Here is a 115,343-nt window from a genome sequence, read left to right as displayed (position 1 = left end):
CGGACGGCATGATCGGCGAGGACCAGCTGGCCTGGGGCTACGAGACGAACTTCGGCGGCATGGCCGACTACGCCGTGGCCCGCGCGAGCCAGCTCATCCCGAAGCCGCCGCACCTGACCTGGGAGGAGGCGGCGTCCAACACCGCGTGCGCGAGCACCGCGTACCGGATGCTGGTCGGGGAGCGCGGCGCGCGCATGAAGCAGGGCGACGTGGTCCTCGTCTGGGGCGCGGCCGGCGGCCTCGGCAGCTACGGCGTGCAACTGGTGCGCAACGGCGGCGGTGTGCCGGTCGCGGTGGTCAGCTCCGCGCGGAAGGCCGAGGCCGTACGCCGGCTGGGCTGCGACATCGTCGTCGACCGCGCCGAGATCGGGCTGACCGACGACCCCACCGACGACCCGGACGAGGTCATCCGGATCGGCAAGCGGCTGGGGGCGATCATCCGCGAGCGCACCGGCCGCGACCCCGACATCGTCTTCGAGCACATCGGCCGGGCGACGTTCGGTGTCTCGGTGTTCGTGGTGCGCCGGGGCGGTGTGGTGGTCACCTGCGGCTCCTCCACCGGCTACCAGCACGTGTTCGACAACCGCTACCTGTGGATGAAGCTCAAGCGGGTGGTCGGCAGCCACGTGGCCAACCTCCAGGAGGCGTGGGACTGCAACCGGCTGTTCGAGCTGGGCGCGATCGTGCCGACGGTGTCCGCGGTCTTCCCGATGGACGAGGTCGGCGAGGCGGTCCGGATCGTGCAGAACAACCGGCACATCGGCAAGATCGCGGTGCTGTGCCAGGCCGACCGGCCGGGACTCGGAGTCACCGATCCCGAGCTGCGGGCCCGGGTCGGCGGCGACGACCGGCTCAACCCGCTGCGCGGCATGACGGCCGTCGGGGAAGGCGAGTAGACGACGATGACCTCTGCCATCGGCATCCTCGGCACCGGGGCGTACCTCCCGGCGCGTGAAGTGGGCAACGACGAACTCGCCGCCCTGATCCCGGACACCAGTGCGGAATGGATCCTGCGCAAGACCGGTATCCGCAGCCGGCGTTACGCCGCCCCGGACGAGGCCGCCTCGGACCTCGCCGCCGGCGCCGCACGGGCCGCCCTCGCGGACGCGGGCCTCACCGCCGACCGGGTCGACCACATCATCGTCTGCACGTCCACCGGCGACCAGCCGCTGCCGCCCACCGCGAGCGTCGTGCAGCAGCTGCTCGGCGCCGGCTCGGCCGCCTGCTTCGACCTCAACGCGGTCTGCGCCGGTTTCGTCTACGGCCTGGAGGCCGCCCGGGGCCTGATCGCCGTGCGCCCCGGCGCGCACGTCCTGCTGATCGGCGCGGACGTGTACTCCCGCTTCCTGGACTTCACCGACCGCCGCTCCGCCGTGCTGCTCGGCGACGGGGCCGGCGCGGTGGTCGTCGGCGCCGTCGAGGACGGGCACGGCATCCTCGGCATCGACCTGAGCACCCGCGGCGACGCACAGGACCTGCTGCGCATCCCCGCGGGCGGCAGCAGATCGCCGGCGTCGGCCGGGACGGTCGCCGAGGGCGGCCACCACCTGCGCATGCAGGGCCGTGCGGTCAGCGAGTTCGTGCTGGAGAACATCCCGCCCGGCGTGGACAAGCTGCTCGCGGGAGCCGGCGTGCGGGCCGAGGAGATCGACTGCTTCGTGCCGCACCAGGCCAACGCCGTGCTCATCAGGGAACTGGCGGCGCGCTGCGGGTTGGCGGACACCCCGCTCGTCCAGGTGGTCGAGACGTACGGCAACACCGGTGCCGCCTCCGTGCCGATCGGCCTGGACCACGCCGTCCGCGAGGGCACGGTCGAGCCGGGCGGGCTGGTGCTGCTGTCGGCGTTCGGGGCCGGCATGTCGGTGGGCAACGGCCTGCTCCGCTGGGGCGGTGACCCCGCATGACCGCGATCGAACGGGTGGGCGTGGTCGGCACCGGCACGATGGGCGGTGGACTCGTGCAGGTGTGCGCGCTGGCCGGCGCGGACGTGCGGGTCGTGGCGTCCGGCCGGGCCGGGGCCGAGCGCGCCGAGCGCCGCCTGGCCCAGTCGCTGGACCGGCAGTGGGCCAAGGGGCGGATCACCGAGGCCGAGCGGAACGCGGCCGTGGCCCGGGTGTCGTTCGGCACCGAGCTGAAGTCGCTGGCGGACCGCCGGTTCGTGCTGGAGTCGATCACCGAGTCGCTGCCGGCCAAGCAGGACGTGTTCCGGGTGCTGGACGAGGTGGTCGAGGACCCGGCCGCCGTACTGGCGTCGAACACCTCGTCCATCCCGATAGCGAGCCTGGGCAGCGTCACCCGCGACCCGGGCCGCGTGGTCGGCGCGCACTTCTTCAACCCGGTGCCGGTCATGCCGCTGGTCGAGATCATCGGCTCCCTGAGCACGTCGGCGGCGACCTCGGACCGGGCCGAGGAGTTCGTCACCCGGACCCTGGGCAAGCAGGTGATCCGGGTCGGGGACCGGCCCGGCTTCATGGTCAACGCCCTGCTGGTGCCCTTCCTGTTCAGCGCCGTGCGGATGCTGGACGCGGGGGTCGCCGACGCCGAGGACGTGGACCGGGGCATGACGCTCGGCTGCGGCCACCCGATGGGACCGCTCGCGCTGCTGGACCTGATCGGTCTGGACGTGATCGTCGCCGTCGGCGAGGCGATGTACGCGGAGTCCAGGGACCCCGCGTGCGCGCCGCCCACCCTGCTGCTGCGCATGGTCGAGTGCGGTCTGACCGGCCGCAAGAGCGGACGCGGCTTCCACACCTACCCCTGAGGGGCCCGGCCCCGGTACGGCCGGGCCGACCGGGAACCGGCCCGCGGCGGGGCACCACGCCGCCGGCCGGACCGGCCGGGGCAGACCCCGCTGCGGGGGACACCCGGGCGCCGGCCCGGCGGGATCGCCGAGGATGCCCGTGCGTGGTCCCCGGGGTGCCTCCAAGGGCGGGTGAATCCCGTCACACCCGGCCGACAACTCAGTTATGCAGCAAGCGACTTCAGTATGCGGCGCGACGGCCCCGGCGGCTTCCCGCGCCCTCTTCCAGGACCACCTCGTCGATCAGAAATACCCCGGGTGCCGAGCCGTCGCCGGTTTACCACCAGGGGCACAGTGGACTGCCTTTCTGGACATTGCACCGAGTGGGATGGGTGTGTTCCGCTTGATCTTGAGGAGCGTGATGAGCGTGACCGTAGGACGACCTCGTGGTGGACAGCAGGCGGTGACGGCGATCCACCACATCGACGACACTGTCGACGAACTCATCGAGCGGGAAAGGGCGTTGTCCGCGCTCGACGCGGCACTGCGCCGGTCGAGCGAGGGCCGGGTCCGGATGGTTCTGGTGGAGGGGGCGATCGGGACGGGCAAGACCGCGCTCGTCTGGCGATTCCTGGAACAGGCCGAATCGTCGGGGGTCTTATGCTTCGGAGTCCACATCCGGCCGGACGAGCGCTCGTTGAGCGTCGACACCCTGGACCGGATGTTCCGCAACGTGGCGGTCCCTCACCTCTTCAGAACCGCCGTCGCCCGTCGGCTCTCCGCGCTGCGTGACGGCTGCGGGGCCGACGGTCCGACGCTGGTGTCCCAACTGACCGAACTAGCAGCCGACTTGCTCGATCTGGCCGAATCCGTACCGGTCCTCCTCGTCATCGACGACATCCATCACCTCGACACCGACTCCCTGCACGCCCTGCTGCACCTGCTTCCCACCGCCAGCGCCGGCCGCGTCCTCGTGGTCCTGACCGCGGACGAGAGCCGGCAGCCACTCGACTGGCGGATGCCCACCGGTCTGCTGATGCGGCCCAACTTCCAGCGGGTGGTGCTGAACCGGCTGAGCGAGGACGGCGCGCGCCTGGCCGCCACCCGCCGGCTGGGCGAAGCCGCGGCCGAGGCACTCCCGGCCGACCTCGTCGCACTCAGCGCGGGGAACCCGCTCGTACTGGAGTACCTCTCCCGGGCCTACGAGGCCACCGGTACCGGCTACCCGCAAGGATACGCCCAGGCGTTCGTGGAGTGCCTGCGCCGCTGTCCGCCGGAGACCGTCGAGGTGGTCCGGGCACTGGCGGCGCTCGGTGAACAGGCGACACCCGAGCTGGTGGCCGAACTGGCCGCCGTCGACCGCGTGGACGTCGACCTGCTGCCGCTCACCAACGCGGGCCTGCTCGACGGGCAGTCCTTCCGGCACCCCTCGGCGGCCCGCGCGGTGCTCCGCGACATGCCGGCCGGGGTCTGCGCCGGCCTGCACCGCCGGGCGGCGCTGCTCCTGCACGACGAAGGGGCGCCGGCGCTGGACGTGGCTCACCAGTTGATCCAGGCCGACGAGCACGAACTGCCCTGGGCCTCGGAACTCCTGCTCGACGCGGCCGGCGAGGCGCTCGCCCTCAACCGCGTGGGGCTCGCCCTGGAGTGCGTGAAGCTGGCCGGCCGCGCCGAACGCGATCCGGTGGCGCGCGCCGTCGTCGACGCCCGGCTCAGCCGCTTGGAGTGGCACCTCAAGCCGCTCGCCGCGGCCCGGCACGTGCAGTCGCAGCTGAAGGACGGCGCGGCCGGGCGGCTGAGCGCGCGCGACACCCTCGACCTGGCGTGGCGGACGGCGTGGTTCGGACGCATCGACGCCGTCGAGCCGCTGCTGTCCGCGGTCGGCCGGACGCCGGACGGCGGAGACGTGAACGAGCTGGTGCGCTGGTTGGCGTTCACGTACCCCAAACACACCTTCAGCCGCGGGCCGGTGACGGCGCCGCCCTCCTCCGCCCAGGCGGAACCGTGGCTGCACTCGGCATCGAGCCTGGCCGAGGGCCTGATCGGCGCGCCGAGCGATCAGGGCGTGGCCGACGCGGAACGGGTCCTCCAGTCCCTGGCGCTCGACCACGAGTCCCTGTGGAGCGGGGAGACCGCCGCGCTGGCACTGCTCACGCTGGTCTACGGCGACCGCCTCGAAGAGGCCGTCGCGCACGCCGACCGGCTGCTGGACGAGGCCCGCGACGCCGAGATGCCGACGTGGCACGCGGTGTTCAGGGCCGTCCGGGCCGAGGCCCTGTTCCGGCAGGGCGACCTGCCGGGGGCGTACGACGAGGCCGTCACGGCACTCGCCGAGATACCGGTCCAGGGCTGGGGCATCGTTGTCGGGCTACCGGTCGGCTGCGCGGTCAACGCGGCCGTGCGCATGGGCGACTTGTCCGCCGCGAAGCGCCTGCTCGGTTCGCCCCTGCCCAAGAGCGCGCTGCGCAGCCGCTACGGCCTGCACTTCCTGCACGCCCGTGGCCACTACCGGCTGGCCGTCGGGCTGCCGCAGGCCGCGCTGGCGGACTTCCTCGCCTGCGGCAGCCTGACCGAGGGGTGGGGAGCGGGCGGCGTCGGCGTGGTGCCGTGGCGGACCAGCGCCGCCGAGGCGTGGTCCCGGCACGGCAACCCGGACCAGGCACGTCGACTGCTGCGCGACCAGCTGGCCATGCTGCCGCCGAGCAGCGGACGCGCCCGTGGACAGGCCATGCGGGTGCTGGCCTGCGTCAGCCGGGACACCCGCCGGCCGCAGTTGCTCACCGACGCCGTCGACGTGCTCAAGAACTGCGGCGACAAGTACGAGTTGGCCCGCGCGTTGACCGACCTCAGCGTCGCCCTCCGGCAAGGCGGCGACCAGCTCAAGGCCCGCCGCACCGCGCGGCGCGCCCTGCATTTCGCCAAGGCCGCCGGTGCGCGGCCACTGTGCGACGAGGCCGCCCTCTACGACCAGGAGGCCAAGGCGGCGAGGCTGGCCCGCGACGAGGACGAGAAGCTGTCCCTGCTGACCGGTCAGGAGATCCGGGTCGCCGCGCTCGCCGTCGAGGGCGACACCAATCACGAGATCGCCGCGAAACTTTACATCACACCCAGTACCGTCGAACAGCACCTCACCCGGATCTTCCGGAAGCTCAACGTCAAGCGCCGGGACGAACTGCCCTGGCAGCTCGACACGTGGTCGGCCTGACACCACCGCCGACCCATCACTCGCAACAAGGGAAACGAGGACGCCACCGTGACCGAGACCACCCCGACTTCCGCAGACCTCTCGCACCTCTACGAGTTGTCGCCCGGGGGAAGGCAGTTGTTGTTCACCGACGCCCGGACCGCGTACAGCTTCAGCTCCGAGCCGGTGTCCGACGACCGCCTGCGAGCCGTCTACGAGCTCGTCAAGTGGGCGCCGACCTCGGCCAACATCAACCCGATGCGAGTGCTGTTCGTGCGTACCCCGGACGGCAAGGAGCGGCTGCTGCGCGGCGTAGCCGAGCCCAACCGTGCACAGACCGCCTCGGCGCCGGTCACGGCCGTGATCGCGGTGGACACCCAGTACCCGGAGTACGTGCCCGTGCTCGCCCCGTCCAACCCGAACTTCCGGACCATGCTGGAGGCCAACGACGAACTCCGCAACAGCCACGGCGACTTCAACACCACCCTCCAGGCCGGCTACTTCATTCTCGCGGTCCGCGCCGCCGGGCTGGTCGCCGGTCCGATGAAGGGCTTCAACGCCGCGGCGGTGGACAAGGAGTTCTTCGACGACGGCCGGTGGCGCTCGGTCCTCCTGGTGAACATCGGCCACCCGGCCGACGACGCGTTCCGCGAGCGGCTGCCGAGGCCCACCTTCGAGCAGGCGGTGCGGATGGCCTGAGCCGCATACCGGACCGTGTCCGGGCCCTCACCCGCCCGCGGGACGCGCCGGGGGAGTGAGGTGCCCGGAGCGCGCGGCGAACCACTCCGGCCGTCCGACGAGCAGGTGAAGGGCGCGCGGCTCAGCACGCGACCGCGCCGCCCCGGCGGCGCCGAGGCCCAGCGCGCCTGTGCGTCCGCCGCGGCCGACCGCCACGTTCGCCGACGCGCGGGATGTCCGCCCTGCCCGGCCGCCGCCCGGAAGACCGCTCCGGTCTTCCGGGCGGCGGCCAGTAGCGGTGGCCGGTCCTCCCGGCGGCGGGCCGGTACGGTTTCCGGTCAGCCGGCGGCCAGGGCGTCGTTCACCGAACTGCTGCGGGCGCCGCGCGCCGACGCGGCGCGCGGGGGCGCGCGACCGAGAGTGCGCGCGAGCGCCGGGGCCCGGGGGTGCGGGGGCTTCTCTTCTTGCTGGGCGGACGCCCCCTTGACGCGCCCCCGGCGCCGTTCGACACTTCCCCAGTAATCCTAGTGAACAGGTAGGGAAACATGGGGCGCCTCCACCAGGTCACCGGCGACGAGCACCGCACGCCCGGACGGTCCCCCCTGCTCACCTCCCGCCGTCACATCGACCTCCTCCGCGTCAGCAGCGCGATCAGCTCCCCGAGCTGAGCCCGTCCGGCGCCGGCCGGCGGCGGTCCCCGTACGGACGCCGTCCGGGCCCGCGCCCGCCCAGGCCCGCCGTCCGCCCTTGCCGCGCGTGCCCGCACGCGCCCCGCCCCCGGGGAGAACCATGTCCGTCACACCGCTCACCCCCGCCCCCGTCTTCCGGGGACGGATCGGCCGCGACCCGCGCAGCGGCCACTACGCCGTGCCGCGCCGCTACCGCCTCCACCTGTCGCCCGGCCACGACGCCTGTCTGGGCATCGCCGTCGTGCACGCTCTGCTCGGCCTGGACGAGATCTGTCCGGTGACCTTCCTGGACCCGGTCCCCGACTGTCCCGACGGCGGCCACTCGGCGCTGCGCCCGCTCTACGAGGCGAGCGCGCACCACTACCGGGGCCCCGCCGTCGCGCCGGTGCTCAGCGACAGCTGGTCGGGCCGGATCGTCAGCACGCACGCCCGCGACATCACGCGCGACCTCGCCCGGTGCTTCCCGTCCGCCGCCGGTCCGCAGCTGTACCCGTGCGGCGCCGAGGGCGAGACGGAGGCCGTCGAGGAACTGTGCGCGCGCAGCGCCGACCCCCAGGCCCTGCCCGAGGTCCTCGACGTACTGGAGCGGCGCCTGCGCGCGCACTCGCACGTCCTGGGCGACCGGCTGACCGCGGCCGACGTGGAGGTGTGGGTGGCCCTCGTCCGCCGCGACACCCCGCAGCGGGCCGCCGCGCACCCCGCCCTCTGGTCCCACGTGCGCCGCCTGAGTGCCCACCCGGCCTTCGGCCGCCACCTCCCGGGCCGTCCCGCCTGACGGACGGACGTTGACAGCCGTACGGGCAACTGCGTTACTTGCGAACGCAGAAAGGTCATGAGCGTCAGCGACAAGCCCTGGCTCGCTGACCGGCAACCCTCGCTCCGCGGTGGGGTGCTCCAGGTGACGACCGGACCGGACGACTCACTTCGCACGAGCGGTACGAGCAGTACTCGCAGTACTCGCCCTACTCGCAGTACGAGTCGCTTCGGTAAGCGCGAGGCCCCGGCGGGCCGGACAGTGACGGGTGACGGACATGCGCACAGCTGACAGGCCGGCCGCGGGCCGCGTACGTGCGTGCCCGAGCCGCCTCGTCGCCGACCGCGCCGTCGACCTGCTCCGCGTCAGCAGCGCACTGTGTACCGGCTCCGGCCGCGCCCGCCGCCGGGACTGATCTCTTCCCCCGGTCCCGCGGCAGGCGCCCGGCCACGACGAACACCGCCCCTGGTGTGCCGTTGTCCGCTCCCGCCCCCGGATCCCCGTGCGTCCGCGTCCGACGCGCCCGCGCCGCAGAGCGGTCTCCACCGCCCTGCCCCCGCGCCGTGCCGGGCCGCACGGTCCCCGGTACCGGAGCGGCCGGCACGCGAAGTGGTCCTTCGCCTCCTGGCACGCCGTCGGCACCGGACCGAGGCGCATGCCGCAGAAGCAGAAGTGCAGAAGTCGCCGCACTCGTCGCAGAGAAGGAAGCCGCCCCGTGACCCAGCCGACCCGTCTGCGCGGGAGCGCGACCCCGGCCGACCCCGCTCCGCACCCCCTCGACAACGCCGTGTGGGCCGCCCTGACCGGCCCGCACGCCGCCCTCGCCGAACGCGTCGGCAAAGCGGCGCGCTACTCGGCGGACGTCGGCGTCTTCGCCGCCGTGGAGGACCCCGCGGACCCGGCCGCCTGGGCCGACCTGCACCGCCTCCTCGGCCCCGACGCGGCCGTCGCGCTGCCCGGTGTCCGCTCCGTCCCGCCGGGCTGGCGGACCTCGGGCGACGTGCCCGGCGTCCAGCTCGTGGACACCGCGCTGCGCGCCGAGCCGGACCGCGGGGCGGTACGGCTCGGCCCCGCCGACGTCCCCGAGATCCTGGACCTGGTCGCCCGCACCCGGCCCGGCCCCTTCCTGCCCCGGACCGTGCTCCTCGGCACCTACCTCGGCATCCGGCACCGGGGCAGGCTGATCGCCCTGGCCGGCGAACGGCTGCGGCTGCCCGGCTGGACCGAGATCAGCGCCGTGTGCACCGACCCCGCCCACCGCGGCCGGGGCCTGGCCACCCGCCTGGTCCGCGCCGTCGCCGCGGGCATCCGCGAACGCGGCGACACTGCGTTCCTGCACGCCGCCGCGAGCAACACCGGGGCCGTCGCGCTCTACGAGTCGCTCGGCTTCACCCTGCGCCGGCACACCGACTTCCGCCAGGTGCGCACGCCGGGAACAGCGGCCGCGGCAGGGGCGTTGTGACCGCAGGCGAGCTGAGCGGCGGGCCGTCGAAGCGGCCCGCGCGGACGACGGAGGTGACCGACGTGGCAGGTGCCCCGCACTCCGTCCGCCTCCACTCCCGGCCCTGGATCGACCTCGCGCGGGTGGCCGGCGCGCTCTGTCGCCGCTGACCGTCGCTCCACCGCCGTGCGCCGTCGCGCGCGCCGGCCGGCGTCCCCGTGCGGACAGCTCGGCCGTACGGCCGAGCCCGCCGACGCCCGAGCCGAACGCTCCGGCCGGACGCCCGAACCGGACGCCCGAACCGGACGCCCGAGCCGGACGCCCGGGACGCCCACCAAGTCGGACCACCACGAAGGGACACCTGTGTCCAGCACCTCGCCCGCTCCACTGCACCTGGCCGTCGCGCTCGACGGCACCGGCTGGCACCCCGCCTCCTGGCGCGAGCCCTCCGCCCGCGCCCGCGACCTGTTCACCGCAGGACACTGGGCCGACCTGGTCGCCGAGGCCGAGCGCGGCCTGCTCGACTTCGTGACCCTGGAGGACGGGCTGGGCCTGCAGTCATCCCGCCTCCTCGCCCCCGACGACCGCACCGACCAGGTACGCGGCCGGCTGGACGCCGTCCTGGTCGCCGCCCGCGTCGCGCCCCTGACCCGGCACATCGGGCTGGTGCCGACCGTGATCGCCACCCACACCGAGCCGTTCCACATCTCCAAGGCCGTCGCCACCCTCGACTACGTCAGCACCGGCCGCGCCGGACTGCGCGTGAAGATCTCCGCCCGCCCCGACGAGGCCGCCCACTTCGGCCGCCGCACCGCACCGGCCATCGACGACTACGAGAGCCCGGAATCGCAGGAACGCGTCGCCGAGTTGTTCGACGAGGCCGCCGACCACGTCGAGGTCGTCCGCCGTCTCTGGGACAGCTGGGAGGACGACGCGGAGATCCGGGACGCGGCCACGGGCCGGTTCGTCGACCGGGACAAGCTGCACTACATCGACTTCCAGGGCCCGCGCTTCAGCGTCAAGGGCCCCTCCATCACCCCCCGTCCGCCGCAGGGCCAGCCGCTGGTGACCGCCCTCGCCCACGCGACCGTGCCGTACCGGCTCGTGGCCTGGCAGACCGACGTCGGATACGTCACCCCGCACGACACGGGCCAGGCGCGGGCGATCGTCGCCGAGATCCGTGCCGAACAGGAGCGTGCGGGACGCGCCGCCGAACCCCTGCACGTCTTCGCCGACCTGGTGGTCTTCCTCGACGACGACCCCGCGCGGGCCGCCGCCCGCCGGGACCGCCTCGACGAGCGGGCCGGACAGCCGTACACCAGCGACGCCCGGATCTTCACCGGCAGTCCCGTCCAACTCGCCGACCTCATCGAGGAGTTCGCGTCGGCCGGGCTGACCGGCTTCCGGCTGCGGCCCGCCGTCCACGGCCACGACCTCCCGGCCATCACCCGCGGGCTGGTCCCCGAACTCCAGCGCCGCGGAGTCTTCCGCCGCGCCTACGAGGCCGACACCCTGCGCGGACTGCTCGGTCTGTCCCGCCCCGCCAACCGCTACGCCGCCTGAGCCGGAAGGGCACCCCGCCATGACCAAGCCGCTGAAGCAGATCCACCTGGCCGCGCACTTCCCCGGCGTCAACAACACCACCGTGTGGAGCGACCCGGAGGCCGGCAGCCACATCGAGTTCAGCTCCTTCGCGCACTTCGCGCGGACCGCCGAACGCGCCAAGTTCGACTTCCTCTTCCTCGCCGAGGGACTGCGCCTGCGCGAACAGGGCGGCCAAATCTACGACCTCGACGTCGTCGGCCGCCCCGACACCTTCACCGTGCTCGCCGCACTCGCCGCCGTCACCGACCGCCTCGGTCTGACCGGCACCATCAACTCCACCTTCAACGAGCCCTACGAGGTCGCCCGCCAGTTCGCCAGCCTCGACCACCTCTCCGGCGGGCGCTCCGCCTGGAACGTCGTCACCTCGTGGGATGCCTTCACCGGTGAGAACTTCCGGCGCGGCGGCTTCCTGCCGCAGCACGAACGCTACTCCCGGGCCCGCGAGTTCCTCGGCACGGCCAACGAACTCTTCGACTCCTGGCGCGGGGACGAGATCGTCGCCGACCCGGACACCGGAACCTTCCTCGCCGACGCCAAGGCCGGCGCCTTCGTCCACCAGGGGCAGCACTTCGACATCCACGGCCGCTTCGACGTCCCGCGCTCCCCGCAGGGCCGCCCGGTGATCTTCCAGGCCGGGGACTCCGAGGAGGGCCGCGAGTTCGCCGCCGCCGACGCGGACGCCATCTTCAGCCGGCACGCCACCCTGGAGGAGGGCCGGGACTTCTACCGGGACGTCAAACGCCGCCTCGCCAAGTACGGCCGCGGCCCGGACGAACTGCTGATCCTGCCCGCCGCGACCTTCGTCCTCGGGGACACCGACGCCGACGCCGAGGAGCGCGCCCGCGAGGTCCGCCGGCAGCAGGTCAGCGGGGCCACCGCCCTCAAGCACCTGGAGTTCGTCTGGAACCGCGACCTGTCCTCCTACGACCCGGAGGGCCCGCTGCCCGGCGTCGACCCGGACGTGAGCGAGGAGCACATCGCCCGCGGCCGGGCCCAGGTGCGGATGTACCGCGACCCGCTGGCGACCGCCCGCGAGTGGCGCGAACGGGCGGCCGCCAACAACTGGTCCATCCGCGACCTCGTCATCCACACCGGCAACCGCCAGACCTTCGTCGGCACCCCGGCCTCCGTCGCCCGCACCATCAACGACTTCGTCCAGGCCGACGCGTCCGACGGCTTCATCCTCGTCCCGCACATCACCCCCGGCGGCCTGGACGAGTTCGCCGACACGGTCGTCCCGATCCTCCAGGAGCAGGGCGTCTTCCGCGCCGACTACGAGGGCACGACCCTGCGCGACCACCTCGGCCTCGCCCACCCCGACGCCGGGAGCGCGGACCGGCGGGAGGCGTCGTGAGGTTCCTCGCCATCACCCTGATCGCGCACCGCCCCGATCCGGTCACGGGCGAACTCAAGAGCACGCGCGCACGGTTCCGCGAGGTCCTCGACAACGCCGTGCTCGCCGAGGAGCTGGGATTCGACGGCTTCGGCGTGGGGGAGCGGCACGAGCGCCCCTTCATCTCCTCCTCGCCGCCGGTCGTCCTCAGCCACATCGCCGCCCTGACCCGCCGCATACGGCTGTTCACGGCCGTGACGACCCTGAGCCTGCTCGACCCGGTCCGGGCCCACGAGGACTACGCGACCCTCGACCACCTCTCCGGCGGACGCCTGGAGCTGATCATCGGCAAGGGCAACGGCGCGGCCCAGCGCGACCTGTTCCACGTCACGCCCGAGGACCAGTGGGACCGCAACGCCGAGAGCTACGAGGTCTTCCGGCGCCTGTGGCGCGAGGACAGGGTCACCGCCCGCACGCGCTTCCGGCCGGAACTGACCGACGCCGAGGTCTGGCCGCGCCCCTACCAGCAACCCGTCCGCGTCTGGCACGGCAGCGCCACCAGCAGGGAGTCCGTCGACCTGGCCGCCCGCTACGGAGACCCGCTCTTCTCCGCCAACGTGACCCATCCGGTCGAACCGTACGCCGAGCTGATCGACCACTACCGCGAACGCTGGGCGCACTACGGCCACGACCCGGCGGACCTAGGGGGTGTCGTTTGGATCTTGTCGGGGTCGCGGGGCCTGGCACGCGCATCTGCGGCGTTGTCGTCGGTTGCCAGGGCTCCGCCCTGTCGCCCTCCTCCGCCTTGCAGCTGCACGCACCAGACCCCGCTCGGGTGGGCAACAAGGCACTGTTGCCTGGAACCGACCAGATCCAAACGACACCCCCTAGCCGTCGGCGCGGGCACCGCGGGCCTGTACGTGGCCCGCACCTCGCAGCAGGCCCTGGACGGCTACCGGCCCGTCTTCGAGAGCAATCTGGCCTTCCGGCGGGAGACCGGACTGCCCGTCGTCTTCGAGACCCTGGAGGACTTCGTGGCGCGCAGCTCGGCGCTGATCGGCAGCCCGCAGCAGGTGATCGAGAAGGTGCACCGCTACCACCAGCGGTTCGGACACACGGTGACCCATCTGCAGGCCGACGCGAGCGGGCTGGACGCGACCGAGCACCGGCGGTCGCTCGAGCTGTTCCAGTCCGAGGTCGCCCCCGGTCTGCGCCGGGACCTGCCGGACCCGCCGTTCGCCTGGGGCCCGGTGTCACCGGCGGCGGAGCCGCAGCCCGCCGGGCTCTGAACACGCGGAAGTTGCCGTGTCCGCCGCCCCCTCGCGGCGGACACGGCATGTGCCGCGGAACGTCAGCCCTCCCCCGAAGGAGACGTTCCGCGGCCGGCCCCCGGCACCGGTATGTGGCCACGGCGCCCGGGCGTTCGAGGCCGCGCGGTCACCAGCACATGACCGCCGTCTCGCCCGCACCCCACGAGGAGTACAGGCGCACCCGGACGACATAGCGGCGACCCTTGACGAAACGGGCCCTGATCGTGGTGTTGCGGGGCGTTCCCCCGTCGTCCTGGCCGGTGAGGTAGCGGGGCACGCCGTCCCGCTCCTCGAAGATGACGACGACGGCGTCGCTGTCGCCGAAGGTGCCCACGGTGTACTCGCGGGTCTCCGGCGGGTCCACCCGGAAGTCGGCCTGCTCTCCTGGCCCGAGACCGAGCGGCACCGACCGGAACGGCACCAGCGGCCCCGGCCGGCCGGTGGGCGGGTACCAGCGCAGGGCGAACTCCTTGTCTGCGGCGGAGAGGGTGCCGGGCGGATGCAGGCCCGAGCGGTAGTGCTCGGGCTCCAGTATGAGCCCCGAGGGGAACGGATACTCCATGATCGACTGCGGGTCCCAGACCGGACCGTTGGCCTCGTCGCCGTCCAGCTTGCGCAGGATGTTGTGGAAGGTCCGCTCCCGGCTCCAGTTGTTCGGCGGGCCCGCCAGCTCGGCGTAGACGGCCTCGTCGTCCCAGAGGATCCCCGAGTGGGGGCTCTGGTGCTCGTGCAGCATGCCGAGCGCGTGCCCGATCTGGTGCAGGGCCGTCGCCCGCTCGCCCGGCGCGGTCAGGTCCCAGCCGAAGTTCATCGTGCGGTCGTTCATCCCGACCCGCAGGGCGTCCTTGCCCACCGCCGACCAGGAGCCGTCGCCCGGCTGGAAGCCGATCCGCAGCTCCGCCTCCGAGCGGTCGCGGACCTCGGTGAGCTCGATCCCGATGCCGAGGTCCCGCCATTCCTGGAAGGAGTCGCGCACGACGTCACGCTGCTCGTCGGTCCCCACCCACGAGCCGCGCCGGGGCCGGCCGGTGCCCGGCATCGGCACCACCGACGTGTCGGTGTCGCCGCCGAGGAAGCAGTAGTGCAGCACGGTGCCGTTGACCCACATCCGCTGCCCGCCGGAGAGCGCGGCGACGCGCTCGGCGGCCAGCCCCGGTGCGAACACGGGGGCAGGCTGCTGCGCGAGCGAGCAGTAGCGTGCGGTCATGGCCGTCATGGTGCCGTCCGGCCCGGCCCGGGCGCCTGAGTCGGGGGGTACTCAAGTCACCCTGTATCAGGGATGAGTATGCCGACTCATGTTGTCGTGACGATTTCGACGACTTCTCTGCGCGACGCGAAGACCCTCGGGGCGCCCTGGCCGTTCACCGGGCGGACCGACGAACTGGAGCTGGTGCGCCGGTCGGTGGCCGCCGGACGCGGCGGCCTGGTGGTGACGGGGCCGGCGGGCTGCGGCAAGACCCGGCTGCTGATGGAGGCCGTGCGCGGCACGGACTGGGCCCGGGCGGCCGGGACGCCCGAGACCCGGCACCTCCCCTTCGCCGCCTTCGCCCATCTGCTCCCCCACGACGTCACACTGCACCGCGCGCTGCACCTCCTGTCCGGTGTTCGGCTGCTGCTGGTCGACGACGCGCACCTGCTGGACGACGCCTCCGCCGCTCTCGTCCACCAGCTCGCCCTGCACGGCCGCACCCGGCTCCTGGTCGCCGCCACCGACGGCGCCCCCGTGCCCGGCGCCGTGTCCCGGCTGTGGTCCGGGGAACTGCTGCCGCGCCTGACGCTGGAGCCGCTGCCGCGCGAGGAGACCGCCGAACTGCTCGCGGCGGCCGAGGACACCGTCCTGGAACCGCTCACCGCCGACCGGCTGCACCGCCTGTGCCGGGGCGACCTGCGGCTGCTGCGCGAACTGCTGACCGCCGTGCGCGACCAGGGCCTGCTCGTGCCGGTCCAGGGCACCGGACGGCAGGCCTGGCGGGGAGATGTGCCGATGACCGCGGCGGTCCGGGAACGCACCGCCCACGTCCTGGACCGGACCCGCCCCGCAGAGCGCGAGAGCCTCGAACGCCTCGCCTTCGCCGAGCCCCTGCCCCTCGACCTGGACGCCTTCGACACCCGCACCCTGGAGGGCCTGGAGGCCGACGGCCTGGTCACCGTCGACGAAGCGGGCGCCACCCGGCTCGCCCACCCCCTGCACGGCCCGGTCCTGCGGGCCGCCGCGGGCCGGCTGCGCGCCCGGCGCCTTGCACGCACCTGGGACCAGTGCGCCCCCGCCCTGGAGGCGGAGCTGACCGCCCTCGCCCGGCGCGTCGAGCAGGCCGACGTACGGGAGCAGGTGGCGCCCGTGGGGGAGTGGCTGGCGGCCGAGGGAGCACCGCTGCCCCCGCGGTACGCGGCCCTGCGCGCCCGGTTCGCCCGGCTGGGCGGTCGGCTGTCGGAGGCGGCGGCCTGGGCCCGAGAGGGGCTGCGGACCAGCCCGCACGACACGCCCTGCCGCGAGGAACTCGCCCTGGCCACGGCCCAGTCGGGCGAGGTGCCGGCCGGCCGCGGTGCCGGAGACGGCGGCGCGTCCGCGGCCTGGACGGCCGCCGCGCGCGGCGACTTCGACGAGGCGGTCCGCAGGTCCGCCGAGGGCGACCCGTACGACACCGTCCGGCTCGGCGTCCCCGAACGGGCGGCCGGCCTGCTGACCGGCGTCTTCGCCGCGCACGCCGACGCCCTCTCGCGCGGCGACGGACCGGCACTCGACCGGGCCGCCGGGGAACTGGAACGGCGCGGGTTCCTGCTGTTCGCCGCCGAGGCGCACGCCCAGGCGGCCGGCGTCCACCGCGAACCGCGCGCCGCGCGCACGGCCCGTACCCGCGCCGTCGCCCTGGCCCGGCGCTGCCAGGGCGCCCGCACGCCGGCCCTGTCGGGACTGGTCCTCGGCGAACTCACCGCACGCCAGCGGCAGATCGTCACCCTCGCCGCCGCGGGCCTGAGCAACCGGCAGATCGCGGAGCGGCTCACCCTGTCCGTGCGCACCGTCGGCAACCACCTCTACGGCGCCTACACCCGCCTCGGCGCCGGCGACCGCGGCGCCCTGCCCTGGCTGATGGAGCTGCCCGAGCCCCAACCCGCCTGACCGCAAGGGCCCCTGCGGGCGCGGGTGCGGGGGCGGCAGGTTCAGGCAGCTCCGAACGCGGAGAACGCCCACCCCGTCGCCCGGTGCACGGCGTCCCCGGGCAGCGCGGCCCGGGCGTCGCGCAGCGCCTCCGCGAGGGACAGACCGGCGTCCAGTCCCTTGTGCAGCCCGAGCATCAGCGGCACCACCGCCTCGTCGTTGACCGGCGCGCTGCACGCCACCACCCCGGCCGTGCCCAGCGGCAGCAGTGCGGTGACCAGGCCGAGCAGTTCGTCCGCGCCGACCGACGCGAAGCGGGCGGTGTCGCAGCAGGACAGGATGATCCGGTACGGGCTGCGGTCGAGCCGCTCGAAGTCGTGCACGATCAGCGGCCCGTCCGCCATCCGCAAGGACGAGAACAGGGGACTGTCCGCACGGAAGGTCCCGTGCGCGGCGATATGCGCCAACGCGGCCCCGTCCAGCTCCCGCAACACCCGCGGCACCCGCGCCGCGTCCCCTTCCAACACGGTCGGCACGGCGGTCCCGTCCGGGGGCAGGGTCCCGTATCCGGTCACCCCGGGCACGGCACCGTGCCCGGCCGCCGGGGCCCGCACCGAGCCGCCACCTCCCCGGCGCGGACCGACTCCGTCGGCCACGGGGGCCGGGGCGCCCTCGCCGGCGGCCCCGGGCGGGCCGTGTTCGGCGGTCGCCCGGGGGAGGCCGTGGTGGTCGGCCGTCCGGGGCGGGGCGCTCCGGACGGTCGCCGGGACCGGGGCGCCTTTCCCGGTGGCCCCGTCCGGGGCCCCTCCACCGGCCGCGGGGGCCGGGCCCGCTTCGCCGACCGCCCGGGGCAGACCCTCCTCGTCACCCGCCCGGAACCGACCGCCTCCGGCCGTCGCGCCGGGGGAGGCCTCCTCGGTCGCGCCCGGTGTGCTCCCGCGCCGGGCGTCGGCAAGCGGCCCTCGCGCCCGGTCCTCCTCCGGCGCCCGCGACGCGCCGTAGCGCTCCGCGAGGACCGGGACCTCCGCGCCGTCGGTCGACAGTCCCGGGCCGCGCACCAGGACCTGGCGTCCGCCGGGCGGCGGGGACGTGTCCCCGGCGCGGAGCCAGCTGCTCGCCGACGGCGACACGCTCAGGACCCGCTCGCGCAGCACGGGCAGCAGGGCCCACGGCACCCGGTGCAGCCGGCCCGGCGGGACGACGACCACCGGGCCGGAGCCCAGGTGCGCCGCGGCGGGGCCGAGCAGCAGCTCCTGCAGGCGGGCGCCCGCCGCCTCCACCAGCGGCAGCCGGGCCTCCGCCCCCGGGTGGGCCAGCCGCCGCAGACCGGCCTGCACGTGCTCGGCCTCCCGCTCCGCCTCCGCCAGCAGACCCGCCTCGAACCGCCGCACCCGCCCCTGCCCGCACAGCAGCACGTGCACGCGCCCGTCCAGCACCGCCAGTTCCACCAGCCGTACCTCGTCACCCAGCCGCCGCAGCAGCCGCCCCACGTCGAACCGGTCGCCGTCGCCCGGTGCCTCGCCCCGCATGTGCAGCGTGCGGGAGCGGATCTCCCGCTCCAGGCGCCGCTGCTCGCGCTCCAGCGCGGGAACGGGCCGGCCGCCGCCGCTGCGGGCCTCCTCCGCGCGGGCGGCGATCTCGCGGAACGCCGTCATGCCGGTCAGCAGCGCGGGATCGGCCGGCGGCCGGGTCGGCGGCGCCGACAGCACCGTCGCCCGCCAGCGCTCGCTCCACATCAGCAGCCGCCTCGGTCCCCCCGAGACCAGGCTCGCCCGCTGCGCCAGCGCGGCCAGCTCCGCGCCCTGCGCCGTGGCACGGGCCCGCAGCTCCGAGGCGCCCAGCGTCATCCGGTGGTCGTCCAGGACGTCCAGACCCCGCCGGCAGGCCTCCAGGACCCCGCGCGTCGACCCGGCCGCGCGCGCCCGCAGCGCCTGCGCCGCCCAGCCCGTCATCCGCGCCAGCGGCGGCCCGTTGTGCCGGCTGCGCGCAGCGACCGCCAGGTGCCGCTCCGCGTCCGCCGTCCAGCCGAGACCCAGCGCGATGCGGCCCGCGAGCAGCGACGCCTCCGGCGCGGCCGGCGCCCCGAAGGCGGCCAGCCGCTCGGCCACCGCCGCCGCGTCCGCCACCAGCCGGCCCGAGGCGCGACCCGTCGCGACCCGCGCCTCGATCAGCACCAGCCGCGCGTGGGTCTCGTACCAGCCGCGCCGCTGCCCCGCGAACAGCCGTACCGCCAGGGCCGCACGCGCCAGCGCCGTCCGCGGCTCGTCCGCCAGCCGGGCCGCCCGCGCGGCGACCAGCAGCAGCTCCGCCTTGCGGGTGGACTGCCCGCCGATGCCGTCCAGCGCCGCGACCGCCCCGTCCGCCTCCGCCAGCGCCTCCGTCGGGAGTCCGGCAGCCATCAGCACCTCGCAGCGCCGGATGGTGAGCATGAACGTCGGCGTGCTCAGCTTGGCGTACCGCTCCTCCGCCTCGTCGAGGAGCCGCAGCGCCGCCGGCACGTCGCCCGAGCGGAAGGCCGCGAGCCCCCGGCTCTCCACCGCGTCGGCCTTGTCGTGCTCCTGGCCCGTGGTGTCCCACAGCCGCTCCGCCGCCGTGAAGTCGGCGTCCGCCCGCTCCACCGAGCCGAGCGCCAGGTGCACGGTCGCCCGCAGCGTCAGCGCCCGCGCGGTCCAGATCACGTCGTCCGCCTGCCGCAGCACCGGAATCGCCCGCCGTACGTCCTCCAGCGCCTCGCCGTGCCGGCCGAGGACCCACCACACGTACGCACGCCGGTACAGCACCCGCGCGCGCGTGTGCCCGCTCCCGCGCGCCACGCCCCGCTCGAACGCGGCCAGTCCCTCCCGCGTACGCCCCGAGTGCACCAGCGCCACCCCGAGCGTGGCCAGGACGTCCGCCTCCCGCTCGGCCGAGTCCGCGCGGGCCGCCAGGTCGCGGGCGCGCCGCAGATGGTCCAGGGCCCGCCGGGTGTCGCCGAAGTCCCGCTGCCAGATGCCGATCACCTGGTGGGCCACCGAGGCGTGCAGCGGCGGGGGATCGGCCGCGAGCAGCTCCTCCGCCCGCGACAGGGCCTCGCCCGGGGCGGCGAACACCATCGGCAGCAGTTGGAGAACCGAGTCGTTTCCCGCTGTCACCCCAGGGATGTTAGTGCTCGACCAGCACGCCCCACAGGTTCGGGTCTGTATCAATCGGCCGCCTCGGGACTCTGATTGACGACCGCATCCGGACCGCAGCCGCCGGTGCTGCCACGATCGTCGTCACGACCGCCGCCTCAGTGGAGGGCATGCCATGGCACCACAGCGATTCCGCGAGCAGTTCGACCAGATCCAGCGCTCGATGCCGGACGTCCCGCTGGCCATGGGCCCGGACGACTCCGCCGAGTTCCTCTACGAGAAGGGCGTCGTCCTCGCCCGCGACGGCGAGGAGGCCCGCCTCGTCGAGGACACCGTGCGCGACCACTTCACCACGATGGCCGGCCTGACCTCCGACCACGTGCGCCGGACCAGCTCCGAGAGCAACCGCACCGGCATCACCCGCATCCGGGTCGGCGAGCCCGACGAGGGCGACCTGGGCGCCGACTCCACCGTCGCCCACGCGATGCGCTCGCTCCGGACGGCGGAGGGCCGCGCGGGCCGCCGCCTGATCAGCCGCAACCACGTCGTCTCCATCGCCGTCAACGCCTGCCCCGGCGACGAACCCGTGCCCGTACCGCTCAGCGAGCCGCCGAACCCGGCCGCCGCCACGACGCCGTACGACGCCGAGAGTGCCGTCGGCGTCCTCGTCGTGGACACCGGCCTCATGCACGACTACCGGTCCTACCCGCTGCTGGCCCACACCGAGGGCGACGCCCAGATCCGCGAGTGCGACGACGACGGCGTCCTGTGCCAGTACGTCGGGCACGGCACCTTCATCGCCGGGCTCGTCGCCGCCGTCGCCCCCAACACCGACGTGACGGTGCGCAACACGCTCAACGACGCGGGCGCCATCCTGGAATCCGAACTGGGCGAGAAGCTCTTCGAGGCCGTCGACCGCGACGGCTGGCCCGAGGTCCTCAGCCTCTCCGCCGGCACGTCCAACGGCCGCACCGACGGCCTGCTCGGCGTCCACGCCTTCATGGAGGAACTCCGCGACCGGCGCACCCTGCTGGTCGCCGCCGCCGGCAACAACGCGAGCGCCACGCCCTTCTGGCCCGCCGCCTACGCCGACCTGCCCGGCTGGGAGACCTCCGTGCTGTCGGTCGGCGCCCTGCGCTCCGACGGCGAGTTCGGCGCCTGCTTCAGCAACCACGGCGGCTGGGTCCGGGCCTACGCCCCCGGCGAGCGCCTCACCAGCGCGCTCACCGGCTTCGGCACACCCGTGCCGTACGTCTACCAGCACTCCACCTACGACGCCTGCCGGTTCGGCTTCGCCTACCCCTGCACCTGCCAGTACCCCCGGCACAACGGGGTGCTGAGCGAGCCCGGCGAGGCGCCGGCCAAGCCCGACCAGGTGATGTTCGAGGGGCACGCGCAGTGGAGCGGCACGTCCTTCGCCACCCCGGTGGTCGCGGGACTGGTCGCCGCCCACATGACGGACCACAAGGAGACCGACCCGCGCCTGGCCCGCGTCCAGCTCCTCGCCACCAACACCGAGTACGCGGAAGTGCGCGGGGCGCACGTTCCCGCGCTGCTGCCGCCCACCTGGCGCCCCGTCTCCGTCGGCCCCTCGGCCGGTGGCTCGTGAACGGCCTCCTGGCGGGCGGAACCACCCCTTCCACGGCGTACGATGGCGTGTCGTACACGAGGGGTGGGACCGTGGACCGTGCAGAGGTCGGGGCGCTCGTACAGTCGGCCGCCGACGGGGACGCGGCGGCCTGGAAGTCACTGGTGGACGGGCTGGGCCCGCTGGTCTGGTCCGTCGCGCGATCGCACGGGCTCTCCGACGCCGACGCGCACGAGGTGTACCAGACCGCCTGGTTCCGGTTCGCCCAGCACCTGGGGCGGATCCGGGAGCCGGAGAAGACCGGCTCCTGGCTCGCGAGCACGGCACGGCACGAGTGCCTGAAGCTGCTGCGGGCCTCGAAGCGGTGGACGCCGACCGACGATCCGCAGCTGCTGGACCGGCCGAGCGACGACCGTACGCCGGAGGAGTCGGTGCTCGACTCCGAGGAGGCCGCCGCGCAGACCGAGCGCGTGCGGATGCTGTGGCAGGAGTTCGAGTCACTGGGCGAGCGGTGCCGCCAGTTGCTGCGGGTGCTGATCTCCTCGCCGCCGCCCAGTTATCAGGAGGTGTCCGCCGCGCTGGGGATCGCGGTGGGCAGCATCGGGCCGATGCGCCAGCGCTGTCTGCGCAGGCTGCGGGCCCGGCTGGAGGCACGGGGGACCACGTCATGAGCGACATGAGCGACCGGCACGGCTTCGACGACTTCGACGGCTCGGGCGACGGGCCGCCCGGCGGCGAGTTCCCGGCCGACGACTGGGACTGCGGTCTCCTGGAGGAGGAGCTGCGGCAGGCCGCCGCGATCCTCGACCCGGTCCCGGCCGGGCTGCGGGGCATCGCCGTCGACGCCTTCGCGCTGCGCGACCTCGACGCCCGCGTGGCCGAGCTGACCTTCGACTCGCTGGTCGACGGCATCCCGGTCAGGGGCGAGAGCGATCCGCCCAGGATGCTGACCTTCCAGGCCGACGCGGTCACCGTCGACGTCGAGGTCACCGAGGACGGCCTGATCGGCCAGCTGCTGCCGCCGGGCCCGGCCCGGATCGAGGTGCTGAGCGGACCGCGCGAGTACGCCCGGCTGACCGCCGACGACCTGGGCCGCTTCACGGGCGAGGCCCCGCCCTCGGGCCCCTTCGCCCTGCGGCTGCGGACCGGCCGCGAGGTGGTCGTGACGGAGTGGCTGCGGGCCTGAGGCGCCCCGGCGCACCGCTGCCGCCTGCGTCCTACCAGGCGCAGGGCAGCGTGCGGGGGCCCCGGATCATGGTCTTGCGGCGCCAGGCCACCTGCTCGGCCGGGACCGCGAGCCGCAGCCCCGGCAGCCGCTCCAGGAGCGTGTCGACCAGCAGCTCGGTCTGCATCCGGGCCAGTACGGCACCCGTGCAGAAGTGGTGCCCGTTGCCGTACGCCAGGTGCGGGTTGGGTTCGCGGTCCAGGTCGATGCGGTCCGGGTCGGGGAAGACGTCCGGGTCGCGGTTGGCGGCCAGGTAGGAGACGTACACCGGGTCACCGGCGGCGATGCGCGTCCCGCGCACGTCGACGTCCGCCAGGGCGATGCGGGCGAGACCCACCGAGGTGCGGTGCGAGATCCAGCGCAGCAGCTCGTCCAGTGCCGTGCCCCGCGCCTCGGGGCGCTCGCGCATGCGGGTCATCAGTCCGGGGCGGGTGAGCAGCAGGAACAGCATCTGACCGACGTTGTGCGTGACCGCCTCGCCGCCGATCTGCAACGGCCCCGCGAGTCCCACGGCCTCCGTCTCGCCGACCTCGCCCCGGCCCACGGCCGCACCGAGCATCGAGTACACGTCCTCGCCGTCGCTGCCGGCGCGGTCGCGGACGGTCCCGGTGATCCACCCGTACAGGCCCTGCTTGGCCCGCTCGGCGGCCTCGGCGCCGCCGGAGGTGGAGATGATCTGCCGGGTCCACGCGTGCACCCGGTCCCGGTCCGCGGCCGGTACGCCCATCACCTCGCTGACGACGGTGATCGGGAACGGTTCCAGGACCCGTTCGACCAGGTCCGCGGGCGGCCCCTCGCGGACCACCCCGTCCACCAGGCCGTCCAGGATCCGCTGCGCCCGGGGCCGCAGCCGCCGGGTCGCACCCACGGTGAACGCGCCGGCGACCGCGCGCCGCAGCCGGTTGTGGTCGGGCTGGTCGGCGAAGGCGAGGGAGCCGGGCCGCGGCTTGAAGTGCGGGGCAAGGCGCGTGACCTGACGCTTCGTCACCTCGGCCCGCCCGAAGCGCGGGTCGTTCGTGATCGCCCGCACGTCGTCGTACCGGGTGGCGAGCCAGGCCCAGCCCTCGCCGTGCGGCAGCCGGACGCGGGTCAGCGGGCCCTCCCGCATCAGGCCGGCGAGGACCGGGTCGAACTCCGGCCCGTCCAGGTCGAGGGCGGGCCAGTCCCGTACCGGGGGCGTGGGCTGGCCGGTCAGCGTGCTGGTCTCCTGGGTCATCCCCCCACCCTGGCCGCGCCCCGGCCCGGCTGTCGCGCGGAGGTGCTCCAGCCGGTGGGGACCACGGAGGCCGGCCGGACCGGGCGACGGTCATCGGACACGGCGACGCTTCACCGGGCACGGCGGTGCTCACCGGGCACGGAGACGCTCACCGCCCACGGCGGCGCTCACCGGGCACGGCGACGGTCAGCCGGGCTGCGGCGACGGTCAGCCGGACACCGCGTCGACGAGTGCCGCCAGGGCCGCCGCGAGCCGGGGCAGGCCGGGACCGGCCGGTCCGCCCGGCTCGGTCATGTAGGTGTCCCGGCGGATCTCCACCATCAGCGCGCCGACCTCGGCCCGCCTCCCGTAGAAGTCCAGCGGCACGTACGTCCCGGCGAACGGGCTGTCCAGGCCGGTCTCCCCGCAGGGGGCGAAGGCCTCCCGGGCCGCCGCGAGCAGCGCGGGCGGCGTGTGGAAGCCGTCGGTGCCGAGGCACACCGGCGGGCGCGGGCCGCCGCCGTGCAGCTCGTAGGGCAGCGGCTCGCTCGGGTAGGAGTGCACGTCGAGGACGACGGCCCGTCCGGTGGCCGCGAGCCGGTCGGCGACCGCCTCGGTCATCGCCCGCGCGTACGGCCGGAAGTACCGCTCGATCAGCGGTCCGGGGTCCGTGCCGTCCTCGCGCAGCGCCTCGCGGTGCGACGTCCGCGTGTAGATGGCGCCCATCCCGACGGCCGCCATCTCCTCCCGCTCGTCCGGGAACCGCTCCGGGTCCACGACCAGCCGCGACGTCCGGTTCACGAACCGCCACGGCGTGCGGCCGGCCAGCGCGGCCGCCGCCCCGGCGATCTCGGCCGTGTGCGCGTCGGTCATGTGGTCCAGCTCGCGTTCCAGCTCCGCGTCGGACAGCACGATGCCGGGACGGACACCGGCCGGGACCGCGCGGGAGGAGTGGGGCACGTGCAGGATCACCGGGGACGCGGCGGCGCCCGGGACGAGGTCGAAGGAAGCGGGGGCGTCGGTCACGGGGGTGCTCCCTGGGTGCGGGCGACGACGGGTGCGGGTGACGACAGACGGGCACCCCGTCTCCGCCGGACGGAACCGGACGGAAACGGGGTGCCCGTGGGCGCGCGGGGCTCCCGGGGATCAGGCGAGGGACGCCAGCGCCTCGTTCCAGGTGGCCGACGGGCGCATGACCTCGGCGGCCTTCGCCGGGTCGGGCTGGTAGTAGCCGCCGATCTCGGCGGGCTTGCCCTGGACCGCGTTCAGCTCCTCGACGATCTTCTGCTCGGCGGCGGTGAGCGTCTCGGCGAGCGGGGCGAAGGCCTTGGCCAGGTCCGCGTCGTCGGTCTGCTTCGCCAGCTCCTGCGCCCAGTACAGGGACAGGTAGAAGTGGCTGCCGCGGTTGTCGATGCCGCCGACGCGGCGGGTCGGGGACTTGTCCTCGTTGAGGAAGGTCGCCGTGGCGCGGTCGAGGGCGTCGGCGAGGACCTTGGCGCGGGTGTTGCCGGTGGTCTCGGCGTACTGCTCCAGGGACGGCACCAGGGCGAAGAACTCGCCGAGGGAGTCCCAGCGCAGGTAGTCCTCCCGCACCAGCTGCTGCACGTGCTTGGGGGCCGAGCCGCCGGCGCCGGTCTCGAAGAGGCCGCCGCCCGCCATCAGCGGGACGACCGACAGCATCTTGGCGCTGGTGCCCAGCTCCAGGATCGGGAACAGGTCGGTCAGGTAGTCGCGCAGCACGTTGCCGGTGACCGAGATGGTGTTCTCGCCGCGGCGGATGCGCTCCACCGACAGCTTCGTGGCCTCGACGGGGTCGAGGATCCGGATGTCCAGGCCCTCGGTGTCGTGCTCCTGCAGGTACGTGCGCACCTTGGCGATCAGGTTGGCGTCGTGGGCGCGGCCCTCGTCCAGCCAGAAGACGGCCGGGTCGCCGGTGGCGCGGGCGCGGGTGACGGCCAGCTTGACCCAGTCGCGGATCGGCGCGTCCTTGGTCTGGCAGGCACGGAAGATGTCACCGGCGGAGACCGTCTGCTCCAGCACGGCGTTGCCGGCGGCGTCGACCAGGCGGACCGTGCCCGTGGTGGGGATCTCGAAGGTCTTGTCGTGGCTGCCGTACTCCTCGGCCTTCTGCGCCATGAGGCCGACGTTCGGGACCGAGCCCATGGTGGACGGGTCGTAGGCGCCGTTGGCGCGGCAGTCCTCGATGACGGCCTGGTACACGCCGGCGTAGGAGGAGTCGGGGATCACGGCGAGGGCGTCGTGCTCGCCGCCGTCCGGGCCCCACATGTGGCCGGAGGTGCGGATCATGGCCGGCATGGACGCGTCGATGATGACGTCCGAGGGCACGTGCAGGTTGCTGATGCCCTTGTCGGAGTCGACCATGGCCAGCTCCGGGCCCTCGGCCAGCTCGGCGTCGAAGGAGGCCTTGATCTCGGCGCCCTCGGGCAGGGACTCCAGGCCCTTGTAGATGCCGCCCAGGCCGTCGTTCGGGGTGAGGCCGGCCGCGGCCAGCGTCTCGGCGTACTTCGCGAACGTCTTCGGGAAGAAGGCGCGGACCACGTGGCCGAAGATGATCGGGTCGGAGACCTTCATCATCGTGGCCTTCAGGTGCACGGAGTACAGGATGCCCTCGGCCTTGGCGCGGGCGATCTGGGCCGTGAGGAACTCGCGCAGCGCGGCGACGCGCAGCACGGAGGCGTCGACGACCTCGTCCTTCTTCACCGGGACCGACTCGCGCAGCACCGTGGTGGTGCCGTCGTCGCCGACCAGCTCGATCCGCAGCGCGCCGTCCTCGGCGATCACCGCGGACTTCTCGGTGGAGCGGAAGTCGTTCTCGCCCATGGTCACGACGTTGGTCTTCGACTCGCCGGTCCAGGCGCCCATGCGGTGCGGGTGGGTCTTGGCGTAGTTCTTCACCGAGGCCGGGGCGCGGCGGTCGGAGTTGCCCTCGCGCAGGACCGGGTTGACCGCGGAGCCCTTGACCTTGTCGTAGCGGGCGCGGACGTCGCGCTCCTCGTCGGTCTTCGGGTCGTCCGGGTAGGCCGGCAGCGCGTAGCCCTGGCCCTGCAGCTCCGCGATCGCGGCCTTGAGCTGGGGGATGGAGGCCGAGATGTTCGGCAGCTTGATGATGTTGGCGGCCGGCGTCTTCGCCAGGTCGCCGAGTTCCGCGAGGGCGTCCGGGATGCGCTGGTCCTCGGCGAGGTACTCCGGGAACAGGGCGATGATGCGGCCGGCCAGCGAGATGTCGCGGGTCTCGACGGCGACACCCGCCTGCGAGGCGTACGCCCGGACCACCGGCAGGAACGAATACGTCGCCAGGGCCGGGGCCTCGTCAGTGTGTGTGTAGATGATGGTCGAGTCAGTCACCGGGTGCTCCGCTCCACGTCTGCAACATTGCTCGACATCAAGATATCTCGTGACCGACCCGGGCTCGACAGGGGTCGCACGGAGATTCAGGACACCCTGCCGCGCGAGCCCGTCGAACACACGGTCGACATCGGGTCCGGTCAGACGAGCGGGACGGTGTCCTCGCCCGTCCGCTGCTGCGGGAACACCACCGCACCCTGCTGGAGCGCGACCGTCCGCGCGGGCGACGGAATGCGGATGCCCTCCGCGCGGTAGCGCCTGTGCAGCCGCTTGATGAACTCGTGCTTGATCCGGTACTGGTCGCTGAACTCGCCGACGCCGAGGATCACCGTGAAGCCGATCCGCGAGTCGCCGAAGGTGTGGAAGCGCACCGCAGGCTCGTGCTCCGGCACCGCACCGGTGATCTCCGTCATCACCTCGGCGACCACCTCCGTCGTCACCCGTTCCACGTGCTCCAGGTCACTGTCGTAGGAGACGCCGACCTGGACCAGGATCGTGAGCCGCTGCTCCGGCCGCATGAAGTTGGTCATGTTCGACTTGGCGAGCTGCCCGTTCGGGATCACGACCAGGTTGTTGGACAGCTCCCGTACGGTGGTCTGCCGCCAGTTGATGTCCTCGACATAGCCCTCCTCGCCGCTGCTGAGCTGGATGTAGTCACCCGGCTGCACGGTCTTCGAGGCGAGGATGTGGATGCCCGCGAAGAGGTTGGCCAGCGTGTCCTGGAGGGCCAGCGCCACCGCGAGACCGCCGACGCCGAGGGCGGTGAGCATCGGCGCGATGGACACGCCCAGGGTCTGCAGGATGACCAGGAAGCCGATGGCCAGCACCAGGATCCGGGTGATGTTCACGAAGATCGTGGCCGACCCGGCGACCCCCGAGCGCGACGTCGTCACCGTCCGCACCAGGCCCGCGACCACCCGCGCCGCCGTCACCGTCGCCACGAAGATCAGCAGCACCGTCAGCACCTGGTTGACGCTGTGCTGCACCGCCCGCGTCAGCGGCAGTGCCGCCGCCGCACCGGCCACGCCGCCCGCGACCGCCGCCCACGGCGCCATCGTGCGCAGCGCGGCCACGATGACGTCGTCGCCGCTCCAGCGGGTGCGCCCCGCGTGGCCCGCCAGCCAGCGCAGCAGCAGGCGCAGCAGGAACGCCCCCAGCAGCCCCGAGCCCAGCGCGATGCCGGCCGGCACCAGGTGGTCCATGGTCAGCTCCTCGGTCACCGCTCGCCTCCAAGGGGCCCGGACGCGGCGGAGGACCCCGCCGAACGCCGGATGTGATCACACGTCACGTCGTCACCTGCTCGATGATGCTTGAGGGAAGGGGGCGCGACCGAGCCTGTCCGCAAGGCAGTTCGACCCGCGCGAAGGCTCATCCTGCCGTATCCCGGGCGGTGTTCCGTACCGCGCACGGAGGCGGGCCGGAGCGTCTCAGACGATGCCCTCGGCCAGTTCCTCCTGCTCACGGTCGTCGCCGTAGGCCGCGGTCGTCGGAGTGCCGTACGAACGCCGGGCGACGAACCACCACACCGTGGCCAGTACCAGTACGACGAGCAGGGCGACGACGGCGTAGTTCATCGTGTCGACCGTCACCGGCGACGCCTGGGGCAGGCAGAAGAGCACGGTGACCAACGCCACCCACACCACCGCGACCCAGCCGACCGGCCTGCTCCACCGCCCCAGGTTCCACGGCCCCGGAGTGAACCGGTCGCCCGCGCGCAGCCGCAGCAGCACCGGGATGGCGTACGCCGGAGTGATGCCGATGACGTTGATGGCGGTCACCGCGCCGTACGCCGTCGCCGAGTACAGGGACGGCACCGCGAGCAGGCAGGCCACGGCCACCGACAGCCACACGGCGGGCACCGGCGTCTGGGTGCGGGCCGAGACCCTGCGCCACAGGGACGAGCCGGGCAGGGCGCCGTCCCGGCTGAACGCGAACACCATCCGGCTGGCGGCGGCCACCTCGGCGTTGCCGCAGAAGAGCTGCGCCACGATCACCACGAGCAGCAGCGCGCTCGCACCGTCCGTGCCCAGGCCGTCCAGGAGGATCTGCGCGGGCGGCACCCCGGTCGCGGTGTCCCGGGTCGCCGCGTAGTCCTGGATCGCGAAGGTCAGCCCGGCCAGCAGCACGAAACCCGCCAGCCACGAGACCCAGATGGCCCGCACGATGCCCCGTGCCGCCGACACCGAGGCGTTCGAGGTCTCCTCGGACAGGTGGGCGGAGGCGTCGTAGCCGGAGAAGGTGTACTGGGCCAGCAGCAGCCCGATCGCGGCGACGTACAGCGGGTTCTCCCAGCCGGTGTCGTTGACGAACTCGGTGAAGACGAACGACGGCGACTGGTGGTGGTCCGGGACGATCACCAGCGCACCGACGATCAGCGCGACACCGGCCAGGTGCCACCACACGCTCACCGAGTTGAGGACACTGACCAGCCGGACCCCGAACAGGTTGAGCACCGCGTGCAGCAGCAGGATCGCCACGAAGATCAGCATCGTCTTCTCCGGCGTCGGGGCGAAGCCCCACTGGAGGTTCAGGAACGCGCCGGTGAACAGCGCCGCCCCGTAGTCGATCCCGGCGATCGCGCCGAGCAGCCCCAGCAGGTTCAGCCAGCCCGTGTACCAGCCCCAGCGGCGGCCGCCGAGCCGGTCGGCCATGTAGTACAGCGCACCCGACGTCGGATACGCGCTGGTGACCTCGGCCAGTGCCATCCCGACGCACAGCACGAACAGGCCGACCCCCGCCCAGCCCCACAGCATCACCGCGGGGCCGCCGGTGCCCAGGCCGAAGCCGTACAGGGTCATGCAGCCGGACAGGATCGAGATCACCGAGAAGCTGATGGCGAAGTTGCCGAAGCCGCCCATCCGGCGGGCCAGCACCGGCCGGTAGCCGAGTTCGCGCAGGCGCTGTTCCTCGTCGGTCGCGGCGCCGGACGCGGAGTGCCGGCCGGCGGCGGGTGGTTCAGAGGGGCGTGACATGACAAACCTCCGGGGACGGGACGGCGTGGGATCAGCGGTGTCGTCGGCCACGGCCGCGGGCGGCCGAACGGCTGCGTGCGCGGGCCTGGAGGAAGACCTCCGCGGCCCGCCGGGCGGAACCGCCGCCGCCCGGGGCCCGGCAGGCCCAGGGCAGCGGCGTCCAGTAGGGGCCGAGCGCGTCGAACACCTGGTCCGCCTCCCGGAACCGGAGGGCGCCCCACAGCGCGTGGGCCAGGTGGTTCAGGTCCGGCAGCGACCGTTCGCCCGGCGGACACTGCGCGAACCAGGAGTCGAACGCCTGCCGCGCCTCACGGGTGGCGTCCTCGGCCACCCAGTGCAGGTCCAGCGCCGCCTCCCGCACGCCCGAACGGCGGTAGCGCTCCACCCGCACGTACAGCGGCAGCACGTGCAGGGCCGAGCCCGGCGGCGCCGAGCCCGCCGCCCACTGCGCGAACCCCGCCGCACGGGCCAGCCGCTCCGAGCCGCCCCGGGGGTAGAGGAACTGGAGCATGCGGTGATGGGCCTCCCGGTTGTCCGGGTCCCGCCTGTCCGCCTCGGCCAGCAGCCCCCACGGGCCCACCGGCAGCATCGGCTCGGGCGGCGGCACCCGGTGCTCGTCCCAGCGCTGCCCCTCGTCCAGCCGGGCCAGCGCAAGCAGGCACACCCACGGCACCGGGTCGTGCGGCGCCGAACGCGTCACCGCGTCGCAGGCGTGCCAGGCCTGGAGCCACAGCTCGTGCGTGCGGCGATGCTCCTCGCGGTGCGCCCGCAGCGCGCGCTCCACGGCGACCCGGGCGTGCATCACCGCGGCGGTCACGCTGCGCGGCTCCTCCGCGAGCCAGGCCCGCACCACGTCCGTACCGGCGGCCGACGCGGCCAGCACCTGAGTCCGCCGGGTCCACTGCGACCAGGAGTCCGTCTGCTCCAGCAGGATGCGCATCGACATCCAGCGTCCGGCGCGCACCTCCTGCAGGGCGGAGCGCAGCGCGCCGTCGTGACCGGCGGGATCGTAGGCGGGCTGTACTCCGTCTCTGGCCATCAGACGCACGCCGCAGGGAGTGGAATCGGCGGGACGGCAGGCTGGAGCGACAAACAGCCCTCCCCTGGGGCGGCGGTGCGGTGGTCGTGCCGGTCGGCGGACACTATAGAGGCGGAGGTTCCGCCTCTGTTCAGTTTCGGCACAGTCGGGAGAATCCGGCGCCACCTGGGAGAACTGACGTACGGTCAGGGGTACTTGACGCGGAGTGCGCACGGCGGCAGGCTGGCGCGCAGTGATCGCCGAGCGGTCGGTGCGGCAGCCGGAGAGGAGCGCCATGGCAGGCCCGGTACTCGCCGTCGACCAGGGCACATCCGGCACCAAGGCGCTGGTCGTCTGCCCCGAACGCGGCGTCGTCGGCACCGGTTTCGCCGAGGTCCGCCCACGCCCCCTGCCCGGGGGCCTGGTCGAGGTGGACCCGGAGGAGCTGTACGGCTCGGTGCTCGAAGCCGGCCGCCGGGCCCTCGCCGAGGCGGGCGAGCCCGTCACCGCGCTGGGGCTGGCCAACCAGGGCGAGACGGTCCTCGCCTGGGACCCGCGCACCGGCCGCCCGCTCACCGACGCCCTGGTCTGGCAGGACCGCCGCGCGGAGAGCGTGTGCGCCGGACTCGCCGCGCATGCCGAAGAGTTGCGGCATACGACCGGCCTGCCCCTCGACCCGTACTTCGCCGCCCCGAAAATGGCCTGGATCCGACGGCACCTGACCCGCGAGGGCCACGTCACCACCTCCGACACCTGGCTGGTCCACCGCCTCACCGGCGCCCGCGTCACCGACGCCGCGACCGCCTCCCGCACCCAGCTGCTCGACCTCGACCGCACCGACTGGTCGCCCCGCGCCCTGGAGCTGTACGGCCTGAGGGACGAAGCGCTCCCGGAGATCGTGGACAACGCCGCCCACGTCGGCACGACCGGGGTCTTCGGCCCCGAACTCCCGCTCACCGGACTCGCCGTCGACCAGCAGGCCGCACTGCTCGCCCAGCGCGTCACCGAGCCGGGCACCGCCAAGTGCACCTACGGCACCGGCGCGTTCCTCCTCGCCGACACCGGCGCCACCCCGCGGCGCGGCACCTCGGGCCTGGCCGCCTGCGTCGCCCGGCGGCTCGGCGGACGCACCGACTACTGCCTGGACGGCCAGGTGTACACGGCCGCCTCCGCCGTGCGCTGGCTCACCGACCTCGGCGTCCTCCGGGGCGCCGCCGACCTCGACCCCACCGGCGCGACGGTGCCGGACGCGGGCGGCGTCACCTTCGTCCCGGCACTGGCCGGCCTCGCCGCCCCCTGGTGGCGCGGCGACCTGCGCGGCTCGCTCACCGGACTCGGCCTCGACACCACCCCCGGGCACCTGGTGCGCGCCCTGTGCGAGGGCATCGCCGCCCAGGTCGCCGAACTCGCCGACGCCGCGGCGGCCGACCTCGGCGCCCCGCTGACGGTACTGCGCGTCGACGGCGGCCTCACCCGCTCGGCCCTCCTCATGCAGACCCAGGCCGACCTGCTGCAACGCCCCGTGGAGGTGTCCGCCCTGCCCGACGCCACCGCGCTCGGCGTCGGCGCCCTGGCCCGGCTCGGCGCGGACCCGGCCCTGACCCTCGCCGACGCGCTCCCCGACGCGGGCCCCGCCGCGGTGTACGAGCCGCGCGTGTCCGCCGACGAGGCGGGCACCCGCCGCGCCCGCTTCCGCACGGCGGTCGACGCGCTGCTCGCCGCAGAGCCGGCGTGAAGGGGGCGCGACGGCCCGCGGGCCGGCGGGGCACGGGGCGCTCCGCGTTCCAGGGCTCGGGGCGCCCCGCGTTCCAGGGCTTCGGGTGCCGCGTGTTCCCGCACCGCGGGTGCTCCGCGTTCCGGGCCTCCGTGCGCCCCGCGGCCCCGGGCGGCGGAGCAGGGAGCCCGTCCTGCCGCGCCGAACTGGCGCCCGGCGCGTCAAGTGGCCCGCCTACCCGGGGCGTTCACCGTACCCTCGGCGTGCCCCGCGCCCCGGGAGCCCACCGTGCCTCGGGAGCCCACCGTGCCCCGGCGGGACACCGCGCCCCCGACGGCCCGCCCGCCGAGCGGAGTCGCGTGTGACCGTCACCGTCTCCGGGCCCCTGCCCGCCGAGCCGTACGACGTGGTGGTCGTCGGCGCGGGCGTGGTCGGCTGTGCGATCGCGCGCCGGCTCGCGCACCATCCGGCCCTGCGGGTCGCCCTCGTCGAGGCCCTGGACGACGTCGGGCAGGGCACGTCCAAGGCCAACACCGCCATTCTGCACACCGGTTTCGACGCCGTGCCCGGCTCCCTCGAAGCGCGGCTCGTACGCGAGGGCGCCCGCCTGCTCGCCACCTACGCCACCGAGTCCGGCATCCCCGTCGAACGCGTCGGCGCCCTGCTCGTCGCCTGGGACGAGGAGCAGCTCGCCGCCCTGCCCCGCCTCGCGGAGAAGGCCGCCCGCAACGCGTACCACGACACCCGCCTCCTCGGCCCCGCCGACCTGTACGCCCGCGAACCCCACCTCGGCCCCGGCGCGCTCGGCGCCCTCCACGTGCCCGGCGAGAGCATCATCTGCCCCTGGACGACCACCCTCGCGTACGCCACCCAGGCGGTCCGCGCCGGAGTCGACCTGCACCTGAACACGCCGGTCGAACCCGCCGGCCGCCACGACGGCGTCCACCGCCTGACCACCCCGCGCGGCCCCCTGCACGCCCGCCGGCTCGTCAACGCGGCCGGACTGCACGCCGACACCCTCGACCGGGGTCTCGGCCTCGACGACTTCACCGTCACCCCGCGCCGGGGCCAGCTCGTCGTCCACGACAAGTTCGCCCGCGCCCTCGTCCGGCACATCCTGCTGCCGGTCCCCACCGCCCTCGGCAAGGGCGTCCTGGTCGCACCGACCGTCTACGGCAACGTCCTGCTGGGCCCCACCGCCGAGAACCTCGACGACAAGGACGCCACCGAGTCCACCGCCGAGGGGCTGCGCGCCCTGCGCGAACAGGGCCGCCGCATCCTCCCCGCACTGCTGGATGAGGAGGTCACCGCCGTCTACGCCGGACTGCGCGCCGCCACCGAGCACGACGACTACCGCATCCGCGCCCACCCGGAACTGGGCAGTGTCACGGTCGGCGGCATCCGCTCCACCGGCCTCACCGCCTCCCTCGCCATCGCCGCGCACGTCACCGCCCTGCTCGCCGAAACCGGCCTCGACCTCGGCGCGGAGCGCCCGCCCGACCCGGTCCGGATGCCCAACCTCGGCGAGGCCTTCCCACGCCCCCACCAGCAGCCCGAACGCGTCGCCGCCGACCCGGAGTACGGCGTCCTGGTCTGCCACTGCGAGCGCGTCTCCCGCGGCGAGATCCGCGACGCCCTCGCCAGTACGATCCCGCCCCGGAGCCCGGAGGGACTGCGCCGCCGCACCCGGGCCAGGTCGGGCCGCTGCGGCGGGTTCCACTGCGGAGCGGCCGTACGGGCGCTCTTCGAGGAGGCAGGCGGATGAGCCGCGAGGTCGACGTCCTGGTGGTCGGGGCGGGACCCGCCGGACTCGTGGCCGCCTCCCGGCTCGCGGCGGCCGGGGCGCACGTCGAGGTTCTGGAGCGCGAGCAGTGGCCCGGGGGAGTGCCGAGGCACTGCGCGCACCGGGGCTTCGGCGCGTGGCCGCACGCGCTGACCGGCCCCGACCACGCACGGCGGCTCACGGAGGCCGCCGCCCGCGCGGGCGCCGACGTGCGGACCGGTGTCACCGCGCTCGACTGGACGGGCGACCTCGCCCTCGCCACCGTCGGACCGGGCGGCGCCGAGACCCTCGCCGCCCGGGCCGTGATCCTCGCCACCGGCGCCCGTGAACGCCCCCGCGCCGCCCGCCTCGTCCCCGGCACCCGCCCGGCCGGCGTCCACACCACCGGCGAACTCCAGCAGGCGGTCCACCTGTACGGGCAGCACATCGGCACCCGCGCGGTGATCGTCGGCGCCGAGGCGGTCTCCCACGCCGCCGCCGACACCGTACGGGCCGCCGGAGCCGAGGTCGTCGCCCTGGTCACCGACCTGCCCCGGGCCCCGGCCGCCGCCGCGCGCACCCTGGACGCCCGCCTGCGGCACCGCACCCCCGTCCTCACCGGCACCTCGGTCACCGAACTCCTCGGCCGCGGACGCCTGTCGGGCGTGCGGGTCCGCCACCGCGACGGCCGTACGGCCACGCTGCCCTGCGACACCGTCGTGTTCACCGGCGACTTCGTCCCCGAGCACGAACTCGCCCGGCGCGGCGCGCTCACCCTGGCCCCGGGCACCCGCGGCCCCGCCGTCGACGGCGCCCTGCGGACCTCGCGGCCCGGCGTCTTCGCGGCCGGCAGCGTGCTGCACGCCGTCGAGAGCGCGGCGACGGCGGCCCGCGAGGGCGCGCACGCGGCCGGCGCCGTACGCGACTGGCTCGCCGCCGACCGGAGCAGGGCCGCGCACTGGCCCACCGGCGTCCCGCTGGTCACCGCCCCGCCCCTGCTGCGCATCACCCCCGACCGCGTCACCCCGGCCGACCGTCTCCCGTACCTCCTGCGCACGGCGATCCCGCTGAGCCGCCCGGTCCTGTACGTCACCCAGGACGGCCGCCCGCTGCACCGGGCCCGGCTCCCGCTCACCGTCGCCGCCCCGCACCGCCCGCTGACCCTGACGGCCCGCTGGACACACCGCGTCGACCCCGCGGGCGGACCGGTACACGTCACGATCGCCTGACCCCGCCCCCCTCCACCGGAGCAGGTACCCGGGCAGGCGCCGCCCGCTCCCGCCCTCAGATCACCCGCATCCGCACCAGCGCCGCCAGCGTCAGCGCCCCCGGCAGCAGCGGCAGCCACACCGTGAGGAGCCGGAACGCCAGGACCACCGCCGTGGCGACGGCCGCCGGTCCGCCCGTCGCCACCAGCGCCACGACCAGCGCCGCCTCCACCGATCCGATGCCGCCGGGGGTGGGCACCAGCGCCACCGCGACCGTCGCCGCCAGGTACGCCACCGCCATGTGCGCGGCCGGCACCGGCAGCCCGAGCGACCGCCCCACCAGTACCAGCGCCGAGGCCTGCAGCGCGGGGAACGCGAGGGCGCCGCCCCACAGCGCCAGCGCACGCGCCGGGCGCCCGTGCACCGAACGGGCCTCGCCGAGGGCCGTCCGCAGGAAGGAGGCCACCGCCGCGCGCAGCCGGGGCACCAGCGCGAGCACCCCCGCCGCCACCGCCGGCACCGCGACCGCGACGACCAGCAGCGGCCCCGCCGCCCCCTCGGGCAGCAGCGTTCCCAGCCGCAGCGCACCGGGGAACGCGATCAGCAGGGCGCCCAGCAGGGCCACCCGGCCGACGCTCTCCGCCAGCAGGTACAGCGCGAGGGCGGCCGAGGAACGCGCGAGCGGCAGCCCGCACACCGTCATGAACCGCAGGTTGACCGCGCTCGCGCCCAGTCCCGTCGGCAGCAGGTGGTTGGCCGCGCCCGCCGCGAACTGCGTGGCCAGCAGCCGGCGCCGCGGCAGCCGCTCCACCACCGCGCCCTGCCGGGTGCAGGCGGCGGCGACCCAGGTCAGACAGGTCGCCCCCGCGGCGGCCAGCAGCCACGGCCAGCGGGCCGTGGCCAGGTGCCCGAAGCCCTCGGCCAGCACCGACCGGTGCCGCACCGCGACCACGGCGACCAGCAGCAGCGGAAGGACGCACAGCACCCGGCGGACCGGGAACCGGCGGGGCAGTGGCTTCTCGGCGAGTCGTACCGCTGTCGTCACAGCACAAGAGTCTCCCCGAACCGGGCCAACTACGGGTGGCCGAGGCGCGGACTCGGTCTTACGGACCGTGGGCCGTGCCGTCTTACGGACGGTGGGCCGTGCCGCCTTGACCTCAAGATTGCTTGAGGTCCTACCGTCCTGCGCATGAGCATGGAGACCACAGCCTGGACCCAGCTGCGCGACGTCATGTACGCCGAGCAGGAACGCCGTCCCCTCACCCGCGCGACGCTGCGCCGCATCGGCGCGTTCGCCCGCCCCCACCGCCGCCGCATCGCGCGCTTCGTCCTGCTCGGGGTGGCGACCGCACTGCTCGCCGTCGCCACCCCCGTCCTGGCCGGACGCGTCGTGGACGTGATCGTGTCGGGCGACGACGAGGGCACGGTCGTCCGCCTCGCCCTGCTGATCGCGCTCATCGCCGTCGCGGAGGCGGTGCTGGGCATCCTCTCCCGCCGGCTCTCCGCGACGCTCGGGGAGGGACTCATCCTGGACCTGCGGACGGCCGTGTTCGATCATGTGCAGCGCATGCCGGTCGCGTTCTTCACACGTACTCGTACGGGTGCGCTGGTCTCCCGTCTCAACAACGACGTCATCGGCGCCCAGCGCGCCTTCAGCAACACCCTGTCCGGCGTGGTCAGCAACCTGGTCACGCTGCTGCTCACGCTCGCCGTCATGCTCACCCTCTCCTGGCAGATCACCCTGCTCGCCCTGGCGCTGCTCCCGGTGTTCGTGCTCCCGGCCCGGCGCATGGGCCGCCGGATGGCCCGCATGCAGCGCGAGGCCGCCGCCCTCAACGCCGCCATGGGCACCCGCATGACCGAGCGCTTCTCCGCGCCCGGCGCCACCCTCGTCAAGCTGTTCGGCCGCCCGGAGGAGGAGTCGGCCGAGTTCGCCGACCGCGCCCGCCGCGTCGCCGACATCGGCGTGCGCACCGCCACCGCCCAGGCGGCCTTCATCACCGCGCTCACCCTGGTCTCCGCCCTGGCCCTCGCCCTCGTCTACGGCCTCGGCGGCTTCCTCGCCCTGCGCGGCAGCCTGGACCCCGGCGCCGTCGTGGCCCTGGCCCTGCTGCTGACCCGGATGTACGCCCCGCTGACCGCGCTCGCCGGGGCCCGCGTCGAGGTCATGAGCGCCCTCGTCAGCTTCGAGCGGGTCTTCGAGGTCCTCGACCTCGCCCCGCTCATCGCCGAGAAGCCCGACGCCCGCCGCGTCCCCGACGGCCCGGTCGCCGTCGAGTTCGACGACGTCCGCTTCGGCTACCCGTCCGCCGACCGGGTCTCCCTGGCCTCCCTCGAAGAGGTCGCCACCCTCGACACCCGCGGCGGCGAGGAGGTTCTGCACGGCCTCTCCTTCCGCGCCGAGCCCGGTCAGACCGTCGCGCTCGTCGGGTCCTCCGGCGCCGGCAAGTCCACCGTCGCCGCCCTGCTGCCGCGCCTGTACGACGCCGACGGGGGCACGGTGCGCGTCGGCGGCGTCGACGTCCGCGACCTGAGCGCCCGTTCGCTGCGCGACACCGTCGGCATGGTCACGCAGGACGGCCACCTCTTCCACGACACCGTCCGGGCCAACCTGCTCCTCGCCCGCCCCGACGCCGCCGAGAACGACCTCTGGGCCGCCCTGGACCGGGCCCGCCTCACGGATCTCGTACGGTCCCTGCCCGACGGCCTCGACACCGTGGTCGGCGAGCGCGGCTACCGCCTCTCCGGCGGGGAGCGCCAGCGGATGACCATCGCCCGGCTGCTCCTGGCCCGCCAGCGCGTCGTCATCCTCGACGAGGCCACCGCCCACCTCGACAACACCTCCGAGGCGGCCGTCCAGGAGGCGCTCACCGAGGCCCTGGAGGGCAGGACGGCGCTGGTGATCGCCCACCGGCTGTCCACGATCCGCGCCGCCGACCAGATCCTGGTGGTCGAGGCCGGCCGCATCGTCGAACGCGGCACCCACGACGAACTCCTCGCCGCCGACGGCCGCTACGCCCAGCTCCACCGCACCCGCTTCGCACGCCGCACGATGGACAAGGCCGCGTAGCCGCCGCCGCGGACTCGCGGGCACCGGCCGCCCCGACCGACCGGTGCTTGGCGGACCGGTGCCCGGCGGACCGGCGGCCGACGCCCGCCGCAGGCGAGCGGCCCCGGCCGCCTCAGCCGCGCACGCTCAGCCACACCGCCGTGTCCCGCGGCAGCCGGCCGTCCCCGGCGAGAGGCCCGCTGGCCAGCAGCACCGCGCTGTGCGCGGGCAGCGCCACCGGTGCGGGGGACAGGTTGACCAAGCAGATCGGGCCCGCCCCCCGCCGGAACGCCAGGACGCCGTCCGGCGCCGGCAGCCACTCCAGCGGCCCGTCGCCGAAACCGTCCGCGGCACGGCGCAGTCGCAGCGCCTCGCGGTAGAGCGAGAGCATCGACGCCGGGTCCGCGCCCTGGCGGTCCGCCGCGTACGCCGCCCACCCCTCGGGCTGCGGCAGCCACGGCTCCCGCTCCGAGCCGAAACCGCAGTACGGCGCGTCCGCGATCCAGGGCAGCGGCACCCGGCAGCCGTCCCGGCCCGGGTCCACGCCGCCGGAGCGGAAGTGCATCGGGTCCTGGATCCGCTCGCGCGGTACGTCGGCCTCGGGCAGGCCCAGTTCCTCCCCCTGGTACAGGTAGACCGACCCCGGCAGGGCCAGCGTCAGCAGCGCGGCGGCCCGCGCCCGCCGGGTACCGAGGGCCAGGTCCGTCGGGGTGCCGAAGGCCTTCTTCGCGAAGTCGAAGCCGGTGTCCTCGCGGCCGTACCGGGTCACGGTGCGGGTCACGTCGTGGTTGCACAGCACCCACGTGGCCGGGGCGCCCACCGGCGCGTGCTCCGCCAGGGTGTCGTCGATGGTGCGGCGCAGCCGCCCGGCCTCCCACGGGCAGGACAGGAAATTGAAGTTGAACGCGGTGTGCAGCTCGTCGGGCCGCAGGTAGCGCGCGAAGCGCTCGGCGTCGGGCAGCCACACCTCGCCCACGAAGACACCCCCGTAGGCGTCGGCGACGGCGCGCCAGGAGCGGTAGACGTCGTGCAGCTCGTCCTGGTCGATGTACGGGTGCGGGTCGACGCCCTCCTCGAAGTCCGCGAGCGCCGGGTCCTTCGCGAGCAGAGCCGCGGAGTCGATGCGCACACCCGCCACCCCGCGCTCGAACCAGAACCGCAGCACGTCCTCGTGCTCCCGGCGCACCTCGGGGTGGGCCCAGTTGAGGTCGGGCTGCTCCGGCGTGAACAGGTGCAGGTACCACTCGCCGTCCGGGACCCGCGTCCAAGTCGGCCCGGAGAACTGGGAGGGCCAGTTGTTGGGCGGCAGTTCCCCGTGTTCGCCGCGGCCGGGGCGGAAGTGGAAGCGCTCCCGCTCCGCGCTGCCCGGACCGGCCTCCAGCGCTGCCCGGAACCAGGCGTGCTGGTCGGAGACGTGGTTGGGGACGATGTCGACGATGGTGCGGATGCCCAGCTCCCGGGCCTCCGCGATCAGTTTCTCGGCCTCGCCGAGGGTGCCGAAGGTCGGGTCGATCGTGCGGTAGTCGGCGACGTCGTAGCCGCCGTCGACGAGCGGGGAGACGTACCAGGGGGTGAACCAGACGGCGTCGACGCCGAGTTCGGCGAGATAGGGCAGACTCGCCCGGACACCCGCGAGGTCACCGGTGCCGTCGCCGTCCCCGTCGGCGAAACTGCGGGGATACACCTGGTAGATGACGGCGTCGCGCCACCAGTTGTCGGTGCCGTGCGAGGTGGGGGCTGCCACGTGAGGGTCCTTTCGGGCAGAGTGGATCTTCGCCGCCGGCCCGGACGGAGCGGGGCGTCGGACGGGCCGGCGGCGAAGGCTGACGGGGACGGGCCGGGAGGAGGGGGACGAGGGCCGGGCCTCAGCCCTTGAGTCCTCCGGCGGTGAGTCCGCCCATGATGTTGCGCTGGAAGATCAGGAAGATGATCAGGGTGGGCAGCGAGGCCATGGTGAGCGCGGCGATCAGCGTGTTCATCGGCACTCCGTTGGACAGGGAGTAGATGCCGACGTTCAGGGTCTGCCTGGCCGGGTCGGGCAGGGTCAGCATGGGCCAGAGGAAGTCCTTCCAGACGCCCACGATCGCGAAGATGGACACCACGCCGAGGATCGGCCGCGAGATCGGCAGCACGATGGACCAGAGCGTGCGCATCGGTGAGGCGCCGTCCATCGAGGCGGCGTCGAGCAGCTCCCGGGGGATCGAGTCGAAGAACCGCTTCAGCAGGAAGATGTTGAAGGCGTTGGTCACCGAGGGCAGCCAGATCGCCCACGGCGTGTTCAGCAGGTTCCGTTCGAAGACGGGCACGTCGAGCACCGTCAGGTACTGCGGCACGACCAGCACGGTCGCCGGGATCATCAGGGTGGCCAGCATCAGACCGAGGATGGCCCTGCCGAGGACCGGCCGGAGCTTGGACAGCGAGTAGGCCGCCGCCACGTCGAACACCAGCTGGAAGGCGAGCGCGCCGAACGCGTAGAACAGCGTGTTCCCGAGCAGGCCGGCCAGGTCCATGACGTTCCACGCCTCGGAGTAGTTCTCCGGCCGGAACGACTCGGGAACCAGGGTCGGCGGGGTCCGCACGACCTCCTGGGTGTCCTTGAAGCCGCTGGAGACCATCCAGTACATCGGCCCGAGGAAGACGACGGTGAACAGGGCGACGACGAGGCCGAACACCACCCAGTACAGCAGCCTGCCGCGCGGCCGGGCCAGTTGGGCCGGTGAGATGAGTGTGCGTGTGGACATCCGTTGTTTCCCCCGGCTCTACTCGTCCTCGGCGCGGCTGAGCTTCACGTACGCCGCCGAGAACCCGGCCAGGAGTACGAGGAGCAGCAGGCCGAGGGCCGCCGCGGCACCGTAGTCGTTGAAGTTGAAGGCGTACTGGTAGATCAGGTAGACGACCGTCGTGGTCGAGCCCTCGGGCCCGGCGCCGCCGGTGAGCAGGAAGGGCTCCACGAAGACCTGCATGGTGGAGATGATCTGCATCAGCAGCATCAGCGACAGGACGAGCCGCGTCTGCGGGATCGTCACGTGCCAGACCTTGCGCAGCAGCCCGGCCCCGTCCAGCTCCGCCGCCTCGTACAGCTCACCGGGGATGCCCTGGAGCGCGGCCAGGTAGATGAGCGCGGCGCCGCCCATGTTCATCCATGTGGAGGCGATGACCACGGAGAGCAGGGAGAGGTCCGGATCCTGCAGCCACTGCTGCTCGGGCAGCCCGAGGAACCCGAACACCTCGTTGAGCATGCCGTAACCGGGGTCGTACAGGTACTTGAAGAGCAGCACGGAGGCGACCGGCGGCAGCATCACCGGCAGATAGACCAGCAGCCGCAAGTAACCCTTCCCGTGCCTGAGTTCGTTGATGACGATCGCGACGACGAACGGCACGGCGAAGCCGAGGACCAGGGCCAGCAGCGTGTACAGCGCGGTGTTGCGCCAGGCCTGCCAGAAGGCCGGGTCGTTGAAGACCGTGGACAGGTTGTCCAGGCCGACCCAGGAGACCTCGCCCCGGTCCGTCTTCTGGAAGGCGAGGAAGAACTCCCGGACCATCGGGTACCAGGAGAAGAACGCGAAGCAGAGGACCGCTCCGATCAGGAAGCCGTGCGCGGTGAGGTTGCGCTTCAGGCTCCTGCCGAACGAACCGCCGCGCCGGGGCGGGCCGTCCGCCGGCGGCTGAGGGGGGCGGGTTCCCGCCGCCTTGCTCGGGGTCAGGCTGGGGGCCGACATCGTCGCTCCTTGGGGCTGGTCTCAGGGGCCCCGGGGGACGGCGCGGCCCGCCCCCCGAGGGAGCCGGTCACTGCGTGGCCAGGACCTGGTCGACCTGCTGCTCCGCGCCGGAGAGCAGCTTGTCGACGTCGGCGTCCTTGTTGGTGAGGAGACCGGACATCACGTTGTCGAGGACCTTGTAGACCTCCTGGGCCTTCGGCGGCTCGGCCATGCCGGGGACCGGGTTGTCCGTGAACGCCCTGAAGTTCTCGACCGGCATGGTCGCGTGCTCCAGCCGGGCCGCGTCGTCCTTCTTCTTCGACTCGTTCAGCCAGAAGTTGGGCTGCGGCAGACCCACCGGCAGCTTGTCGGTCTTCTTGCGGGCCCAGTCGAACTGCCCCTTGCCGACGCTGAGGTTCTCGAAGTTCAGCCAGGCGACGGCGGCCTTGATCTTGTCGGCCGAGATCCCCTTCTTGATCATGTAGCTGTTGCCGCCGGAGAGGGTGTTCTTCTCGCCGGGGATCGGGCCCATGCCGAAGTTCTCGTAGTCGGCGCCCAGTTGCTGGACCATGTACGTGATGTCGTCGGGCGCGGCCAGGAACATGCCGAGCTTGTCCGTGGCGATCTGCTTCTGGAGGTCACCCCACTTGAGCAGCTGGGTCTTGCCCATGCTGCCGTCCTCCCAGCGCATGGCGTGGAGGTTCTCGGCGACCGCCTTGCCCGTCTCGTCGTCGAACGTCGCCTTCTTGCCGCTCCCGTCGACGACCGCGGCACCGCGGCTGTACATCTGGGCGGTGAAGTGCCATCCGCCGGTGTTGCCCGCGCTGTACTCGCCGAAGCCGGCGATGCCGTCGCCCAGGTCCGCGATCTTCTTGGCGGCGGTGCGGACCTCGTCCCAGGTGCGCGGCGGGGCGTCCGGGTCGAGGCCCGCCTTCTCGAAGAGCTTGCGGTTGATCAGCAGGCCCATCGTGTAGTTGCTGGTGGGCAGGCCGTAGAGCTTGTTCTCGTGCTTGAGCGAGCCGAGGACGTTCGGGTCGATGTCCTTGAGGAGCGGCACCGTCTTGTCGGTGACGTACGCCGTGATGTCCTCGGCGCCGTCGTTGTCCAGCACCTGCGGCAGGTCGGTGAAGTACGTGTAGAAGACGTCGGGCTGCGACTTGGCCTTGAGCATCGCCGTGAAGCGCGGCGGCTCCAGACACTGGCCCGGAGTGGAGCGGCCCTCGACGGTGACGTTGGGGTAGATCTCGTTGAACGCCTCGACGTCCTCCTTCCACTCCTTCAGCTCGGCCGCCTTCGCCGCCGGGGGCATGCAGTCGATGGTGATCGTCACCTTGGTCTTCGGGTCCAGCGGAGCGGCCGGGTCGGAGGACCCGCTGCCGCCTTCGGAACCGCCGCCGTCGTCGCTGCTGCTCGTGCCGCAGGCGGCCAGAGCGGTCAGGGTGAGAGCGGAGACGAGCGTCATGGCGCCGGCACGGCGGGTACGGCGGAACCGAGCACTTCTCATGGGTGGTCCCCTTCGGGCATGAACGTGGAAGGCGCCCCACCGCCGATGCGTTGTGGGGCGCCGCACACTCAACCACCGCGAACAAGTGAACGCAATATCTCGCGCTGATTTCGTAAATGCTTGACAGGTCTTGGGAGAAGTCGAAAGAGCGCTACCTGCCGGAAGCCTGTGCGGTGGAGCCGCGGACGACGAGTTCCGGTTCGAAGAGCAGTTCCCTGTGCGGGACTTCGGTGCCCTGGATCTGGGCGCAGAGGAGGTCGACGGCGGCGCGTCCCATGGCTTCGATGGGCTGGCGGACGGTCGTGAGGGGTGGCTCCGTGCACGTCATGAAGGCGGAGTCGTCGTACCCCACGACCGACACGTCGTGGGGTACGTGGAGTCCGCGGCGGCGGGCGGCGCGGACGGCGCCGAGGGCGAGGGGGTCGCTGGCGCAGATGACGCCGGTGACGCCGCGGTCGAGGAGGCGGGTCGCTGCTGCCTGGCCTCCTTCGAGGGAGAACATGGCGCGTTCCACGTGGGTGTCGGGCAGTGCGGCGTCCGTGGCCTCGGCCGTCTGCCGGGCGGCGGCCAGCTTCCTGCGGGACGGGATGTGGTCGGACGGGCCCAGCACCAGCCCGATGCGCTCGTGCCCCAGGGACGCCAGGTGCCGCCAGGACTGGCCGACGGCCACCGCGTCGTCGCAGGCGACGCACGGGAAGCCCAGATCCGGGATGGAGGCGTTGACGAGCACCACGGGGATGTTGCGCTCGGCGAGCAGGCGGTAGTGGTCGTGCGGCGCGTCGGCCTGGGCGAAGAGGCCGCCGCCGGCGAAGACGACGCCGGACACCTGCTGCTGGGTCGCCTGGGAAACCCCCGGTTTGCCGTTGAGCACCCGGCTGACCGTGGCCTCGCTGACCCCAACCTTCTTCGCCACCTGAGCAAGTCGTCGCGTCACGAACGCAAGACTAGCGCAAGTCTCCGCAAGAGACTTGCGCCAGTCCGTGAACCAGCCGACAAGACCGGTTGCCGACCCCCGCGATCCAGCGGGTCTACCGGTCTAGGGGTTGCGGACGATCTTGAAGGTGGACGTCGTGTTCCGGACGTCCACGGCGTTGTCCTCCAGCCGCAGCCCGTTGAAGGTGACCTCGCCCACCGCCGGACCCTGTCCCGCCTCGGGCAGTTCGTTGGCCCAGAGGCCGAAACCGGACTTGGCGTCGAACTCGTCACCGCTCTTGCGGGCGCCCGTCACGGACACGTCGGTGAAGACGGTGTCCTTGATCGGGTACTGCGGCTGCCCGCCCACGTAGTTCGTCTGGAACATGATGCCGCTGTAGGTCGGATCGACGATGTCGACGTTGCTGACCCTGATGCCCTGGAAGACCTTGGACGCCGAGAACACCCAGATGCCGGGGAAGGTCTGCCCGCCCCAGAAGTGCCCGCCGGCCCGCACGATCGACACGTTCTCGAAGGTCGTCGGATCGGTGCCGAACCCGTTCATCGGGTAGCCGAAGTCCAGTGAGCTGATGGTGATGCCCGAGTAGACCAGGGTGTCCGCGATGTGGATGTTGCGGAAGGTGTTGTTGTACCCGCCGTAGACGGCGAGACCCGCGGCACGCCAGGTCAGCGTCGTCGACAGGTTCTCGTACACGTTGTTCTTCATGTCCGCGCCCCCTGCGTCGATCGCCGAGAAGAGCGCGAAGCTGTCGTCGCCGGTGGCCCGGGCGTCGTTGTTCGACACCAGGTTGTCGGTCGAGCCGTTGGTCATGTTGACGCCGTCGGCGAACATGTTCCGGATCCGGGAGTTCCTGATCGTGACCCGGTCGGTGTTCGCGCCCCAGTACAGGCACACCATGTGCTCGTTCCAGATGTTGTCGATCACGATGTCCGACACGTTGGAGAAGTCGAACACCTTGCCCGGACCGTCGATGCGGCTCGTGTAGTTGCCGAAGTAGGCGAAGTTCGCGAACGAGGAGCCCTTAGCGCTCGCGTCGGCCCGGAATCCGACGTCGGTGTTGTCCTGCGCCGTGGGCGCGCGGAACGTCGTGAACCAGGGTCCCGCGCCGACCACCTTCACCGCCTTGCCGTACACCTGGAACTTGCTCGACGTCTGGTAGTCGCCGGCCGGCAGGTACACCCCGACCAGCTTGCCGGAGGTGTCCATGCGGACCTTGTCGAGCGCGTTCTGCACGTCCTGGTGCGTGAACCCGTCCGGCACCGTGTACGCCGACGGGTCGGGGTTCGGCACCTCGGCGACCTGCTCCAGGTTGACGAAGTCGATGGCGTAGTCGGTGCTGTTCGCGGCGTCCTTCTGCAGGCGTATGGTGCTGCCCGCCGGGACGGTCTCGCCCAGCATCAGGTGCGCCTCGTCGTAGATGTGCCGGGGCGCGCCCGCGCCCGGCGAGTTGCCGGGCGAGGCCTCGTTGCCGTAGAGCCAGGCGTACTTCGACGTGAGCGGGAGCGCCTTCTTCAGGACGCCGTCGACGTAGACGTCGAGCGTCGCGTCGATGCCGCCCCCGCCCGGGGCGTCCGGGATGGAGAAGCGGGTCACCAGGGTGTTGGTGTCGGCCCGGGTGGTGAACTCGACGTACTCGCCGGTCCCGTCCAGCTGGACCGCCCTGCGGCCGGACGCCTCGCCCGCGATGTCGCCGATGGTCCGGTTCGGCCCGACCACCTTCGCGCCGCCGCCGACCGTGCCGTCCTCCGCCTCGTACATGTCGTACGGCATGTCGGCCCCGCGTCCGACGAACAGCGCCTGCGTGGAGGTGTTGTTCTCCCGCTTGACCGGCAGCTCGTTCGCGTCGTCGGCGACCGTGACCTTCAGGGAGTACGAGCCGTTGGCCGCCTTCCAGGTGCCGAGGCCGATCGCGGGACTGGTCCCACCGGCCGCGATGACCCCGGAGTACGCCCCGGTCAGGGTCCTGACGGTGTCGCCCTCCGCGTCCACCAGGGCGAGCGTCACCCCGTGGCTGCCGCCCGCGGAGTCCTGGGTGCCCTGGTTCCTGAGCGCGACCCCGAAGGTGACGTCGTCCCCGGCCGACGGGCTCGACGGCGAGGTGGTGACGGCCGCGGCGACCAGGTCGGAGCTCTGGACCGGCTTGACGAGCAGCGGCTCCGGACGGGTGTAGGTGTTGTTGGTCTCGTTCTCCTCGATGATCTCGTCCGCCTCGTCGGCGACCGCGCTCAGCTCGTAGGAACCGGCGTCCCGCACCCCGACGGAGGCGCTGACCGTGCTCTCGGCACCCGCCTTCAGAGCGGGGACGTCGGCGTCGGCGACCTTGGTGCCGCCCAGCCTGAGGGCGACCTTGCCGGCCGGGGCGTCCGCGGCACCGCTGTTGCGGACCGTGGCGGACACGGTGATCTCGTCCGACTCGACGGGGGAGGCGGGCGAGGTGGCCAGGTCGGTCACCTCCAGGTCGGGGTTGGGCGCCGGGACGCCGACGACCTGGAACTCGGCGATCTGCCCTGCCGTGGCCCCCGTGTTGGAGGTGAACCTGAGCCGGACGTCGGCGACCCGGTCGCCGACGGGCACCGTCACGCCGTTGCCGCCGCTCGCCGGGTCGAAGACGTAGTCCTTCGCGGCCACCAGGCCGGTGAACTCCTCCGCGTCCTGGGCGCGTCCCAGCACCTCGATGCGCTGGGTGCGCTTCGACCAGCTCGGGTCCGGGTTCAGCCTGAGCACGACCTCACTGATGTCCGCGTCGGCGCCGAGCTTCACGGTGAGCGTGTTCGGGTAACTGCCCGCCGCGCCCTCCCAGTAGGTCGACGTGCTGTTGTCGTTGGCGTTCTCGGCGACGTAGGTGTGGATCACGGACGAGGCGGAGATCGGCTTGCCGACGGCCAGGTTCGAGCCGTCCTTGGTGCCGTTGCGGATCACGGAGTTGCTGGCGGCCGACTCGTTGCCCGCCGCGTCCCTGGCCCGCACGTGGTACGTCACGTTCGCGGAGGCGGGCTGCTTGTCGGTGTACGTGGTGACGTCGCCCGCCACGCTTCCCCGGAGTTTGTTGCCGGCGTAGACGTCGTACCCGGTGACGCCCTTGTCGTCGCTCGACGCGGCCCAGGTCAGCCTGATCTCACCGGCGTCGGCCTCGGTGAGGCTCAGGTTGGCGGGGGCGGTGGGCGCCTGCGTGTCCCCGGTGCCGGCCCGGCGGGTGACCGGGGCGCTGTCGCCCGACAGGTTGCCCGCGGCGTCCCTGGCCCGCACATGGTAGGTGACGGTCTCGTCGGCGGGCCGGGTGTCGGTGTACGTGGTGGTGCCGCCCGGGACCGATGTCAGCAACGTGCCGTTGGCGTAGACGTCGTACCCGGTGACGGCCGTGTCGTCCTCGGACTCGTCCCAGGCGAGCCGGATCTGCCCGGTGGCCGGCTCGGTGAACGCGAGGTTCGCCGGCGTGGTGGGAGCCTGTGTGTCGCCCGTCGCCGGGCCGTAGACCTCCAGCTCGGAGACCTGGGCCGCCGCCTGTCCGGTGTTGGCGCTCACCAGGACGCGCACGTGACGCGTCGTCGCCGCGTCGAAGGCGACCGTCGCCGACTGCCCGCCCGCCGCGTCGAAGGTGTGGGCCTCGGCGGCGGTCAGGTCGGTGAAGTCCGAGCCGTTCTCGCTGCCCTGGATCTTGAGGGTCTGGCTGCGGGGCGGCCAGCCGTCCGGCAGCCGCAGCACGACGCGGTCGACGCGGCGGGACGAGCCCAGGTCGGCCTGGATCCACTGCGGCAGGGCGTTGTCGTCGCTCTCCCAGTAGGTGGCCCTGTTCCCGTCGTTGCCGTTCGCCGGAATGTACGTCCCCGTGGAACTGCTCGCCGTGAGCCGGCGTCCCGCGGCGAGGTCGGCGGAGGCATCCCCGGCCGCGTGCACCTCCAGTTCGGAGAGCTGGGCGGCCGGCCGGCCCGTGTTGGCGGTCACGTCGACGCGCACGTACCGGGTGAGGGTGGCGGGGAGGCTCACGGTCACCGTGTTGGCGGAGCCCGGGTCGAAGGCGTAGGTGGCGGAACTCTTCAGGGTGCTGAAGCTGGTGCCGTCCGCGCTGCCCTGGAGGGAGAGCGTCTGCCTGCGGCTCTCCCAGCCGGCGGGCAGTTTCAGCACCACCTCGTCGATCCGCTCGGTGGCGCCGAGGTCCGCCTGGACCCACTGCGGCAGGCCGCCACCGCCGCTCTCCCAGTACGAACCCTGGTTGCCGTCGGTGATGTTGGCGGCGCCGTACTCGCTGTGCGCACTGCTCGCCCGCGCGTCGTCCCCGACGGCGATGTTGGGCCCGCCGGCTGCCGTGGCCGACAGCAGCGGTCCTCCCAACGCCAGGAGACTGGTCGTGACCACGGTGCACAGCGCACGTGATCTCCAGTTCCGGATTCTCATCTGTCCCCGATCTCCGCCTCGCGCCGCTGGGTCACGAGGCACGGCTCAGTCGGATGCGCTATATCAGGTAGACACTGAATGTTCTCTGCCATTTACGTTGAGCGCTCGAAGAGTTGCAGAGAAGTGTCGAGTCGTCTACAGGCGGCGCAGCGCGAACTCGCCGCGAGACGAGCTGAAGTGGCCGGAGCGAGAGCGGGGGAGGGGCCGAGCGGCGCTTCCGAACAGGACCTTTCACGGCCTGCGCCGGATGGCCGCAAGGTGCCGTCAATTCCCGCAAGCGACTTGCGGGGGCATCGAGGCGTATGGCGGAGGGAGGGGCGTGGCCGGCTAGTCGGCGGCCGGCCGCGCGGTGGAGCCGCGGACGACGAGTTCCGGTTCGAAGAGCAGCTCGCCGTGGGGTACTTCGGTGCCCTGGATCTGGGCGCAGAGGAGGTCGACGGCGGCGCGTCCCATGGCTTCGATGGGTTGGCGGACGGTGGTGAGGGGTGGTTCGGTGCAGGTCATGAAGGCGGAGTCGTCGTAGCCGACGACGGAGACGTCGTGGGGTACGTGGAGTCCGCGTCGGCGGGCGGCGCGGACGGCGCCGAGGGCGAGGGGGTCGCTGGCGCAGATGACGCCGGTGACGCCGCGGTCGAGGAGGCGGGTCGCGGCTGCCTGGCCTCCTTCGAGGGAGAACATGGCGCGTTCCACGTGGGTGTCGGGCAGTACGGCATCCATGGCCTCGGCCGCTTGCCGGGCGGCGGCCAGCTTCCTGCGGGAGGGGATGTGGTCGGACGGGCCCAGCACCAGCCCGATCCGCTCGTGGCCGAGGGAGACGAGATGCCGCCAGGACTGCTCGACGGCCACGGCGTCGTCGCACGCGATGCACGGGAAGTCCAGGTTCTCGATCGACGCGTTGATCAGGACCACGGGGATGTTGCGCTCGGGGTCGCCTGGGAAACCCCCGGTTTGCCGTTGAGCACCCGGCTGACCGTGGCCTCGCTGACCCCAACCTTCTTCGCCACCTGAGCAAGTCGTCGCGTCACACGCGAAAGGCTAACGCAAGCACCGCAAACGGCTTGCTCGCCCGCCACCGCGTGCGGCCTGCGCCGAAGTACTCTCCCTTCCGGGCAGTCCGCCCCGTTCAGTCCCAGGTGACGCGGGCGGCGACCGGAAGGTGGTCGCTGCCGGTGGCGGACAGGGTCCGCACGCTCTCGACCGTCGCTCCGCGGGCCAGCACCTGGTCGATCCGGGCCACCGGGAAGCCGGCGGGGAAGCTGAGGGCGAGACCCCGCTCGGCCACGTCGAGCCTGCTGGTCAGCGGAGCCAGCGCCCGGTCGTCGACCGTGCCGTTGAGATCGCCGAGCAGCACCACCCTGGACTGCTCCTCCGCATCGAGGGCGTCGCCCAGCAGCCCGGCGCTCTCGTCCCGCCAGGACGACGCGAGGCCGCTCGCCCGCACCCGCACCGACGGCAGGTGCGCTACGTGGACGGCGATCTCACCGCGCGGCGTGTGCGCCACGGCCCGCAGCCCGCGCTCCCACCCCTCGCTTATCCCCTGCGGCGCGATGTCCAGCGGGCCGGTCCCGTCGAGCGGATGCTTCGACCAGAGCCCGACCGTCCCCCGGACCGTTCGGTAGGGGTAGTCGGGGGCGAGGGTCTCGGCGTAGACCTCCAGCGCCGGCGACACCAGTTCCTCCAGCGCGATCAGGTCGGGCTCGGCGCGGACGAGGGCGCGGGCCGTGCCCTCGGGGTCGGGGTTCTCGTCGCTGACGTTGTGCTGCACCACGACCAGGTCGTCGTCGCCGGGCTCCGGCGCGGGCAGGAGCAGCCCGCCGAAGAGATACGTCCAGGCCGCTGCCGGGAGGAGCAGGGCCACCAGCGCGAGGGGCGAGCGGCGCACCAGCGCCAGCACGAGCAGCACCACGACCGGCACACCGAGCCACGGCAGGAACGACTCCAGCAGACTGCCCAGCCCGCCCGGGCGGTTGGGTACTGCCCAGTGAAACGCCAGTAGCACGGCCGTGAGTACCGCGGCCACGACCAGTGCTCGCCCCCGCGTCCAGGCAGACACACCCGGCTCATCCGTCCGCCGAGTCCGTGCCGGACGTCCCACCCACCGTCTCGTCGTGTTCACCGCCGAAGCCGCACCACGGCCCGCCCACTGCACCATCGTTTCCCGTCCCCTCGTCCTTGCCCCTCAGGACGATCCACTTGCCTGATCGGGTTCCCCGGGCAACGACATCGCCCTGCATGTCCTACAGCCTCCACTCGCCAACGCCAACGTCGAGAGGACGCTGCGCCAGGCTCCCGGCAAGGCGTTCCGCCGCAAGGCCACGGAGCACAGGACAGTGAACCGACCGGGCGGCCGTGCCCCACGGTCGGACGAACGCCGAGATACGTAGCTGCGCTTGATCTGCTTCTAGAGGACCTCGGGTGAGGTCAGACGTCGAGCCCGCCTGCGGCGAGCAGGTCGGACACGTCGTTCACCAGTTTCCTGCCCGCACCGTTGGCGCCGACGAGCCGTGTCTCGAAATTGCTGAGGCTCCGGAAGACTTCGGCGTACGCCGCCTGTCCCGCCAGAGGCAGTTGGAGCACCTGCAGGCGCCGGACGTCGACCCGTGACGAACTGGAGGCGTGGGTGCCTGCCTGACGTCCGTTGGACGGAGCGCGCAGACAGCCGGCCAGGAAGTGGGCGTCCAGTTTCGCCGGGTCTACCCGCAGGGCGTGCAACTGAGGCCCCAGGGCCGTCGGAGGCCCCTCGTGCACCCAGGCATTGAACGCCCGCACGACACCAGCGACCACGACATCGCCCTTCTCGACTATCACAGGCGCCGATTCGACGGCGACGAATCCGCTGGGAGCGCCGTCCGCCAGCAGGTCGGCAACGGTGAGGAGGGGCACGGAGTTCCCGCCGGATGCCACCGCACCGTCCAGAGGCTGCTGCCCGGCGCGCAACGACAGGGCACAGGCTTTGACGAGGTCCCCGACGCCGACCGTGGTCTGTGGCCTGTCGCCGTCGAACTCCAGTTCCGACAGGCTTTCGGCCCAACGGGCCAGGTCGGTCAGGGTCGATCCCACTTCTTTCCAGACCGTCGAGAGTTCGGGGCCGGACGGCTCGGTACTCACCGAGGTGTAGCGCCCGGGGGTGACGTCCACCTCGTCGTCCAGAAGATCGATGAGAGGAACCCGGACGGCGCCGTCCGGCAGCTCCGCGTCCGAGCGGTCGAGGGCTTGCAGCGCGGAGAGGACAAAGGCCTGGAGCGGCTCCCAGCGGGGGCCGGACTCCCGCCCGCCGGTTCGCGTGAAGCGCGTCGCGTCGACCAGTACTGCGTCCTGGCTGGGCGAAACCGCCCCCGGGCCCTCGGGAGTGGCCCTGAGGATCCACAACTGGAGTGAGACGCTGTGCGGTTGGGCGCTGCCGGGCGGGAGAGCCACCACAGCTCGGAGCGCGCCGGTACGCAGCAGGGAGCCTCTGATGCGTCGGCCGGCCTTGCGTGAGGCGACTGCGGGAGGCAGGACGACGACGGCCGCCCCGCCAGGCTCGAGGCGGGCGAGCAGGTGCTGCACCCAGGCCAGTTCCGGCTCGGTGCGTGGCGGGAGACCGTACGTCCAGCGCTGGTCGGTGGCGAGTTCCTCGTAGCCCCAGTCACGTTCGTTGAACGGCGGATTGCACAGCACGACATCCGCCCGTACCTCGGCGAGCGGGTCCTCGCGCAGAGAGTCGGCCGTGGCGACCTCCGCACGGACGTCGTGGTCGTCCCCGACGAACGCCAGGCGGGCGGAGGCCAACGCGGCGAGAGCGGGGTCCCGCTCGCACGCCAGTACCCGCACACCCGGACTTGCGCACTCCTGCACGGCAGCTGCCGCCAAGTGCCCGGTGCCGCAGGCCGGGTCGAGGACGGTGAGTCCCTCGGCGCGCCGGCCTACACGGACGTCGAACCCGATCCGTGCCATCAGGGCGGCGAGCGGCGGGGGCGTCGTGCTCAACTGACGCACATGGGTCTCGAGCCACCGCTGAAGCAGGAACTCGAACGTCTCGCGCGCCCCCTCGTTCCGCCCCAACTTCGCCGCCTCGACCGCCAGTCGTTCGGCCTCCGCAGAGAGTTTCACCCGCGACGAGCGTGCGCGTGGCGAACGCATGCGGTGGGCCGCCTCGGCGATGGCCAGGCCCGACTCGTCCCTGCTGCCGAGCACTTCGAACCGGGGCCACAGAAGCTCACGCCCCGCGATGCTGTCGAGCTTGCCGTTGTCCCGCAGCCACTGCTCGACCTCCGCCAGGGAGAACTGGGGACTGACGTCCGTGCCCCCGATGCGCGTGGGGAAGGAGCTGTGACGCCGCCGCCAGTTGCTCACCGCGGCACGTCCCACCCCGGCGATCCGGGCGATCTCGGCAAGGCTGACGGGTACGGAACCGGTTGTACTCATCGACAAACTCCGAGGTGCTTGGTACGTGCGTCCGGGCCGGAGTGCCGGCCGGTGGCAGGCGGGTCTCTGCAGTGGGACTGCACACGAGAAGCTACTACGCTCATTGACTTTGTTCACAGTGAAAATGTCTATATGTGTTGTGTGGATCGCGTGGAGGCCGGGCCAAATGCAGAAATTCACGCCTGGGGCAGTGCGCACGGACCGCTACCAACTCACATCGGTGCTCGGCCGAGGGCTGATGGGCCACGTGTGGCAAGCACGGGACATCCGCCTGGAACGGCCCGTGGCCGTGAAAACGGTCGCCGCCGACCTGCTCGCCGTTCCCCCGAGCAGGGATGAGGTGCTGCTCGTCCAGCGGTGATACTTGGAGCACATCCCCTACATCAAGGGGATGGTTGGTTGGATACCCGCCCCGCATCGCTGCCCCGAACCTGGCCCGGCACCCTCGCGCACGTACGACGCTGCCTTGGGGCGGGGGCTCTTGCTGGTGCGGGTATACGCCGAGAGCTGGGGCTAGGTGAGCCGGGACGTCTTCACGAAGACCGTCTGGGGTGAAGTTGCCTTCCCGGAGGCGGGACCGTCACAGCGATCATTTCTCAACTGAGCACACGGGGGCGGATACTGTCCCCGTTCGAATCGCCCCTACCCGGCTGGGCGAAGACTTGCCGGGCCATCCGCCGGAACCGGATCCGGGCGACCCTCTCGTCGCCCGGCGCGGCGTCGCAGCCCCATGCCACCACCTGGTGGCGACGGGGCGGGAGGGGAACGTCAGCTTTCAGCGTAGTGTTCCGCCAGCTTCTTGACCTCCTGGCTCCACAGCCAGTAGCCCGGCAGTAGCAAGGTGATGCCGGGGGCGGTGTCCGTGACGCGCAGGTCACCGGATGCCACGAGTTCCTCCATGGTGAGCAGGCCGCGCAGGACCGGTCCGAGAGGGTCCGCGAGGCGTGTCGTGTGGTCGTCGGCCGCCGGTAGGACGTCGTTGTGGGCGGCGATGCTCATCGACCGCCGTACCGACTTCGGCGTAAGCGAGGGCGCAACTGAGCGGCAGGAAGCCGTGCGGCTCGATCCCGGCGACGGGCCAGAGCGGGAGATCGGTGGAAGTGGTGACTTCGAGGACGGGCTGCAACACGATCACCAGCGGAATGTGCGGCATGTCGTCCCCGTTTCGCACGGTCATGGTGCGACGGACACCGCCCGCGAGCAGACCGAAGACCTTCAGGGAACGTTCCGCCGCTAAAATACGTCGAGCCTCGCGCGGGTGCCGTCTACCCTTGCCGCATGGGCCACGCGAAGACCTCCTACGTATGCCTGCCCTGTCGGGCCTCGTACAAGCAGCCCTACGACAGGGACAGGCCGGGCCGGGCCTGCCCTCGGTGTTCGGAACCGCTGATCCACGTGGGGTCGGCCTTCGCGGCGCCCCCACGCCGGGACACCGCGGCCTGGCGGACGCTGTCCGTCCTCCTGCACGCGGGCGTCCGCTTCCACAAGAGCTGCTGCGGCGGGCCCGGATACCGGCCCCGCACTCTGGGGGAGGTCCGCGAGCGGATGACGTACGCCCGCCGCACCGGCGAGCCCTTCGCCAGCGCGCTCGTGCGCCGCGAAGTGCCCTGATGGCTCACGGCGTGCTGCGGCGGGTGCCTCGGACAGCCGCCGGGCGCAAACCGGACAGATGGCAGCCGCGCTGAGAGGGTCGCCACCGCGCCGTGCGGCGTGGAGCAACCGGCACAATACTCGGTGTGAACGCACACGACGCAGATCTGGCCGACGTACTTGGAACCCGTGAGACCCCGACCCTTGAGTTCAAGCGGACCGCGAAGAGGGAAGGCAAGCGCGGCGACGCCATCGGCAACGCCGTCTGCGCCATGGCCAACGATCTCGTCGGCAAGGGCGCGGGAAACATTCTCATCGGCGTCGCGGACGACGGAACCCCGGTCGATGACGTGGATGTCAGCGATCGTGCCCTGCTGGCCCTCACCGACCTCCGGGACGACGGCAGGATCCTGGACCGGCCGTCCTTCACCGTGCGGGCCGCGGTCTACCAGGGTAAGCCGGTAGTGCACATTCACGTCGAGGCATCGGCTGCTCTGCCCGTGCGCTTCGACGGAGTGGTGTGGGTCCGGCCCGGGCCGACCACACGCAGGGCCACCCGCGAGGACGAGCGAGTCCTCACGGAACGCCGCCGGGCTGGAGACGGTCCCTTCGACAGCCGGCCCGTGCCGTGTGCGACCCTCGACGACCTGGACCTGGAGCTCTTTCGGAGTTCCTACCTGCCGTCCATGGTCGGGCCCGAGGTCATCGAGGAGAACGGGCGACCTGTGCCCCAGCAGCTCTCGTCCCTGCACCTCACCACTCCAGACGGCCGGCCGACCGCGCTCGGTCTGCTCACCGTCGGGCTGGACCCCAGCAGCCACATCCCGGGTGCGTACGCGCAGTTCGTCCGGTACCAGGGTGTGGATCTCGACGCGCCCGTCGCCGACGACCAGGAGCTGCGCCAGAACCTCGTGGGCGTCGCGGCCCGACTCGAACCCCTGCTGCGCAGCAACCTCCGTACGCGCCTGGTGGAGGAGGGGTTCCGGGAGACACCGCAGCCCGACTACCCGCTGGAGGCGTTGCGGGAAGTGATGATGAACGCCCTGATGCACCGCAACTACGAGACCTCGTACGCCCCCGTGCGTATCGCCTGGTTCGACGACCGGATCGAGGTGACCAATCCGGGAGGGCCCTACGGGCAGGTGAGGGACGACAACTTCCATCGGGTGAACGACTACCGCAACCCTTCTCTCGCGGCAGCCATGAAAGGGCTCGGCTACGTGAACCGGTTCGGGCGGGGGATCGGACGCGTTCAGGCGTCGCTCATGCGCAACGGGAACCCTCCCGCCGAGTTCCAGGTCGACGATTCGTCGTGGGCCGTCGTCCTCTGGAGGGCCTCATGAACCGGACGTCGATTGCGCTCTTCAACAACAAGGGCGGGGTGGGAAAGACGACTCTGACCTATCACCTGGCCCACATGTTCCGCAGGCTGGGCCTGACGGTTCTGGCTGTCGACCTCGACCCCCAGGCGAACCTCACCTCGATGTGCCTCGACGAGACCGAGATCGAGGAACTCTGGAACAACGAGTCCGAGCTGATCGCTCAGGGGGCGGCGCCCTCGGCTCTGCCCGGCACCGGACGGGTACGCAACGGGCAGACGATCGCCGACGCGGTACGCCCCATCCTGGAGGGCACGGGGGACGTCGCCCCCATCGAGCCCGCCGAGCTTCAGCCGGATCTCTGGCTGCTGGCCGGAAGCCTCGACCTCAGCCGCTTCGAGGACAAGCTCTCCAGTGAATGGTTCAAGACGTTCGCGGGTGACATCGCGGCAATTCGCACTACCACGGCCTTCCACCGTGTCGTGGAGCAGGCGGCCGATGAAACCGGCGCTGACCTCGTCCTGATCGACGTCGGGCCCAACCTTGGCGCGATCAACCGGGCGGCGCTGATCGCTGCGGACAACGTGCTCATGCCGCTCGCGGCCGACCTCTTCTCCCTCAAGGGTCTCAGCAACCTCGGTCCCACCCTGCGCGACTGGCGCAGAGACTGGCAGCAACTCGTCCTGCCGCGTGTCCCGGGCGGCTTCTCCGCGCCCCGTGCGCAGATGCGTCCGCTCGGCTACGTGATCATGCAGCCGGAGATGCGGCTCGACAGGCCGGTGAAGGCCTACGAGCGGTGGCTGGAGCGCATCCCCTGGGTCTACTCGGCGGCGGTGCTGGGCGAGGGAGCGCCGGTCTCCGGTGAGGACCGGCACCGCATCGCGACGCTCCGCAACTACCGCAGTCTCATGCCACTCGCCCACGACGCCAGAAAGCCCATGTTCGACTTGAAGGCCGCCGACGGCGCGCTCGGCAGTACTCAGAAGTACGTGCAGACGTGCTACCGCGAGTTCCGGGGACTGGCAGAAGGTGTCCTGGACCGCGCCCAGGAACTCAGCGGTGGCGAGTGACGGCCTGCGGCGAGTGACGCCGGGCAGGGGTGGCGGGGTGCTGCCACCGCTGCCCGTCGGCTGTGAGTACTCCAGCGTGTCATTCTCCATCGGCCCCTCCCCACCCCAGCGTTCGGTCTCGAGCCGGTTCAGAGCTCAAGTGCCCCGCATGCGACAGGACAGGAGTGCACGTCAGCTTTCCAGGAAAGGCCTGTGAACCCAGTGCACGATGCTCCATACTGGTCGACGGGTGTCCGCCCGGCGGATCACTCTTTTCTGCAACTTCCCTGGGGTTCACCATGCGCATCACCCGTACCTCGGTAGCCGCCGCGCTGTTGCTCGCCGCGCTCACCGCCTGCGGCCCGACGGCCGGTGCCGGCACGGACGCCAAGCCCGAGACGCCGACCCTCGAGACACCGGCCACCAGCGCCGACGAGGCGACTCAGCAACCCTCGGCCGACACCGAGCCCACAGCGACGCTCCCCGAAATGGTTGGCAAGGGTCTGCAGAGCGCCCAGGACGAGGCGCAGGCTGCCGGCTTCTACCACCTCACGTCCCACGACGCGCTCGGCCGGGGCCGCAACCAGATCCTCGACAGGAACTGGAAGGTGTGCTCGCAGAACCCAACGCCCGGCACGCACCCGACGGACACGAAGGTCGACTTCGGCACCGCCAAGCTCGAGGAGACCTGCCCCGCGGGTGGTGACCAGGCCGAGCCCGAGGAGGCCGGTTCCAGCATGCCGGACTTCACGGGGAAGTCCGTCAAGGTCGCCCGCCAGGCACTCGACGGTTCCACCAGCATTACGGTGAACGACGTGTCCGGGCAGGGCCGGATGGTGCTCATGGAGTCGAACTGGCAGGTCTGCTCGACCGACCCGGCGGCGGGGACGAAGCTCGACGGGCAGCCGGTGACGATCGAGACCGTCAAGTTCGGCGAGAGCTGCTGACCGGGGCGGGCTCCGATGCCCGCCCCGGAGCCTCGGTCCGCTTCGTGTGAGTGCCCACGTAAGTCGTATGCCGGCGGACCGGGCCCGGCCTGGCCGTCGCAAGTCCCGGCACGTCGGTCGAGTATGAGTACATCCGCAAGGACGAGTCGGGCGACGTGGCACCTGGGAGAACGGTGTCAACCGAGCCGCTACGGTGTATTCCGCCAAGATCACCCTCAATGACATCGAGTGCAACTACTCCTTGGCCGTGGAAGAGTTACCTGTGAGCAAGGCGACACGCCCGGGACCGTCGGTGTGGGCCGTTCGGGGGAAGGTAGTGTGTTCAAGGCTCGAACGGCCCTCCACGCGACCCGTGGTGGCGACCGCGGTGGCAGCCGTCCGTCTGAGCCGCCTGCTCGCGACCTCTGAAATGTGGAGAGCATGAACGTGTCGACCGGCGGCAGACGCTCACGAACCCGGGGCGCCACCACGGCCCTTGTCTGCGCGATAGCCCTGTTCCCCGGCCCCAGTTTCGCGGACCCGGGTGACCCCGGCTCCCAGAACGGCAGGTCGATCGAGGACATCCGCGACGAACTGGACGGTCTCTACCACGAGGCGGAGATCGCCACCGAGGCGTACAACGGTGCCAACGAGAAGGCCACCAAGCAGGAGAAGCGGCTGGCGTCGCTGCGCAAGGACCTGACGCGCGCCGAGAAGCGGGTGGAGAGCCTGCGCGACCTCGCCGGCGCGGCCGCACGTACCCAGTACCGCGGTGGCGATCTCGCCGCCACCGGCATCCAGTTGCTGCTCGGCGACCACCCCGAGCAGGCCCTCGACGAGGCGTCCCAGGCCCGTCAGGCCATGCGGGGCGTGGCCAACGTCGCCGAGACCCAGGAGGCGGCCCGCAAGGAGCTGGACGGCCAGACCGACGCGGCCGACAAGGAACTGCGGAAGCTGGAGAAGAGCCGCGCGGACAAGGCGGCTTCGAAGGAGAAGATCGAGAAGAAGATCGCCGCGGCCGAGCGGATAGAAGCAGGACTGGAGAAGGAACAGACCCGCAGACTGGAACAGTTGGAGAAGGAGCGGGCCCAGGAGGCCGAGGACAAGTGGACCGGCCCCTCCGGCGGCGGGGGTGGCGGTGGCGGCGGTGACGGAGGTTCGAGCGGGCCCGGGCCCGGTGACGGCGGGGGGACCCCGGTCAGCGGAGCGGCCGGGAAGGCCGTCGACTTCGCCATGGCGCAGATCGGCAAGCCGTACGTGTGGGGCGCCGTGGGGCCCTCGTCGTACGACTGCTCCGGACTCACCTCCGCGGCCTGGGCGGCGGCCGGCCGTCCCATTCCCCGTACCTCCCAGGCACAATGGGCGGGACTGAGCCGGGTGAGCCTGTCATCCGCCCGGCCCGGAGACCTGATCATCTACTACAGCGGCGCCACCCACGTGGGCATGTACATCGGAGGCGGACAGATGGTCCACGCCCCGCGGCCCGGCCGCAGCGTGACGACCGCGCCCGTCGCCATCATGCCCGTCCTGGGCGTCGTACGACCCGGAGCTTGAGCGCATGACCCACTCGCTGACCCCCCGTGACCAGGGCAACCTGCCCGTGCTCGGCGCCACGCCGCTGATCCGGCTCGACGCCTACGTGGCGGAGGACGGGTCGACGGTGGTCAACGGGCACCTGCTGCAGATGGGCGGCGCACGGCCGCCCAACGAGGCCATCCTCGACGCCGTCGCCATGTTCGCGCGCACCCTGCGGGCACCGGTCGCGGCCACCGTCATCGACCGCAGCGTGCAGCAGGTGGCACGGCTGCGGGTCCACCCCGACGGCTCCAGCCGGACCATCGCCGACGAGGAGGACCTGCCGCCCGGGCGTGAGCGCACCGCCGCGGAGGAGGAGTCGTTCCCGCCGCTCGCCCGCGTCGAGCGCATCATCCAGCACGCTCAGCGCGAGGAACTGCACGTCGCGTTCGTCCTCGCCAGCGCCCTGCGCGAGCACCTCACCCTGCGCAGGGGCGCGGAGGACGAGCTCTCGCTGGAGGCGAGGGCGATCGAGGCGTACCTGGCCTTCCTGCGGGGCGAGTACATGCTCTCCACCGTCCTCGCGCTGACCGTGGCCCGGATCCGCTGCCGTACGGATCTGAACCGGGCGGCGCCCGAGGTGGCCCGCGCCACCGCGGCCTGGCAGCGGCTGTTCGACGAGAGCCAGGTCGCCACCCGCGGGCAGGAACTGCTGCACATGTGGGAGCGGCTGTCCGAGGCGGGCCTGCTGCAGGACCCGTCCCACCAGGCCATGGCCCAGGCCGTGCGCAACCGGCTCGCGCACGGCGACCAGCCGGAACCGTCCCCTGCCCCGGCCGCAGCGGCCCTTCCGCCGGGTGGTCCGGGGCCGGCGGCACCCGAGGACAAGCCCCTCAAGCCCACCCGCCGCGGGCTGCGCCGCTTCACCCGCAGGGCCGCCCGCTGAGGCGGGCCGCCTGCTGAGTCGAGTCGTCCGGTGAGTCGAGTCGCCTGCTGAGGCTCTCCAATCGCCGGGCTGCCGCTGACACGGATCGATCGCCGAGACGTCCGCCGAGACGGTTCCGTCGCCGGGCGCCCCGCTGCGCGGTCCGGCCCGGCGGCTCTGCGCGGTCAGTTCGGCGGTGCCTCCGCCGGCAGGTCCGGCAGGTGGTCCGTCAGCTCGCCGGGTGCCTGGCCGTCGGCCCGGGCGCGGGACCAGAACAGCAGGGCGACGCCGAGGGCGCCGGGGTCCGGGTGGCCGACCGCGCGCTCCCCGACGTAGGAGGCGCGTCCGCGGCGGGCGCGCAGTGCGGCGGTGGACCGTGCGCCCTCCAGGGCGGCCTGGGCCGTCTCCCGGGCGCCGGCCCCCGACCGGAGGGCGTCCCGGGCGGGGACGAGGGCGTCGACCATCGTGCGGTCGCCGGGTTCGGCCTCGCCGACGCGCTGGATCGCCGCCAGGCCCTCGTGGATCCCGGTGGGCCAGGCGTCCTGGCCGGGAGCCGCCGCGTGCGCCCGTGCCAGCTCCTGGAAGAGCAGGCCGATCAGGGGGCCGCTGGTGCCGCCGACCTCGTCGAGGAACACGGCCGCCGCCACGGCGAAGGGCGGTTCGTCCGGATGGGTGTCGAGGGCGCCGGTGACCCGGTCGAGGCCCTCGCAGAGGTTGTCGCCGAAGTCGCCGTCGCCGGAGAGCTGGTCCAGCGCGGTGAGCGTCTCGTAGGCGGTGTGCGCGGCGTCGGCGTAGGTGCGCAGCACGAGGCTCGGGTCGGTGGTCATCGGACGGCCTCCTGTGCGGGGAAGGCGACGGTGCGGGCGGGGGCGTGCCAGTGGGCGGCCCAGTCGTCGCGCAGGGCGGTCATGGTGAGGGAGAAGCCGCTCATGTCGAGCGCGGGGACGTAGGTGCCGACGAGGCGGCCGGCCACGTCCAGGCCGCGCTCGCCGAGCAGCCGGGACACCCGCGCGTGCACGGCGTGCAGCTCCAGCAGCGTGGTCGCCCCGAGGCCGCCCACGAGCAGGAGGACGGACCGGGCGCCGGCCGGCAGCGCGTCGGCGACCTGGTGCGTCATGCGGTCGACTAGCTGCTCGAAGCCGGGGTGCTCCACGGTGGTGGCGGCGCGCTCGCCGTGGATGCCGACGCCGTACTCGAGGGTGCCGGCCGGCAGGGGGAACGCCTCCCCGCCCCGCGCGGGCGAGGTCTGGGCGCGTGCGGCGACCGCGACGCTGCGGGAGGCCGCGGCGATCCGGGCGCCGAGTCCGGCCAGCTCGTCGAGTCCGGCGCCGGCGTCCGCGGCACCTCCGAGCAGCTTCTCCACGATCACGGTGGCGCCGGTGCCGCGGCGGCCGGTCGCGGTCTCGTCGCTCTCGGTGGCGAGGTCGTCGTCGATCAGGACGCGGGCGACGGGGATGCCGTCGGCCCGCAGGCGCTCGGCGGCGATGCCGAAGTTGATGCGGTCGCCGGTGTAGTTCTTGACGACGTGCAGGACGCCGTCCGGGCCCGCGACGGCCTTGGACGCCTCGTAGATCTGCCGGTTGTGCGGGGAGGCGAAGACGCGGCCGGGAACGGCGGCGTCCAGCATCCCGGCGCCGACGAACCCGGTGTGCAGCGGCTCGTGGCCCGAGCCGCCGCCGGAGACGAGCCCGACACGCCGGCCGGGATGCCGTTCGCGGGCGGTGACGTAGAGGGGGTCCTCGTGGAGGGTGAGCAGCCCCGGATGGGCCAGGGCCAGGCCGCTCAGGGCCTCCTCGACGGGCTTTTCGGAGGGAAGGAACAGGCTATTCACGAGACCTGGGTCCTTTCGGCGCGGTGCGGGGTGTGGTCCGTTGCGGGCAGGGCGGGTTGGGGCGCCTCACCGGCCTTGAGCCGGGTGGTGGCCAGACCGGAGAGGACGGCGACTCCGACGCAGTAGGCGATCAGCCACGACCAGTGTCCGCCGGCCGCGGACAGCAGGGCGGTGCCGATGAGCGGGGAGAGCCCGCCGCCGAGGGTGGCGCCGATCTGCTGGGTCACGGACAGGCCGGTGTAGCGGACGTTGACCGGGTACAGGTTGGCGAACAGCGCGCCCTGCGCGCCGTACATCGCGGCGTGTCCGACGCCGAGTCCCAGCGTCATGCCGACGGCGTAGCCCCAGAACTGGCCGGTCTCGATCAGGAGGAAGAACGGCAGGGCGAGGACGGCCTGGAAGGCCGCGCCGAAGATGTACACCTTGCGCCGGCCGATGCGGTCGGAGAGCGCACCGAAGTAGGGCAGCGTGAAGCACTCGACGGCGCAGGCGATGAGCACGGCGAGCAGGACGGGGCCCTTGGCGAGGTCGAGCTCCGTGGTGACGTAGGTGATGGCCACCACGTAGTAGATGTTGAACAGACCGCTCTCGGCGATCTTGGCCAGCACGGAGAAGACGACGGTGGCCGGCCGGCGGGTGAGGACCTGCTTCACCGGCAGGCTCTGCACCTCGCGGTCCTCGCGCATCCTCACGAACTCGGGGCTCTCGGTCACGTGCAGCCGCATCCAGATGCCGACGCCGACCAGGAGGATGCTGGCGAGGAACGGCAGGCGCCAGGCCCAGGAGTCGTAGGAGCCCGAGGGCAGGGTGGAGTCCAGGACGGTGACCAGGCCCACCGGTATCAGGACGCCGGCCGGGGTGCCGATGTGCACCAGTGAGGTGAAGAAGCCCTGGCGGGAGCGGGGGCTGTACTCCAGGGCCATCAGGACGCCGCCGCCGTACTCCCCGCCCATGCCGAGGCCCTGGATCAGCCGGATCAGGACCAGCAGGATCGGTGCCGCGATGCCGATGCTGTCGTAGGAGGGCAGCAGGCCGATCGCGAACGTGCCGATGCCCATCATGAGCATGGTGATGATCAGGACGTTCTTGCGGCCCAGGCGGTCGCCGAAGTGCCCGAAGAGGATGCCGCCCAGCGGCCGGGCGGCGTACCCGACGAAGTACGTGGCGAAGGCGGCGAGGGTGCCCACCAGGGGAGAGGCGTCGGGGAAGAAGATCTTGTCGAAGACGAGAGCTGCGGTGGTCGCGTACAGCGTGAAGTCGTAGTACTCGACGGTGGTTCCCAGGGCGCTGGCCGTGACGACCTTGCGCAGGGAGGTCTCCCGGGAAGCGGGTGTAGCGGCCGGTTGGGGCATGCTCGCTCCATTGCGATGGCGGCTCGGACGACACGGTAGGACCTCCCCTCAGTGTGGGAGAGCGGGCCGTGTCCGGAAAGCGGTGGTTCTGCTGAGGCAGGACCTCGTGCTAACATCTGATGCATCAGACATTACATCCGCACTCTGATTGCGGCAATACCCGGGAGGCGCATGTGAAGGACGTCCAGCTCGGCGGGATGATTTCCACCGTTGTCACGCCGTTCGACGAGAACGACCAGGTCAACCTCGACCTGCTGCGCGGCGAGGTCAAGTACCTCCTCGACCAGGGTGTGACCGCCATCTGCGCCTGCGGCAGCACCGGCGAGGGCCAGACGCTCTCCCTGGAGGAGAGTGTCGCCATCTGCGCCACCGTCGTCGACGAGGTCGACGGTCGGGTTCCGGTCATCGGCGGCGTCATCCAGAACTCCACCGCCCAGGCCAAGCGCTACTCCCTCGCCCTGAAGGAGGCGGGCGTCGACGCGCTCCAGGTGACCCCCGTCCACTACGTCTTCGCGCCCTCGGCCGAGGAGACCGTCGCCCACTACCGCGAGATCGGCGAGGCCACCGACCTGCCGATCGTGCTGTACAACGTGGTGCCCTGGGCGCTGGTCCCGGTGGACACCATCGAGATGCTGCGCGACGTCCCGCAGGTCACCGCCATCAAGCAGTCCGGCGGCGACATCCACCTCCTCGCCGACCTGCTGCACCGCATGCGCGACCGGTTCACCGTGCTGGCCGCCCTCGACGACCTGCACTACCCGGCGTTCGTCATGGGCGCCCACGGAGCTCTCGCCGCCATCCCCACCGTCACGCCGCGCCTCAGCGTCGAGCTGTGGGACGCCGTCCAGGCCGGCGACCACACCAAGGCGCTGGAGCTGCACGAGCGCATCCTCACCGTCTGGCGGGCGATCGACGCCCCGAACCTGCCCGCCACCCTGAAGGCCGCCCTCGAACTCCAGGGCCGCTCGCCCGGCCTGCCGCGCCGTCCGTTCCGGCCCGCCACGGACGCCGAACGCGAGCGCATCCGCACCGCCCTGGAAGCCGCTAGGCTGATCTGACCGATCTCCGCTGATCGATCAGATGCTGTGTTTCACCGGCGCCGGTGCCGTGCCGTCCGGCGCCGGAGCGACCGTATGGAGAAGACCGGAGCGACCGTTGGAGAAGAAGGGCGATCATGGCCACCCCCTCCGTCCGTAGCCGCAGCGGCCCCGCGCCCCTGGTGGTGGAGTCGATCTCCGAGCAGCTCTACACGATCCTGTGCGAGCGGATCACGACCGGTGTGTACGCGCCCGGCTCCCGGATGGACCCCCAGGCCGTCGCCAAGGAGTTCGGCGTCTCCCGCACCCCGGTCCGGGACACCCTCGTACGCCTGGAGCACGACCGCCTCGTGGAGACCCGCCCCCGCTCCGGCACCTTCGTCACCCGGCCCTCGCGCCAGGACGTCCACGAGGTGTGCCAGCTGCGCAAGGGCCTGGAATGGCTGGCCACCGGAGTCGCCGCCCGGGCGATGCCCCTGGAGCAGATCACCGACCTGCGCGAGGAGGCCGTCGCCGCGCTGCGCGCCGCCGAGCGGGGCGACTACGAACCGTTCTTCGCGAGCGACACCCGCATCCACCGCGAGATCATCACGCACACCGACAACAGCCGCCTGATCGCGGCGCGCGAGTCGGTCGAGCCGTTCGTGTACTGGCTGCGGGTACTCGGCGCCACCGGCCCGCACCGCCTCGCCGGCTCCACCCGGCGCCACCTCGAAATACTGGACGCCATGGCCGCCCGCGACATCGAGGCCGCCCAGGAGGCCGCCGCGCTCCACCTCGCCGAGGTGGAGGAGTGGACGCTGGCCGACATGGCGTCCCACGACATCGTCACCTGAGCCGTCGACCTGCGGGCACATCGACGGCCGACGTGCCGGCGCCCCTGACGTGCCGGCCCGGCTGCCCGTAGGCCTGCTGGCCCGTTGATCCGTTACGAGGTTCCACCGTGAGCACCACCCCGTCTCAGGCCACCACGTCCCATGCCTCCCCGTCCTACGCCTCCCTGCCCCTGGACACGGTCCTCGACAGGGCCGCCGCCGCAGGCGTCCGCGCCCGTGCCGTCCCGCCCACGGAACGCGCCCGCCTGCTGACCGCCGTCGCCGACGCGCTCGACGCAGCCGCCGGCACCCTCGTCCCCGTCGCCCACCGCGAGTCGCACCTGCCCGAGGCCCGCCTCACCGGTGAACTGGCCCGCACCACCTTCCAGTGCCGGCTCTTCGCCGAGCGACTCGCCTCCGGGGCCCTGGACGACGTCCGCGTCGACCACGCCGACCCCGACTGGCCGATGGGCGCCCGCCCGGACATCCGCCGCACCACCGTGCCGCTCGGCCCGGTCCTGGTCTTCGCCGCGAGCAACTTCCCCTTCGCGTTCAGCGTCGCGGGCGGCGACACGGTCAGCGCCCTGGCGGCCGGTTGCCCCGTCGTCGTCAAGGCCCACCCCGGCCACCCCGAACTCTCCCGCCTCACCGCCTCCGTCGCCTCGGCGGCCCTGGACGACGCCGGAGCCCCCGCCCACCTGCTCCAGCTCATCGAGGGTGAACGCGAGGGCGCCGACGCCGTACGGGACCACCGCGTCAAGGCCGTCGGCTTCACCGGGTCCACGCGCGGTGGCCGGTACCTCTTCCAGCTCGCCGCCGACCGCCCCGACCCCATCCCCTTCTACGGCGAACTCGGCTCCACCAACCCGGTGGTCGTCACCCCCGCGGGCTGGGCCGAACGGGGTACGGACATCGCCACCGGCTTCGCCGCCTCCTTCACTCTCGGCTCCGGCCAGTTCTGCACCCAGCCCGGCGTCGTCTTCGTCCCGGACGTCGACGCCTTCGTCGGGGCCCTGCCGCCGCTGACGGCCGGCCCGATGCTCGACGACCGCATCGCCGGGGCCTACGCCGACGGACTCGACCGGCTCGCCGCCCACGGCCGCGTGTGCACGGCCCGGCGCATCGGCGGCGGCGAGGGCCTGCCGGACATCGCGCTCCTGCGCACCACCACCGACGCCGTGCGCGAGGACCCGTCCCTCATCTCCACGGAGGTCTTCGGCCCTGCCTCGCTCCTCGTCGAGTACGGCAGCCTGGACGAGGTCGAGGCGGTCCTCGCCGGCTTCGGCGGCACCCTGACCGGCACCGTCCAGGGCGGCCACGGCCTCGACGAGGACGGGCGGCGCCTGCTCGACGCCCTGGCCGGGCACGCCGGACGCGTCATCTGGAACGAGTGGCCCACCGGCGTCACCGTCAGCGACGCCCAGCAGCACGGCGGCCCCTGGCCCGCCTCGACCGCACCCACCACCACGTCGGTCGGCACGGCGGCGGTGAACCGCTTCCGCCGCCCGGTCGCCTACCAGAACGTCCCCCGACAGGCCCTGCCGCCGGAGATCCGGGACCGGTAAGGCCCCGCCCGCCCGGGTGCCTGGAGTGGTCCCGGCGGTGGTGGGTGAGGTGTGCGGGACCCGTCCCGTCACCGGGCTGACACAGTGCCGCCCGTCACCACAACCACCCGGCCCCGGCCAGCCGTTCCGGTTGCCCCGGGGTCCGCCGATCGAAGCGAGGCCCTGTGAGACGCGTGCTTCATGCGCTGTTGGCGGGTGCGGTCGCCGTCGGAGTCCCGGTTGCCATCCAGCCGGTCGCCCGGCACCAGGGGGACGAGAGGAAGAGCGCCTTCGACGGCCGGCTGTCCGACGACGGGTCGTCGCGGACCACGGACCTGAACCGGAAAGCCGGCGGCGGCGGTTCCTGCGCCTACCCGGCCGACGTACTGGACCTGACCGACTGGTACATCGGACTGCCGGTGGGTGACGAGGAGTCCCCGACCAACGTCTACCAGCCGGACCTCGCCACCTACGCGAACGACCCGTGGTTCACCACGGCCGACGACTGCGAGGCCGTCCGGTTCCGGGCGCCGGTCGACGGCGTCACCACCAGCGGCTCCGAGTACCCGCGCTCGGAGCTGCGGGAGATGACGGACTCGGGGAAGACCAAGGCGAGTTGGTCGTCCACCTCCGGCACCCACACGATGGTGGTCGACCAGGCCGTCACGGACGTCCCCGAGAAGACCCCCGACGTCGTCGCCGGCCAGATCCACGACGCCTCCGACGACGTCAGCGTCTTCCGCCTGGAAGGCCGCAAGCTCTACGTCACCGACGGCGACGAGAAGCACAAGCTGGTGGTGGACGACTACGAGCCGGGCACCAGGTTCCGGGCGAAGTTCGTGGTCGGCGACGGCAAGGTCAAGGCCTACTACAACGGCGAGTTGCAGACCACGCTGTCGAGGAAGTTCTCCGGCGCCTACTTCAAGGCGGGCGCGTACACGCAGGCCAACTGCGGCAACTCGGACCCGTGCGACGGCGACAACTACGGCCAGGTCAAGATCTACGGACTGGACGTCACGCACAGCGACGGCGGCGGCGGAGACGACGGCAGCGGCGCCGGGTAGGACTCGCCGGGTACGAGGGCCGGCGGCGGGCGTCGGTCCCGCCGCCGGCCCTCGTACCCGGATCAGGGCTGGACGGGCGGCGTGTAGGGGAGCGTCAGCGACAGCAGGGTGAGGAGACCGAGCACCACCGGCAGCAGCGCCACCAGGTAGAGGAAGGTGTAGCCGATGATGTCGCGCGCCTTCAGCTTCAGCACGCCGAGCAGCGGCAGCATCCAGAAGGGGTTGACCAGGTTGGGCAGCGCCTCGGCGGCGTTGTAGATCTGCACCGTCCAACCGAGGTTGACGTGGAGGTCGTTGGCCGCCTGCATCACGTACGGCGCCTCGATGACCCACTTGCCGCCGCCGGACGGGATGAGGAAGCCGAGGACGACGGAGTAGACGCCCATCGTGACCGGGAACAGGCCCGCGGAGCCCGTGCCGGTGAACATCGAGGCGAGGTAGTGCGACAGGCTGTCGCCCGAGCTGTTGGTGGCCTCCGTCATGATGGCCGCGATACCGGCGTAGAACGGGAACTGGATCAGCACGCCCCCGGTGGCCGGCACGGCCTTCGCCACCGCGGCGACGAACCGGCGCGGACGCCAGTGCAGCAGCATGCCCAGCGTCAGCACCAGCAGGTTGTAGGTGTTGAGGGCGGAGATCGCCACGATGGGGTTCTGCGACGTGAACTCCTGCACGGCCCAGCCGCCGACGAGCGCCACGACGACGAAGGTGAGCAGCGGGCTGTACTCCAGCCACTCCCCGGGCCGGGTGCGCGGCCGGTCCTCCTCCACCGGGTCGGACGGGTCGATGCCCAGGTCGGCGGCGGTGCGCACGCTCTCGCCGCGCGGCGCGGTGACGTAGGCGACCGCGATGCACGTGACGATCACCGCGGCGGCCAGGGTGAGGGACTGCCAGGTGAAGATGGTCTGGCTGAAGGGGATGACGCCGGTGATGTCGAGGAGCGAGTCGGTCAGGCTCTCGGGGTTGGCCTGCAACTGGGCGGCGGAGGAACTGAGTCCGAGCGCCCAGCTGCCGCCCAGGCCCAGGTAGGCGGCCGCGGACGCCGCGCGGTAGTCGACGCGCAGGTCCTCCCGCTCCGCGAGCCGGCGTACCAGCAGACCGCTGAAGATGAGGCTGAAACCCCAGTTGAGCAGCGCCGAGGTGAGGCTGACGGTGGCCACCATGGCGACGGCGGTGCGGTTGGTGGCGGGTATCGCCGCGAGGCGGACGATGACCCGTTGCACGGGGCGGGCGGTGGCGACGACGTAGCCGCCGATCGCCACCATCGCCATCTGCATGGTGAACGGGATCAGGTCCCAGAACCCGTCGCCGAAGACGCCCGTGACCTTCGCGGGCGACGAACCGATGGACAGCGCGGCGACGGCCACGACGGCGACGGCGAGCAGGGCGAAGACGAGCGCGGTCGGGAACCAGCGCTCGGAGAAGGCGGCGCTCCGGGCGGCGGCCCGCGCGAAGACGTTGTCGGTGACGGTCTGGCGCTGCGGCTCAGCAGGGGGGACGTGCTGCTGGGTCATCGGGGCTCACTCCTGGGACATGGTGCTCTCGGACGAGGGACCGCACGCCTGGTAGACCGCCGCTGCTGCGGTGAGGTCGGCGAGCGCGCTGCCCACGGACTTGAAGACGGTGATCTCCTCGGGGGAGCGACGGCCGGGCACCGTTCCCCCGCAGAGACCGGACAGGGTGCCGCGGATGTCGTCCGGGGTGAGGACGCCGCTCTCCAGGGGCTGGGTCAGATCACCGGACTCGCGCACGGCCTGCGGGGTGTCGATGAACACCGAACCGCGGCGCACGCACTGGTCGTCGGACTCCCGCATGGTGGGGCGGAAGCTGCCGACCAGATCGAGGTGGGTGCCGGGCCGCAGCCACTCGCCCCGGACCACCGGTTCGGTGGCGAGGGTGGCGCAGCTGACGACGTCGGCCTCGGCGACCGCCGCGGGCAGGTCGATGACGGCCCGGGCGTCGAGGCCCTGCCCGCTCAGCCGGTCGGCGAGCCGTCGCGCGCTGTCGCCGGACCGGCTGTGCACGAGGACGGTGTGGATGCCGAGGACACTGCGGTACGCGTCGGCGGTGCGGCTCGCGACGTGCCCGGCACCGACCACCAGCAGCACTCCGCTGTCCGGGCGGGCGAGATACGTGGCGGCGAGCGCGGACGTGGCCATGGTGCGCCGCCGCGTCAGCTCGTCGCCGTCGATGACCGCCAGGTGCTCCCCGGTGACGGCGCTGGCCAGGACGTACGCGGAGGACAGCGCGGGCCGGCCGAGGGCGGCGTTGCGGGGGAAGACGTTGACCAGTTTCACGCCGAGGAAGCCGCCCTCGGACCAGGCCGGCATCAGCAGCAGCGTGGCGTCGCCGCCCCCGTCGACGGCGTGGTGGTGGCGGTCGGGGCTGTGCGCGCCCCGGACGAACCCGTCCCGCAGCGCGGGGACGAGCCGGTCGAAGGGGAGGGCGGCGACGGTCTGTTCGGCGTCGATGTGCAGCATGGGGGTCTTTCGGTGGTGGCGTGAAGGCGGGCGGTCGGCGGGCAGTGGTCGTTCGGTCGGGTACGGGTCAGGCGTCCAGGACGACGTCGGTGGAGACCGGCAGCGCCTGGCAGGTCAGGCACTGGTCGTCGGGCAGGTCCTCGGGCGGGTCGACGAGATGGGTGACCTGCCCGCCGAGAACGGTGACGGCACAGCTCTCGCACTGGCCGAGCCGGCAGCCGCTGGGCAGCCGCACGCCTTCGCGCTCGGCGAGCTGGAGCAGGGTGCCGTCGGCGCGGGTCCAGGTCAGACGGGTGCCGCTGCGTCTCAGCTCGACGGTGGCGCGGGCGTCCTCGGGGACGGCCACCGCCCGGGCGGCGGCGTGGAACTTCTCGGCGAAGATGTCGAAGCGGGGCACGCCCCGGGCGACGAGCCCGGCGGTGACGTCGGCGAGCATCTCCTCGGGGCCGCAGAGGTAGAAGCGGGCGCGGCGGGCGATCAGCCCGGCGTCGACGTGCTCGGCACCGACCCGCCCGCGGTGGGTGGGACGGTCGGCGGGGCCGCCCCTGCTGTAGTGCGTGTGCACCCGCAGCCGCGGCAGCCGCCGGCGCAGTACGGCGACCCGGTCGGCGAACGCGTGCGAGGCGGCGTCCCGGCTGCCGTGGTGCAGCACGACCTCCGGGACACTGCCCCCGGTGTGCGCCAGCGTTTCCAGATAACCCAGGAACGGCGTGATCCCGACACCGGCCGCGAGGAGCACGACGGGCAGCCCGGTGTCGGTCGGTATCACGAAGGGACCGGACGGCGCGGTGAGCCAGGCCCGGCTGCCCGGGGCCGCGGCGTGGGCGAGGCCCGACACCTCGCCGCCCGGCACTCGGCGCACGGCGATGCCGTAGCCGGTGCGGGCGGTGTCCCGGGCCGGTCCGGTCAGGGAGTAGGAGCGGGCCGGGTCCGTCCCCCTCGCCCCGGGACCGGTGAAGGAGACCCCCACGTGCTGGCCGGGACGGAAGTCGCCGGGCGCGGAGCCGTCGGCGGGCTCCAGGGTCAGCGCGACGACGTCGGCGCCCTCGGGGCGGGCACCGGTCACGACGAACTCCTTGCTGTCCCTCCAGTGCGCCAAGGGCAGCGCCCGCACGTCGCAGGCGCCGGAGCGCATGGGGACGGAGCCGCTGACCGGGTCCCGGATCTCGTCGTCGACGAGCAGGTTGTAGTTGCTGCCGCCCTCGCCGAACGGGTCGTGGCCGGGCAGTCCGAGAGCGGGCGCGTCCTGCCACCACCCGTACTCGGCGACGACGACGTCCTCGTGCAGGTCGGGATCGATCCGCGCCCGCATCCGGACGGCGCCCGAGCGGGTCGACAGCTCCACCCACTGCCCGTCCTCGACACCGCGCAGGCGGGCCAGTCCGGCGCTGACGTCCACGGTCGGATCCGGGCTGCGCCGGCGCAGGGAGGTCAGCCCCCGATGCTGGCTGTGACAGAAGTAGCCGTTCTTGGCGCAGGTCAGCCGCAGCGGGAAGCGGGCGTCCGGGGCGCGGTGCGGGTCGGTGTGCTCGGGCACCGGGGAGTAGCCGTGCGCTGCCAGCTGCTCCGAGTACAGCTCGACGCGGCGGGTCGGCGTCCCGAACCCGGTGACGTACCCGTCCTCGTCGGTCCGCGCGTACTTGCGGTAGGTGTGCGCGAGGGGCAGCCGGACCCCGCCCGGGTGGCCGCGCAGCTCCTCGACCGTCAGCCCGACCGGGGCCAGTTGGTGGTTCCAGCCGGCGACGACGTCGCCGTCGAAGAAGTCGGCGCCCATGCCCAGCCGCCGCGCCAGGTCGAAGACGACCTCCGTGTCCGAGCGCGACTCGCCCACCGGCTCCACCATGCGCTGCCGCAGCTGCACCTGCTCCTGGGCGCGCAGCCCGATCTCGAAGCCCGCCCTCAACGCCTCGTGCTCCCAGGGGCTGTTGACCGGCAGCAGGATGTCGGCGAACTGCGAGGTGGGGTTGGGGAACAGGTCCAGGTGGACGTAGAAGTCGAGCGCGCGCAGGGCCTCGGCGGTGCGCGCCGGGTCGGGCTGGGAGAGCACCAGGTTGCTGCCGAAGCCGACCAGGGCCCGTACGGGGTAGGGCTCGCCGTCGAGGACGGCGCGGCACAGGTCGCGGCCGCTGACCCAGCCCTGGGCCGGCGGGCCGACCGGGTGCTCGGCGAGGCCGAGGGCCTTCGCCCGCTGCCCCGGGGCGAGTTGGCCGACGGAGGTGACCGGCGCGAGGGGCTGCCGGGGCCAGACCACGTTGCCGCCGGGCGCGTCGAAGCTGCCGGTCAGCGCGTACAGGGTGGCGACGGCGCGCTCGGTCTGGGTCGCGTTCGCGTGCTGCCCGACGCCGGTCCAGGCGTGGTAGGAGACGGAGCGCGCCGAGGCCAGGGCGTCCGCGAACGCGGCCAGTTCGGCGGCGGTGACACCGGTGGCGCGGGCGGTGGCCTCCGGAGTCCAGGGGGCGCAGGCGTCCCGGTACAGCCGGAAGGCGGGCACACAGTCGACGGGACCGTCGTCCACGGTGGCCACCCTGTACGTGCCGTCCAGGGCGAAGTCCTCCGGCCGGTGCGCCGGGAACCGGGTGTCGTAGGGCCGCCGGGACCCGGTGACGACGTCCTGGACGACATGGCCCGTGAGCGCGGGGTCGACCTCCTCCGCGCGCAGGAAGCGGCCGGTGTCGCGGCGCACCAGCAGCGGGGCGTTGGTCCAGGCGCGCACGAAGGCGTCGTCGTACGCCCCGCGCTCCAGCAGCAGCCGGGCGGTGCCCAGGGCGAGGGCCGCGTCGGAGCCGGGCCGCACCCGCAGCCAGTGGTCGGCGTCCCGGGCGCTGGTGGACCGGCGCGGGTCGACGACGGCCACCCGCGCGCCCCGGGCACGGGCGTCGGCGAGCGCGGCGGACTGGGCGAGCCAGGTCTTGGCCGGGTTGTGGCCCCACAGCACGGCGAGGTCGGTGGCGGCGAAGTCGGCGGTCGGCAGGGCGCAGCCGAAGGTGAAGGCGTGCGCCCAGTCCTTGTGCCAGTTGCAGACCTCGGTGGAGTAGCAGATGTTGGGGCTGCCGAAGAGCCGGACGAACCGCTCGATCCAGTCGATGGAGTCCGACAGCGCGGTCCCGCTGGGCGAGGTCACCGCGAACGCCACCGCCTCGGCGCCGTGCCGGGCCTTGGTCCGGCCGAGCCGTTCGGCGATCTCGTCGAGCGCCTCGTCCCAGCCGATGGGCTCCCACTCGGGGTCCGGGTCGGACTTCGGGGTGGTGCGCCGCAGCGGCCGGGTCAGCCGGTCGGGGCTGTGCACGATCTCGGGCGCGGCCCGCCCCTTGGGACACAGGGCGGCCCCGGTGGGATGGCCGGGGTCGGGCCGCACCCCGGTGAGCGCCCCGCCCTCGACGGTGTAGACGGCACCGCACCGGGAGCGGCACAGAGTGCAGTACCCCTGCTTCTCCACCATGGCCTCTCCACCTTTGTTACTCATCAGTAGTCGGTTACCGGCTACCGGTTGCCGGTAGGCCGCTAAGATGCAGGCATCCGGAGTCGAAGTCAAGAGAAGGCAGGGCGGAGCACCGATGGCGCAGAACCTGTCAGCCGGTGGCCTCAAGCGCACCAGCCTGCGCGACCAGGTGCTCGACCTGGTCCGCCAGTCACTGGTCTCGGGCGAGATCCGGCCCGGGGACATCTACTCCGCCTCGGCCCTCGCGGCCAGGCTCGGCGTCTCCAGCAGTCCCGTGCGGGAGGCCATGCTCACGCTGGTCAACGAGGGCCTCATGGAGCCGGTCCGCAACCGCGGCTACCGCGCGGTGCCGATGAGCGAGCACGACCTGGACGAGGTCTTCGCGATGCGCCTGCTCCTCGAAGTGCCCGGCACCCTGTGGGCGGCGGAGCGGGCCACACCGGAGGACCTGGCCGCACTGCGCACGGTGGCCGACGAGATCGAGGCGGCGGCCGGCGCGGGCGACGTCGTGGCGTTCCTGGACGCCGACCGCCGCTTCCACGCCGGTCTGCTGCGGCTGTGCGGCAACCGGCGGCTGGTCGACACGGTCCTCTCCCTGCGCGACCAGACCCGCCTGTACGGCCTGGACGCCCTGGCCCGGCACGGCATGCTGGACGCCTCGGCCCGCGAACACCACGCCATGCTGGACGCCGCGGCCGCGGGCGACACCGCACGCCTGGAAGCGGCCGTCCGCCACCACCTCCGGCACACCCGCTCCGACTGGGCCGACGCGGACGGCGACGCATCGCCGGGGGCGCAGCACTGACGAGGGCTCAGGAGACCCGGGGCGCCAGGGCGCGCGTCAGCCGGTCAAGCGTGCCGCAGGCACAGCGATCCCCACTGGAAGCCGGCGCCGATTCCGGCCAGCACGTAGGTGTCTCCCGGGAGCAGGGCGCCTTCGGCGAGGGTGGAGTGGAGCGCGGTGAACAGGCCCGCCGACCCGGTGTTGCCCAGCCGGTCGACGGTGACGGGGGCCCGCTCGCGGGGGACGCCCAGGACGGTCATGGTCTCGGTGAGGATGTTCAGGTTGGCCTGGTGCAGGAAGAAGTGCCGTACCCGGTCCACCGGCAGGCCCGCGCGGCGGGCGGCGTTGGCGATGCTCTCGGGCAGGCGCGTGGTCGCGGCGTTCCACACGGCGCGGCCGTCCATGCGCAGGTAGTGGTCGCCGGCGGCGGCGGTGTCGGCGGTGGTCGGCAGGCGGGAGCCCCCGGCCGGGATCTGGACGCCGTAGGACAGCTGTGAGCCAACGTCGTAGGAGAGCAGGCCGGCTGAAGGGGTGTCGGTCCGGGTGAGGACGACGGCTGCCGCGGCGTCCCCGAAGAAGACGCCGGTGGTGCGGTCGGTGGGATCGGTGACCCGGGAGGCGCAGTCGGCCGCGAGGAGCAGGACGGTCGTGAGGGAGGGGTTCTGCAGGAGGTGGGCGGCGATCAGCATGGCCTGGATGCCGGAGGCGCAGGCGGCCTGGGTGACGTCCAGGGCGAGAGCGGAGTGGGCGCCGAGGGCGTCCTTGACGATCAGCGCGGTCGACGGGAGCGGCTGGTCCCCGGTGTAGGTGGCCACGACGACCGCGTCCAGCCCGGCGGGCGCGACACCCGCGGAGTCCAGGGCCGGGCCGGCGGCGGCGACGCACATGTCGGAGGTCGCCAAGTGCGGCTCCAGACGGCGGCGTTCGCGGATGCCGGTGCGGCTGGTGATCCACGCGTCGCTGGTGTCCAGGGTACGGGTGAGCTGCTCATTGGTGACGACCGTCGGCGGCAGGTGCAGCCCGGTACCGGCGACGGCGAACGGCACGGGCAGGCCGGCACCGGTCTGGTGGAACAGAGTCTGCTCCTCGGCGACGGTCATGCCAGGGTGCTCCGCTCAGGCTTGATCGGTTCGTCTCGAAGGAATGCCATTTCTGTTCCTTTCCCCACCGGTACGCGCATTCTTCGGCCCGCCCGGTCCATCTATTCCATCCATCTGCGACGCCGTCGCATCTTGCCATCGAACCATCGAAGACCAGGCGGAGAAGAAACGCGGTAATCCGTGAGCGTGGTGAAATGCACAACTGCTTGACCTCGCATTGTTTGTGATGGCCTTTGTGGTGTGGACTGTGCCGGCAGATTCTTGGCGCCCACCATCCACGTCGTACCGAAAGTTCACACGTGAGGCCTCAGAGCACCGAACCGCACCAGATCGCCGGACCGCGCCGGGCAGCCGAACACAGCAGAGCCGCCCGCAGCACCCCGGCCGCACCGGCTCCCTCGGACGCCCTCGGCGCCCCCTCCCGGGCCGGCACGGCCGGCCCGCCCTGCGCGCCGCGCTCGACGCCGCCGTCGAGGACACCATCGTCTACGACCTGGACGGCATCGGGCGCCAGTACACCGCTCTCTGCGCCGAACTGCCCCGCGTCGCCGTCCGGTTCGCAATGAAGTCCTGCCCGGTGGACGAGGTGCTCGGCCACCTCGCCCGGCTCGGCTCCGGCTTCGACGCCGCGAGCCCCCAGGAGGTCGCCCAGGCGCTGCGCACCGGCGTGGCCCCCGGGCTCGTCCACTACGGCAACACCGTCAAGTCCGACCGCAACATCGCCGAGGCCTACCGGCTGGGTGTGCGGGACTTCGCCACCGACTCGCCGGAGGACGTCGCGGCGATCGCCGAACACGCCCCAGGATCGCGGGTGTTCTGCCGGATCGCGACCACCGGCGAAGGCGCGCTGTGGGGCCTCGGCCGCAAGTTCGGCTGCTCGCCCGAGGACGTGCCGCGGGTACTCGGTGCCGCCCGCGGCGCCGGTCTCGTGCCCGCCGGTCTGTCCCTGCACGTGGGCTCCCAGCAGATGACCGCCGAAGCGTGGGTCGCCGCCATCGACTCGCTGGCCGCCGTCCTGGAGGCGCTCGGCCGGCGCGGCATCACGCCGGACCGGATCAACCTCGGCGGCGGACTGCCCGCCCTCGGCGTCCTCGACCGGCACGGCCGGCCGCTGGTACCGCCGCTGGACAAGATGTTCACTGCGATCCGCGAGGGCGTGGAACGGCTGCGCGCCCTCGACACCGCCCCGCTCACCTTCCTGGTCGAACCCGGCCGTCACCTGGTCGCCGACCACGGCGCGATCCGCGCCCACGCGGCGCGGCTCACCTCCCGGCACCGGCTCGACGGCACCCGTGAGGACTGGCTCTACCTGAGCTGCGGCAAGTTCAACGGCCTCTACGAGATCGACCAGTTGCAGTACCGCCTGGCGTTCCCCACCCACTCCGGCGCGGAGTGCGTCGACGCCGTGGTGGCCGGCCCGACCTGCGACAGCGACGACGCGTACGCCCGCGAGGGCGGCCGGGTACGGGTCCCGCGCGACATCGCCTCCGGCGATCCGGTGTGGATCCACTCCTGCGGCGCGTACGCCACCTCCTACACCACCCGCGGCTTCAACGGCTTCGCGCCGCTGCCGTACACGTGCGTCGGCGGCGGCTCCCCGGACGGAGCGGAGGCGTGACCGGCACCCGGATCCGGCTGCTCCGGGAAGCAGACTGGGACGACGTGGCCGCGCTGGAGGAACGCGCCTACGCCGCGAGCGGCCTGTCCGAGGGGCGCGAGGTGCTGCGCTCCCGGCACCGTGCCTCACCCTCGACCTGCTTCGTACTGGAGCACGCGGGCGGCTTCGCCGGTTACCTGCTCGCCCTGCCGTACCCGCTGCTCCACTGCCCGGACCTGCGCCTGGCAGAGGGGGATTCGGCCGGGCGGAGCGGTCCGGGAACCAACCTGCACGCCCACGATCTGGTCGTCGCGGAGCACGCCCGCGGCCGGGGCATGGGCCCCCGGATGCTGCGGCACCTGGAGGAGACCGGCCGGGCGGCCCGCTACCTGTCCCTCTCGCTGGTCGCCGTCCACGGCTCCGAGCCGCTGTGGTCCCCACTGGGCTACCGCATCCGCCCCGAGGTCGGGCTGCCCGCGAGCTACGGCACCGAAGCCGTCTACATGGTGAAGCCGTTGGGCCCCGCCGTGAACGGCCCGGTGCTGGACTGAGGACGCCGCCTCCGGCAGTCGTTCGAGACCGCCGGCCGGAGGCGCCCGGTGCCCGTCAGTACCGCCAGCGGACCGCCTCGACGACGTCCGCGTCCGCGCGCCCCGCGAACAGCTCCGCCTCCGCCTGCCGGACCGCCAGCACGGCCTCGTACAACTCGCCGCCCAGCGCCTGCCGCAGCAGGGCGGACTTCTCGTACGCGGCGATCGCCTCCGGCAGGCTCGCCGGGAGGCGCTCGGCGGAGCCCGTGACCGCGGGGTCGCCCGGCGTCTCGGGCGGAAGAAGCAGGCCGGCGTCCAGCCCGGCGAGCCCGGTGGCCAGCACGCCGCCGATCATGAGGTACGGGTTGGCGGCGGCGTCGAAGCACTTGAACTCGGCATTGGCCTGTCCGGCGGCGGAACCGGTGATCAGGCGCAGTGCCGCCTCCCGGTTCTCCAGGCCCCAGCAGCGGTAGGCCCCGGCGAAGTGCGAGGGGACAAGGCGCAGGTAGGAGGCGACGCCCGGCGCGCCGAGGGCGAGCAGGGCGGGCAGTTCGGCCAGCGCGCCCGCGAGGAACTGCTCGGCGTCCGGGTGCAGTCCGTGGCGGCCGGGGCCGCCGTGGGCCAGGTTCCGGCCGTCCCGCCAGAGGCTGAGGTGCAGGTGGCTGCCGTTGCCGAGCGAGCCTTCGGTGAAGACGGGCGCGTACGAGACCCGCAGGCCGTGGCGGGCGGAGACGGCCCGGACGGTGTGGCGCACCAGCATCGTGGTGTCGGCCGCCTCGACCGGTCCCTCGGCGGCGACCGACACCTCGAACTGCCCGGCGGCGTACTCCGGATGCAGCTGGAGCACCTCCAGCCCCTGGGCGGTGAGGGCGCGCAGCACCTCCCGCAAGTAGTCGGAGTGCTCGACGACGCGGGTCATCCCGTACGCCGGCGCGTGCGTCGCGGGCGTCCCCGCGGCGTCGGCGACCACCCACTCGACCTCGATCCCCGCCCGCACCGAGAGCCCGCGCCGCTCGACCGCCTCGGCGGCCCGGCGGGCGAAGCCGCGCTGGCAGCCGGGATGCGGGGTGCCGTCCTGGGTCCAGCGGTCGGCCGGCGCCCAGGCCCAGCCGGGCTGCGCGGCGAGCGGAACGAGCCGGTCGAGGTCGGGGACGAGCCGCAGGTCGCCCACCGGACCGGTGCCCGAGGGCGCGACCGCGAAGGAGTCGTCCACCAAAGAGAGGTCGAAGCAGGGCGCGGCGCCGACGCCGTACTCGGCGGCGTGCTCCAGCTGGGGGAGGGGGACGGACTTGACCCGGGTGAGCCCGGCGTTGTCGACCCAGCCGAAGAGCACGGCGTCGATTCCGTCGGCGGCTAGCCCGGTTGCTGCTGACCGGGCCTGAGCGGCCCGCTCGGCTCGGGGGTACGTGATGGCCATGCCGGTCATGCTCGGGTCGGCGGCAGCCGGTGCGCCAGTGACCGGCGCGGAGTTCACCCGTCCGTGCCGGTCGGCTTCCGGATGCGACGGGTGCGGTTCGGAACACCGCCGATGCTTTTGACGTCGGCGACGCTCCCGGGAACAGAGGAACAGCAATCGCACGAGTGAAACCCGGCGGGACCGTTTGGCCTCATCAGACATGACTGGACTACGGTGATCCAAGAAGCAAACGGGTTCACCACCCGCCGGTAAGGAATCCAGCCCAGCAGGCCGTCCGGCACGGAATTCGCGACTGTCCCGGACGCAGCCAATCTCGCCTTACCCACTGTGTGTTTTCCGCAATTGGCCGTGCATTGAACCCTCGGCCATGAACGTCCTCATTCGTACATTCACCGAACCTCTCCGTGAAGTTGGAGCATCATGCCCCCTGTCGTTCCGCCGTTTCTCATCGGTCTCGTCGCCGTGCCCCTGGCCAAGCGGTTCCTGAAGCCGCTGGTGCGAGGCGTCATCACGACCTCCGTAGGTGTCGTCATGGACGTGAAGAAGGCGGCTCACGAAGCCGGAGAGAACCTCAACGACCTGGCGGCCGAGGTCGCGGCCGACGTGATGGCGACCCAGCTCGCCTCCGCCGAGAGCCCCCTGCCCGCCGAGGCCGGGAGCGAGAGCAGGAGCCCGAAGATCCGGGCGACGACCTCCGCCGCGAAGGGGCAATGAGGCCCTGACGCGCGGCCCGGCCCGCCACTCGGGCGTGTCCTCCCGCCGACCCGCCCCGGTGCGGCAGTGCGCCACGCGCCCGGGTGCGGCAGTCCGCCACGCGCCCCGTCACGACGAGTCCGTCGACGCACCACCCCGACCTCCGCAAAACAGGTGATCGTACGCATGTCATCGCTCACGGGCGCCGCACCCGGACCCCGTTACCCGGTACCGGACGCGCGTCCGCGCTCGGTCATTCCCGGCCGCCAGCGCTGGGACGTCGGCCCGGTGCTCGGCAGGCCACGGGCGGCCGAGGTCCTCGCCGCCGCGCTCCGGCGCATCCCCGGGATCACCGAGGCCCGGGCCAACCCCGTCACCGGCGGGGTCCTCGTCCGGCACGACGCCCGGGTGCGTGCCGCGGACGTCGGGCGGATCGTCCGCAGGGCCGTCGCCCTGGTCGCGGGTGCTCCGGCCGGAGCGGAGCGCCCGGCACCGGCCCGGTCCGAAGACGCGTCGGGCCGGTCCGCCGACGCGGCGGCCCCGCGGGCGGACCGCGGCCTGGTCCTGCGGCCGGTGCTCGCGGTCGGCGGTGGAGTCGCGGCCGGGACCGCGCTGCTCAAGGGCTCGGTGCTGACCAAGCAGTTGGTGGCGCTGGGCGGCGTGACCGCCGCGACCGCGGCCGTCCTCCACAAGGCATGGCGCCGAACCGTCGACGCCGCCCAGGACGCGGCCGGGACCGGCGCCGAACGCCACCCCCTGCTGGAGATCGTCGGACCGCACCGGCGCCGCCTGGCCCGTGCCGCCGCCCTGTCCGTCGCCTGCCAGGTCTCGGAGATGGCGCTCGGCACCTTCCTCGGCTGGACCGGACTCGTCCTCATCAAGGGGCAGGCGGCTCCGCTCGTCCACCTCGGACTGACCACCGCGTCCGCCCAACTCCTGGGCCTGGCCGGGCTGGTGGCCGCCGCGTGTGCCGCCGTCGCGGGACTGTCGTACGCCTCGAACCTCCAGTGGCGCCGGCTCGGCCAGGACATCGAGCACGACTGGCGCAGCCGTACCTACCGCCACGTGCAGCACCTCGAACTGGGGCAGCTGGAGGGCGAGCGGACCACCCGGGTCGCGAGCGCGCTCACCGACGACGTCGGCCAACTGGGCGCCTTCTTCGCCGGACCGGCCAACGACGTACTGCAACTGGGCACCAGCCTGGCCCTCCTGGTACCGGCGTTCCTGCTGCTGGCACCCCAGATCGCCTGGATCGCCTTCCTGCCGATCCCGGTCGTCGCCTGGCTGTCGCTGCGCCACCAGGACAAGGCCGCGGCCGACTACGCCGCCACCGGCGAACGGCGGGCCCGACTGGGCAGCCAGGTGATCAACTCGCTGGACGCCGGCGCCACCGTCAAGAGCTTCTGCACCGAGGACCACGAGGCCGAGCGCGTCGACGAGTTGAGCGAGGCGGCCCAGGAGAGCACCCGGCGTACCGACCGCAGCACGACCCGCCACGCCGAGACCGTCCGGGCCTGCACCACCGCGTCGATGGCGGGCACCCTGCTGATCGGCGGCCGCTCCGTGCTCGACGGCACCCTGCCCTTCGAGGTGTTCAGCCCGCTGATCGGGCTGCCCCAGATGCTGCTGATGCGGATGAGCCGGCTCGGCGGCATCGTCGACCAGTACCAGCGCACCCTCGCCTCCTACGACCGGGTCCAGCGGCTGCGGGACCTGCCGGCCGAGGCCGACGGCGACGGCACCGCACTCGACGCCGGCGCGGTGCGCGGGGAGATCGCCCTGGACCACGTGTCCTTCGCCTACCCCGACCGGCCGCCGGCCCTGGAGGACCTCTCGATGACCGTCCCGGCCGGACGGGTCACCGCCCTGGTCGGCGCCACCGGCTCCGGCAAGACCACGATCGCCAGGCTGCTGATGCGCTTCCAGGACGCCGACTTCGGAAGCGTCCGGCTCGACGGCCGTGACGTGCGTGAACTCTCGCGGCACGACCTGCGCCACGCGATCGGGTTCGTCGCCCAGGACCCGTTCCTCTTCGACGGCACCATCGCCGACAACATCCGCTACGGCAGCTTCGGGGCCACGGACGAGGCCGTGGTCGAGGCGGCCATGACGGCCGAGGCCCACCCCTTCGTCGCGGCGCTGCCGGACGGCTACGAGACGGTGATCGGCGAACGCGGGGCCGCGCTCTCCGGCGGCCAGCGACAGCGCATCGCGCTGGCCCGCGCCATCCTCAAGGACGCGCCGGTCGTCATCCTCGACGAGGCCACGTCCGCCGTCGACAACGAGACCGAGGCCGCCATCCAGCGCGCCCTCCGCCTCTTCTCGGCCGACCGGACCATGCTGATCATCGCCCACCGCCTCTCCACGGTCCGCCACGCCGACCGGATCTACGTCATGGACAAGGGCGGGATCGTGGCCGAACAGGGCACCCACGACGAACTCCTCGCGCGGCACGGACTCTACGCGTCCCTCTGGCAACTCCAGGCCGGCGAACCCGCCGCCTGACCGCAACCCCCGCCCACCCGGCCGACCGCGTGACCACACCGCGGTCGGCGCGCTCCGGCGTGCCCCGCCGCCATGCCTGCCCACACTCTCGGAGGTACCCCCATGTCCCGTCTGTCCCGTCGCGACGGTGACGCCCTGCCCCTGACAGCGGCCCAGCGCGAGATCTGGCTCGCCGAGCAGAGCTCCCGGACACCGATCGCGGGCTACCGCGTCGGCGAGTGCCTGGAGATCCACGGGCCGGTGGACCGGGAACTGTTCGAGACGGCGCTGCGCCGGGTGGTCGACGAGGTCGACGCCCTGCACGTCACCTTCGCCGACGACGGCGAGGGACCGCGCCAGATCCTCCGCGAGAGCTGGGACTGGGCACCGGCCCACCTCGACCTCGGCGGGGAACCCGACCCCCGCGCGGCGGCCCTGGCCTGGATGGAGCAGGACCTGCAGCGCCCGCTGGACCTCACCCGCGACCCGCTGTTCGGCCACGCGCTGATCAAGGCGTCGCCGACGGAGTACCTCTGGTACCTCAACTACCACCACCTGGTGCTGGACGCGATCAGCAGCTCCATGCTCCGGCAGCGGGTCGGCGAGGTGTACTCGGCACTGGCCGGCGGCGGCGCCGTACCCCCCAGCCCCTTCGGCCCGCTGCGGGACCTGGTCGACAGCGACGCCGCCTACCGCGCCTCCGCCGACTTCGCAGCCGACCGCGCCCACTGGACCGGACGCTTCGCCGACCTGCCCGCCCCGACCCGCCTCACCGCCACCCCCGCGACCGACCCGCACCGCCCCCTCCGCCTGGCCGGGGAGCGGGAACTGCGCCGCCCGGACGCGCTGCGGGCGGCAGCGGCACGGTCCGGCGTGCGGTGGTCCCGGCTGCTGGTCGCGGCGACGGCGCTCTACGCCCACCGGCTGACCGGCGACCAGGACGTGGTGCTCGCCCTGCCCGTCACCGCCCGTCGCGGCGCCGACCGCGACCTGACGGCGGTGCCGGGCACGCTGTCCAACGTCGTGCCGCTGCGGCTGACGGTCCGGCCGGACATGCCCTGGCGCGAGCTGGTCGCCCAGGCGGCGCGGGAGGTCGAGACGGCCGTCGCGCACGAGCGCTACCGCAGCGAGGACCTGCTGCGGGACATCGGCGCCCCAGGCGGCATCGGGACGGCGTTCCCGCTGATCGTCAACATCATGGCCTTCAACTCCCGGCCCAGCTTCGCCGGACACCCGGCCTCCGTGCACCACTTCGTGTCCGGCTCGACCACCGACCTCGCCGTCTGGGTCTTCGACTACCGGGACGGAGGCCCGCCACTGCTCCGGCTGCACGGCTCGCCGCAGGCATACGGCCCCGGCGACCTGACCGGCCACCAGCAGCGGCTGCTCACGCTCCTCGACACCCTCGCCGACTGCGACCAGGACGAGCCGGTGGGCCGGATCGAGCTGCTCACCGCCGAGGAACGCCACGAACTGACGGTGCTCGGCACCGGGCCGGTCGCGCCCGCCCCGGCCACGAGCCTGCCGGAGCTGTTCCGCGGACACGTCCGGGCCACTCCCGGCCTGGTCGCGCTCGTGTGCGGCGACACGTCGCTGACGTACGCGGAACTGGACGCCCGGGCCAACCGGCTGGCGCACGCCCTGATCGGCCGGGGAGCGGGCCCGGAGCGGCTGGTGGCCGTGGCCCTGCCGCGCTCGGCGGAGCTGGTGGTGGCGCTCCTCGCGGTGCTGAAGACCGGGGCGGCGTACGTGCCGGTCGACCCCGAGTACCCGGCCGCCCGGATCGCGTACCTGCTCGACGACACCCGGCCGGCCCTGCTGGTGACGGACTCCGGAGGCGAGGGCCGGCTGCCGGAGGCCGGGCCCGCCGACCGGCTGGTGCTCGACGACCCGGAGACGGCCGCCCTGGTGGCCGCCTGCCCGGCGGCCGACCCGACGGTGGCCGTCGACCCGCGCCTGCCGGCGTACGTCATCCACACCTCCGGCTCCACCGGACGGCCCAAGGGCGTGCTGCCGACCCACGGCGGCCTGCTGGACCTGCTCACCGACCTCCAGGCGCACTTCGCGCCGGTCATGAAGACGCGGCAGCGGCTGCGGGTGGCGCTCACCACCTCCGTCTCCTTCGACGCCTCCTGGAACCAGCTGCTCGCCCTCTTCGGCGGCCACGAGCTGCACGTCCTGGACCACGCCACCTGGACCGACCCCGCCGCCCTCGTCGGTTACGCGGCACGCCGCGGACTGGACTACCTCGAAGCCACCCCGTCCTACCTCCAAGAGCTCGTCGCCCACGGGCTGCTGGACGACCCGCGGCGGCGCCCGGCGCTGATCGGCGCGGGCGGCGAGGCCGTCCCGGAGGAGCTGTGGGCGCGGCTGCGCGCGGCGGAGGGCGTGTCCTGCCTCAACCTCTACGGACCCTCCGAATGCACCGTCAACTCGGCGGTGGCCCAACTGGATTCGAGCCCGCGCCCGGTGATCGGCCGGCCCGTCACCAACGCCCGGCTGTACGTACTCGACGGCGCCCTGCGGCCGCTGCCTGCCGGTACGGCGGGTGAGCTGTACATCGCCGGCGCGGGGCTGGCCCGCGGCTACCTGAACCGGCCGGAACCGACCGCGGGGCGTTTCGTCGCCGACCCGTTCGGACCGGGCGGGACGCGGATGTACCGCACCGGGGACCTGGTGCGCTGGAACGCGGACGGGAACCTGGAGTTCCTCGGCCGCACCGACGACCAGATCAAGATCCGCGGCTTCCGGACCGAACCCGGCGAGATCGCGGCCGTGCTCGCCGAGCACCCGCAGGTCTCCCGGGCCGCCGTGGCGGTACGCACCGGGACGGAACCCCGGCTGGTCGCCTACGCGGTCCCGGAGCCGGGCGCCGCCCCGACCACCGCCGCCCTGCGCGACCACCTGCGGGACCGGCTTCCCCGGCCGATGGTCCCGGCCGCCTACGTGCTCCTCGACGCGCTGCCGCTGACCCCGAACGGCAAGCTCGACCGGCGGGCCCTGCCGGCGCCCGAGCAGGAGCCCGCCGCGCCGGGCCGCGCACCGCGCACCGCGACCGAGCACCTCCTCGTCGGACTGTTCGCCGAGGTGCTCCAAGTGGCCGCACCGGGGCCGGACGACAGCTTCTTCGACCTCGGCGGGCACTCCCTGCTGGCCACCCGGCTGATCGCCCGGATCCGCTCGGCCCTCGGCGTGGAACTGCGGCTCGGTGACCTCTTCGACGCCCCGACGGCGGCGGAACTGGCGGCGGTGGTGGACGTCGCGGGCCGGGCCCGCCCGGCCCTGGGACCGCGCGAGCGGCCGGACGCCGTCCCGCTGTCCTTCGCGCAGCGCCGGTTGTGGTTCCTGCACCGCATGGAGGGCCCGAGCGCCACCTACAACATCCCGCTGACCCTGCGGCTCTCCGGCGACCTGGACCGGCGGGCCCTGGAAACCGCCCTGGCGGACGTGGTGGCACGGCACGAGAGCCTGCGCACCGTCTTCCCCGCGGTGGACGGCGTGCCGTACCAGCGGGTGCTGGACCCGGACGGGGCCGGGCCCCGGCTGCGCACCACCGACCTCGACGAACGCGAGCTGCCGGAACGGCTGGCGCGGGCGGCCCGGTACGGCTTCGACCTCGCCGGGGAGCCGCCGCTGCGCGCCGAACTCCTCCGGCTGGCACCCGACGAGCACGTACTGCTGCTCGTGGTGCACCACATCGCCGGCGACGGCTGGTCGACGGGACCGCTCGCGCGCGACCTCACCGCCGCCTACGCGGCCCGGGCCGAGGGCGCCGAGCCGCAGTGGTCTCCGCTGCCCGTCCAGTACGCCGACTACGCCCTCTGGCAGCGGGAGCTGCTGGGCGACGGATCGGATCCGGACAGCCTGCTGAACGGCCAGCTCGGCTACTGGCGCCGCCAGTTGGCGCATCTTCCCGAGCAGGTGGAGCTGCCGTTCGACCGGCCCCGCCCGGCCGCGACGTCCTACCGGGGCGCCCACCTGCCGGTGCGGATCGACGCCGGACTCCACGACGGCCTGCGCGCCCTCGCCCGCGACGGCGGGGCCAGCCTCTTCATGGTGCTCCAGGCCGCTCTGGCCGCCCTGCTGGGCAAGCTGGGCGCGGGCACCGACGTGCCCGTGGGCACCCCGATCGCCGGACGCACCGACGAGGCCGCGGACGACCTGGTCGGCCTCTTCGTCAACACTCTGGTGCTGCGCACCGACCTCTCCGGCGACCCGTCGTTCACCGAACTGCTGGGCCGCGTCCGGGAGACGGCGCTGGCCGCGTACGCGCACCAGGACGTGCCGTTCGAGCACCTGGTGGAGGCGCTGAACCCGTCCCGGTCGCTGGCGCACCACCCGCTGTTCCAGACCATGCTCACGTTGCAGAACGCGCCCCTCGCCACCTTCGACCTGCCCCGGCTGCGGGTGGCGACCGACCTGGTCCCCACCGGGACGGCCAAGTGCGACCTGACCTTCGTCCTGGCCGAACAGCCCGCCGGCGGCGGTCTGTCGGGCGTGGTGGAGTACAGCACCGACCTGTTCGACCGGGCCACCGTCGCCGGGATCGTCGAGCGGTGGCTGCGGTTGCTGCGCGCCTTCGCCGCCGACCCCGGCCGGAGAATCGGCCAGGTGGACGTGGTCTCCCCGGAAGAGCTGCGCGCGCTGCTCCCGACGCCCGTCGACCGGAGCGGGGCACCCTCGACGAGCACCCTGACCGCGCTGTTCCGGCGGCAGGTGCGGGAGACCCCGGCCGCCGCCGCCCTCACTGACGGCGAAGTCACCTGGACATACGCCGAGTTGAACGCCCGCGCCAACCGGCTCGCGCACGCCCTCATCGGCCGCGGGGTGGGCCCGGAGCAGCGGGTGGCGCTGGCCCTGCCGCGGTCGGCCGAGCAGGTCGTGGCGGTGCTCGCCGTGCTGAAGGCGGGCGGCGCCTACCTCCCGGTGGACCCGGACTACCCGGCCGCCCGGATCGCGTACCTGCTCCGGGACGCCCGCCCCGCGCTCCTCGTGACCACGAGCCGTTTCGCCGACCTGCCCGGCGCGGACGGCGTCGAGCGACTGCTGCTGGACACCGACGGCACGGACGGCACGGACGGCACGGACGACCTGGACGGGCTGCCGGACACGGACCCGGAGGTCCCGCTCGACCCGGACCACGCCGCCTACGTCATCCACACCTCCGGCTCCACCGGCGAGCCCAAGGGCGTCGTGGTCCCGCACCGGAACGTGGTGCGGCTGTTCACCTCCACCGAGAAGCTGTTCGGCTTCAACGCCGACGACGTCTGGACGCTCTTCCACTCCTACGCCTTCGACTTCTCGGTGTGGGAGCTGTGGGGCCCGCTGCTGCACGGCGGCCGCCTGGTGGTCGTGGACCACGGGACCAGCCGCTCGCCCGGCGCCTTCCTGGAACTCCTCGCCCGCGAACGCGTGACCGTGCTCAACCAGACGCCGTCCGCGTTCTACCAGCTCATGCAGGCGGACGCGGAGTCCCCGGGGACCGGCCGCCCACTCGCGCTGCGCACGGTGGTGTTCGGGGGCGAGGCCCTGGAGCACGCACGGCTGGCGAACTGGTACGAGCGGCACCCGGACGACGCGCCGCGCCTGGTCAACATGTACGGCATCACCGAGACCACGGTGCACGTCACACACGCGGCGCTCGACCGGGCCGGGACCGCTCCGGGCCACGTCGGCACGGCCCTCGCGGACCTGCGGACGTACGTCCTGGACGCCCATCTGTGGCCGGTGGCCCCGGGCGTGCCCGGCGAGCTGTACGTCGCGGGCGCCGGCCTGGCACGCGGTTACCTGGACCGGCCCGGCCTGACCGCCGGGCGGTTCGTGGCCGACCCGTTCGGGGCGCCGGGGTCGCGGATGTACCGCAGCGGCGACGTGGTGCGCCGTGCGGCGGACGGCGGCCTCCGCTACGTCGGCCGGGCCGACCAGCAGGTGAAGGTGCGCGGCTTCCGGATCGAGCTGGGCGAGATCGAGGCGGCGCTGGCCGCGCACCCCGGCGTCGCCCAGGTCGCCGTCCTGGCCCGGCGGGACCGGGCCGACGACACCCGGCTGGTCGCCTACCTGGTGCCGACGCCGGGTGACACACCGAGCCCGGCCCCCGGGAACGTGTCGCGCCCGGCCCCGGCGAACACGCCGAGCGCGGTCGCGACCGACGCGCCGGACCCGGCCGCTCTGCGCGCGCACCTGCGCGAGCGGTTGCCGGAGCACATGGTGCCGTCGGCGTTCGTCGCGCTGGACGCGCTGCCGCTGACCGCCAACGGGAAGCTGGACCAAAGGGCACTGCCCGCCCCCGACCTCACCGCCGCGTCCACCGCCCGCGCGCCGCGCACCCCGCAGGAACAGGTCCTCTGCGAGCTGTTCGCCGAGGTCCTGGGGGTGGCGTCGGCCGGCGTCGAGGACGGCTTCTTCGACCTGGGCGGGCACTCCCTGCTCGCCACCCGGCTGGCCGCCCGCGTCCGCGCGACGCTCGGCGTGGAGATGCCGCTGCGCACCCTGTTCGAGGCACCGACCCCGGCCGGCCTGGCCGCCGCCCTGGTGGCGGCCGGACCGGCGCAGACCGCCCTGGCGCGGCGCGAGCGCCCCCGGACGGTCCCGCTGTCGTTCGCACAGCGGCGGCTGTGGTTCCTGCACCAACTGGAGGGGAACGGCGCGAACTACCACATCTCCCTGGCCTGGCGGCTGTCCGGCGACCTGGACCGGCGGGCCCTGGAAGCCGCCGTGGCGGACGTGGTGGCGCGGCACGAGAGCCTGCGCACCGTCTTCCCCACGGTGGAGGGCGTGCCGCACCAGGAAGTCCTGGACGCCGCGGCCGCCCGACCGCGGCTCCGCGCGACCCGGACCACCGAGGCCGACCTGCCGGCCGCCATGGCGCAGGCGCAGCACCGCCGCTTCGACCTGGCCGCCGATGTGCCCCTGCGCGCCGAGCTGTTCGAGCTGGCGGCCGACGAGCACGTGTTCCAGGTGGTGCTCCACCACATCGCCGCCGACGGCTGGTCGCTCGGCCCGCTCGCGCACGGACTGACCACCGCCTACGCGGCACGCCGCCGGGGCGGGGCGCCGCAGTGGGACGAACTGCCGGTCCAGTACGCCGACTACACCCTGTGGCAGCACGAGCTGCTCGGTGACGCCGCCGACGGGGACAGCCTGTTCGCCCGCCAGGCGGCCTACTGGACCCGGCAGCTGGCCGGCCTGCCGGAGCAGCTCCAACTGCCCGGGGACAGGCCCCGCCCGGCCGTCGTCTCGCACCGGGGCGGCTCCGTGCGGGCCGAGCTGGACGCCGAACTCCACCGCGCACTGCGCGAGACGGCGCGCGCGCACGGCACCAGTCTGTTCATGGTGCTCCAGGCCGGCCTGGCGGTGCTGCTGAGCAAGCTCGGTGCGGGCGACGACATCCCGGTCGGCAGCCCGGTCGCGGGCCGGACCGACCAGGCGCAGGATGAGCTGGTCGGCTACTTCGTCAACACCCTGGTCTTCCGCACCGACACCTCGGGCGACCCCACCTTCGCCGAACTGCTGGGCCGCGTCCGGGAGACCGCCCTGGCCGGGTACGCGCACCAGGACCTGCCCTTCGAGTACCTGGTGGAGGCGCTGAACCCGTCCCGGTCGCTGGCGCACCACCCGCTGTTCCAGGTCATGCTGGTGCTGCAGAACGCACCCGGCGCCGACTTCGCACCGCCCGGTCTGCGCGTCACCGACCTGCCGTCGGCGTCGACGACCGCCAAACTCGACCTGATCCTCACCCTGTCCGAGCGGTATGCGCAGGACGGCTCCCCGGCGGGGCTCGACGGGTCCGTCGAGTACTCCGGCGACCTGTACGACCCGGCCACCGTCGAGACGATGCTCGGCCGCTGGGTCCGGCTGCTCCGCGCGGTGGCCGCCGACCCGCGGTCGCGGCTCAGCCGGTTCGGCCTGCTCACCGACGAGGAGCGGGGCGAGCTGACGGTGCTGGGCACCGGCCCGGCCGTCCGGGCCGTCACCGGCAGCCTGCCTGAACTCTTCCGCGACCACGTGCGCGCGACTCCGGACGCCGTCGCGGTGGTGGGCCCGGAGGCGTCACTGACGTACGCGGAGCTGGACGCGCGGGCGAACCGGCTGGCGCACGCGCTGATCGCGCGGGGCGCGGGGCCGGAGCGGCTGGTGGCGGTGGCCCTGCCGAGGTCGGCCGGGCTGGTGGTGGCCCTCCTCGCGGTGCTCAAGACCGGCGCGGCGTACCTGCCGGTCGATCCCGGGTACCCGCCCGCCCGGATCGCCTACATGCTCGACGACGCCCGGCCGGTCCTGGCGGTGACCGACACCCGCACCCGGGACCGGCTGCCGGAGGCCGGTTCCACCGACTGGCTGGTGACCGACGACCCGGAGACGGCCGCGCTGGTGGCGGGGTGCCCGTCGGCGGACCCCGCCGTCGCCGTCGAACCGGCCCACCCCGTCTACGTCATCTACACCTCCGGCTCCACCGGCAGGCCCAAGGCCGTGGTCGTGACGCACGGCGGCGTGTCCAACCTGTTCGCCAACCAGCTTCCGCTGGTCTACCGGACGGGGGAGCGGATGCGGGTGGGGCTCACCACGTCCGTGTCCTTCGACGCCTCCTGCGACCAGTTGCTCGCCCTGTACGCGGGCCACGAGCTGCACGTCCTGGACGAGGCGACCTGGACCGACCCCGACGCCTACCTCGACCACGCGGCGCGGGCCGGTCTCGACACGGTCGGCGGCACACCGTCGTACCTGCAAGTCCTCGTGGAACACGGGCTGCTGAGCCATCCGCGGTGGCGCCCGTCGCTCGTCGCACTGGGCGGCGAAGCCGTTCCCGAGCAGCTGTGGGAGCGGTTGCGGTCGGCCGGCGCGGTGCTCTCCCTGAACTACTACGGGCCGGCCGAGTGCACGGTGGACGCGGTCTGCGCGCCCCTCGGGGCGAGCCCGCACCCGGTCATCGGCCGCCCGCTCGGCGGCGTCCGGCTGCACGTGCTCGACGCCGCGCTGCAACCGGTGCCCGCCGGCGTGCCGGGCGAGCTGTACATCGCCGGTGCGGGGCTGGCGCGCGGCTACCTGAACCGGCCGGGCGCGACCGCGGGACGCTTCGTCGCGGACCGGTTCGGACCGGCCGGCACCCGGATGTACCGCACCGGCGACCTGGTGCGGTGGGGCGCGGACGGGAACCTGGAGTTCCTCGGCCGTACCGACGACCAGGTCAAGGTCCGGGGGTTCCGGATCGAACTCGGCGAGATCGAGGCGGCGTTGGCGGAGCACCCGCAGGTCGCGCGGGCCGCCGCGGTCGTCCGGCAGGACCGGCGGGGGGACACCCGTCTGGTCGCCTACCCGGTCCCCGTGACCGGGGCGCGGCCACGGCCCGAGGACCTGCGGACGCATCTGCGCGAGCGGCTGCCCGACTACATGGTGCCCGCCGTGTTCGTCCTCCTCGACGCCCTGCCGCTGAACGCCGGCGGCAAACTGGACCGGCGCGCCCTGCCCGAGCCGGAGGCGACCGCGACACGGTCGGGCCGGGCCCCGCGCACTCCCCGGGAACAGGTGCTGGCAGGGCTGTTCGCCGAGGTCCTCGGCCAGGCCGAGGTCGGGGCCGACGACGACTTCTTCGACCTGGGCGGGCACTCCCTGCTGGCCACCCGGCTGGTGGCCCGGGTCCGTACGGCCCTGGGCGTGGAACTCGCGCTGCGCACCCTGTTCCGGACCCCGACCGTGGCCGGGCTGGCCGCCGCGCTGGACGGCGCGGACCGGGCCCGGCTCGCCCTGGGACGGGCGGAGCGGCCCGAACCGGTGCCGCTGTCGTCCGCCCAGCGCAGGCTCTGGTTCCTGCGCCAGCTGGAGGGCGCCGACTCGGTCTACAACATGCCGCTCGCATGGCGGCTCACGGGCCCCCTCGACCTGCCGGCTCTCGAGGCGGCGCTGGGCGACGTCGTCGACCGGCACGAGACCCTGCGCACCGTCTTCCCGGCCGCGGACGGCACCCCCCACCAGCGGGTGCTGGAGACCGCCCGGGCGCGCCCGGGGCTGCCGGTCACCCCGGCCGACGCGGCGACCCTGCCGGAACTGCTGGCGCGGGCCGCGGCGCGTGGATTCGACCTCGCCGCCGCACCGCCCCTGCGCGCCGAGGTGTTCAGCATCTCGGCGGACGAGCACGTCCTGCTCCTGGTGATGCACCACATCGCCGGTGACGGCTGGTCACTGGGCCCGCTCGCCGCCGACCTGGCCACCGCGTACGCGGCCCGCCGCCGGGGCGAGGAGCCGCGGTGGTCGCCGCTGCCCGTGCAGTACGCCGACTACACCCTGTGGCAGCGGGAGCTGCTCGGCGACCCGGCCGACCAGGACAGCCTGTTCGCCCGGCAACAGGCGTACTGGACGGAGCGACTGGCCGGCCTGCCGGAACAGATCCGGCTCCCCGCCGACCGCCCGCACCCCGCGACCCCCTCCCACTCCGGCGGCCACCTCGCCGTCGAACTGGACGCCGAACTGCACGCCGGACTCGTCCGCCTGGGCCGGAAGCACGGCGCCAGCGTGTACATGGTGCTGCAGGCCGGACTGGCGGCGCTCCTCGACAAGCTCGGCGCGGGGCAGGACATCCCGGTCGGCAGCCTGATCGCCGGACGGACCGACCAGGCCCTGGACGACCTCGTCGGCTTCTTCGTCAACACCCTGGTGCTCCGCACGGACACCGGCGGCGACCCGACCTTCGCCGAGCTGCTCGGCCGGGTCCGCGAGGACGCGCTGGCCGCGTACGCGCACCAGGACCTGCCCTTCGAGCACGTCGTCGAGGCCCTCAACCCGTCACGGACGCCTGCCCGCCAGCCGCTGTTCCAGGTGCTGCTCGCGCTGCAGAACGTGCCCCGCACCGACTTCGCCCTCAGCGGTCTGGAGGCCGAGGTCGTCCTGGTGCGGACGCCCACGACGATGTTCGACCTCGGCTTCCACCTGCTGGAGCGCGGCGGCACCGGCGGCCCGGCCGAGGGCATCGTCGGACGGGTCGAGTACAGCACCGACCTCTTCGACCCCGCCACGGTGGAGACACTGGTCGCCCGCTGGCTGCGCCTGCTGGCGTCGGCGGTCGCCGAGCCGGACCGGCCGCTGAGCCGGATCGGCGTCCTCACCGCCGAGGAGCGGCGCGAACTGCTCGGCACGGGCGGCGACGCGACCGCCCGCCCGGTCCCCGGCACCGGCCTGCCCGCGCTGTTCGAGGCGCAGGCCCGGTCGACCCCCGAGGCTCCCGCGGTGGTGTTCGAGGACACCGTGCTGACCTACCGGGAGCTGAACCGGCGGGCCAACCGCCTCGCGCACGCCCTGATCGCGCGCGGGGCGGGGCCGGAACGGATCGTGGCCCTGCGGCTGCCCCGCTCCGCCGAGCTGCCGGTCGCCGTCCTCGCCGTACTCAAGACGGGCGCGGCGTACCTTCCGGTCGACCCGGACTACCCGGCCGCCCGTATCGCGTACATGCTGGACGACGCGCGGCCCGCCGTGGTGCTCGACGACCCCCGGGCCGTCGCGCCGGACGGGGAACTGCCGGAGCACGATCCGGCCGTCGCCGTGGACGCACGCCATCCCGCCTACGTCATCTACACCTCGGGCTCCACCGGCAGGCCCAAGGCCGTGGTGATGCCCACCGCCGGGCTGCTGAACCTGCTGGCGTGGCACCACGGCTCCGTGGGCGGCGGACCCGGCACGCGTACCGCGCAGTTCACCGCGACCAGCTTCGACGTCTCGGTGCAGGAGACCCTCTCCGCGCTGCTGTACGGAAAGACCCTGGTGGTGCCGACCGAGGAGCAGCGCCGCAGTGCCGAACTGTTCGCCCGCTGGCTGGAACGGCACCGGGTCGAGGAGCTGTTCGCGCCCAACCTGGTGGTCGAGGCACTGGCCGAGGCGGCCGAGGAGGCCGGTCTCGCGCTGCCGGAGCTGCGGCTGATCGCGCAGGCCGGCGAGGCGATGCGGCTCGGCGCCGTCGTACGCCGCTTCCGGGACCGGCGGCCGGGCAGGGAGCTGCACAACCACTACGGCCCCGCCGAGACCCACGTGATCACCGCCTACCCGCTGCCGGCCGGCCCCGCCGACTGCCCGCTGCCGGTGCCGATCGGCCGCCCGATCACCAACTGCCGTGCCTACGTGCTGGACGCGGCCCTCCAGCCGGTCGCCCCCGGTGTCCTCGGCGAGCTGTACCTCGCCGGGGCGGGACTCGCCCGCGGCTACCTGAACCGCCCCGGCCTCACCGCCGAGCGGTTCGTCGCCGACCCCCACGGCCCGGCCGGCGCGCTGATGTACCGCACCGGCGACCTGGCCCGCCGCCGCCCCGACGGCGAGCTGGAGTTCGCGGGCCGGGCGGACCACCAGGTCAAGGTCCGCGGATTCCGCGTCGAGCCGGGCGAGATCGAGGCCGAGCTGGCCACGCACCCGGCGGTCGCCCGGGTCGCGGTGCTCGCCCCGCAGGACCGGCTCGTCGCGTACGCGGTCCCCCTGGCCGGGACCGGGGTGACCGTCGCGGAGCTGGCGGCGTACCTGCGTGACCGGTTGCCCGACCACCTGGTGCCGTCGGCGTTCGTGCTGCTCGACGGGTTGCCGCTGACGCCGAACGGGAAGCTGGACCGGGCGGCGCTGCCCGCGCCCGAGCCGGCCGCGGCCGTCGCCACGCGGTTGCCGCGCACCCCGCAGGAGCAGATCCTGTGCGAGCTGTTCGCCGAGGTACTGGGCGTAGCCGGGGTCGGGGCCGACGACGGCTTCTTCGAACTGGGCGGGCACTCCCTCCTCGCCACCCGGCTGGTCTCGCGGGTCCGGGCGACCCTCGGCGTCGAGCTGGAACTGCGCACCCTGTTCCGGACGCCGACGCCCGCCGGCCTGGCCGCCGGACTGCACGGTGCCGGTACGGCACGGCAGCCCCTGATCCCCCGCCCGCGCCGCGATCCCATGCCCCTGTCGTTCGCCCAGCGCAGGCTCTGGTTCCTCCAGCGGTTCGGCGCGCCCAGCGCCACCTACCACATGCCGCTCGCGCTGCGCCTCTCCGGCACCCTCGACCGGGCCGCGCTGGGCGACGCGCTGGCCGACGTGGTGGCCCGGCACGAGACCCTGCGCACCGTCTTCCCGCACACCGCCGGCATCCCGCGCCAGCGCGTGGTGGAGCCGACCGAGGCCCCCGTCCCGCTGACCGTACGCGCGGCCGGCGAGGCGGAGATGCCCGCCCTGCTGCACGAGGCGGCGGTGCGGGCCTTCGACCTGACGTCGGAAGTACCGCTGCGGGCCGAGCTGTTCGCGCTCGCGCCGGACGAGCACGTGCTGCTGCTCGTGATGCACCACATCGTCGGGGACGGCTGGTCCATGGGCCCGCTCGCCCGTGACCTGGCCACCGCCTACACCACCCGGCGGGCCGGCGGGCCGCCGGCCTGGCCGCCGCTGCCGGTGACGTACGGCGACTACACCCTGTGGCAGCACGAGATCCTCGGCGACGAGCACGACGAGGACAGCGTGTTCGCCCGCCAGGTCGCCTACTGGAGGCAGGCGCTGACCGGGCTGCCCGAGCAGGTGCGGCTGCCCGCCGACCGGCCGCGACCGGCCACCATGTCGTACGGCGGCGACCTGCTGGAAATCCGGATCGACCGCGAACTGCACACGGCACTCCTTGAGATGGCGCGCCGCTCGGGCGCGACCCTGTTCATGGTGCTGCAGGCCGCCCTCGCCGCGCTGTACACCCGCTTGGGCGCGGGAACGGACATCGCGATCGGGAGCCCCGTCGCCGGGCGCACCGACGAGGCGCTGGACGATCTGGTCGGCTTCTTCATCAACACGCTGGTGCTGCGCACCGACACGAGCGGCGACCCGGGTTTCACCGAGCTGCTGGGGCGGGTGCGGGAGACGGCGCTGTCGGCGTACGCGCACCAGGACGTGCCCTTCGAGCACCTGGTGGAAGCGCTGAACCCGGCCAGGTCCCTGTCGCACCACCCGCTCTTCCAGACCGGGCTGGTCGTGCAGAACGCGCCGGGCGGCGACTTCGAACTGCCGGGCCTGCGGGTCTCCGGCGTGCCCGTGCTCACCGGGACCGCACGGCTCGACCTGACCTTCGGATTCGCCGAGGAGCACGGGGCGGACGGCGCTCCGGCGGGGCTCAGCGGTGCGGTCGAGTACAGCACCGACCTGTTCGACCGCTCGACGGTCGAGACACTGGTCGCCCGGTGGACCAGGCTGCTGGCCGCCGTCGCCGCCGCGCCCGACCGGCCGATCGGCGGGATCGACCTGCTGTCCGCCGAGGAGCGCCGCGCGCTGCTGCCCGCCGTCGGGCACGAGGCGGCCGGGCCGAGCCTGACCGGGCTGTTCTCGGCGCGGGTGGCGGCCGTCCCGGACGCGGTGGCGCTGGTGTGCGGCGACGACGAGCTGACGTACGGTCAGCTGAACGCCCGGGCGAACCGGTTCGCGCACGCGCTGATCGCCCGGGGCGTCGGCCCGGAGCAGGTCGTGGCGGTGGCGCTGCCGCGGTCGGTGGAGTCGGTGGTGGCCGTCCTCGGCGTACTGAAGGCCGGAGCCGCGTACCTGCCGGTGGACCCGGCGTACCCGGCGGCACGCGTCGCCTTCATGCTGGAGGACGCGCGGCCGGCCGTGGTGGTCGACGACCCGGCCGCGGTGACCGGGACGTCCGGCCGGCCGGAGACCGATCCGGACCTCGCGGTGGACGCCCGGCACCCGGCGTACGTCATCTACACCTCGGGTTCGACGGGCCGCCCCAAGGGCGTGGTGGTGAGCCACACCGGCGTGTCGGGCCTGGTGGCGGCGCAGGCCGAGCGGCTCGGGCTGGCGCCTGGCAGCCGGGTGCTCCAGTGCGCCTCGCCGAGCTTCGACGCGTCCTTCTGGGACCTGTGCGGGGCCGTGCTCACCGGCGCCGCCCTCGTCCTGGCACCGTCCGAGGACCCGCTGCCCGCCCTGGCGGACCGGCGGCTCGGCATCACCCATGTGACCCTGCCGCCCTCGGCCCTGGCCGCGGTGGAGAGCACCGGCCTCACGGCCACCACCCTGGTGGTGGCGGGCGAGGCCTGCACGCCCGAGCTGGTGGCCAGGTGGGCGCCGGGCAGGCGGATGTTCAACGCGTACGGCCCGACGGAGACGACCGTGTGCGCCACCATGAGCGCCCCGCTGTCCCCGGGGACGGGCGCGCCGCCCATCGGCCGGCCGTTCGCGGGCTCGCGGGTGTACGTCCTCGACGAGCAACTGCGCCTCGTGCCGCCGGGGGTGGCGGGGGAGCTGTACGTCGCCGGTCCCGGTCTCGCACGCGGATACCTGAACCGGCCCGCGCTGACGGCCGGGCGGTTCGTCGGCTGCCCGTTCGGCCCGGCGGGTACGCGGATGTACCGCACCGGCGACGTGGTGCGCCGCCGGACCGACGGGGAACTGGACTACGTCGGCCGGGCCGATGACCAGGTCAAGGTACGCGGCTTCCGCATCGAACTCGGCGAGGTCGAGGCGGTGTTGGCCGAACACCCGGACGTCGCCGGGGCCGCCGTCCTCGCCCGGGACGACCGCCTCGTCGGCTATGCCGTCCCGGGCCGCCCCGACGCCCCCGTCCGCCGCTCGGAGCTGGCGGCGTACCTGCGTGACCGGCTGCCCGACTACCTGGTGCCGTCGGCGTTCGTGCTGCTCGACGGGTTGCCGCTGACGCCGAACGGGAAGCTGGACCGGGCGGCGCTGCCCGTCCCCGGGCCGGGTCCGGCCGCCGGCGGGCGGTTGCCGCGCACGCCGCAGGAGCAGGTCCTGTGCGAGCTGTTCGCGGAAGTGCTGGGCGTGCCGCGGGTCGGGGCCGACGAGAACTTCTTCGACCTGGGCGGGCACTCGCTGCTCGCCACCCGGCTGGCCGCGCGGGTGCGCTCGGTGCTCGGCGTGGAACTGGGGCTGCGCGCGCTGTTCCAGGCGCCCACCGCGGAGGGCCTGGCCGGGGCGCTGGCCGGGTCCGGCCGCGTCCGTCCGGCACTGACCGCACGGGAGCGGCCCGAGGCGGTGCCCCTGTCCTTCGCCCAGCGCCGCCTGTGGTTCCTGCACCGCATGGACGGTGCCGCCGCGACCTACCACATCCCGCTGGCGCTCCGGCTGACGGGGACCCTCGACCGGGCCGCGCTGGACGAGGCGCTGGCCGACGTGGTGGCCCGGCACGAGACCCTGCGGACGGTGTTCCCCGAGGTCGGCGGCGTACCCCGGCAGCTCGTCCGCGACCCGGCCAAAACCCGGCCCCGGACCCGGCTGATCGGAGTGGCGCAGGCCCAACTGTTCGAGCGGCTGGCCGAGTTCGCCCGGCTGCCGTTCGACCTGGAGGACGAGGCACCGCTGCGGGCGGAGCTGTTCGCACTCGCGCCGGACGAGCACGTGCTGCTCCTCGTGATGCACCACATCGCCGGTGACGGCTGGTCGACCGGCCCGCTGGCGCGCGACCTGGCCGAGGCGTACACCGCCCGGTGCGGGGGCCGCGCACCGCGGTGGCGCGCCCTGCCGGTGCAGTACGCGGACTACACGCTGTGGCAGCGCGAGCTGCTCGGCGACGCCGACGATCCCGGCAGCCGGTTCGCCGAGCAGCTCGACTACTGGCGGCGTCAACTGTCCGGTCTGCCGGAGCTGATCCGACTGCCCACCGACCGGCCCAGGCCGGCCGTGGCCGGCCGGCACGGAGACCACGTCGGCCTGGAACTGGGCCCCGACCTGCACGCGGCCCTGCTGGAACTGGCCCGCGGCTCGGGCGCGAGCCTGTTCATGGTGCTGCAGGCGGCGCTGTCGGCGCTGTACACGCGCCTGGGCGCCGGGACGGACATCCCCATCGGCAGCCCGATCGCCGGGCGCACCGACGAGGCGCTGGACGATCTGGTCGGCTTCTTCGTGAACACGCTGGTGCTGCGCACCGACACGAGCGGCGACCCGAGCTTCACCGAGCTGCTGGGGCGGGTGCGGGAGACGGCGCTGTCGGCGTACGCGCACCAGGACGTGCCCTTCGAGCACCTGGTGGAGGTGCTGAACCCGGCCAGGTCCCTCTCCCACCACCCGCTCTTCCAGACCATCCTGGCCGTGCAGAACGCGCCGATGGGCCGGTTCTCCCTGCCGGGCCTGGACGTCGCCACCTACGCGGTGGACACCCGGACCGCCAAGTTCGACCTCGGCGTGAGCCTCGTCGAGCAGTACGCCCCCGACGGCAGTCCGGCGGGGATCGCCGGCGCGGTGGAGTACGCCACCGACCTGTTCGACCGCTCGACGGTCGAGGCGCTCGCCGGGCGCTGGACGCGCCTTCTGGAGGCGGTCACCGCGGACCCGGACCGGCCGATCGGCGAGATCGGCCTCCTCGACGCGGACGAGCGGCACCGGTTGCTGGAGCAGGGCAACGAGACCGCCCGCGAGGTGGCGGCCGTCCCGGTGCCGCGGGCCTTCGAGGCGCGGGTGGCCGCGACACCGGACGCGGTCGCGCTGGTGTGCGGCGGCGACGAGCTGACGTACGGGCAGCTGAACGCGTGCGCGAACCGGTTCGCGCACGCGCTGATCGCCCGGGGCGTCGGCCCGGAGCAGACGGTGGCCGTCGCCCTGCCACGCTCCGTGGAGTCCGTGGTGGCCGTCCTCGGCGTACTGAAGTCCGGGGCCGCCTACCTGCCCGTGGACCCGGCGTACCCGCGGGCGCGGATCGCGTACATGCTCGACGACGCCCGCCCGGCCCTGACGGTCGACGACCCGGCGCTGGTGACCGAGGTGTCCGCGTGGCCCGGGACCGACCCCGCGGTCGCGCTCGACGTCCGGCACCCGGCCTACGTCATCTACACCTCGGGCTCGACCGGCCGCCCCAAGGGCGTCGTGGTCGGCCACGGCGGTGTCGCGAGCCTGGTCGCCGCGCAGATCGAGCGCTTCGCGATCGAACCCGCCAGCCGGGTGCTCCAGTTCGCCTCGCCCAGCTTCGACGCCTCGGTGTCGGAGATCTTCACCGCCCTGCTGCGCGGCGCCGCCCTGGTGCTGCCCCCGGCGGCGGACCCGGTCGCCGCGCTGACCGACCCGGACCTCGGGGTCACCCACGCGACCGTGCCGCCGTCCGTCCTCGCCGCCGTGCCGGAGGGCTCGGTGCGGGTGCCGACGCTCGTGGTGGCGGGCGAGGCGTGCCCGCCGGAGCTGGTGGACCGCTGGGCCGCCGGGCGCCGGATGGTCAACGCCTACGGCCCGACCGAGACCACGGTGTGCGCCACCATGAGCGACGCCCTGTCCCCGGGGGCGGGTGTGCCGCCGATCGGCCGCCCGATCGCCAACACCCGGGTGTACGTCCTCGACGCGAGGCTGCGGCCGGTGCCGCCCGGCGTGGTGGGGGAGCTGTACGTCGCGGGCGCGGGACTGGCGCGCGGCTATCTGAACCGGCCGGGCCTGACCGCCGGACGGTTCGTCGCCTGCCCGTTCGGGGCCGGTGAGCGGATGTACCGCACCGGCGACCTGGTCCGCTGGCTGGGCGACGGGCAACTGGAGTACGCCGGCCGCGCCGACGACCAGGTCAAGGTGCGCGGCTTCCGGGTGGAACCGGGCGAGGTCGAGGCGGCCCTGTCCGAACACCCCGGCGTGGACCGCGCCGCCGTCCTCGCCCAGGGAGACCGGCTTGTCGGCTACGTCGTCCCGCGCCGGGACGAGGACCGGGACAGCCACCTGGAAACGGACCACGTGAGCGAGTGGCAGGACATCTACGACGCCCTGCCCATCGCCCCCGGGGAGGCCGACTTCGGCCAGAACTTCGTCGGCTGGAACAGCAGTTACGACGCGGACCCGATCCCGGTCGAGCAGATGCGGGAGTGGCGGGACGCCACCGTGGACCGCATCCTCGCCCTGCGCCCCCGCCGGGTGCTGGAGGTCGGCGTCGGAACCGGACTGCTGCTCTCGCAGGTCGCACCGCACTGCGAGACCTACTGGGCGACGGACTTCTCCGCCACGGCGATCGACGCGCTGACCGCCCAGGTCGCCCGCCGGGACGACCTCGCCGACCGGGTCGTGCTGCACACCCGCCCGGCGCACGACACCGACGGCCTGCCGGCCGGGCACTTCGACACCGTCGTCGTCAACTCGGTCGTGCAGTACTTCCCGTCCGCCGACTACCTGGCCGAGGTGATCGGGAAGCTGATGCGGCTCCTCGCGCCCGGCGGCACGCTGTTCGTCGGCGACGTCCGCAACCTGCGGCTGCTGCGCCCGCTGGCCACCGCGGTCCAGTTGCACCGCACCGGCGACGACGGCGACCTCGCGGCGGTGCGCCGGGCGGTCGAGCAGGCCGTCAGGGTGGAGAAGGAACTCCTGGTCGACCCGGACTTCTTCACCGTCCTGCGGGAGCACGGTGCGGACGTGGGCGCGGTGAGCATCGAGGTCAAGTGCGGCCGCCACCACAACGAACTGACCCGCCACCGCTACGACGTGACGCTGCACAAGCCGCCCGTCACCCCTGCCGCGCCCGGCCGCCTCGCCGAGCTGGAGTGGGGCCGGCGGGTCACCGGGCTCGACGAACTGCGCGACCTGCTCGCCGGGCTGCCGCCCGCGGACTCGCTGCGGGTCACCGGGGTCCCGAACCGCCGCGTGGCGGGGGAGTCCGCCCTGGCGCGGTCCGTGCAGAACGGCGATACCCCGCTCCCCGAGCTGCTGGAGCGACTCCACGGCCCGCAGGAGAGCGGCCCGCCCGACCCGGAGGACTTCCGGGACCTCGGGGCGGAGTTCGACCGCCGGGTGGCCGTCACCTGGTCGGCCGCCGCGGCCGACGCCCTGGACGTCGTCTTCGCCGACCCGTGCACACGGCACGGCGGCTTGCCGGTCGAGGCGTACCGGTCCGGCCTCCCCTCCGGCCGGCCCCTGTCGTCGCTGACCAACCGCCCGACCGGCGGCCGGGGCACCGGCGCCCTCATCGGCGAACTCCGCGCGTGGCTGCCCGGGCGACTGCCGGACTACCTGATCCCGTCGGCCTTCGTGGCACTGGAGACACTGCCGCTGACGGCCGCCGGCAAGCTCGACCGCCGTGCCCTGCCCGCACCCGACGCCGGTCCGGCCGCGGCCGGGCGGGCGCCGCGCAGCCCCCAGGAGCAGCTTCTCACCGAGCTGTTCGCCGAAGTGCTCGGCCTCGCCCAGGTCGGCGTCGACGACAGCTTCTTCGACCTCGGCGGCCACTCGCTGCTGGCGACCCGGCTGGCCTCCCGGGTCCGCGCCGCCCTCGGCGCGGAGCTCGAAGTCCGCACGCTGTTCGAGACGCCGACGGCGGCCGGACTCGCGGCCCGCCTCGACGGCTCCGGCACGGCACGGCCCGCGCTGACCGCCCGGCCGCGACCCGACCGCGTCGAGCCGTCCTTCGCCCAGCGCCGCCTGTGGTTCCTGCACCGCATGGACGGGCCGGGCGCCACCTACAACATGCCGCTCGCGCTGAGCCTGACCGGCCCACTCGACCGCCCCGCCCTGCACGCGGCACTCGCGGACGTGATCGCCCGGCACGAGAGCCTGCGGACCGTCTTCCGCGAGACGGACGGCGTACCCCACCAGGTGGTACTGAGCGCCGAACAGGCGCACCCCGAGCTGCCGTTGACCGACCTCGACGAGGACCGCCTGGCCGGACGGCTGGCCGACACCGCACGCCGGGGCTTCGACCTGGCGGCCGAGCCACCCCTCCGGGCCGAGCTGTACGCGCTCGCACCCGACCGGCACGTACTGCTGGTCGTCGTGCACCACATCGCCGCCGACGGCTGGTCGATGGGGCCGCTCTCCGGCGACCTCGCGACCGCCTACACGGCACGCTGCCGGGGCGAGGCGCCGCAGTGGGCGCCGCTGCCGGTGCAGTACGCCGACTACACCTGCTGGCAACGCGACCTGCTCGGCGACACCGGCGACCCGGACAGCCTGTTCGCCCGGCAACTGGCCTACTGGAAGGACGAACTCGCGGGAATCCCCCAACAGGTGGAGCTGCCCGCCGACCGGCCCAGGCCGCCGGTGGCCTCCCAGCGGGGCGGCCGGGTCGTGGTCGGACTCGACGCCGAACTGCACCGGGCGCTGCGTGACCTGGCGGCCGCGCAGGGTGCCAGCATGTTCATGGTGCTCCAGACCGGCCTCGCCGCGCTGCTCACCCGGCTCGGCGCCGGTACGGACATCCCGGTCGGCAGCCCCGTCGCCGGCCGCACCGACCAGGCGCTGGACGATCTGGTCGGCTTCTTCGTGAACACGCTGGTGCTGCGCACCGACACGAGCGGCGACCCCGGCTTCGCCGAACTGCTCGGCCGGGTGCGGCAGAAGGCGCTCGCCGCGTACGACCACCAGGACGTGCCGTTCGAGTACCTGGTCGAGGTGGTCAACCCGGCCCGTTCGCTGTCGCACCACCCCCTGTTCCAGGTCATGCTGGCCCTGCAGAACGCGCCGGTGGGGGAGTTCGCGCTGCCGGGCCTGTCCACCTGCCACCTGGAGGCGTCGACCGGGACCTCACGCGTCGACCTGACGTTCAGCCTGGCCGAGCAGTTCCGTGCCGACGGCGGGCCCGACGGCCTCGTCGGCGCCGTGGAGTACGCAACCGACCTGTTCGACCCGGCCACCGTGGAGCTGCTCTTCGCCCGCTTCGCCCGGCTGCTGCGCGCGGCGGTCGCCGACCCCGCCCGGCCGATCGGCCGGATCGACGTCCTGACGGACGGCGAACTCGGCCGGCTGCTGGCCGCGTCGAGCGGCGCCGCGGTCGAACTGCCCGGCGAAGCGCTGCCGGAGCTGTTCGCCCGCCGGGTGCGCGCCACCCCGGACGCGGTGGCCGTCGTGGCGGGCGCCACCGAGCTGACCTACCGGCAGCTCGACCAGCGGTCCAACCGCCTCGCCCGGGCACTGGTCCGCCGGGGCGTACGGCCCGAAACGCCCGTCGCGGTGCTCCTCGACCGCTCCGCCGACCTGGTCACGGCGCTCCTGGCGATCACCAAGGCCGGCGGCGCCTACGTCCCCCTCGACTCGCGCTTCCCGCAGTCCAGGATCGACCTGATCCTCCAGGAGGCCGGGGTGGCGCTGGTGCTCACCGCGGACGTCCTGACCGCGCTGACCGAGGGCGAGACCGACCCGTCCGCCGTGGAAGTACCGAGCGACCAGCAGCAGTTGGCGTACGTGATGTACACCTCCGGCTCGACCGGCAGGCCCAAGGGCGTGGCCGTCACCCACCGCGACGTCGTGGGCCTCGCGTGCAGCCCCGAATGGCGCCGGGGCGGACACGAGCGGGTGCTGATGCACTCCCCGACCGCCTTCGACCTCTCGACCTACGAGCTGTGGGTGCCGCTGCTGAACGGCGGCACGGTGGTGGTCGCACCGCCCGAACGGCTCGACCTGGACCTGCTGCAGCACACCGTCGGCACGCACGGCGTCACCGGGCTCTGGCTGACCGCCGGCCTGTTCCGCCTGGTCGCCGAGGAGCGGCCCGGCCTGCTCGCCGGGGTGCGCGAGGTGTGGACCGGCGGCGACGTGGTCTCCCCGGCCGCCGTCGCCCGGGTCCTCGCGGCCTGCCCCGGCACCGAGGTGGTCAACGGCTACGGGCCCACCGAGGCCACCACCCTGGCCACCTCCCACCCGGTGCACGACCTCCCCGAGCACGCCGCGACCGTGCCGATCGGCGCGCCGATGGCGAACATGCGCGCCTACGTCCTCGACGACCGCCTGCGACCGGTGCCCACCGGCCTGGTGGGCGAGCTGTACCTCGCGGGGACGGGCGTGGCCCGGGGCTACCTCGGCCGGGCCGGCCTGACGGCGGAGCGCTTCACCGCCGACCCGTACGGGCCGCCCGGAAGCCGGATGTACCGCACCGGCGACCTCGCGCGGTGGGCGGCCGGGGGCACGCTGGAGTTCGCCGGACGCACCGACCACCAGGTCAAGCTCCGCGGTCTGCGGATCGAGCCCGGCGAGATCGAGGCGATCCTCGCCGCTTCCCCGGGCGTCGCCCAGGCGGCCGTCGTCGCCCGCGAGGACCGCCCCGGCGACAAGCGCCTCGTCGCCTACCTGGTACCCGCCCCCGGGGGAGCGCCCGAGGCGGCCCGGCTCGCCGGGCGCCTGCGCCGCGAACTGCCGGACTACATGGTGCCGTCGGCGTTCGTTGTGCTGGACGCGCTGCCGCTGACCGCCAACGGCAAGCTGGACCGGACCGCCCTGCCCGCCCCCGAGTACGGGACGACGGGCGCCGGACGCGGACCCCGGACGCCGCGGGAGCAACTGCTGTGCGACCTCTTCGCGGAGGCCCTCGGCCGGGAACAGGTGCACATCGACGACAACTTCTTCGACCTGGGCGGGCACTCGCTGCTCGCCGCCCGCCTGGCCTCCCGCGTCCGCGAGACCCTCGGCCTGGAGCTGGGCCTGCGCATGCTGTTCGAGGCACCGACCGTGGCCGGTCTCAGCGAACGCCTGGTCATGGACGACCCCGCCGACGCGCTGGACGTGGTGCTGCCGCTGCGGTCGACCGGGACCGGCACGCCGCTGTTCTGCGTCCACCCCGGCGGCGGCATCAGCTGGTCGTACAGCGGGCTCCTGAACCACATCGGCCCCCAGCACCCGGTCTACGCCATCCAGGCACGCGGCCTCGGCCGCCCCGAACCCCTGCCGGCGTCCTTCGAGGAGATGGCCGCCGACTACGCCGACCAGATCCGCAAGATCCAGCCCCAGGGCCCCTACCTGCTGCTCGGCTGGTCCGCCGGCGGGCTGATCGCCCACGCGCTCGCCTGCGAACTGCGGGCGCGCGGCGAGCGGACCGCACTGCTGGCCGTCCTCGACGCCTACCCGGTGAAGGACGTGCGGTTCGAGGAGGCACCCGTGCCCACCGAACGGGACGTGCTCGTCGGCGTCCTCGACGTCGACCCGGACGAACTGGGCGACCGGGACCTGACCTACGCCGAGGTCGCCGAGGTCCTGAACCGGCGGGGCAGCGCGCTCCAGGGCCTGACGGAGCAGCAGATCGAGGTGATCGTCCACATCATGATCAACAACGCGAAGCTGGCGGTCGACTTCGTCCCCGCCGAGTTCGACGGCGACCTGCTCCTGTTCAACTCGACCCTCGACCGGGAGGGCAACGACGCCGGCCCCGCGACCTGGCGCCCGTACATCGGAGGCCGGATCGAGTCGCACGAGATCACCACCCGCCACAACAGGATGACCGAGGCCGGCTCACTGGCCCAGATCGGCCCGGTCCTGGCCGCCCGCCTGGCGGAGGCCACCGGCGACACCACCGACAACACCACCGGCGACACCCAGTCGGCCGACGTCTCCCGTCCCTCCCGTACAACCCACCTGTCCCACCCGTCCGACCCTTCCAGCCCCACCCGCCCCACCGATCAGGAGGACTGACCATGACCAACCCGTTCGAGGACCAGGACGGCACCTTCCTCGTACTCGTCAACGACGAGAACCAGCACTCGCTGTGGCCGCAGTTCGCCGACGTCCCCGCCGGCTGGACCGCCGTCCACGGACCCGACACCCATGCCGCCTGCCTGGAGTACGTCGAGCAGTCCTGGACCGACATGCGGCCCAGGAGCCTCGCCGACGCCATGAACGCCCAGCGTTAGCGCGGTCCGCAGTGAACCCGACCGCAACCACCGAGGGGGCCCGCGACAGCGCGGGCCCCGCCCGGCCCGAGGACCTCGCCGCGGCCCTGCTCACGCAGGAGGCCCGGCGCGACCCTTACCCGTTCTACGCCCGCATGCGGCGCGAGGACCCGGTCCACCGCAGCGCCCAGGGCATCTGGTACCTCACCCGGTACTCCGACGTCGAGGCGGCCCTGGGCGACCTGCGGCTCTCCAACGACCGGGACAGGATGACCCGGGCCTACACCGCGCTCGGCGGCGACCTGAAGGCCCTGAGCCGGCTCACCGACCGGCTCGGCCGGGTGATGAGCAACACCGACCCGCCCGACCACGCCCGGCTGCGCAAGCTGGCCAACCGCGCCTTCACCGCCCGGCGCGTCGAGTCCCTGCGCCACCGCGTCCAGGGGATCGTCGACGGGCTCATCGACGAGGCGGTCGCGGCCGGGCCCACCATGGACCTGGTCGAGGCGGTCGCCTCCCCCCTGCCGATGGCGGTCGTCTGCGAGCTCTTCGGCATCCCGGACGAAGACCTCCCACAGGTCAAGACCTGGTTCCGCCGCTTCGGCCGGCTGAGCGAGGACATCGACGCGTCCGAGGCGGCGATCGAGCAGTACGAGGAGTACCTCGCCCGGCTCGTCCGCCGCCGCCGGGCCGACCCCGGTGACGACCTGATCAGCGCCCTGGTCGCCACCCAGGCCAAGGACGACCGGCTCACCGACTCCGAGCTGCTGTCGACCTGCTTCGTCCTGATCACCGCGGGCGACGAGACCACCACCCACCTGGTCGGCAACGGCATGCTCGCCCTGCTGCGCCACCCCGCCCAACTGGCCCGGCTGCGCGCCGATCCGGCGCTGGCCCGCCCCGCCGTGGAGGAACTCGCCCGCTACGACACACCGACCCAGGCGATCGTCCGGGTCGTCGCCGAGGACCTCACGATCGGCGGTCGCACCCTGCGCGAGGGCGAGCTGGCCTACCTCGTCCTCGCCGCCACCAACCGGGACCCCGAGCGCTTCCACGATCCCGACCGGCTCGACCTGACCCGCCCCGGCAACCGGACCCTCAGCTTCGGCAACGGCCCCCACTTCTGCCTCGGGGGCCCGCTGGCCAAGCTCCAGGCGGAGGTGGCCGTCGGCACCCTGGCCCGCCGGCTGCCGCACCTGCGCCTGACCGACGAGGCGGCCCTCGACTGGCGCCCCAACCCGCTGCAGCGGCGGCTCACGGCACTGCCGGTCACCTACTGACCCATGACCGCATGAACCCCTGAACGCCTGTACGCCTGAACGACGATGAAGGAGACACCGACCATGGCGCGAGAGTTCGAGGTCCGCAGGGAACAGGACCTGCCCGCCGCCCCCGAACGGGTCTGGGACGCGGTCGCCACCGGCGCCGGCAACCTCGGCTGGCTGTACCCGATGGAGGTCGAGCCGCGCGTCGGCGGAAAGGTGACGCGCGGTGACGGCACCGTCGTGGCGTGGGAGCCGCCGAGCCACTTCGCGGTGCGGGCGGCGCAGGGCGACGGATTCTCCAACACCCTCACCTACCGCGTCGAACCGGCCGACGACGGCACGAGCCGCCTGCACATGGGCATCCACTGGGTGCACACGGGCACCGTCGACGACACCTGGCAGTGGGACGCCAAGACGGACGCGGCCGAGAAGCACGTCGACTTCTACCAGCACTCCCTCGCCGCGTACCTGAGCCACTTCGCCGGCCGCCCCGCCGTCTACGTCAAGGCATCCCGCCCCGAGCCCACCGACGACCCCGCCGACTTCGCCGTACTGCGCCGCCGCCTCGGCCTCCGGGACACCTCGGCCGTCGGAGACCGGCTCTCCCTCGACGTCCCCGGAACGGACGGCGGCCCGACGGACCTGGTCGTCGACTGGCTGGACCCCGACTTCGTCGGCCTGCGCGGCCCGGACGCCCTGTACCGCTTCTTCAACGGCAGCACCTGGAACGTCCCGATCTGGCTGGCCCACCACCTGTTCGCCGAGGACGCCCAGGAGGAGCCGGCCACCAAGGCCTGGAACGCCTGGCTGGGCGGCGCCTGAACCTCGGCCTCGCCGGGTCTCCGGGGGTTCCCGGGTCGCCGCTGTGAGGGCGGCGGCCCGGGACGCCGACTCAGCGCAGTACCTCCCGCAGATGCCGGGCGTTCTTCACCGTCTTGCTGGACGCGGGGCGTGCGGCCAATGCGTCGACCTCCGGGACGGCGCCCTTGGCTCCGCACCGCCCGGCGCACTCGGTGGCGAACGCCAGCAGTTCCGCGGCACCCCGCACCGGAGTGCCCCGCAACAGCGCGGGCAGCACGGCCTCAACGATCGACCACACGGTCGCCCAGGCGCCCGTCTCTGCCGCGGCGCGCAGTCCCGCGACGGCCCGGCCCACCGGGAGCAGACCGTGGCGCATGCGCGCCTGCAACTGGCCCGCCAGCAACGTGCTGTCCAACTGTCCCTGCGCGGCGAGGGTCAGCAGGGCGTCCACCACGGTGCCCCCGGAGCGCCTCAGCTGGTCGCCGATGTGCCAGTGCGTCGCGAACCCCGCGGGGCCGCCGGACTCCACGAGGAGCGGGAAGAAGGACTCCGTCGGCAGGTACGGCAAGCGGGCGGCCACCTCGTCGCGGTGGTGCGGCAGCTGCGCCGCCCAGAACGGCGCGGCAACCGTGTGGTACGGCCACGTCTTCTCCTTGTGGCCGCTCACCAGCATCGCGGCGACCGGCGGCAGCGACTGGAGCAGCGGCGGCAGCGGAGCGTCGTGCTCCGACCGGGGATGCACCGAGTGCCACCACCCGGGGGCGGCGCTCAGCGGGTCGTCGACGGGCCAGTCCGGCGGGGTCGAGTCCTGGTGCGGGAGGCCGCCCTCGGCGAGCCACCGGGCCAGAAGCCGCCCGGCGTCCGATCGCAGGTCCTCCGCCGCGCGTCGAACCGGTCCGTCCGGGGCCGGCGTGACGCGCAGCACGGCCTGGCCGAGGTCGGCCGGCACCGGTACGACGCCCAGGCCCTCCAGCTCCGCGATCCGCTCGACCAGGACGGCCGCGTCGATCGCGCCGGTGGTGTCGGTCGGCAGCGCCAGCAGGAACGGCTGGGTGCCGGCCTCGATCAGGTCGATGGCCTCGGTGAGCCGTGCCTTGAGCATCGCCTCGGCCGGGGCGCCGCCCGGGACCACGTGGGACCCCTGGAACGCGGGCTGTGCCTCGCGCAGGTGGATGTGCCATTCCCTCGGCTCGTCCCCCCGTACCGCCGCGGCGACGTCGTACAGGTCGCTCGGCCCGTAGAGGCCGGAGAGGTTCGGCTCCCTGCGTACGACCGGGCCGAGCGTCTCGGACAGGATGGCCCGATCGAGGCGGGCGTGTCGGACCAGCCCGTCCAGCGCTCGTTCGAACGACACCACGGCGTCGGGGTCGGCGAGGACGGCGGCGACCTCCGTGGCGACCTCGGCGGCCGCCCCTACCGGACGTACCGGCGCGGGTACGGGCACGGCGGGCAGCACGTCCGCGAACGGCGCGGCCGGCGGGGCCTCGGTGGACCGCCCGGCGGTGCCGTCGTCCCCCGGTGGCGGGCCGAACAGCTCCTCGGCGCGTGCGGTGAGGCCCGGGCCCAGGGACGCGGCGGCCACGCGCAGTTCGGGCAGTACGGCCTCGCCCGCGGCTCTGAGATGGCGGGCGGCCACGGTCAGCGCGCGCTCCCGCAGGGCGATGTCCGGGTGCTGGAAGGCGAGCGCCACGCCGGTCACGACCCCGGCAGCCCGGCCGGGGTCCCGTCGGGCCGCTCGGTCCAGCCAGGAGAACTGGGCCCGTACCAGCTTCTTCTCGGGGCGTGCCAGGACGCGCTCGCACGACTCGGCCAGGACGTCGTCCTCCAGGAGACCCGCCTCGTCGAGCGCGACGAGCACCTGCTGGCCGTACTCGGCCACCGGCAGCGACAGGTCGAGCATCGCGACGTGGTCCCGGAGGAAGGACACCTGCTCCCGTGCCGAGAGGCCGAGGCCGCGCAGGAGCGCCAGGTGCGGGGTGATCTCCTTGCGGGTGCCGTCCTGGAGTACGCGTATGAGGAGAGGTTCGAGCAGGGCGACACGTTCGGGTGACGTCCGCGCGTGCTCCTCGGGGGTGAGGCGGAGCGCCTCCAGGTTCCGCAGGGCGTGCGCCGGGTGGAGGTCGGCCATCTCGGTGAGGACGCGGTGGACGAGGGCCGCGCGGTCCAGCAGGCCCTCGTCGGCCAGCTCCATCAGCACGCTCACCGGGGGCAGTTGCACGTCCGGCCGCTCCAGGATCAGCGGGAGGAACGTGGCGGCGCAGTGGTGGTCGCGCAGGATCCGCGCCATGTCCCCGTAGCGCGGCAGTTCCGACCGCTTCCCGGTCCTCAGGGCGGAGTGGTCCCAGTAGCGGATCCAGGAGTTGAGGTAGGTGGTGGCGGTGGGCGCCGGGCAGCCGGTCACCCGGACCAGGTAATCGATGATGGCGTACCTGTCGCCGTCCATGACGGTCCCGGTCGCCCGCTCGTCGATCCGCGCGACCACCTCGGCCTGCCACGCGGCCGGATGCAGCTCCAAGACGTCCACCATCCAGTCGGCGGAGAACGCCGCCCGGAAACCGGGGCTCAGGATGCAATCCGCCGCCGTCGGCGGGGTGACCTGGCATCCCAGGCGGGCCGTGGAGAGGGCGACCCTCCGCTCCTCGGCGAGCGTCCGCCACTCCTGGGCCTCCAGGGCGGCGAAGTGGGCCGCCAGGGCCGGAGCGTGGTCGGCGCGCTGGTCCGTCGTCAGCTCGCTCAGTGCCCGCAGGACTCCAGGGACATCGCCGGCCTCCGCCAGTTCGAGCAGATTCACCGTGCCGACTCCTTCGTGTCAGGTGCGTACGTGTCAGGGGCGTTCGGGACCGATGCGTTCGGCACAGGTGTGGGCGTGCCAGGTACGTGCGGGGCTGGGGCGTACGTCCGCCCGTGCCCGTCGGAGGCGTACGGATCAGGCGGGTGCGCCGCTGCGTCGCAGACGATCCGGGTGGCGAGGACGTGCTTGCACGGTCCGCGTCCGCCCCGGTACTTCGCCCACCACAGACAGGTGCAGGTCGCCCGCCCCGCGTCATCGGTGCGGACCAGGTGCCGGTGGTCGCCCTCACCCACCCACGTCAGCGCGCCGTCGGTGCGGACCGCGCCGTCGGCGACCAGGGCCCGGGCTCCGCGCAGCCGGGGGTTGCGGTTCTCGGCGGCGCTCGTGGAGAAGGGGAGGTGCCGGTGGAAGTACGCCCCCTCCGCGAGGTCGTAGCCGATCAGCCCGGAGGCCCCCAGCACCGTCAGCGCGGCGCGCACCCGCTGGGGCGGCAGACCGCACAGCACGGACATCTCGGCCACGTCGATCGTCGGCTCCCAGGCCAGCAGTCCGGCCACCCGCTCCGCGTCCCGGTCCGCCGTTCCCGTGGCCAGGTCGGTGAGGGCACCGCCCTCACCGGAGAAACCCCGCGAGGCGTGCGGGGAGAGCAACAGCGTCAGCCGCATGCCCGGCAGCACGGCCTCCCAGGCGACGGGCGTGCCCCCGCCGCTCCCGGCGTCCTCGGCCGCAGGGCCGTAGATCCGGACCGTCGTCGCGTGCCGCAGTACCCGGCCCAGCGTCAGCAGCCGCTCGGCCCCCGGCAGGCACACGCCGCCGGGACACGGTCTGGTGACCGGGCGCAGGGTGCGCCCCTCGGGCACCACCCAGCGCGTCGTGCGCGGACCGGAGCGCAGGGTCGGCCGCGGCAGCGAGCGCAGCAGGGCAGCGGCCTGGGGGGCCGGGATCTCGGCGCGCGGCACCAGGCCCGCCGCGACGATCTGGGCCTCGGCGAAGCCGCGCAGCCAGCGTTCGGGCAGCGGCACCTTCTTCTCCACGAACCGGCCGTCGAAGGTCCGCGCCTCAAGCTCCTCCGGGCCCACCCGCAGGCGCAGCGGGTCGAGACCGCCGAGCCTGGCGAGGGCCCGGCGCAGCGGCGTGTTGATGTCGACGTTGGTGGTGCCGTGGCCGATGTCGCCGCCGTCGAGGCCGGGGGCGAGCACGTCGAGCCGGGCGTGGACGCCGCAGCAGCCGGAGAAAGCCTCCATCCGCAGCCGGTCGCCGCCGGCCGTCACCACCGGGTCCAGGAAGGTGGACGACTGCGGCCGGTAGTGGTGGGTGGCCGCCACGTCGGCGACGGCCAGCAGCGCCGTGGCCGCGGCGGTCGGCGAGGTGAGGAATCCGTCGAAGAACCGCGGACTGTCCGCCTCGCCGGCGGGCGTCGCCCCGCCGGAGGTCTCCAGTGCGAGGCCGCGCCCGGCCGGCGAATCCCGCACGGCGGACGCCTGTAAGTAGGTGTAGGACTGCGTCACGCCGGAAGACTAGGGGGCACCGGTGACAACGAGCCGTTCGCGACCGTCCCCCTCTGGCGGGCCGCCGCCGCATTTGATCGGCGCGGACGCGGGATCGCGGCCCTCCCCGGGGGTACGGGGAGGGCCGCGAAAGCGTCAGATTCGGCCGCGCCCGAGGTCCGAGAGGAACCCGGACCACGCGCTCCGCGGGAACGCGAGCTGGGGTCCGCCGGGTTCCTTGGAGTCCCGGACGTGTATGGCGGTGGAACCGGGGGCGACTTCTACGCATTCGCCGCCTTCGCCACTGCTGTAGGTGCTCTTGAACCAGCTGAGCCGAGTGGGCTGTTCGGTGCTCATTGATCTCCCAGCAACTTGTCGATCAGGGTCAGGGACTCGCGTGGAGTGAGAGCCTGAGCGCGGATGCTGCCATAGCGCGCGGCCAGCATACGGACCTCTTCCAGGTCGGTCACCAGCTTGCTGACGTTCTGCACTTCCAGATACCCGACCTGGGGCTTCCCCTTCGACGTGAGCAAGGTGAAGGGGCCGCCCAAGCTCGGATGGTCCGCCCGGTCAGTGGGCATGACCTGCAACTCCACGTTCCGGAGCGAAGCCACCCGAATCAGTCGTTGCAACTGCTCCCGGTGGACGTCCTGGCCGCCGACGGGCCGTTGCAGCACCGACTCCTCGATGGTGAACGTCACGAGTGGGTACGGCCATCGAGTGAGGATTTCCTGACGAGCCAGCCGGGCGGCTGCGCGCTGCTCGATGGTCTCCTCGTCAAGCAGGGGGCGTCGGCTGGTGAACACGGCCCGTGCGTGCCCGGCGGTTTGAAGAAGACCGGGCAGTGACAAGGCGCCGTAGTAATGCAGTTCCACCGCCTCCGTCTCCAACCGGGCATAGTCCCGGAACCACTCCGGATGCCGCACCCTGCGCCGGGTCTTCGCCCGCTCCACATCCTCGGCGGCCGATGCCAGCAGGCCCCCGCACTCCAGCAACGCGTCCACCGCGACCAGCAGTTCGGGCTGAGGCGTCCGCCGCGCACGCTCGACGGAGGAGATCGTC

70 protein-coding genes, 1 pseudogene and 1 riboswitch (1 of these 72 running past the window's edge) are annotated in these 115,343 nt (G+C 73.4%); of the genes and pseudogenes, 40 read left to right on the top strand and 31 right to left on the bottom strand.

What is annotated here, in order from left to right:
- From ccrA to IG94_RS40945, 11 genes are all read left to right on the top strand, one after another.
- Window positions 1-896, top strand: partial view of a crotonyl-CoA carboxylase/reductase gene (ccrA, locus tag IG94_RS0131335; protein WP_107060753.1) — the 3' portion only. 469 nt of this gene lie to the left of the window's left edge; only the last 896 of its 1,365 coding nucleotides appear in the window; its start codon lies off the left edge, out of view; it ends in the stop codon at window positions 894-896.
- A 6-nt stretch (window positions 897-902) separates the two neighbouring features.
- Window positions 903-1,904, top strand: a complete 1,002-nt coding sequence (locus IG94_RS0131330; RefSeq protein WP_031045007.1) for a 3-oxoacyl-ACP synthase III family protein — start codon at window positions 903-905, stop codon at window positions 1,902-1,904.
- Window positions 1,901-2,761 (top strand): 3-hydroxybutyryl-CoA dehydrogenase, encoded by an 861-nt coding sequence (locus IG94_RS0131325; RefSeq protein WP_031045005.1) that lies wholly within the window; start codon window positions 1,901-1,903, stop codon window positions 2,759-2,761. The genes IG94_RS0131330 and IG94_RS0131325 overlap by 4 nt, the downstream gene beginning before the upstream one ends.
- 400 nt (window positions 2,762-3,161) lie before the next feature.
- Entirely contained in the window at window positions 3,162-5,945 is a 2,784-nt protein-coding gene (locus tag IG94_RS0131320) for a helix-turn-helix transcriptional regulator (protein ID WP_169752414.1), read from the top strand.
- A 48-nt stretch (window positions 5,946-5,993) separates the two neighbouring features.
- On the top strand, window positions 5,994-6,623 hold the full coding sequence (locus IG94_RS0131315; protein WP_078535930.1) for a malonic semialdehyde reductase: 630 nt from the start codon (window positions 5,994-5,996) through the stop codon (window positions 6,621-6,623).
- Between the two features lie 524 nt (window positions 6,624-7,147).
- Window positions 7,148-7,270, top strand: a complete 123-nt coding sequence (locus IG94_RS44130) for a putative leader peptide (RefSeq protein ID WP_263239163.1) — start codon at window positions 7,148-7,150, stop codon at window positions 7,268-7,270.
- A gap of 121 nt (window positions 7,271-7,391) precedes the next feature.
- On the top strand, window positions 7,392-8,066 hold the full coding sequence (locus IG94_RS0131305; RefSeq protein WP_052410945.1) for a glutathione S-transferase C-terminal domain-containing protein: 675 nt from the start codon (window positions 7,392-7,394) through the stop codon (window positions 8,064-8,066).
- A gap of 53 nt (window positions 8,067-8,119) precedes the next feature.
- A riboswitch (SAM riboswitch) is annotated at window positions 8,120-8,239 on the top strand.
- 521 nt (window positions 8,240-8,760) lie between these two features.
- Complete coding sequence (locus tag IG94_RS0131300) at window positions 8,761-9,507, top strand: GNAT family N-acetyltransferase (protein WP_043485063.1); 747 nt, start codon at window positions 8,761-8,763, stop codon at window positions 9,505-9,507.
- 342 nt (window positions 9,508-9,849) lie between these two features.
- Entirely contained in the window at window positions 9,850-11,049 is a 1,200-nt protein-coding gene (locus IG94_RS0131290) for an LLM class flavin-dependent oxidoreductase (protein ID WP_031044987.1), read from the top strand.
- A gap of 19 nt (window positions 11,050-11,068) precedes the next feature.
- Window positions 11,069-12,445 carry an NtaA/DmoA family FMN-dependent monooxygenase gene (locus tag IG94_RS0131285; RefSeq protein ID WP_031044984.1) on the top strand — a complete coding sequence of 459 codons (1,377 nt, stop codon included), beginning with the start codon at window positions 11,069-11,071 and terminating at the stop codon, window positions 12,443-12,445.
- Window positions 12,442-13,713 (top strand): LLM class flavin-dependent oxidoreductase, encoded by a 1,272-nt coding sequence (locus tag IG94_RS40945; protein ID WP_043485060.1) that lies wholly within the window; start codon window positions 12,442-12,444, stop codon window positions 13,711-13,713. The genes IG94_RS0131285 and IG94_RS40945 overlap by 4 nt, the downstream gene beginning before the upstream one ends.
- 148 nt (window positions 13,714-13,861) lie before the next feature.
- Here the strand turns inward: IG94_RS40945 and absR1 are convergent, their stop codons facing one another.
- On the bottom strand, window positions 13,862-14,941 hold the full coding sequence (gene absR1 / locus IG94_RS0131275) for a beta-glucuronidase AbsR1 (protein WP_031044977.1): 1,080 nt from the start codon (window positions 14,939-14,941) through the stop codon (window positions 13,862-13,864).
- A 72-nt stretch (window positions 14,942-15,013) separates the two neighbouring features.
- Between absR1 and IG94_RS0131270 the strand changes: the two genes are divergently transcribed.
- Window positions 15,014-16,852: a LuxR family transcriptional regulator AbsR2 gene (locus tag IG94_RS0131270; RefSeq protein ID WP_052410944.1), complete on the top strand. Its 1,839-nt coding sequence runs from the start codon at window positions 15,014-15,016 to the stop codon at window positions 16,850-16,852.
- Window positions 16,853-16,893: 41 nt separating this feature from the next.
- Here IG94_RS0131270 and IG94_RS0131265 read toward each other — a convergent pair whose 3' ends face one another.
- On the bottom strand, window positions 16,894-19,923 hold the full coding sequence (locus IG94_RS0131265) for a CHAT domain-containing protein (RefSeq protein WP_052410943.1): 3,030 nt from the start codon (window positions 19,921-19,923) through the stop codon (window positions 16,894-16,896).
- 193 nt (window positions 19,924-20,116) lie between these two features.
- On the opposite strand from IG94_RS0131265, the gene IG94_RS0131260 reads away from it, so the two are divergent.
- The 3 genes from IG94_RS0131260 (at window position 20,117) to IG94_RS0131250 (ending at window position 22,715) form a co-directional block, all read left to right on the top strand.
- A complete protein-coding gene (locus IG94_RS0131260) occupies window positions 20,117-21,550 on the top strand; it encodes a S8/S53 family peptidase (RefSeq protein ID WP_031044964.1) in 1,434 nt (477 codons plus the stop codon).
- Window positions 21,551-21,621: 71 nt separating this feature from the next.
- Entirely contained in the window at window positions 21,622-22,200 is a 579-nt protein-coding gene (locus tag IG94_RS0131255) for an RNA polymerase sigma factor (RefSeq protein WP_031044963.1), read from the top strand.
- Window positions 22,197-22,715, top strand: a complete 519-nt coding sequence (locus IG94_RS0131250; protein ID WP_031044961.1) for a hypothetical protein — start codon at window positions 22,197-22,199, stop codon at window positions 22,713-22,715. Before IG94_RS0131255 ends, IG94_RS0131250 begins: the two co-directional genes overlap by 4 nt.
- A 31-nt stretch (window positions 22,716-22,746) precedes the next feature.
- Here IG94_RS0131250 and IG94_RS0131245 read toward each other — a convergent pair whose 3' ends face one another.
- The 6 genes from IG94_RS0131245 to IG94_RS0131220 form a co-directional block, all read right to left on the bottom strand.
- On the bottom strand, window positions 22,747-23,970 hold the full coding sequence (locus IG94_RS0131245; protein WP_031044959.1) for a cytochrome P450: 1,224 nt from the start codon (window positions 23,968-23,970) through the stop codon (window positions 22,747-22,749).
- A 207-nt stretch (window positions 23,971-24,177) separates the two neighbouring features.
- A complete protein-coding gene (locus IG94_RS0131240; protein ID WP_031044957.1) occupies window positions 24,178-24,975 on the bottom strand; it encodes an N-formylglutamate amidohydrolase in 798 nt (265 codons plus the stop codon).
- Window positions 24,976-25,095: 120 nt separating this feature from the next.
- On the bottom strand, window positions 25,096-27,315 hold the full coding sequence (locus tag IG94_RS0131235; RefSeq protein WP_031044955.1) for an NADP-dependent isocitrate dehydrogenase: 2,220 nt from the start codon (window positions 27,313-27,315) through the stop codon (window positions 25,096-25,098).
- A 140-nt stretch (window positions 27,316-27,455) separates the two neighbouring features.
- Window positions 27,456-28,535 carry a mechanosensitive ion channel family protein gene (locus tag IG94_RS0131230; RefSeq protein ID WP_031044951.1) on the bottom strand — a complete coding sequence of 360 codons (1,080 nt, stop codon included), beginning with the start codon at window positions 28,533-28,535 and terminating at the stop codon, window positions 27,456-27,458.
- Window positions 28,536-28,742: 207 nt separating this feature from the next.
- Window positions 28,743-30,287 carry an amino acid permease gene (locus IG94_RS0131225; protein WP_031044947.1) on the bottom strand — a complete coding sequence of 515 codons (1,545 nt, stop codon included), beginning with the start codon at window positions 30,285-30,287 and terminating at the stop codon, window positions 28,743-28,745.
- A 31-nt stretch (window positions 30,288-30,318) separates the two neighbouring features.
- Window positions 30,319-31,326, bottom strand: coding sequence for a hypothetical protein (locus tag IG94_RS0131220; RefSeq protein WP_031044945.1), 1,008 nt, complete (start codon window positions 31,324-31,326; stop codon window positions 30,319-30,321).
- A gap of 274 nt (window positions 31,327-31,600) precedes the next feature.
- On the opposite strand from IG94_RS0131220, the gene IG94_RS0131215 reads away from it, so the two are divergent.
- The 3 genes from IG94_RS0131215 (at window position 31,601) to IG94_RS0131205 (ending at window position 36,010) form a co-directional block, all read left to right on the top strand.
- Entirely contained in the window at window positions 31,601-33,040 is a 1,440-nt protein-coding gene (locus IG94_RS0131215; protein WP_031044942.1) for an FGGY family carbohydrate kinase, read from the top strand.
- A 340-nt stretch (window positions 33,041-33,380) separates the two neighbouring features.
- Entirely contained in the window at window positions 33,381-34,784 is a 1,404-nt protein-coding gene (locus tag IG94_RS0131210; RefSeq protein WP_031044940.1) for an FAD-dependent oxidoreductase, read from the top strand.
- Window positions 34,781-36,010, top strand: coding sequence for an NAD(P)/FAD-dependent oxidoreductase (locus tag IG94_RS0131205; RefSeq protein WP_031044937.1), 1,230 nt, complete (start codon window positions 34,781-34,783; stop codon window positions 36,008-36,010). Before IG94_RS0131210 ends, IG94_RS0131205 begins: the two co-directional genes overlap by 4 nt.
- A 55-nt stretch (window positions 36,011-36,065) precedes the next feature.
- Here IG94_RS0131205 and IG94_RS0131200 read toward each other — a convergent pair whose 3' ends face one another.
- Window positions 36,066-37,001 (bottom strand): lysylphosphatidylglycerol synthase transmembrane domain-containing protein, encoded by a 936-nt coding sequence (locus tag IG94_RS0131200; RefSeq protein WP_052410947.1) that lies wholly within the window; start codon window positions 36,999-37,001, stop codon window positions 36,066-36,068.
- 183 nt (window positions 37,002-37,184) lie between these two features.
- Between IG94_RS0131200 and IG94_RS0131195 the strand changes: the two genes are divergently transcribed.
- Window positions 37,185-39,059, top strand: coding sequence for an ABC transporter ATP-binding protein (locus IG94_RS0131195; protein WP_107060752.1), 1,875 nt, complete (start codon window positions 37,185-37,187; stop codon window positions 39,057-39,059).
- 112 nt (window positions 39,060-39,171) lie between these two features.
- Here the strand turns inward: IG94_RS0131195 and IG94_RS0131190 are convergent, their stop codons facing one another.
- The 9 genes and pseudogenes from IG94_RS0131190 to IG94_RS0131150 all read right to left on the bottom strand — a co-directional run bounded on the left by IG94_RS0131190 (window position 39,172) and on the right by IG94_RS0131150 (window position 53,973).
- Window positions 39,172-40,782: a glycoside hydrolase family 13 protein gene (locus tag IG94_RS0131190; protein ID WP_031044928.1), complete on the bottom strand. Its 1,611-nt coding sequence runs from the start codon at window positions 40,780-40,782 to the stop codon at window positions 39,172-39,174.
- A 121-nt stretch (window positions 40,783-40,903) separates the two neighbouring features.
- Window positions 40,904-41,779 (bottom strand): carbohydrate ABC transporter permease, encoded by an 876-nt coding sequence (locus IG94_RS0131185; protein WP_031044926.1) that lies wholly within the window; start codon window positions 41,777-41,779, stop codon window positions 40,904-40,906.
- Window positions 41,780-41,797: 18 nt separating this feature from the next.
- Complete coding sequence (locus tag IG94_RS0131180) at window positions 41,798-42,757, bottom strand: carbohydrate ABC transporter permease (protein ID WP_031044922.1); 960 nt, start codon at window positions 42,755-42,757, stop codon at window positions 41,798-41,800.
- A 67-nt stretch (window positions 42,758-42,824) separates the two neighbouring features.
- Window positions 42,825-44,240: an extracellular solute-binding protein gene (locus tag IG94_RS0131175; protein WP_031044920.1), complete on the bottom strand. Its 1,416-nt coding sequence runs from the start codon at window positions 44,238-44,240 to the stop codon at window positions 42,825-42,827.
- 151 nt (window positions 44,241-44,391) lie between these two features.
- Window positions 44,392-45,174 carry a LacI family DNA-binding transcriptional regulator gene (locus IG94_RS0131170; protein ID WP_031044917.1) on the bottom strand — a complete coding sequence of 261 codons (783 nt, stop codon included), beginning with the start codon at window positions 45,172-45,174 and terminating at the stop codon, window positions 44,392-44,394.
- 102 nt (window positions 45,175-45,276) lie between these two features.
- Window positions 45,277-49,566, bottom strand: coding sequence for a discoidin domain-containing protein (locus IG94_RS0131165; protein WP_031044914.1), 4,290 nt, complete (start codon window positions 49,564-49,566; stop codon window positions 45,277-45,279).
- A gap of 327 nt (window positions 49,567-49,893) precedes the next feature.
- Window positions 49,894-50,591 (bottom strand): annotated as a pseudogene (locus IG94_RS38980) (substrate-binding domain-containing protein).
- A 98-nt stretch (window positions 50,592-50,689) separates the two neighbouring features.
- Window positions 50,690-51,718, bottom strand: coding sequence for an endonuclease/exonuclease/phosphatase family protein (locus tag IG94_RS0131155; RefSeq protein ID WP_078892489.1), 1,029 nt, complete (start codon window positions 51,716-51,718; stop codon window positions 50,690-50,692).
- A gap of 269 nt (window positions 51,719-51,987) precedes the next feature.
- The gene (locus tag IG94_RS0131150) at window positions 51,988-53,973 is read right to left on the bottom strand and encodes an N-6 DNA methylase (protein ID WP_031044910.1); all 1,986 of its coding nucleotides are present in this window, start codon (window positions 53,971-53,973) and stop codon (window positions 51,988-51,990) included.
- A 166-nt stretch (window positions 53,974-54,139) separates the two neighbouring features.
- Between IG94_RS0131150 and IG94_RS0131145 the strand changes: the two genes are divergently transcribed.
- Window positions 54,140-54,334: a hypothetical protein gene (locus IG94_RS0131145; RefSeq protein ID WP_031044908.1), complete on the top strand. Its 195-nt coding sequence runs from the start codon at window positions 54,140-54,142 to the stop codon at window positions 54,332-54,334.
- Window positions 54,335-54,741: 407 nt separating this feature from the next.
- Here the strand turns inward: IG94_RS0131145 and IG94_RS42650 are convergent, their stop codons facing one another.
- Window positions 54,742-54,972 (bottom strand): hypothetical protein, encoded by a 231-nt coding sequence (locus tag IG94_RS42650; RefSeq protein ID WP_052410941.1) that lies wholly within the window; start codon window positions 54,970-54,972, stop codon window positions 54,742-54,744.
- Between IG94_RS42650 and IG94_RS42645 the strand changes: the two genes are divergently transcribed.
- From IG94_RS42645 to IG94_RS0131110, 7 genes are all read left to right on the top strand, one after another.
- Window positions 54,965-55,210 carry a hypothetical protein gene (locus IG94_RS42645; RefSeq protein WP_157852345.1) on the top strand — a complete coding sequence of 82 codons (246 nt, stop codon included), beginning with the start codon at window positions 54,965-54,967 and terminating at the stop codon, window positions 55,208-55,210. The genes IG94_RS42650 and IG94_RS42645 overlap by 8 nt on opposite strands.
- 41 nt (window positions 55,211-55,251) lie before the next feature.
- Entirely contained in the window at window positions 55,252-55,584 is a 333-nt protein-coding gene (locus IG94_RS0131135; protein ID WP_031044906.1) for a hypothetical protein, read from the top strand.
- Between the two features lie 125 nt (window positions 55,585-55,709).
- A complete protein-coding gene (locus IG94_RS38970) occupies window positions 55,710-56,906 on the top strand; it encodes an ATP-binding protein (RefSeq protein ID WP_031044904.1) in 1,197 nt (398 codons plus the stop codon).
- On the top strand, window positions 56,903-57,952 hold the full coding sequence (locus tag IG94_RS0131125; RefSeq protein WP_031044901.1) for a ParA family protein: 1,050 nt from the start codon (window positions 56,903-56,905) through the stop codon (window positions 57,950-57,952). Before IG94_RS38970 ends, IG94_RS0131125 begins: the two co-directional genes overlap by 4 nt.
- A gap of 278 nt (window positions 57,953-58,230) precedes the next feature.
- Window positions 58,231-58,878 carry a PASTA domain-containing protein gene (locus IG94_RS0131120; protein ID WP_031044899.1) on the top strand — a complete coding sequence of 216 codons (648 nt, stop codon included), beginning with the start codon at window positions 58,231-58,233 and terminating at the stop codon, window positions 58,876-58,878.
- Between the two features lie 420 nt (window positions 58,879-59,298).
- Window positions 59,299-60,411: a C40 family peptidase gene (locus tag IG94_RS42095; RefSeq protein WP_031044895.1), complete on the top strand. Its 1,113-nt coding sequence runs from the start codon at window positions 59,299-59,301 to the stop codon at window positions 60,409-60,411.
- 4 nt (window positions 60,412-60,415) lie between these two features.
- A complete protein-coding gene (locus IG94_RS0131110; protein WP_031044892.1) occupies window positions 60,416-61,318 on the top strand; it encodes a hypothetical protein in 903 nt (300 codons plus the stop codon).
- A gap of 164 nt (window positions 61,319-61,482) precedes the next feature.
- Here IG94_RS0131110 and IG94_RS0131105 read toward each other — a convergent pair whose 3' ends face one another.
- The 3 genes from IG94_RS0131105 to IG94_RS0131095 are packed head-to-tail and all read right to left on the bottom strand — an operon-like array spanning window position 61,483 to window position 64,480.
- Window positions 61,483-62,124, bottom strand: a complete 642-nt coding sequence (locus tag IG94_RS0131105; protein ID WP_031044888.1) for a DAK2 domain-containing protein — start codon at window positions 62,122-62,124, stop codon at window positions 61,483-61,485.
- Window positions 62,121-63,128 carry a dihydroxyacetone kinase subunit DhaK gene (locus IG94_RS0131100; RefSeq protein ID WP_031044884.1) on the bottom strand — a complete coding sequence of 336 codons (1,008 nt, stop codon included), beginning with the start codon at window positions 63,126-63,128 and terminating at the stop codon, window positions 62,121-62,123. Before IG94_RS0131100 ends, IG94_RS0131105 begins: the two co-directional genes overlap by 4 nt.
- A complete protein-coding gene (locus IG94_RS0131095) occupies window positions 63,125-64,480 on the bottom strand; it encodes an MFS transporter (RefSeq protein WP_031044879.1) in 1,356 nt (451 codons plus the stop codon). Before IG94_RS0131095 ends, IG94_RS0131100 begins: the two co-directional genes overlap by 4 nt.
- A 197-nt stretch (window positions 64,481-64,677) precedes the next feature.
- Between IG94_RS0131095 and IG94_RS0131090 the strand changes: the two genes are divergently transcribed.
- From IG94_RS0131090 to IG94_RS0131075, 4 genes are all read left to right on the top strand, one after another.
- A complete protein-coding gene (locus IG94_RS0131090) occupies window positions 64,678-65,538 on the top strand; it encodes a dihydrodipicolinate synthase family protein (protein WP_224351274.1) in 861 nt (286 codons plus the stop codon).
- 116 nt (window positions 65,539-65,654) lie between these two features.
- On the top strand, window positions 65,655-66,353 hold the full coding sequence (locus tag IG94_RS0131085; protein WP_052410940.1) for a GntR family transcriptional regulator: 699 nt from the start codon (window positions 65,655-65,657) through the stop codon (window positions 66,351-66,353).
- A 107-nt stretch (window positions 66,354-66,460) separates the two neighbouring features.
- Entirely contained in the window at window positions 66,461-67,897 is a 1,437-nt protein-coding gene (locus IG94_RS0131080) for an aldehyde dehydrogenase (NADP(+)) (RefSeq protein WP_078892488.1), read from the top strand.
- A 188-nt stretch (window positions 67,898-68,085) separates the two neighbouring features.
- Window positions 68,086-68,940, top strand: a complete 855-nt coding sequence (locus IG94_RS0131075; protein WP_248783093.1) for a polysaccharide lyase family 7 protein — start codon at window positions 68,086-68,088, stop codon at window positions 68,938-68,940.
- A gap of 62 nt (window positions 68,941-69,002) precedes the next feature.
- Here IG94_RS0131075 and IG94_RS0131070 read toward each other — a convergent pair whose 3' ends face one another.
- From IG94_RS0131070 to IG94_RS0131060, 3 genes are all read right to left on the bottom strand, one after another.
- Window positions 69,003-70,454 carry a short-chain fatty acid transporter gene (locus IG94_RS0131070; protein WP_031044861.1) on the bottom strand — a complete coding sequence of 484 codons (1,452 nt, stop codon included), beginning with the start codon at window positions 70,452-70,454 and terminating at the stop codon, window positions 69,003-69,005.
- A 6-nt stretch (window positions 70,455-70,460) separates the two neighbouring features.
- The gene (gene lhpI, locus IG94_RS0131065; RefSeq protein ID WP_031044859.1) at window positions 70,461-71,420 is read right to left on the bottom strand and encodes a bifunctional Delta(1)-pyrroline-2-carboxylate/Delta(1)-piperideine-2-carboxylate reductase; all 960 of its coding nucleotides are present in this window, start codon (window positions 71,418-71,420) and stop codon (window positions 70,461-70,463) included.
- A gap of 67 nt (window positions 71,421-71,487) precedes the next feature.
- The gene (locus IG94_RS0131060; protein ID WP_263446421.1) at window positions 71,488-74,883 is read right to left on the bottom strand and encodes a molybdopterin-dependent oxidoreductase; all 3,396 of its coding nucleotides are present in this window, start codon (window positions 74,881-74,883) and stop codon (window positions 71,488-71,490) included.
- A gap of 91 nt (window positions 74,884-74,974) precedes the next feature.
- Here IG94_RS0131060 and IG94_RS0131055 point away from each other — a divergent pair, with 91 nt between their 5' ends.
- Complete coding sequence (locus IG94_RS0131055; protein ID WP_031044855.1) at window positions 74,975-75,664, top strand: GntR family transcriptional regulator; 690 nt, start codon at window positions 74,975-74,977, stop codon at window positions 75,662-75,664.
- 44 nt (window positions 75,665-75,708) lie between these two features.
- Here IG94_RS0131055 and IG94_RS0131050 read toward each other — a convergent pair whose 3' ends face one another.
- Window positions 75,709-76,743 (bottom strand): 3-oxoacyl-ACP synthase III family protein, encoded by a 1,035-nt coding sequence (locus tag IG94_RS0131050; RefSeq protein ID WP_031044853.1) that lies wholly within the window; start codon window positions 76,741-76,743, stop codon window positions 75,709-75,711.
- Between the two features lie 445 nt (window positions 76,744-77,188).
- Between IG94_RS0131050 and IG94_RS0131045 the strand changes: the two genes are divergently transcribed.
- The gene (locus IG94_RS0131045) at window positions 77,189-78,361 is read left to right on the top strand and encodes a type III PLP-dependent enzyme (RefSeq protein ID WP_031044850.1); all 1,173 of its coding nucleotides are present in this window, start codon (window positions 77,189-77,191) and stop codon (window positions 78,359-78,361) included.
- Window positions 78,358-78,891, top strand: coding sequence for a GNAT family N-acetyltransferase (locus IG94_RS0131040; RefSeq protein WP_031044848.1), 534 nt, complete (start codon window positions 78,358-78,360; stop codon window positions 78,889-78,891). The genes IG94_RS0131045 and IG94_RS0131040 overlap by 4 nt, the downstream gene beginning before the upstream one ends.
- A gap of 55 nt (window positions 78,892-78,946) precedes the next feature.
- Here the strand turns inward: IG94_RS0131040 and IG94_RS0131035 are convergent, their stop codons facing one another.
- Window positions 78,947-80,287 carry a type I glutamate--ammonia ligase gene (locus IG94_RS0131035; RefSeq protein WP_031044844.1) on the bottom strand — a complete coding sequence of 447 codons (1,341 nt, stop codon included), beginning with the start codon at window positions 80,285-80,287 and terminating at the stop codon, window positions 78,947-78,949.
- A gap of 420 nt (window positions 80,288-80,707) precedes the next feature.
- Between IG94_RS0131035 and IG94_RS0131030 the strand changes: the two genes are divergently transcribed.
- The 6 genes from IG94_RS0131030 to IG94_RS0131005 all read left to right on the top strand — a co-directional run bounded on the left by IG94_RS0131030 (window position 80,708) and on the right by IG94_RS0131005 (window position 110,024).
- Window positions 80,708-81,001, top strand: coding sequence for a DUF5132 domain-containing protein (locus IG94_RS0131030; RefSeq protein ID WP_031044842.1), 294 nt, complete (start codon window positions 80,708-80,710; stop codon window positions 80,999-81,001).
- A gap of 165 nt (window positions 81,002-81,166) precedes the next feature.
- Window positions 81,167-83,485 carry an ABC transporter ATP-binding protein/permease gene (locus IG94_RS0131025; protein ID WP_052410939.1) on the top strand — a complete coding sequence of 773 codons (2,319 nt, stop codon included), beginning with the start codon at window positions 81,167-81,169 and terminating at the stop codon, window positions 83,483-83,485.
- Window positions 83,486-83,596: 111 nt separating this feature from the next.
- Window positions 83,597-107,740, top strand: a complete 24,144-nt coding sequence (locus IG94_RS0131020; protein ID WP_078892494.1) for a non-ribosomal peptide synthase/polyketide synthase — start codon at window positions 83,597-83,599, stop codon at window positions 107,738-107,740.
- Between the two features lie 2 nt (window positions 107,741-107,742).
- Window positions 107,743-107,958, top strand: coding sequence for an MbtH family protein (locus tag IG94_RS0131015; RefSeq protein WP_031044831.1), 216 nt, complete (start codon window positions 107,743-107,745; stop codon window positions 107,956-107,958).
- 11 nt (window positions 107,959-107,969) lie between these two features.
- On the top strand, window positions 107,970-109,217 hold the full coding sequence (locus tag IG94_RS0131010; protein WP_031044826.1) for a cytochrome P450: 1,248 nt from the start codon (window positions 107,970-107,972) through the stop codon (window positions 109,215-109,217).
- Window positions 109,218-109,280: 63 nt separating this feature from the next.
- Window positions 109,281-110,024: an SRPBCC family protein gene (locus tag IG94_RS0131005; protein ID WP_031044823.1), complete on the top strand. Its 744-nt coding sequence runs from the start codon at window positions 109,281-109,283 to the stop codon at window positions 110,022-110,024.
- A gap of 70 nt (window positions 110,025-110,094) precedes the next feature.
- Here the strand turns inward: IG94_RS0131005 and IG94_RS0131000 are convergent, their stop codons facing one another.
- From IG94_RS0131000 to IG94_RS0130990, 4 genes are all read right to left on the bottom strand, one after another.
- Window positions 110,095-112,794 carry a hypothetical protein gene (locus IG94_RS0131000; RefSeq protein WP_031044821.1) on the bottom strand — a complete coding sequence of 900 codons (2,700 nt, stop codon included), beginning with the start codon at window positions 112,792-112,794 and terminating at the stop codon, window positions 110,095-110,097.
- Window positions 112,791-114,302 (bottom strand): SWIM zinc finger family protein, encoded by a 1,512-nt coding sequence (locus IG94_RS0130995; protein WP_107060751.1) that lies wholly within the window; start codon window positions 114,300-114,302, stop codon window positions 112,791-112,793. The genes IG94_RS0131000 and IG94_RS0130995 overlap by 4 nt, the downstream gene beginning before the upstream one ends.
- Before the next feature lie 135 nt (window positions 114,303-114,437).
- The gene (locus IG94_RS40940; protein ID WP_078892485.1) at window positions 114,438-114,638 is read right to left on the bottom strand and encodes a DUF397 domain-containing protein; all 201 of its coding nucleotides are present in this window, start codon (window positions 114,636-114,638) and stop codon (window positions 114,438-114,440) included.
- Window positions 114,635-115,343: DUF5753 domain-containing protein (locus tag IG94_RS0130990; protein ID WP_031044814.1), on the bottom strand; the 709-nt coding region annotated here is incomplete at its 5' end. The genes IG94_RS0130990 and IG94_RS40940, both read right to left, overlap by 4 nt.

Source organism: Streptomyces olivaceus, assembly GCF_000721235.1.
GTDB lineage: Bacteria > Actinomycetota > Actinomycetes > Streptomycetales > Streptomycetaceae > Streptomyces > Streptomyces olivaceus.
This window is presented reverse-complemented; position numbering and strand designations above follow the sequence as displayed.

Bases quoted from the DNA above. Each gene is read 5' to 3' on its own strand.
- IG94_RS0131330 (WP_031045007.1), top strand. From the start codon at position 903: ATGACCTCTGCCATCGGCATCCTCGGCACCGGGGCGTACCTCCCGGCG.
- IG94_RS0131325 (WP_031045005.1), top strand. From the start codon at position 1,901: ATGACCGCGATCGAACGGGTGGGCGTGGTCGGCACCGGCACGATGGGC.
- IG94_RS0131320 (WP_169752414.1), top strand. From the start codon at position 3,162: ATGAGCGTGACCGTAGGACGACCTCGTGGTGGACAGCAGGCGGTGACG.
- IG94_RS44130 (WP_263239163.1), top strand. From the start codon at position 7,148: ATGGGGCGCCTCCACCAGGTCACCGGCGACGAGCACCGCACGCCCGGA.
- IG94_RS0131305 (WP_052410945.1), top strand. From the start codon at position 7,392: ATGTCCGTCACACCGCTCACCCCCGCCCCCGTCTTCCGGGGACGGATC.
- IG94_RS0131285 (WP_031044984.1), top strand. From the start codon at position 11,069: ATGACCAAGCCGCTGAAGCAGATCCACCTGGCCGCGCACTTCCCCGGC.
- absR1 (WP_031044977.1), bottom strand. From the start codon at position 14,941: ATGACCGCACGCTACTGCTCGCTCGCGCAGCAGCCTGCCCCCGTGTTC.
- IG94_RS0131270 (WP_052410944.1), top strand. From the start codon at position 15,014: ATGAGTATGCCGACTCATGTTGTCGTGACGATTTCGACGACTTCTCTG.
- IG94_RS0131265 (WP_052410943.1), bottom strand. From the start codon at position 19,923: ATGGTGTTCGCCGCCCCGGGCGAGGCCCTGTCGCGGGCGGAGGAGCTG.
- IG94_RS0131260 (WP_031044964.1), top strand. From the start codon at position 20,117: ATGGCACCACAGCGATTCCGCGAGCAGTTCGACCAGATCCAGCGCTCG.
- IG94_RS0131250 (WP_031044961.1), top strand. From the start codon at position 22,197: ATGAGCGACATGAGCGACCGGCACGGCTTCGACGACTTCGACGGCTCG.
- IG94_RS0131245 (WP_031044959.1), bottom strand. From the start codon at position 23,970: ATGACCCAGGAGACCAGCACGCTGACCGGCCAGCCCACGCCCCCGGTA.
- IG94_RS0131225 (WP_031044947.1), bottom strand. From the start codon at position 30,287: ATGTCACGCCCCTCTGAACCACCCGCCGCCGGCCGGCACTCCGCGTCC.
- IG94_RS0131220 (WP_031044945.1), bottom strand. From the start codon at position 31,326: ATGGCCAGAGACGGAGTACAGCCCGCCTACGATCCCGCCGGTCACGAC.
- IG94_RS0131215 (WP_031044942.1), top strand. From the start codon at position 31,601: ATGGCAGGCCCGGTACTCGCCGTCGACCAGGGCACATCCGGCACCAAG.
- IG94_RS0131205 (WP_031044937.1), top strand. From the start codon at position 34,781: ATGAGCCGCGAGGTCGACGTCCTGGTGGTCGGGGCGGGACCCGCCGGA.
- IG94_RS0131195 (WP_107060752.1), top strand. From the start codon at position 37,185: ATGGAGACCACAGCCTGGACCCAGCTGCGCGACGTCATGTACGCCGAG.
- IG94_RS0131185 (WP_031044926.1), bottom strand. From the start codon at position 41,779: ATGTCCACACGCACACTCATCTCACCGGCCCAACTGGCCCGGCCGCGC.
- IG94_RS0131180 (WP_031044922.1), bottom strand. From the start codon at position 42,757: ATGTCGGCCCCCAGCCTGACCCCGAGCAAGGCGGCGGGAACCCGCCCC.
- IG94_RS0131175 (WP_031044920.1), bottom strand. From the start codon at position 44,240: ATGAGAAGTGCTCGGTTCCGCCGTACCCGCCGTGCCGGCGCCATGACG.
- IG94_RS0131165 (WP_031044914.1), bottom strand. From the start codon at position 49,566: ATGAGAATCCGGAACTGGAGATCACGTGCGCTGTGCACCGTGGTCACG.
- IG94_RS0131155 (WP_078892489.1), bottom strand. From the start codon at position 51,718: ATGGTGCAGTGGGCGGGCCGTGGTGCGGCTTCGGCGGTGAACACGACG.
- IG94_RS0131150 (WP_031044910.1), bottom strand. From the start codon at position 53,973: ATGAGTACAACCGGTTCCGTACCCGTCAGCCTTGCCGAGATCGCCCGG.
- IG94_RS0131145 (WP_031044908.1), top strand. From the start codon at position 54,140: ATGCAGAAATTCACGCCTGGGGCAGTGCGCACGGACCGCTACCAACTC.
- IG94_RS42645 (WP_157852345.1), top strand. From the start codon at position 54,965: ATGCTCATCGACCGCCGTACCGACTTCGGCGTAAGCGAGGGCGCAACT.
- IG94_RS42650 (WP_052410941.1), bottom strand. From the start codon at position 54,972: ATGAGCATCGCCGCCCACAACGACGTCCTACCGGCGGCCGACGACCAC.
- IG94_RS0131135 (WP_031044906.1), top strand. From the start codon at position 55,252: ATGGGCCACGCGAAGACCTCCTACGTATGCCTGCCCTGTCGGGCCTCG.
- IG94_RS0131125 (WP_031044901.1), top strand. From the start codon at position 56,903: ATGAACCGGACGTCGATTGCGCTCTTCAACAACAAGGGCGGGGTGGGA.
- IG94_RS0131120 (WP_031044899.1), top strand. From the start codon at position 58,231: ATGCGCATCACCCGTACCTCGGTAGCCGCCGCGCTGTTGCTCGCCGCG.
- IG94_RS42095 (WP_031044895.1), top strand. From the start codon at position 59,299: ATGAACGTGTCGACCGGCGGCAGACGCTCACGAACCCGGGGCGCCACC.
- IG94_RS0131110 (WP_031044892.1), top strand. From the start codon at position 60,416: ATGACCCACTCGCTGACCCCCCGTGACCAGGGCAACCTGCCCGTGCTC.
- IG94_RS0131105 (WP_031044888.1), bottom strand. From the start codon at position 62,124: ATGACCACCGACCCGAGCCTCGTGCTGCGCACCTACGCCGACGCCGCG.
- IG94_RS0131095 (WP_031044879.1), bottom strand. From the start codon at position 64,480: ATGCCCCAACCGGCCGCTACACCCGCTTCCCGGGAGACCTCCCTGCGC.
- IG94_RS0131090 (WP_224351274.1), top strand. From the start codon at position 64,678: ATGATTTCCACCGTTGTCACGCCGTTCGACGAGAACGACCAGGTCAAC.
- IG94_RS0131085 (WP_052410940.1), top strand. From the start codon at position 65,655: ATGGCCACCCCCTCCGTCCGTAGCCGCAGCGGCCCCGCGCCCCTGGTG.
- IG94_RS0131070 (WP_031044861.1), bottom strand. From the start codon at position 70,454: ATGACCCAGCAGCACGTCCCCCCTGCTGAGCCGCAGCGCCAGACCGTC.
- lhpI (WP_031044859.1), bottom strand. From the start codon at position 71,420: ATGCTGCACATCGACGCCGAACAGACCGTCGCCGCCCTCCCCTTCGAC.
- IG94_RS0131060 (WP_263446421.1), bottom strand. From the start codon at position 74,883: ATGAGTAACAAAGGTGGAGAGGCCATGGTGGAGAAGCAGGGGTACTGC.
- IG94_RS0131055 (WP_031044855.1), top strand. From the start codon at position 74,975: ATGGCGCAGAACCTGTCAGCCGGTGGCCTCAAGCGCACCAGCCTGCGC.
- IG94_RS0131050 (WP_031044853.1), bottom strand. From the start codon at position 76,743: ATGACCGTCGCCGAGGAGCAGACTCTGTTCCACCAGACCGGTGCCGGC.
- IG94_RS0131035 (WP_031044844.1), bottom strand. From the start codon at position 80,287: ATGGCCATCACGTACCCCCGAGCCGAGCGGGCCGCTCAGGCCCGGTCA.
- IG94_RS0131030 (WP_031044842.1), top strand. From the start codon at position 80,708: ATGCCCCCTGTCGTTCCGCCGTTTCTCATCGGTCTCGTCGCCGTGCCC.
- IG94_RS0131025 (WP_052410939.1), top strand. From the start codon at position 81,167: ATGTCATCGCTCACGGGCGCCGCACCCGGACCCCGTTACCCGGTACCG.
- IG94_RS0131015 (WP_031044831.1), top strand. From the start codon at position 107,743: ATGACCAACCCGTTCGAGGACCAGGACGGCACCTTCCTCGTACTCGTC.
- IG94_RS0131005 (WP_031044823.1), top strand. From the start codon at position 109,281: ATGGCGCGAGAGTTCGAGGTCCGCAGGGAACAGGACCTGCCCGCCGCC.
- IG94_RS40940 (WP_078892485.1), bottom strand. From the start codon at position 114,638: ATGAGCACCGAACAGCCCACTCGGCTCAGCTGGTTCAAGAGCACCTAC.